The organism is Streptomyces sp. NPDC050703, assembly GCF_040654435.1.
Classification (GTDB): Bacteria; Actinomycetota; Actinomycetes; order Streptomycetales; family Streptomycetaceae; genus Streptomyces.
Genome location: NZ_JBFAHX010000006.1, coordinates 113957 through 227373 on the forward strand (window position 1 = coordinate 113957; position 113417 = coordinate 227373).

The 113417-nt window shown below is 72.5% G+C and carries 104 protein-coding genes and 2 tRNA genes (2 of these 106 running past the window's edge); 35 read left to right on the forward strand and 71 right to left on the reverse strand.

The genetic code is table 11. From position 1 onward, the window contains the following. The 6 genes in view from AB0I16_RS08000 to AB0I16_RS08025 are tightly spaced (at most 28 nt apart) and all read right to left on the reverse strand, a layout consistent with a single transcriptional unit that may run on beyond the window. Positions 1-331, reverse strand: the 5' portion of a protein-coding gene (locus AB0I16_RS08000; RefSeq protein ID WP_363248456.1) for a hypothetical protein. It extends 239 nt beyond the left edge of the window; 331 of the gene's 570 nt are visible here — the first part of the coding sequence; the start codon lies at positions 329-331; the stop codon falls past the left edge of the window. Between the two features lie 28 nt (positions 332-359). Next, positions 360-1559, reverse strand: coding sequence for an FAD/NAD(P)-binding oxidoreductase (locus tag AB0I16_RS08005; RefSeq protein WP_363248457.1), 1200 nt, complete (start codon positions 1557-1559; stop codon positions 360-362). 3 nt (positions 1560-1562) lie between these two features. Next, complete coding sequence (locus AB0I16_RS08010) at positions 1563-1754, reverse strand: ferredoxin (protein ID WP_363248458.1); 192 nt, start codon at positions 1752-1754, stop codon at positions 1563-1565. Positions 1755-1780: 26 nt separating this feature from the next. Further along, positions 1781-2632, reverse strand: a complete 852-nt coding sequence (locus tag AB0I16_RS08015; RefSeq protein WP_363248459.1) for a fumarylacetoacetate hydrolase family protein — start codon at positions 2630-2632, stop codon at positions 1781-1783. Beyond that, a complete protein-coding gene (locus AB0I16_RS08020; RefSeq protein ID WP_363248460.1) occupies positions 2629-3552 on the reverse strand; it encodes a catechol 1,2-dioxygenase in 924 nt (307 codons plus the stop codon). The genes AB0I16_RS08015 and AB0I16_RS08020 overlap by 4 nt, the downstream gene beginning before the upstream one ends. Then, positions 3545-5065: an aldehyde dehydrogenase family protein gene (locus AB0I16_RS08025; RefSeq protein WP_363248461.1), complete on the reverse strand. Its 1521-nt coding sequence runs from the start codon at positions 5063-5065 to the stop codon at positions 3545-3547. Before AB0I16_RS08025 ends, AB0I16_RS08020 begins: the two co-directional genes overlap by 8 nt. Before the next feature lie 135 nt (positions 5066-5200). Between AB0I16_RS08025 and AB0I16_RS08030 the strand changes: the two genes are divergently transcribed. Further along, positions 5201-5944: a gamma-glutamyl-gamma-aminobutyrate hydrolase family protein gene (locus tag AB0I16_RS08030; protein ID WP_363248462.1), complete on the forward strand. Its 744-nt coding sequence runs from the start codon at positions 5201-5203 to the stop codon at positions 5942-5944. On the opposite strand, the gene AB0I16_RS08035 is transcribed toward AB0I16_RS08030, so the two are convergent. Together AB0I16_RS08035 and AB0I16_RS08040 are read right to left on the reverse strand one after the other, a co-directional pair. Next, on the reverse strand, positions 5945-6520 hold the full coding sequence (locus AB0I16_RS08035; protein ID WP_363248463.1) for a MarR family winged helix-turn-helix transcriptional regulator: 576 nt from the start codon (positions 6518-6520) through the stop codon (positions 5945-5947). It lies immediately after the preceding gene. 181 nt (positions 6521-6701) lie between these two features. Beyond that, positions 6702-7499 (reverse strand): acetoacetate decarboxylase family protein, encoded by a 798-nt coding sequence (locus tag AB0I16_RS08040; protein ID WP_363248464.1) that lies wholly within the window; start codon positions 7497-7499, stop codon positions 6702-6704. 361 nt (positions 7500-7860) lie between these two features. On the opposite strand from AB0I16_RS08040, the gene AB0I16_RS08045 reads away from it, so the two are divergent. Both AB0I16_RS08045 and AB0I16_RS08050 read left to right on the forward strand, forming a co-directional pair. After that, a complete protein-coding gene (locus AB0I16_RS08045; RefSeq protein ID WP_363248599.1) occupies positions 7861-9183 on the forward strand; it encodes a glutamine synthetase family protein in 1323 nt (440 codons plus the stop codon). Between the two features lie 34 nt (positions 9184-9217). After that, positions 9218-10531 carry a cytochrome P450 gene (locus tag AB0I16_RS08050; protein WP_363248465.1) on the forward strand — a complete coding sequence of 438 codons (1314 nt, stop codon included), beginning with the start codon at positions 9218-9220 and terminating at the stop codon, positions 10529-10531. Here the strand turns inward: AB0I16_RS08050 and dusB are convergent. Next, a complete protein-coding gene (gene dusB, locus AB0I16_RS08055) occupies positions 10494-11627 on the reverse strand; it encodes a tRNA dihydrouridine synthase DusB (protein ID WP_363248466.1) in 1134 nt (377 codons plus the stop codon). The two genes, AB0I16_RS08050 and dusB, sit on opposite strands and share 38 nt — an antisense overlap. Before the next feature lie 123 nt (positions 11628-11750). Between dusB and AB0I16_RS08060 the strand changes: the two genes are divergently transcribed. Continuing rightward, on the forward strand, positions 11751-13205 hold the full coding sequence (locus AB0I16_RS08060) for an MFS transporter (protein WP_363248467.1): 1455 nt from the start codon (positions 11751-11753) through the stop codon (positions 13203-13205). 26 nt (positions 13206-13231) lie between these two features. Here the strand turns inward: AB0I16_RS08060 and AB0I16_RS08065 are convergent, their stop codons facing one another. Both AB0I16_RS08065 and AB0I16_RS08070 read right to left on the reverse strand, forming a co-directional pair. Continuing rightward, entirely contained in the window at positions 13232-13750 is a 519-nt protein-coding gene (locus tag AB0I16_RS08065) for a hypothetical protein (RefSeq protein ID WP_363248468.1), read from the reverse strand. A gap of 157 nt (positions 13751-13907) precedes the next feature. Next, entirely contained in the window at positions 13908-14366 is a 459-nt protein-coding gene (locus AB0I16_RS08070; RefSeq protein WP_363248469.1) for a hypothetical protein, read from the reverse strand. A gap of 79 nt (positions 14367-14445) precedes the next feature. On the opposite strand from AB0I16_RS08070, the gene AB0I16_RS08075 reads away from it, so the two are divergent. Beyond that, the gene (locus AB0I16_RS08075; RefSeq protein WP_363248470.1) at positions 14446-15249 is read left to right on the forward strand and encodes a helix-turn-helix domain-containing protein; all 804 of its coding nucleotides are present in this window, start codon (positions 14446-14448) and stop codon (positions 15247-15249) included. Between the two features lie 34 nt (positions 15250-15283). On the opposite strand, the gene AB0I16_RS08080 is transcribed toward AB0I16_RS08075, so the two are convergent. After that, positions 15284-16666: a glycine--tRNA ligase gene (locus AB0I16_RS08080; protein WP_355808530.1), complete on the reverse strand. Its 1383-nt coding sequence runs from the start codon at positions 16664-16666 to the stop codon at positions 15284-15286. Between the two features lie 186 nt (positions 16667-16852). Between AB0I16_RS08080 and AB0I16_RS08085 the strand changes: the two genes are divergently transcribed. From AB0I16_RS08085 to AB0I16_RS08100, 4 genes are all read left to right on the forward strand, one after another. Then, entirely contained in the window at positions 16853-17839 is a 987-nt protein-coding gene (locus tag AB0I16_RS08085) for a metal ABC transporter substrate-binding protein (RefSeq protein ID WP_363248471.1), read from the forward strand. Between the two features lie 32 nt (positions 17840-17871). Further along, a complete protein-coding gene (locus tag AB0I16_RS08090) occupies positions 17872-18651 on the forward strand; it encodes a metal ABC transporter ATP-binding protein (protein ID WP_363248472.1) in 780 nt (259 codons plus the stop codon). Positions 18652-18663: 12 nt separating this feature from the next. Further along, positions 18664-19548 carry a metal ABC transporter permease gene (locus tag AB0I16_RS08095; RefSeq protein WP_363248473.1) on the forward strand — a complete coding sequence of 295 codons (885 nt, stop codon included), beginning with the start codon at positions 18664-18666 and terminating at the stop codon, positions 19546-19548. Positions 19549-19619: 71 nt separating this feature from the next. After that, entirely contained in the window at positions 19620-20021 is a 402-nt protein-coding gene (locus AB0I16_RS08100) for a transcriptional repressor (RefSeq protein WP_363248474.1), read from the forward strand. Between the two features lie 66 nt (positions 20022-20087). On the opposite strand, the gene AB0I16_RS08105 is transcribed toward AB0I16_RS08100, so the two are convergent. Next, the gene (locus AB0I16_RS08105) at positions 20088-20909 is read right to left on the reverse strand and encodes an isoprenyl transferase (RefSeq protein ID WP_062776710.1); all 822 of its coding nucleotides are present in this window, start codon (positions 20907-20909) and stop codon (positions 20088-20090) included. 66 nt (positions 20910-20975) lie between these two features. Continuing rightward, a complete protein-coding gene (gene recO, locus AB0I16_RS08110) occupies positions 20976-21725 on the reverse strand; it encodes a DNA repair protein RecO (protein ID WP_363248476.1) in 750 nt (249 codons plus the stop codon). Between the two features lie 135 nt (positions 21726-21860). On the opposite strand from recO, the gene AB0I16_RS08115 reads away from it, so the two are divergent. After that, positions 21861-22208 (forward strand): DUF6247 family protein, encoded by a 348-nt coding sequence (locus AB0I16_RS08115; protein ID WP_363248477.1) that lies wholly within the window; start codon positions 21861-21863, stop codon positions 22206-22208. Between the two features lie 63 nt (positions 22209-22271). Then, complete coding sequence (locus AB0I16_RS08120; protein WP_363248478.1) at positions 22272-22466, forward strand: hypothetical protein; 195 nt, start codon at positions 22272-22274, stop codon at positions 22464-22466. A gap of 3 nt (positions 22467-22469) precedes the next feature. On the opposite strand, the gene AB0I16_RS08125 is transcribed toward AB0I16_RS08120, so the two are convergent. The 3 genes from AB0I16_RS08125 to AB0I16_RS08135 are packed head-to-tail and all read right to left on the reverse strand — an operon-like array spanning position 22470 to position 23102. Next, a complete protein-coding gene (locus tag AB0I16_RS08125) occupies positions 22470-22640 on the reverse strand; it encodes a hypothetical protein (protein WP_159043864.1) in 171 nt (56 codons plus the stop codon). 1 nt (position 22641) lies between these two features. After that, positions 22642-22863, reverse strand: a complete 222-nt coding sequence (locus tag AB0I16_RS08130) for a hypothetical protein (protein ID WP_062776702.1) — start codon at positions 22861-22863, stop codon at positions 22642-22644. Continuing rightward, positions 22860-23102 carry a hypothetical protein gene (locus tag AB0I16_RS08135; protein WP_363248479.1) on the reverse strand — a complete coding sequence of 81 codons (243 nt, stop codon included), beginning with the start codon at positions 23100-23102 and terminating at the stop codon, positions 22860-22862. Before AB0I16_RS08135 ends, AB0I16_RS08130 begins: the two co-directional genes overlap by 4 nt. 115 nt (positions 23103-23217) lie before the next feature. On the opposite strand from AB0I16_RS08135, the gene AB0I16_RS08140 reads away from it, so the two are divergent. Together AB0I16_RS08140 and AB0I16_RS08145 are read left to right on the forward strand one after the other, a co-directional pair. Then, positions 23218-24051, forward strand: coding sequence for a helix-turn-helix transcriptional regulator (locus tag AB0I16_RS08140; RefSeq protein ID WP_363248480.1), 834 nt, complete (start codon positions 23218-23220; stop codon positions 24049-24051). After that, positions 24033-24317 carry a DUF397 domain-containing protein gene (locus tag AB0I16_RS08145; protein WP_363248481.1) on the forward strand — a complete coding sequence of 95 codons (285 nt, stop codon included), beginning with the start codon at positions 24033-24035 and terminating at the stop codon, positions 24315-24317. Before AB0I16_RS08140 ends, AB0I16_RS08145 begins: the two co-directional genes overlap by 19 nt. Here AB0I16_RS08145 and AB0I16_RS08150 read toward each other — a convergent pair. Further along, positions 24304-25779, reverse strand: a complete 1476-nt coding sequence (locus AB0I16_RS08150; protein WP_363248482.1) for a membrane-associated oxidoreductase — start codon at positions 25777-25779, stop codon at positions 24304-24306. The two genes, AB0I16_RS08145 and AB0I16_RS08150, sit on opposite strands and share 14 nt — an antisense overlap. A 32-nt stretch (positions 25780-25811) precedes the next feature. Beyond that, positions 25812-26606, reverse strand: a complete 795-nt coding sequence (locus tag AB0I16_RS08155; protein WP_363248483.1) for an isocitrate lyase/phosphoenolpyruvate mutase family protein — start codon at positions 26604-26606, stop codon at positions 25812-25814. A 203-nt stretch (positions 26607-26809) separates the two neighbouring features. Here AB0I16_RS08155 and AB0I16_RS08160 point away from each other — a divergent pair, with 203 nt between their 5' ends. Continuing rightward, complete coding sequence (locus tag AB0I16_RS08160; RefSeq protein ID WP_363248484.1) at positions 26810-27484, forward strand: AIM24 family protein; 675 nt, start codon at positions 26810-26812, stop codon at positions 27482-27484. A gap of 16 nt (positions 27485-27500) precedes the next feature. Here the strand turns inward: AB0I16_RS08160 and AB0I16_RS08165 are convergent, their stop codons facing one another. Then, the gene (locus tag AB0I16_RS08165) at positions 27501-28781 is read right to left on the reverse strand and encodes an aminotransferase class I/II-fold pyridoxal phosphate-dependent enzyme (protein WP_363248485.1); all 1281 of its coding nucleotides are present in this window, start codon (positions 28779-28781) and stop codon (positions 27501-27503) included. 244 nt (positions 28782-29025) lie between these two features. On the opposite strand from AB0I16_RS08165, the gene AB0I16_RS08170 reads away from it, so the two are divergent. Genes AB0I16_RS08170 through AB0I16_RS08190 form a run of 5 tightly spaced genes read left to right on the forward strand, consistent with a single transcriptional unit; the run spans position 29026 to position 35721 of the window. Beyond that, positions 29026-30681, forward strand: coding sequence for an ABC transporter substrate-binding protein (locus AB0I16_RS08170; RefSeq protein WP_363248600.1), 1656 nt, complete (start codon positions 29026-29028; stop codon positions 30679-30681). A gap of 37 nt (positions 30682-30718) precedes the next feature. Then, entirely contained in the window at positions 30719-31678 is a 960-nt protein-coding gene (locus tag AB0I16_RS08175; RefSeq protein WP_363248486.1) for an ABC transporter permease, read from the forward strand. 31 nt (positions 31679-31709) lie between these two features. Next, complete coding sequence (locus AB0I16_RS08180; RefSeq protein WP_363248487.1) at positions 31710-33755, forward strand: dipeptide/oligopeptide/nickel ABC transporter permease/ATP-binding protein; 2046 nt, start codon at positions 31710-31712, stop codon at positions 33753-33755. Then, complete coding sequence (locus AB0I16_RS08185; protein ID WP_363248488.1) at positions 33752-34792, forward strand: ABC transporter ATP-binding protein; 1041 nt, start codon at positions 33752-33754, stop codon at positions 34790-34792. Before AB0I16_RS08180 ends, AB0I16_RS08185 begins: the two co-directional genes overlap by 4 nt. Further along, positions 34789-35721, forward strand: a complete 933-nt coding sequence (locus tag AB0I16_RS08190) for a dihydrodipicolinate synthase family protein (protein ID WP_363248489.1) — start codon at positions 34789-34791, stop codon at positions 35719-35721. Before AB0I16_RS08185 ends, AB0I16_RS08190 begins: the two co-directional genes overlap by 4 nt. Positions 35722-35784: 63 nt before the next feature. Here the strand turns inward: AB0I16_RS08190 and AB0I16_RS08195 are convergent, their stop codons facing one another. From AB0I16_RS08195 to leuA, 5 genes are all read right to left on the reverse strand, one after another. Beyond that, the gene (locus AB0I16_RS08195; protein ID WP_363248490.1) at positions 35785-36453 is read right to left on the reverse strand and encodes a response regulator transcription factor; all 669 of its coding nucleotides are present in this window, start codon (positions 36451-36453) and stop codon (positions 35785-35787) included. Continuing rightward, positions 36450-37589 (reverse strand): histidine kinase, encoded by a 1140-nt coding sequence (locus AB0I16_RS08200; protein WP_363248601.1) that lies wholly within the window; start codon positions 37587-37589, stop codon positions 36450-36452. Before AB0I16_RS08200 ends, AB0I16_RS08195 begins: the two co-directional genes overlap by 4 nt. Positions 37590-37758: 169 nt before the next feature. Beyond that, positions 37759-39867: an MMPL family transporter gene (locus AB0I16_RS08205; RefSeq protein WP_363248491.1), complete on the reverse strand. Its 2109-nt coding sequence runs from the start codon at positions 39865-39867 to the stop codon at positions 37759-37761. A 149-nt stretch (positions 39868-40016) separates the two neighbouring features. After that, positions 40017-40748, reverse strand: a complete 732-nt coding sequence (locus tag AB0I16_RS08210; RefSeq protein ID WP_363248492.1) for a TerB family tellurite resistance protein — start codon at positions 40746-40748, stop codon at positions 40017-40019. Positions 40749-40956: 208 nt separating this feature from the next. Continuing rightward, the gene (gene leuA, locus AB0I16_RS08215) at positions 40957-42678 is read right to left on the reverse strand and encodes a 2-isopropylmalate synthase (RefSeq protein ID WP_363248493.1); all 1722 of its coding nucleotides are present in this window, start codon (positions 42676-42678) and stop codon (positions 40957-40959) included. 357 nt (positions 42679-43035) lie between these two features. Here leuA and AB0I16_RS08220 point away from each other — a divergent pair, with 357 nt between their 5' ends. The 4 genes from AB0I16_RS08220 (at position 43036) to AB0I16_RS08235 (ending at position 47085) form a co-directional block, all read left to right on the forward strand. After that, positions 43036-44112 carry a M4 family metallopeptidase gene (locus AB0I16_RS08220; RefSeq protein WP_363248494.1) on the forward strand — a complete coding sequence of 359 codons (1077 nt, stop codon included), beginning with the start codon at positions 43036-43038 and terminating at the stop codon, positions 44110-44112. A 43-nt stretch (positions 44113-44155) separates the two neighbouring features. Then, entirely contained in the window at positions 44156-44422 is a 267-nt protein-coding gene (locus AB0I16_RS08225) for a protealysin inhibitor emfourin (protein ID WP_363248495.1), read from the forward strand. A gap of 75 nt (positions 44423-44497) precedes the next feature. After that, complete coding sequence (locus tag AB0I16_RS08230; protein ID WP_363248496.1) at positions 44498-45850, forward strand: GH1 family beta-glucosidase; 1353 nt, start codon at positions 44498-44500, stop codon at positions 45848-45850. Then, positions 45847-47085 (forward strand): MFS transporter, encoded by a 1239-nt coding sequence (locus tag AB0I16_RS08235; RefSeq protein ID WP_363248497.1) that lies wholly within the window; start codon positions 45847-45849, stop codon positions 47083-47085. Before AB0I16_RS08230 ends, AB0I16_RS08235 begins: the two co-directional genes overlap by 4 nt. 269 nt (positions 47086-47354) lie before the next feature. Here AB0I16_RS08235 and era read toward each other — a convergent pair whose 3' ends face one another. The 4 genes from era to AB0I16_RS08255 all read right to left on the reverse strand — a co-directional run bounded on the left by era (position 47355) and on the right by AB0I16_RS08255 (position 50544). Then, on the reverse strand, positions 47355-48308 hold the full coding sequence (gene era, locus AB0I16_RS08240; protein WP_150167588.1) for a GTPase Era: 954 nt from the start codon (positions 48306-48308) through the stop codon (positions 47355-47357). Positions 48309-48725: 417 nt separating this feature from the next. After that, positions 48726-49079 (reverse strand): cytidine deaminase, encoded by a 354-nt coding sequence (locus AB0I16_RS08245; RefSeq protein WP_363248498.1) that lies wholly within the window; start codon positions 49077-49079, stop codon positions 48726-48728. A gap of 131 nt (positions 49080-49210) precedes the next feature. Further along, complete coding sequence (locus AB0I16_RS08250) at positions 49211-49435, reverse strand: DUF397 domain-containing protein (RefSeq protein WP_363248499.1); 225 nt, start codon at positions 49433-49435, stop codon at positions 49211-49213. A gap of 194 nt (positions 49436-49629) precedes the next feature. After that, positions 49630-50544 (reverse strand): helix-turn-helix transcriptional regulator, encoded by a 915-nt coding sequence (locus AB0I16_RS08255; RefSeq protein ID WP_363248500.1) that lies wholly within the window; start codon positions 50542-50544, stop codon positions 49630-49632. Between the two features lie 443 nt (positions 50545-50987). Here AB0I16_RS08255 and AB0I16_RS08260 point away from each other — a divergent pair, with 443 nt between their 5' ends. Beyond that, positions 50988-51119: a hypothetical protein gene (locus tag AB0I16_RS08260; RefSeq protein ID WP_363248501.1), complete on the forward strand. Its 132-nt coding sequence runs from the start codon at positions 50988-50990 to the stop codon at positions 51117-51119. 202 nt (positions 51120-51321) lie between these two features. On the opposite strand, the gene AB0I16_RS08265 is transcribed toward AB0I16_RS08260, so the two are convergent. The 17 genes from AB0I16_RS08265 to hrcA all read right to left on the reverse strand — a co-directional run bounded on the left by AB0I16_RS08265 (position 51322) and on the right by hrcA (position 69730). Further along, entirely contained in the window at positions 51322-51678 is a 357-nt protein-coding gene (locus AB0I16_RS08265) for an MmcQ/YjbR family DNA-binding protein (RefSeq protein ID WP_363248502.1), read from the reverse strand. Next, positions 51675-52979 (reverse strand): hemolysin family protein, encoded by a 1305-nt coding sequence (locus AB0I16_RS08270; protein ID WP_363248503.1) that lies wholly within the window; start codon positions 52977-52979, stop codon positions 51675-51677. Before AB0I16_RS08270 ends, AB0I16_RS08265 begins: the two co-directional genes overlap by 4 nt. Before the next feature lie 4 nt (positions 52980-52983). Further along, the gene (gene ybeY, locus AB0I16_RS08275; protein WP_062776625.1) at positions 52984-53481 is read right to left on the reverse strand and encodes an rRNA maturation RNase YbeY; all 498 of its coding nucleotides are present in this window, start codon (positions 53479-53481) and stop codon (positions 52984-52986) included. A gap of 12 nt (positions 53482-53493) precedes the next feature. Beyond that, positions 53494-54510 (reverse strand): PhoH family protein, encoded by a 1017-nt coding sequence (locus AB0I16_RS08280; RefSeq protein ID WP_363248504.1) that lies wholly within the window; start codon positions 54508-54510, stop codon positions 53494-53496. A gap of 219 nt (positions 54511-54729) precedes the next feature. Beyond that, positions 54730-55833 (reverse strand): PfkB family carbohydrate kinase, encoded by a 1104-nt coding sequence (locus AB0I16_RS08285; RefSeq protein WP_363248505.1) that lies wholly within the window; start codon positions 55831-55833, stop codon positions 54730-54732. 76 nt (positions 55834-55909) lie between these two features. After that, on the reverse strand, positions 55910-57214 hold the full coding sequence (locus AB0I16_RS08290) for a glucarate dehydratase family protein (RefSeq protein ID WP_363248507.1): 1305 nt from the start codon (positions 57212-57214) through the stop codon (positions 55910-55912). Between the two features lie 132 nt (positions 57215-57346). Beyond that, complete coding sequence (locus AB0I16_RS08295; protein WP_363248508.1) at positions 57347-58492, reverse strand: macrolide family glycosyltransferase; 1146 nt, start codon at positions 58490-58492, stop codon at positions 57347-57349. Positions 58493-58703: 211 nt separating this feature from the next. Continuing rightward, entirely contained in the window at positions 58704-59705 is a 1002-nt protein-coding gene (locus AB0I16_RS08300; protein WP_363248509.1) for an adenosine deaminase, read from the reverse strand. 64 nt (positions 59706-59769) lie between these two features. Then, positions 59770-60675, reverse strand: coding sequence for a ribonuclease Z (locus tag AB0I16_RS08305; RefSeq protein ID WP_363248510.1), 906 nt, complete (start codon positions 60673-60675; stop codon positions 59770-59772). 15 nt (positions 60676-60690) lie between these two features. Continuing rightward, complete coding sequence (locus AB0I16_RS08310; RefSeq protein ID WP_363248511.1) at positions 60691-61044, reverse strand: histidine triad nucleotide-binding protein; 354 nt, start codon at positions 61042-61044, stop codon at positions 60691-60693. 75 nt (positions 61045-61119) lie between these two features. Beyond that, positions 61120-64386 carry a S41 family peptidase gene (locus AB0I16_RS08315; RefSeq protein WP_363248512.1) on the reverse strand — a complete coding sequence of 1089 codons (3267 nt, stop codon included), beginning with the start codon at positions 64384-64386 and terminating at the stop codon, positions 61120-61122. 46 nt (positions 64387-64432) lie between these two features. Then, on the reverse strand, positions 64433-65035 hold the full coding sequence (locus AB0I16_RS08320; protein WP_363248513.1) for a hypothetical protein: 603 nt from the start codon (positions 65033-65035) through the stop codon (positions 64433-64435). Positions 65036-65162: 127 nt separating this feature from the next. After that, complete coding sequence (locus AB0I16_RS08325; protein ID WP_363248514.1) at positions 65163-65558, reverse strand: VOC family protein; 396 nt, start codon at positions 65556-65558, stop codon at positions 65163-65165. A gap of 20 nt (positions 65559-65578) precedes the next feature. Continuing rightward, complete coding sequence (locus AB0I16_RS08330) at positions 65579-66319, reverse strand: 16S rRNA (uracil(1498)-N(3))-methyltransferase (protein ID WP_363248515.1); 741 nt, start codon at positions 66317-66319, stop codon at positions 65579-65581. After that, entirely contained in the window at positions 66316-67398 is a 1083-nt protein-coding gene (locus AB0I16_RS08335; protein ID WP_363248516.1) for a nitronate monooxygenase, read from the reverse strand. The genes AB0I16_RS08330 and AB0I16_RS08335 overlap by 4 nt, the downstream gene beginning before the upstream one ends. 178 nt (positions 67399-67576) lie before the next feature. Continuing rightward, entirely contained in the window at positions 67577-68713 is a 1137-nt protein-coding gene (gene dnaJ, locus AB0I16_RS08340) for a molecular chaperone DnaJ (RefSeq protein WP_363248517.1), read from the reverse strand. Beyond that, a complete protein-coding gene (gene hrcA, locus AB0I16_RS08345) occupies positions 68714-69730 on the reverse strand; it encodes a heat-inducible transcriptional repressor HrcA (protein WP_363248518.1) in 1017 nt (338 codons plus the stop codon). It lies immediately after the preceding gene. Positions 69731-69902: 172 nt separating this feature from the next. Here hrcA and AB0I16_RS08350 point away from each other — a divergent pair, with 172 nt between their 5' ends. Together AB0I16_RS08350 and AB0I16_RS08355 are read left to right on the forward strand one after the other, a co-directional pair. Beyond that, the gene (locus tag AB0I16_RS08350) at positions 69903-70637 is read left to right on the forward strand and encodes an MBL fold metallo-hydrolase (RefSeq protein ID WP_363248602.1); all 735 of its coding nucleotides are present in this window, start codon (positions 69903-69905) and stop codon (positions 70635-70637) included. 35 nt (positions 70638-70672) lie between these two features. Further along, positions 70673-71506: a DUF3097 domain-containing protein gene (locus AB0I16_RS08355; RefSeq protein ID WP_363248519.1), complete on the forward strand. Its 834-nt coding sequence runs from the start codon at positions 70673-70675 to the stop codon at positions 71504-71506. Positions 71507-71666: 160 nt separating this feature from the next. Here AB0I16_RS08355 and hemW read toward each other — a convergent pair whose 3' ends face one another. Beyond that, positions 71667-72899, reverse strand: a complete 1233-nt coding sequence (hemW, locus tag AB0I16_RS08360) for a radical SAM family heme chaperone HemW (protein WP_363248520.1) — start codon at positions 72897-72899, stop codon at positions 71667-71669. Between the two features lie 63 nt (positions 72900-72962). Next, complete coding sequence (locus tag AB0I16_RS08365; RefSeq protein WP_363248521.1) at positions 72963-74879, reverse strand: SpoIIE family protein phosphatase; 1917 nt, start codon at positions 74877-74879, stop codon at positions 72963-72965. A 246-nt stretch (positions 74880-75125) separates the two neighbouring features. Between AB0I16_RS08365 and AB0I16_RS08370 the strand changes: the two genes are divergently transcribed. Both AB0I16_RS08370 and AB0I16_RS08375 read left to right on the forward strand, forming a co-directional pair. After that, the gene (locus AB0I16_RS08370) at positions 75126-79220 is read left to right on the forward strand and encodes a HAMP domain-containing protein (RefSeq protein ID WP_363248603.1); all 4095 of its coding nucleotides are present in this window, start codon (positions 75126-75128) and stop codon (positions 79218-79220) included. 11 nt (positions 79221-79231) lie between these two features. Continuing rightward, the gene (locus AB0I16_RS08375) at positions 79232-79816 is read left to right on the forward strand and encodes a response regulator (protein WP_363248522.1); all 585 of its coding nucleotides are present in this window, start codon (positions 79232-79234) and stop codon (positions 79814-79816) included. A gap of 22 nt (positions 79817-79838) precedes the next feature. Here AB0I16_RS08375 and AB0I16_RS08380 read toward each other — a convergent pair whose 3' ends face one another. Further along, the gene (locus tag AB0I16_RS08380; RefSeq protein ID WP_363248523.1) at positions 79839-81728 is read right to left on the reverse strand and encodes a long-chain fatty acid--CoA ligase; all 1890 of its coding nucleotides are present in this window, start codon (positions 81726-81728) and stop codon (positions 79839-79841) included. A 307-nt stretch (positions 81729-82035) separates the two neighbouring features. Next, positions 82036-83907 (reverse strand): translation elongation factor 4, encoded by a 1872-nt coding sequence (lepA, locus tag AB0I16_RS08385; protein WP_363248524.1) that lies wholly within the window; start codon positions 83905-83907, stop codon positions 82036-82038. A gap of 425 nt (positions 83908-84332) precedes the next feature. Between lepA and rpsT the strand changes: the two genes are divergently transcribed. Beyond that, a complete protein-coding gene (rpsT, locus tag AB0I16_RS08390) occupies positions 84333-84599 on the forward strand; it encodes a 30S ribosomal protein S20 (RefSeq protein ID WP_055564969.1) in 267 nt (88 codons plus the stop codon). A gap of 797 nt (positions 84600-85396) precedes the next feature. On the opposite strand, the gene holA is transcribed toward rpsT, so the two are convergent. Beyond that, positions 85397-86383, reverse strand: coding sequence for a DNA polymerase III subunit delta (holA, locus tag AB0I16_RS08395; protein WP_363248525.1), 987 nt, complete (start codon positions 86381-86383; stop codon positions 85397-85399). Positions 86384-86510: 127 nt separating this feature from the next. Between holA and AB0I16_RS08400 the strand changes: the two genes are divergently transcribed. Continuing rightward, positions 86511-86756: a hypothetical protein gene (locus AB0I16_RS08400; protein ID WP_363248526.1), complete on the forward strand. Its 246-nt coding sequence runs from the start codon at positions 86511-86513 to the stop codon at positions 86754-86756. A gap of 133 nt (positions 86757-86889) precedes the next feature. Here the strand turns inward: AB0I16_RS08400 and AB0I16_RS08405 are convergent, their stop codons facing one another. The 6 genes from AB0I16_RS08405 to leuS form a co-directional block, all read right to left on the reverse strand. Continuing rightward, the gene (locus AB0I16_RS08405; RefSeq protein ID WP_363248527.1) at positions 86890-87735 is read right to left on the reverse strand and encodes a YceI family protein; all 846 of its coding nucleotides are present in this window, start codon (positions 87733-87735) and stop codon (positions 86890-86892) included. 296 nt (positions 87736-88031) lie between these two features. After that, a complete protein-coding gene (locus AB0I16_RS08410; protein ID WP_363248528.1) occupies positions 88032-90656 on the reverse strand; it encodes a ComEC/Rec2 family competence protein in 2625 nt (874 codons plus the stop codon). Continuing rightward, complete coding sequence (locus AB0I16_RS08415; RefSeq protein WP_363248529.1) at positions 90653-91894, reverse strand: helix-hairpin-helix domain-containing protein; 1242 nt, start codon at positions 91892-91894, stop codon at positions 90653-90655. The genes AB0I16_RS08410 and AB0I16_RS08415 overlap by 4 nt, the downstream gene beginning before the upstream one ends. 421 nt (positions 91895-92315) lie before the next feature. Further along, positions 92316-93161: a DegV family protein gene (locus tag AB0I16_RS08420; protein ID WP_363248530.1), complete on the reverse strand. Its 846-nt coding sequence runs from the start codon at positions 93159-93161 to the stop codon at positions 92316-92318. 88 nt (positions 93162-93249) lie between these two features. Next, positions 93250-93984 carry a hypothetical protein gene (locus AB0I16_RS08425; protein WP_363248531.1) on the reverse strand — a complete coding sequence of 245 codons (735 nt, stop codon included), beginning with the start codon at positions 93982-93984 and terminating at the stop codon, positions 93250-93252. A 149-nt stretch (positions 93985-94133) separates the two neighbouring features. Next, entirely contained in the window at positions 94134-97034 is a 2901-nt protein-coding gene (leuS, locus tag AB0I16_RS08430) for a leucine--tRNA ligase (protein WP_363248532.1), read from the reverse strand. A 395-nt stretch (positions 97035-97429) separates the two neighbouring features. Between leuS and AB0I16_RS08435 the strand changes: the two genes are divergently transcribed. Both AB0I16_RS08435 and AB0I16_RS08440 read left to right on the forward strand, forming a co-directional pair. Then, positions 97430-98482 (forward strand): hypothetical protein, encoded by a 1053-nt coding sequence (locus tag AB0I16_RS08435; protein WP_363248533.1) that lies wholly within the window; start codon positions 97430-97432, stop codon positions 98480-98482. Then, entirely contained in the window at positions 98479-100071 is a 1593-nt protein-coding gene (locus tag AB0I16_RS08440) for an NADH-ubiquinone oxidoreductase-F iron-sulfur binding region domain-containing protein (RefSeq protein WP_363248534.1), read from the forward strand. Before AB0I16_RS08435 ends, AB0I16_RS08440 begins: the two co-directional genes overlap by 4 nt. A gap of 112 nt (positions 100072-100183) precedes the next feature. Here AB0I16_RS08440 and AB0I16_RS08445 read toward each other — a convergent pair. Beyond that, a tRNA-Ala gene (locus AB0I16_RS08445) sits at positions 100184-100256 on the reverse strand. Positions 100257-100377: 121 nt separating this feature from the next. Here AB0I16_RS08445 and AB0I16_RS08450 point away from each other — a divergent pair. Then, complete coding sequence (locus tag AB0I16_RS08450; RefSeq protein WP_363248535.1) at positions 100378-101598, forward strand: glycosyltransferase 87 family protein; 1221 nt, start codon at positions 100378-100380, stop codon at positions 101596-101598. Here the strand turns inward: AB0I16_RS08450 and AB0I16_RS08455 are convergent. From AB0I16_RS08455 to AB0I16_RS08465, 3 genes are all read right to left on the reverse strand, one after another. After that, a complete protein-coding gene (locus AB0I16_RS08455; RefSeq protein ID WP_062773809.1) occupies positions 101567-101800 on the reverse strand; it encodes a hypothetical protein in 234 nt (77 codons plus the stop codon). The genes AB0I16_RS08450 and AB0I16_RS08455 overlap by 32 nt on opposite strands. Before the next feature lie 3 nt (positions 101801-101803). Further along, positions 101804-101986, reverse strand: coding sequence for a hypothetical protein (locus AB0I16_RS08460; RefSeq protein WP_363248536.1), 183 nt, complete (start codon positions 101984-101986; stop codon positions 101804-101806). A gap of 70 nt (positions 101987-102056) precedes the next feature. Then, positions 102057-103547 (reverse strand): MFS transporter, encoded by a 1491-nt coding sequence (locus AB0I16_RS08465; RefSeq protein WP_363248537.1) that lies wholly within the window; start codon positions 103545-103547, stop codon positions 102057-102059. Positions 103548-103641: 94 nt separating this feature from the next. On the opposite strand from AB0I16_RS08465, the gene AB0I16_RS08470 reads away from it, so the two are divergent. Next, entirely contained in the window at positions 103642-104556 is a 915-nt protein-coding gene (locus AB0I16_RS08470; RefSeq protein WP_363248538.1) for a helix-turn-helix transcriptional regulator, read from the forward strand. A 222-nt stretch (positions 104557-104778) separates the two neighbouring features. Here the strand turns inward: AB0I16_RS08470 and AB0I16_RS08475 are convergent. The 7 genes from AB0I16_RS08475 to AB0I16_RS08505 form a co-directional block, all read right to left on the reverse strand. Beyond that, positions 104779-104851, reverse strand: a tRNA-Ala gene (locus AB0I16_RS08475). 115 nt (positions 104852-104966) lie between these two features. After that, positions 104967-105608 carry a histidine phosphatase family protein gene (locus AB0I16_RS08480; protein WP_363248539.1) on the reverse strand — a complete coding sequence of 214 codons (642 nt, stop codon included), beginning with the start codon at positions 105606-105608 and terminating at the stop codon, positions 104967-104969. Then, entirely contained in the window at positions 105605-106048 is a 444-nt protein-coding gene (gene rsfS / locus AB0I16_RS08485; RefSeq protein WP_062773817.1) for a ribosome silencing factor, read from the reverse strand. The genes AB0I16_RS08480 and rsfS overlap by 4 nt, the downstream gene beginning before the upstream one ends. A gap of 176 nt (positions 106049-106224) precedes the next feature. Further along, on the reverse strand, positions 106225-108294 hold the full coding sequence (locus AB0I16_RS08490; protein ID WP_363248540.1) for an LCP family protein: 2070 nt from the start codon (positions 108292-108294) through the stop codon (positions 106225-106227). Between the two features lie 16 nt (positions 108295-108310). Next, positions 108311-108949, reverse strand: a complete 639-nt coding sequence (nadD, locus tag AB0I16_RS08495) for a nicotinate-nucleotide adenylyltransferase (protein ID WP_062773822.1) — start codon at positions 108947-108949, stop codon at positions 108311-108313. Positions 108950-109050: 101 nt separating this feature from the next. Beyond that, positions 109051-109215, reverse strand: coding sequence for a hypothetical protein (locus AB0I16_RS08500; RefSeq protein WP_363248541.1), 165 nt, complete (start codon positions 109213-109215; stop codon positions 109051-109053). A gap of 86 nt (positions 109216-109301) precedes the next feature. Then, positions 109302-109640, reverse strand: coding sequence for a hypothetical protein (locus AB0I16_RS08505; RefSeq protein ID WP_363248605.1), 339 nt, complete (start codon positions 109638-109640; stop codon positions 109302-109304). Positions 109641-109739: 99 nt separating this feature from the next. Here AB0I16_RS08505 and AB0I16_RS08510 point away from each other — a divergent pair, with 99 nt between their 5' ends. Next, entirely contained in the window at positions 109740-110840 is a 1101-nt protein-coding gene (locus AB0I16_RS08510; protein ID WP_363248542.1) for a M48 family metallopeptidase, read from the forward strand. Between the two features lie 40 nt (positions 110841-110880). Here AB0I16_RS08510 and AB0I16_RS08515 read toward each other — a convergent pair whose 3' ends face one another. The 3 genes from AB0I16_RS08515 to AB0I16_RS08525 form a co-directional block, all read right to left on the reverse strand. Further along, entirely contained in the window at positions 110881-111999 is a 1119-nt protein-coding gene (locus AB0I16_RS08515) for a hypothetical protein (RefSeq protein ID WP_363248543.1), read from the reverse strand. Positions 112000-112065: 66 nt separating this feature from the next. Beyond that, complete coding sequence (locus AB0I16_RS08520; protein ID WP_363248544.1) at positions 112066-112674, reverse strand: hypothetical protein; 609 nt, start codon at positions 112672-112674, stop codon at positions 112066-112068. Positions 112675-112724: 50 nt separating this feature from the next. Beyond that, positions 112725-113417 carry the 3' portion of a glutamate-5-semialdehyde dehydrogenase gene (locus AB0I16_RS08525; protein ID WP_363248545.1) on the reverse strand. It continues 600 nt past the right edge of the window, so 693 of the gene's 1293 nt are visible here — the last part of the coding sequence; its start codon lies off the right edge, out of view — the gene reads right to left on this strand; its stop codon occupies positions 112725-112727.

Below are 113417 nucleotides of genomic sequence, written 5' to 3' on the forward strand. Positions count from 1 at the left end.
GCCGGTCGATCTCCGGCAGGAGCCCGTCCGACCACTGCCGGAACTCGGCGGCTCCCGTCGTCCTCAGCGCGATCTCGTCCACGAGGGCGACCACCGCCCCCTTGGACGCCGTCTCGTCGGGGCCGCGCAGGATCGCGGCCACGACCGCGCGGTCCCGGTCACGGCTCCCCGAAGAAGCGATCACCGAGACGACGCGCTGGTACACGGCCGACCGGACGTGCCCGTCCGCGACCGCTTCTTCCCCGGAGGCGAAGACGGAGGCGAAAGCCGGGTCGGAGTCGGTCATGCCGGCCTCCGCCAGCAGCTCGGCCACATCGGCATGCCATGTCATCGCTTCATTCTCGTGGACCCTCGCCGGGTCAGGTCACCGGCTCGGGCAGCGTCATGAGGGCGGCCCGGTACCGGGCCGCCGCGGCGGCGGCGCCCGGGCCGCCGAGCGCGGCGACGCCGATGAGCCGCGGGCCCCGGTGGTACGCGTACAGCAGGTCGCCGTCCGCCGAGTCCGGGTCGCCCGCCAGGAGCTCGCAGCGGTCGGCGAGTGCGGGCAGGCCGAAGGACTGGAGCCGCAGCCCGAACTGGTCGCTCCAGAAGGACGGCAGCGGTGCGCAGGGCGCCGGGTCGCGGACGGCTCCGGTGAGCCCGGCGACCAGGGTGCGGGCCGCGTGGCGCGCGGTGTCGCCGGGCATCGACCAGTGCTCGACGCGGCGTGCGGGCGAGCCGTAGCGCGGGTTCGGGAAGCGAGCGACGTCGCCGACGGCCACGGCGTGCGGGAGGCCGCCGATGCGCAGGTGCGCGTCGCAGAGGATGCCGTCGGTGAGGTCGATCCCCTCGGTGGCGGTCAGCCACTCGGTGTTGGGCAGCGACCCCACGGCCTCCACGAGTACGTCGGCGGTGACCTCGGTGCCGTCGTCGAGCACGGCGCCCGCGGGGGTCAGCGCGGTGGCGAGGCGGCCCCTGCGGAACCGCACGCCCCGCGCCTCGTGCCGTCGCCGCAGGGCCCGCGCGAGGCAGGTGCCGAGGGCGAGGGCCATGGGCTCCGCCTCCGGGGCGACGACGGTCACCGCGCAGCCCGCGGTGCGCGCGGTGGCCGCGACCTCGCAGCCGATGAAGCCGGAGCCGATCACCAGTACCCGGGCGCCCGCCGCGAGACCGGCGGCCAGGGCCGCCGAGTCCTCCAGGGTGCGGACGACGTGCCGGGGCGGGCCCCCGGGCAGCGGGAGCCTGCGAGGCCGCACCCCCGTGGCGGCCACCAGACCCTCGTAGGGACGGACCGTGCCGTCGGCCAGCGTCAGGGTGCGTGCCCCGAGGTCGGCCGCGGTGACGGCCGTGCCGAGGCGCCACTCGACGTCCGCGACGCTCGGGCGGCGGCGCAGCTCGGTGGCGGTCGCGGGCGCGCCGCCCGCGAGCACCTCCTTGGTCAGCGGCGGGCGGTTGTACGGCAGGTGGGGTTCGTCGCCGTAGAGCGTGATGCGGCCGCGCCACCCGGCGGCGCGGAGCTGTTCGGCGGCGCGCAGCCCGCCGAGCGAGGCCCCGACGACGGCGATGCCGTGTGCCCCCACGGGTCAGCCCTCGACCCGGATGGCCTGCAGCGGGCAGACGTCGGCGGCGTCCTCGGCCTCGTCGCGCAGCGATCCGTCCGGCGACGCGACGTAGGCGAGGCGCCCGTCGTCGTCGAGCCGGAAGACGTCCGGCGCGGCGAAGACGCACTGCCCGTGGTTCTGGCAGACCTCCATGTCGACGGTGACCTTGAGCACGTGATCTCCTCTGCTGCGGCGGGTACTCATCGGCGCGGCGCGCGGATGCCCCGGAACTCCCAGTCGCCGCCGAGTGCCGTGGAGAGGACCTCCTCGGACGCGGTGGGCTGGGCGCCGACGTCGGCGCGTACGGCCGTCGGCCCGGTGACGATGTGGTTGGTGAGGCGTCCGAGCCCTTCGGCCTCGACCTCGACGACGTCGCCGGGGCGGACCGGGCGGGAGCCCGCGGGGGTGCCGGAGAGCAGGACGTCGCCCGGTTCCAGGGTGATCGTGCGGGCGATGTCGGCGACGAGGTAGTGCATGTCCCACGCCATCTCGTCGGTGGAGCCGTCCTGTGCGAGCCGCCCGTTGACGTACGTCCGCAGGTACTTGCCGCGGAAGTCCCAGCCGGTGACGAGTCCGGGGCCGAGCGGGCAGAGCGTGTCGGAGCCCTTGACGCGGAGCATCGAACCGGCGTCGGTGTCGCGGAAGTCGTGCAGGCCGTAGTCGTTGGCGACGGTGAAGCCCGCGATGTACGAAGCGGCCCGCGCGGGCGCGATGTTGCGGCAGGTGCGGCCGATGACGATGCCGATCTCGCCCTCGTAGTTGAGGTATTGGCAGCCCTCGGGGCGGACGACGGCGCCGCCGTGGCTGTTGAGCGCGGAGACCGGCTTGTGGAAGTAGGTGGGCGCGTCCGGCAGGCTCGCGCCGAACTCGGCGACCCTGCTGCGGTGGTTGAGGTGGACGGCGATCACCTTGGAGGGGCGGACGGGCGGCAGGTGGTGCGCCTCGGCGGCCTTCACACGGCGCCCGTCGTGGGCGACCAGCTCGTCGCCCTCGCGCACGACCTGCACGGCGGCCCCGTCGAGGAGGACCCTGCGGTACTCGGTGGTGGTCACGCGGTGCCCCCGCTCTCCCCCGCGAGGGTGCCGGTGCCCGTCCAGCCGCCGGCCGGGCGGTCGAACCACAGGTGCACCTGCCCGGTGCCCACGGAGTTCTCGTACGCGCTGTAGGGGCGCCCCGGAGCGGTGCACCGGTCCTCGCCGAGGGCGCCGATCATCATCAGGTAGTGGCCGAAGCGCGCTTCGGGCCGGTGCGTGAGGAACTCCGGCATGGTGGCGATGACCCGCGCGTGGTCGCCGTCCTCGAACCAGGCGATGCGCTGCTCGTCGGCGGCGCGCGCCCCGGGGGTGCGGATGTGGACGGGGTCGCTCGCCTCGTGGGCGCGCAGTTCGCGGAGCGGCCAGAAGGTGTGGGACAGGGCCCCGGAGGCGACGAGGAGGACCCTGCGGCCGGGGAGCGCGGCGACGCCGTCGGCGACGGCGCGGCCGAGCCGCAGGTGGTCCTCCGCGTCGCCGGTCTGGCAGACCCCGATCGAGACCCACTTCTTGTCGGGGAGGCCGGCGCCCAGGTACTGCCACAGGTTGACCGTGGCGTAGTACACGGGCAGGAAGGGGTCGTCGATCGGGGTGATCCAGGTGCCGTGCCGGTCGGCGGACGCGGCGATGGCGTGGGCGAGCGCGGGGTCGCCCGGGTAGTCGTACGGCATGCGGCACATGCCGCGCGGCAGCTCCTCGGAGGTGAAGAGTCCGGCGCGGCGCGGGTGCGCGGTGACGACGAACTCGACGGTGGTCGCCCAGTGCGAGTCGAGGACGACCACGGTGTCGTAGCCGGGGCTCTCGAAGACGTCGTGGCGCAGTCTGCGCAGGCCGGGGACGAGGCTGGTCTCGCGGCCCTCGTTGAGTTCCTTGCGGGTGGCCTCCGGCAGCACGATGGTCGGTACGTGGGAGAGGAGGCCCGCCCCGACGATCTCACCCATGGCGGGCCACCTCCCCCGCCCCCGGCGCGGTCACGGTGTTCTTGATGTCGCAGTAGAAGTCGAAGGACCAGTCGCCGCCCTCACGTCCGACGCCGGACTGCCGGGAGCCGCCGAAGGGCGCGGAGAGGTCGCGTACGAAGAAGCAGTTGATCCAGACCGTGCCGGCGACGAGCCGCGCGGCGATCCGTTCCGCGCGCTCGCGGTCGCCGGTGGCGAGGGTGGCGGCGAGGCCGAAGCGGGTGCCGTTGGCGAGCCGCACGGCCGTGTCGTCGTCGCCGTCGGGGAAGGTCTGGAGGGTGAGGACGGGCCCGAAGACCTCCTCCTGGACGATCTCGGAGTCCTGCGCGACGCCGGTGAGGAGGGTGGGGAGGTAGTAGGTCCCGCCCAGGCCGGGGTGGGGGCCGCCGCCGATGACGGGCGTGGCGCCCGCGGCGAGGGCCCGGCGCACGAAGCCGTCGACGCGCTCGACGTGCCGGGGGTGGATGCAGGGGCCGACGCCGGTGGCCTCGTCGCGCGGGTCTCCCTGGGTCAGCTTCGTGACGCGGTCGAGGAAGTGCCCGAGGAACGCGTCGCGCGCGGACTCCTCCACGAGGACGCGGGTGGCGGCGAGGCAGACCTGTCCCGCGTTGTCGTACTGCTCGACGGCGAGGTCCGCCGCCAGGCCCGGGTCCGCGTCGGCGAGGACGAGCAGCGGCGACTTCCCGCCCAGCTCGAAGCTGCACGGCGTGAGGTGTTCGGCGGCGGCCCGCGCGATGCGGCGTGCGGTGGGCACGGACCCGGTGAAGCTGATGCGGCGCACGCCGGGGTCGGCGACCAGTGGCGCACCGGCCTCCGCGCCGTACCCCTGGACGAGGTTGAAGACGCCCGGCGGCAGTCCGGCCTCGTGGGTGATGTCGGCGAGGAGCGAGGCGGTCAGCGGTGTCCACTCGGCGGGTTTGAGCACCACGGTGGAGCCCGCGGCGAGCGCGGGGGCGGCCTTCCAGCTCGCGAGCATCAGCGGCGCGTTCCACGGTGTGATGAGCGCGGCGGGGCCCGCCGGCTCCCAGGTGACGTGGTGGGTGTGGCCGCGCGTGGTGAGGTCGGGGTGGCCGAGGGCGAGGAGGCGGTCGGCGAAGTAGCGGAAGTTGTGGGCGACGCGGGGCATGACGCCGCGGCGGTGCGAACGCAGCAGGGCGCCGTTGTCTGCGGTCTCCACGCGGGCGAGGTCCTCGGCGCGGGCCTCGACTCCGTCGGCCACGGCGTGCAGCAGCCGGGCGCGCTCGGCGGGCGGTGTCGCGGCCCAGCCGGGGAAGGCGTCGCGCGCCGCGGCCACGGCCGCGCGGGCCTCGGCGGCGCCGCCGCGGGCGATCCCTGCGAGGGGGGCGCCGTCGATGGGCGAGTGGGTGGTGAAGTACGGGGCCGCGGTGGCGTCGGGGTCGGCCGACGCGAGGCGGGTGCCGCCGATCCAGTGGCGGGTGTCGACGGGGACGCCCGCGACGGTCGCCGTCGGGAGCGGAACCTCTGGAAGAGCCATCGCGACCTCCAGTTCGTTTGACCCCAAACAACATAGGAAAGGTGGGGGGCGGGGTCAACCCCTCGTCGAAGGGCGGGAGTTGGCCTACCGTGTGCGGCCGGCCGGCCGCCACTCCGCTCGGCATCTGGAGACGACGTGGACGCATCCGTGAGCACGGCCCCGCCGCCCGTACGCCGCCCCCTGATCGCCCTCCCCCAGCGCTACGCCGCCTCCACGTCCGCCCTGCGCCACGCCGCCGTCGTCACCGCCCGCGCTCTCGCCGAGGCCGTGTTCCGGGCGGGCGGGGAGCCGTTCATGATGCTGCCGGGGGCGCCCGACGAAGCCGCGGGGCGGCTCGAACGGTGTGCGGGGCTGCTGTTGCCCGGGGGCGGCGACCTGGCCCCCTGGCGGTACGCGGACGGCGCCGACGTGCACGGTTCCGTGTACGACGTCGACGACGCGCAGGACGCCTTCGACCTCGCCCTCGCCCGGCTCGCGCGGGACCGCGGCCTGCCGACCCTGGCCGTCTGCCGGGGGCTCCAGGTCGTGAACGTCGCGTTCGGCGGCACGCTGCGGCAGGACATGGGCGGCCCCGGCCGCTGCCACCGCCACCGGACGCACCCCGTGCGCGTGGCCCCCGGCTCGGTGCTCGCGCGGGCGCTCGGCGCCGAGGAGACGGAGGTGTCCTGCTACCACCACCAGTGCGTGGACCGCGTCGGACGGGGCCTCGTGCCGATTGCGTGGGCGGCCGACGGCACGGTCGAGGCGCTGGAACCCGTCTGTGCCACGGGCTGGTTCACGGCCGTGCAGTGGCACCCCGAGGACACGGCGGCGTCGGACGGCGCGATGCGGGGCCTGTTCGACGCGCTGGTCGCCGCGGCGGCGGGCGCACGGCGCTGATCAGGCCGTCCGCGCCCGGCGGCCGCTCCTGCGCGGGGCGGGCGCCGCGCCGTCGAGGAGTGCGCGCCTGCGCTCCTCCCCCTGGCCCTCGGTCCGTACGACGATCTTGCGGAGCAGGTCGGCGAGCGTCCTGCACTCGGCGTCCGTCAGCCCTTCCGTCACGAAGGCCTCCTCGGCGTTGAAGGCGGGGAAGACCTCGCCCATCAGCCGCTCCCCCTCGTCCGTGAGCCGCAGCAGCACGAGCCGCCCGTCGTCGGGGTGGCCGCGGCGCTCCACGAGGCCCCGGCCCGCGAGCGTGCGGGCGACGCCGGTGAGGGTGCCCTTGGAGATGCCCGCCTCCTCGGCGACGTACCGCGTCTCCATCTCGCCCCAGATCCAGAGGACATAGAGCACGACGAACGACGTCCACGTCAGTTCGGCACCGCGCAGCACCGAGTTCTCGAAGTGCTGGCGGACGGCCGACGCCGCGCGGTAGATGTTCGCCACGGCGGCCATCTGGTCGTGCTTGACGGGTGTCCCGCCGAGCTTGGTCCTGACCGCCTTCTCGGTCTCACGGATGGAGCGGTGGCCCGTCACGTACGTGTCTCCTCGTTCCCGTGGTGCGCGTGGTACCGGCAAGTGTCCACGCTCTCCCCCGCGCCCCCAAGTCTCCGGCACCCCTTCGCCTCACCCCGGGCCGTCCGTACCGCCGGTGTCGCGGCAGCCCCGCGGGGGGCGCCGGCCGAAGCCGGCGCCCCCCGCCCCCCGTCCGCCCCCGCTAGTCCATGACCCCCCGCTCCAGGAGGGTCCCGCCGTTCCAGACGACACCCACCTGTCGGTAGTACGCGCCGATCGGCTCCTCGACCGCGAGGGACGCGAGCTCCTCCGTGGGCGCGTCGAAGAGGCGCAGCTCCGCGTCGCCCGCCCACGCCAGGCCCCCCTCGAAGGCGGCCGCCCCCGACTCGATCAGCTCGTCGAGGGCGAGGCCCTTGCCGTCGACGGCCGGGAGCGTCCTGTGGTGGGCCATCGGGTGGGCGTTGACGAAGCCGTTGCCGGCCGACGGCTCGCGCAGGGTGACCACGGCCTCGGCGAGCCTGCGGTCGGCGGCGGCGAGCGTGGCGCCGAAGGCCGCGCCCGCCTCGATGCGCGGGGCGGGGCCGAAGGGGTGCGGCCGGGTCATCTGGATGGAGCCGAGCTTCTTCGGGTAGCCCTGGTGGGTGCCGCGGGCGATGGCGAAGTCCTTGTCGACCCAGATGTAGACGCACCGCGAGTAGGTCCGCCCCCGGTAGGCGCAGCGCACGACCGCGAAGCACTCCTTGTACTGGGCCCGTACGGGATCGAGCAGTTCGGCCCCGCTCTCGCCGCAGGACTGCCAGTCGGCCCAGATCAGCGCGACCGCCCCGGGGTCGCTCGCCGCGGGCTCCAGGGGCTCGGGCAGGAGTTCCCCGACGCGGTCGGGGTGCGTGCGGTACTCCACGGTGAGCAGGTCGCCGGAGTAGTGCCAGGGCGGCGCGGGCACCAGCGAGGACCGCCCGGTCGCCGTCCTGGGCGGGAAGAATCCTCGGACCTCGGTCATGCGCGGGCTCCTTCACCTGCCGGCCCACCGCCGTCGTATGCGTTCGTTTGAGCCCGTACGTTATGCCCGCCGGGCCGTTCTGTCACGGGGTGAGTCACCACTTGTCCGCGTCAACTCCCGCGCGGGGGTGCGCGATGGACGCTCCGGGCACGCGGAGCGCAATCGCCGTGCACCCTCTTGCGCACACCCCCGCGCCTCCCTACCGTTTGAAGTCAAACGACAGTCCAGCGGCACGCACACGGTGCCCCCGTCCCGATCCACCCCGCGGAAAGGCTGGACACGGGTGAGCGAAGCGAGCACACCACCACGAGGGCAGGTGGGCCCGGCGGACCCGGGGGACGTCGGGCAGGCGGTCCGGACGCTGCGCGAACAGGGCACCGACGTCGTCCGCGTCGTCTACCCCGACCTCCTCGGCGCCGACCGGGGCCGTGACGTCCTCGTCGGACATCTGCCGAGCGCCTGCGGCCATGGACTCGCGTTCTGCCGCGCGGTCTACCACACCACCCCCGGCGGCGACGTCGTCCCCGTCACGGGCGGGCTCGACGCCGGGCTTCCCGACGTCTGCGTCTACCCCGACCTCAGCACCCTGCTGCCGCTGCCCTGGGAGCCGGGCGTCGCCTGGTGCCTCGGCGACACCGTCGACCCCCGCACCGGCGAACCCGTCCCCGAGTCGCCGCGCGCCCTGCTGCGCCGGGTGCTCGACGGCGCGGCGGACTGGGCCGGGGCGCGGGGCCTCACCGCGGTCGTCGGCCCCGAGCTGGAGTACTTCCTCTGCGAGCCCGACCCCGCCGCCGCGACCGGCTGGGTCCCGTACGGCGGCGCCACCGGCAACGTGTACAGCGCCGGCAGGCGCGGCGACCCCGACGGGCACCTCCTGCGCACCCTGCGGCTCCTCGACGGCCTCGGCATCGGGGTGACCGCGGGGAACCACGAGTTCGACGGCGGGCAGTTCGAGATCAACCTCGACCACTCCGAGGCCCTGGACGCCGCCGACCGGGCCTTCCGCTTCAAGGCCGCCGTCAAGGAGACGGCCCGCCGCGAGGGACGCCTCGCCACCTTCATGGCCAAGCCGTTCAACGGCGGCGGCGGCTCCGGCTTCCATCTGCACATCTCGCTGACCGACGCCGCGGGGCGCAACGTCTTCGACGACCCCGCGGGCCCCCTCGGCCTCTCCGCCACCGCCCGGCACGCCATCGCCGGCGTCCTCGCGCACGCCCCCGCGCTCACCGCGCTGCTCAACCCCACCGTCAACTCCTACAAGCGCTTCGGCCCCGACACCCTCGCCCCCTGGCTGATCGACTGGGGGCCCGACAACCGCAGCGCGATGGTCCGCGTCCCGCCCGAGCGCGGCGCGGGCGCCCGCGTCGAACTGCGCCTGGGCGACGCGTCCGCCAACCCCTACCTCGCCATCGCCGGAGCCCTCGCCGCCCTCCTCCTCGGCCTCCGCGACGCGCTCGACCCGCCCGCCCCCCTGACGGGCTACGGCTACGACGAGTCCACCGCGCCCCGCCTGCCCGGCACCCTCACCGCGGCCCTCGACGCCCTGGAGGCCGACGAGGCGCTCACCGGGCTGCTCGGCGCGGGCTTCACCGGGGCCTTCCTCACGTACAAGCGCGACGAGCTCGCGCGCTTCCAGAGGGCCGTCACCGACTGGGAGTTCACGGAGTACGCCTTCCTCATCTGACCGCACCCCCGAGCACCTGAGAAGGAGTACGTCCATGCGTACGGCCGCGGGCCCCGCGCCCCTCACCCTCGGCGAGGTCGACCTCGCCGACAACGACCGCTTCACCGACGCCACGCTGCCCTGGCGGATGTTCGACGTGCTGCGCCGCGAGGACCCCGTCCACTGGCAGCCCGAACCGGCCCCCAACTCCGGTTTCTGGGCGGTCACCCGGCACGCGGACATCGTGCGCGTCGACCGCGACCCCGAGACCTTCACCTCCGAGCGGTTCGTCAACCTCGAAGAGGTCGACGACGACTACATCGCGCTGCGCCGCTCCATGCTGGAGACCGACGGCCTGCGGCACCGGGCGATGCGGCTGATCCTCCAGAAGCGGTTCACGCCGCGGGCCGTCGCCACGTACGAGACGTTCCTGCGCGGCCTGACCGGGCGCACCCTGGACGCCGCCCTGCCCAAAGGCAGCTTCGACTTCGTCGAGGAGATCTCCGCGGACTTCCCGATCAACGTGCTCGCGCGCATGCTCGACGTGCCGCGGGAGGACACCCGGCAGCTCATCGACTGGGGCAACCGCATCATCGGCAACACCGACCCCGACTACGCCGACGTCCTCCTGGAGAGCACCGAGAGCGAGCGGTACCGCGATCTGCCCTTCCGCTCACCCGCCGCACTCGAAGTCTTCGCCTACGGGCGGAGGCTGGCCGCCGAGCGGCGCGGCGGGAGCGGGGACGACCTGGTCAGCACCCTGGTCAACAGCTCCCCCAAGGACGGCGTCCCGCTCTCCCCCACCGACTTCGACAACTACTTCCTGCTGCTCGTCGTCGCGGGCAACGAGACGACCCGGCACGCCATCTCGCACTCCGCGCTGGCGCTCATCGAGCACCCCGAGGAGCGCGCCAAGCTGGTCGCCGACCCCTCGCTCGTCCCGGGGGCCGTCGAGGAGTGCCTGCGGTGGGCCTCACCGGTCTACCACTTCCGGCGCACGGCCACGCGGGACGTCGAACTCGGCGGCAAGCGGATCAGGGAGGGGGACAAGGTCGTGCTCTGGTTCGCCTCGGGCAACCGGGACGAGGCGGTCTTCCCCGACCCCTACCGCTTCGACGTCACCCGGCGCGACATCGACCACCTCACCTTCGGCAAGGGCAGCCCCCACTTCTGTCTGGGGAACTCGCTGGCGCGCCTGGAGATGCGGGTCATGTTCGAGGAGCTGCTGCCGCGGCTGAGCGACATCCGTCTCGACGGCGAGGTCCGCCGGGTGCGGTCGAACTTCGTGAACGGGATCAAGGAGCTTCCCGTAACGGTGACACCGGCCCGGGTCAGCCGCCCGACGTGTCCAGCTCCGCGTCCTCGCTGATGCCCGCGCAGTCGTAGGGGTCCTTCAGCCAGCCGTCGGGCAGGACCACGCGGTTGTTGCCGGACGTGCGGCCGCGGGGGCCGTCCGCGCCCGTGGGCCACGGCTGGTCGAGGTCCAGTTCGCCGAGGCCGTCCTCCAGCTCGGCCAGGGACGACGTGACCGCCAGGCGCTTGCGCATCTCCGAGCCGACCGCGAAGCCCTTGAGGTACCACGCCACGTGCTTGCGGAAGTCGATGACGCCCCGCGCCTCGTCGCCGATCCACTCGCCGAGGAGCGTGGCGTGGCGCAGCATGACCGCGGAGACCTCGCGCAGGGTCGGGGCCTTGGGCGCGCCCGTGCCCTCGAAGGCCGCCACCAGGTCGCCGAAGAGCCAGGGGCGGCCGAGGCAGCCGCGGCCCACGACGACGCCGTCGCAGCCGGTCTCGTCCATCATGCGGACCGCGTCCGCCGCCGACCAGATGTCGCCGTTGCCGAGGACCGGGATCTCCGGCACGTGCTCCTTCAGGCGCGCGATGGCGTCCCAGTCGGCCGTGCCGCCGTAGTGCTGCGCGGCCGTGCGGCCGTGCAGGGCGATGGCGGTGACGCCTTCCTCCACGGCGATGCGGCCCGCGTCGAGGAAGGTGATGTGCTCGTCGTTGATGCCCTTGCGCATCTTCATGGTGACGGGCAGGTCCCCGGCGCCGCTGACGGCCTCGCGGAGGATCGCGCGCAGCAGCGGGCGCTTGTACGGGAGCGCGGAGCCACCGCCCTTGCGGGTCACCTTGGGGACGGGGCAGCCGAAGTTCAGGTCGATGTGGTCGGCCAGGTCCTCTTCCGCGATCATGCGGACGGCCTTGCCGACGGTCGCCGGGTCCACGCCGTACAGCTGGATCGAGCGCGGCTTCTCCGTCGCGTCGAAGTGGATGAGCTGCATCGTCTTCTCGTTGCGCTCGACCAGGGCGCGCGTGGTGATCATCTCGCTGACGAAGAGGCCCTTGCCGCCGGAGAACTCCCGGCACAGTGTCCGGAACGGCGCGTTCGTGATGCCCGCCATGGGGGCGAGCACGACGGGCGGCCGGACGGTGTGCGGGCCGATCTGCAGGGGCGTGGACGGCATGGGAAGCTCTCCGGGACGGACGACGGGACCCTCCATTGTCCCTCACCCGGCCGCACTCCGCGGACCACTCCCCCCGGCGGGATCAACCGCGCTCCCGCGCCCCCGCGGGCTACCGTCAGATACATGCCCGATGAACTTACCCGTCGCAGGCGCCTGCTCGTCCTCGCGGTCTGCTGCATGAGCCTGCTGATCGTCAGCCTCGACAACACCGTCCTGAACGTCGCCCTGCCGACCATGCGGCGGGAGTTCGACGCCGGCGTCTCGGGCATGCAGTGGACCATCGACGCGTACACGCTCGTCCTGGCCTCGCTGCTCATGCTCGCGGGCTCCACCGCCGACCGCGTCGGCCGCCGCAAGGTGTTCCGGGCGGGCCTGGTGGTCTTCACCGCCGGCTCGGTGCTCTGCTCCCTCGCCCCGAACCTGCCCTGCCTGATCGCGTTCCGCACGGTCCAGGCGGTGGGCGGTTCGATGCTCAACCCCGTGGCGATGTCGATCATCACCAACACGTTCACCGAGCCGCGCGAGCGGGCCAGGGCCATCGGCGTCTGGGGCGGTGTCGTCGGCATCTCCATGGCGGCGGGACCTCTCGTCGGCGGACTGCTCGTGGACTCCGTCGGCTGGCGCTCGATCTTCTGGATCAACCTGCCGGTCGGCCTCGCCGCCCTCTTCCTGACCATGCGGTACGTCCCCGAGTCCCGAGCCCCGAAGCCGCGCCGCCCCGACCCGGTCGGGCAGCTCCTGGTCATCGTGCTGCTCGGCGCGCTGACGTACGCGATCATCGAGGCGCCCAGCGCCGGCTGGACCTCCCCGCCGATCCTCGCCTCCGCCGCGACGGCGCTCCTCGGCCTGACCGGGCTCGTCCTCCATGAGCCGCGCCGCGCGGAACCCCTCATCGACCTGCGCTTCTTCCGCTCGGCACCGTTCAGCGGCGCCACGGTGATCGCGGTCTGCGCCTTCGCCTCGCTCGGCGGCTTCCTCTTCCTGTCCACGCTCTACCTCCAGGACGTCCGCGGCCTCGACGCGCTCCACGCCGGCCTGTGGATGCTGCCGATGGCGGCCATGACCCTGGTCTGCGCGCCCCTGTCGGGGCGGCTCGTGGGCAGCCGCGGCCCCCGGCTCCCCCTGCTGATCGCGGGGGTGGCGATGACGGCCTCGGGCGTGCTGTTCGCGGCGTTCGAGGCGGAGGAAGCGGGCGCCACGCGCTTCGCCGGCTACGTGCTCTTCGGCCTGGGCTTCGGCTTCGTCAACGCCCCGATCACCGACACCGCGGTCGCCGGGATGCCGCGCGCCCAGGCGGGCGTGGCCGCGGCGGTCGCCTCCACGAGCCGCCAGATCGGCCAGACGCTCGGCGTCGCGGTGATCGGCGCGGTCCTGGCGTCCGGCGTCGCCTCGTCCTCGTACGCGCGGGACTTCGCCGGGGCCAGTCGCCCGGCCTGGTGGACCCTCGTGGCCTGCGGTCTCGCCGTCCTCGTCGTGGGCGCGCTGACCAGCGGCCGCTGGGCGCGCGCCACGGCGGAGCGGACCGCGGAACGGCTGGCGGACGACGGCCAGGGGGTGGCCGCCGTCGCCGGGAGGTAGCCGTGCCCGCGCGTCCGGTTCCTCCGTCAGTGCAGGATCTCGGCGCGCATCCTCTCCTTCGGCGTGGCGATGTCCCAGTAGCGGACACTGCCCCGGGCGTCCTTGTAGGCGCCCGTGCCGCCGGTGACGGCCATGTCGTGCGGACTCTCGCGGTCCGTCAGCAGCGACTGCATCGTCAGGGAGCCGCGCTCAAGTTCCAGCGTGATCACGGCCTGGGACGTGGCCCTTCCGCCGTCGAGGTGGACGATCTGGGACGTCCCGGCCCCGACCCCGACCGCACGGCCGTTCTCCACGGCGGTGCCGCAGTAGACGCTCATGTCGCCCAGGCTCGGCCCCGCCTCGCCGAGATCGACGGCCTTGTACTCAAGGTCCTTGATCCGGAGTTCGATGACCTCGACGCGGCCCTTCTTCGCGGTGTCGGCCCTCCCGGCACCGGAACCGGTGCCGGCCCCCGCACTGCCCGCCGCGAAGACACCGATCGCGGCGGTGGCCAGCGACAGGGCGGCGCATCTCATGAGCACGGGTCGGACCCTGTTGTTCCCCATGGCGGAATCTCCCTCGCGGCGAGCTGCGTGTGCGGACAACCGGACGCTAGGGCGCGCGGGTTGCGGCCGTCCACGACCAGTACCGCCATGAGCTGATCACCCCGAGGGCATGAGCCCGCCATCGGCAGACGCCCCCCGCGCGGCCGGTCCCCCTCCCCTAGAGTCCCTCCTCCGTCGGCCGGTGCTCCACGTACTCGATCACCGTGCCGTCCCGGTGGCGCGCCGTGAAGCCCGAGCCGGTCGGGACCCCGGCCAGCGGCTCCGTGATCTCCGCGCCTTCCGCGGCCAGGCGGTCAAGACAGGCCCGCGCCGAAGCGACGAGCAGGGTGCCGTGCGTCGCGCGGAGGGGAGCCAGGGTCTCCTCCGCGCCCTCGACGAGGAGGAAGGGGCCGACCGCCGCGAGGGCGAGCCGCTTCGCCGGGAACGTGAACCACATGTCCCGTTCCGTGCCGAGCAGCCGTTCGTACGAGGCGGCCAGGGCGTCCAGGGTGCCGGGGCCCGTGTAGACACGGAGGAAGGGGCGGGGCTCGGCGAGGCCGGAGGAGTCGTTCCGGCGGCGCCACATCGTGGGGGTGGTGCGGGTTGTCTCGGTGATGGGGGAAGTTGTCTCGGTCATGGGGGAAGCCGGCGCCGTGCCGGGTGGGCCCTGCCAGACGGGCGTCCGTAGGGGTGACCACGGGTCATAGGCTGGGCGCATGGAAGCTTCGACGGCGGCCACGGCTCCGCGGCAGCGACTCGGCGGGTTCCTGCGGGCCCACCGCGAGCGGCTCGCCCCCGGCGACGTGGGGCTGCCCGTGACCGCCCGGCGCCGCACGCCGGGACTGCGCCGCGAGGAGGTCGCCGCCCTCTCGGGCGTCTCCGTGGCCTGGTACACATGGCTGGAGCAGGGCCGCGTGGACACCTCGCGGCAGGTCCTCGACGCGGTCGCCCGCGCCCTGCGCCTCGATGCCGCGGCCCACCGGCACGCCCTGGCCCTCGCCGGCTTCGCCCTCGCCCCGGCGGGAGGGACCACCGCGTACGCCCCCGGTCTCCGCGCCGTCCTGGACGGCTGGCCCGACAGCCCGGCCCTGCTCCTCGGCCCGGCCCTGGACGTGCTCGCCTGGAACCGCGCGTACACCGCCGTGTGGCCCGACCCCGCGGGCGTCCCCGAGGAGCGGCGGAACCTGCTCCTGCTGCTCGTCGGCGACGAGCGGCATCAGCGGACGCTGCCCGGCTGGGAGCCCGTGGCCATGGATCTCCACCGGCACGTGCGCACGCGTGCGGACCACCGCCCGCGGGACGAGGGCTTCGCACGGCTCACCGGCCGCCTGCGGTCCGCTCGGCCGGACCTCCGGGAATGGTGGGAGTGCCGCTCCGTCGGCGACTTCGCCCCGCGCACGGTCGAGGTCGCCCCGCGGGACGGCGGCCCGCCGAGGCCGTACGGGATGACGCTGCTGCTCGCCCCGCAGCCGCAGGACACGGCGATCCTCGTACAGACGCCGGAGCCCCCGGTCCCATGACCGGGACCGGGGGCTCCGAGGAGCGGTGGGCGCGTCAGCAGCCCACGAGGCGGGTGGCGAGGTAGCCCTCGATCTGGTCGAGGGAGACCCGCTCCTGCTTCATCGTGTCGCGCTCGCGCACCGTGACGGCGTTGTCGTCGAGGGTGTCGAAGTCGACGGTGACGCAGTACGGCGTGCCGATCTCGTCCTGGCGGCGGTAGCGGCGGCCGATGGCGCCCGCGTCGTCGAACTCGATGTTCCAGTTCTGCCGCAGCGCGGTCGCCAGGCCCTTGGCCTTCGGCGACAGCTCCGGGTTGCGGGAGAGCGGCAGGACCGCGACCTTCACCGGGGCGATGCGGTGGTCGAAGCGCATGACCGTGCGCTTCTCCAGCTTGCCCTTGGCGTTGGGCGCCTCGTCCTCGATGTAGGAGTCGAGGAGGAAGGCGAGCATCGTGCGGCCGACACCGGCCGCGGGCTCGATGACGTACGGCGTCCAGCGCTCGCCGGCTTCCTGGTCGAAGTACGACAGGTCCTGGCCGGAGGCCTTGGAGTGCGCGGTCAGGTCGTAGTCGGTGCGGTTGGCGACGCCTTCCAGCTCGCCCCACTCGCTGCCGCCGAACTGGAAGCGGTACTCGATGTCAGCGGTGCGCTTGGAGTAGTGGGAGAGCTTCTCCTTCGGGTGCTCGTACCACCGCATGTTCTCCTCGCGCAGGCCGAGGCCGGTGTACCAGTTCCAGCGCTGCTCCATCCAGTACTCCTGCCACTTCTCGTCCTCGCCCGGCTTGACGAAGAACTCCATCTCCATCTGCTCGAACTCGCGGGTGCGGAAGATGAAGTTGCCGGGCGTGATCTCGTTGCGGAAGGACTTGCCCATCTGCGCGATGCCGAAGGGCGGCTTGCGGCGCGAGGTCTGCTGGACCTGGCCGAAGTTGGTGAAGATGCCCTGCGCGGTCTCGGGGCGCAGGTAGGCGACGGAGCCGCTGTCCTGGGTCGGGCCGAGGTGCGTGGCGAGCATGCCGGAGAACTGCTTGGGCTCGGTGAACTGGCCCTTCGTACCGCAGTTGGGGCAGTTGACGTCCGCCAGGCCGTTGGCCGGGGGACGGTTGTGCTTGGCCTCGTAGGCCTCTTCCAGGTGGTCGGCGCGGTGGCGCTTGTGGCAGGAGAGGCATTCGGTGAGCGGGTCGGAGAAGGTCGCGACATGGCCGGAGGCCTGCCAGACCTCGCTCGCCAGGATCACCGACGAGTCGATGCCGACGACGTCCTCGCGCGAGGTGACCATGTAACGCCACCACTGGCGCTTGAGGTTCTCCTTCAGCTCGACGCCGAGCGGCCCGTAGTCCCAGGCGGCGCGCTGGCCGCCGTAGATCTCACTGCAGGGGAAAACGAAGCCACGGCGCTTGCTCAGGCTGACGATGGTGTCGATCTTGTCGGCGGCCACGGTGCTCTTCTCATGACGACGGCGGGGCGAAGCCTCACTGCCGGAGGCAGCGGCTTCGGGAGCGAATGCTTCAGGTTACCGGCGGCCCGACCCCCCTAATCAAATCGGTTCCGGTATGACCCTCTTACCGGGCCTCCGAGGGCGCTTTGTTGACAATCGTTTCCACATTTGTTGAAAATGAGTGTCATGAACGTACGACGACGCCTCATATCCACCGCCGCCCTCGCCTCCGCCACGGCCCTCGGTCTCACCGCGCTGACCGCGTGCTCGACCTCCGCGGCGGACGACAAGGACGGCAAGCTCGACGTGGTGGCGTCGTTCTACCCCATGCAGTACCTCGCGGAGCAGATAGGCGGCGGCCACGTCTCCGTCACCAACCTCACCGAGCCCGGCCAGGAGCCCCACGACCTCGACGTCTCCGCCAAGCAGCGCGGACAGCTGGAGGAGTCCGACGTCGCCGTGTACCTGAAGGGCCTCCAGCCCGCCGTCGACGACGCGATCGACCAGTCCGGCATCGAGACCAAGGTCGACGCCGCCTCCCTGACCAGCACGGAGGAGCACGGCGACGAGGCCGGCGGGCACGCCGACGAGCACGGCCACGAGGAAGAAGAGGGCCACGAGGGCCACGGCCACGGCCACTCCCACGAGGGCGCCGACCCGCACATCTGGCTGGACCCGGTGAAGTACGCCGAGGTCGCCGAGGGCGTCGGCAAGGCCCTGGAGAAGGCCGACCCGAAGAACGCGAAGACGTACGAGAAGAACACCGCGAAGCTCGTGAAGAGGCTCGGCGGCCTGGACGCCTCCTTCAAGGACGGCCTCAAGGACACGAAGTCCAAGGTCTTCATCACCACCCACGCCGCCTTCGGCTACCTCGCCGAGCGCTACGGCCTGACCGAGGAGGCCATCAGCGGCCTCGACCCCGAGGGCGAGCCCAGCGCCAAGCGCGTCAAGGACCTCCAGGAGATGGCGGAGGAGGACGGCGTCACCACCGTCTTCTACGAGACGCTCGTCAGCGACAGGACCGCGAAGACCCTGGCGCACGACGCCGGCCTGAGGACTGATGTACTCGACCCGATCGAGGGCATCACCGAGGGGAAGTCCAAGGGCGACGACTACATCCAGGTCATGGAGTCCAACCTGAAGGCCCTGCGGAAGGCCCTGGGCACCAAGTGACCCCACTCTCCGCGGCTACGGAGGCACGCGCCATGAGCAAGTCGGACACAGGTGAAGCTGTCATATCCCTGCGCAAGGTGACGGCCGAGCTGGGCTCGCGCCCCGTGCTGCGCGGCATCGACCTCCAGGTGGGCCGCGGCGAGGTCGTCGCCCTGCTCGGCGCCAACGGCTCCGGCAAGTCCACCGCCGTGCGCACGATCATCGGCCAGGTCCCCGTGAGCGGCGGCGAGACCGAGATCTTCGGCATCCCGCGCCGCCGCTTCCGCGACTGGGCCCGCGTCGGGTACGTCCCGCAGCGCACCACGGCCGCCGGCGGCGTGCCCGCCACGATCAGCGAGGTCGTCGCCTCCGGGCGGCTCTCGCGCGCCCGCTTCGGCATCCTCGGCAGGGCCGACCGCGCCGCCGTGGCCAGGGCCATCGACCTGGTGGGCCTCGCCGACCGCGCCAAGGACTCCGTGAACGCCCTCTCCGGCGGCCAGCACCAGCGGGTCCTGATCGCGCGCGCCCTGGCCTCCGAGCCCGAGCTGCTGATCATGGACGAGCCGATGGCGGGCGTCGACCTGGCCAGCCAGGAGGTCCTCGCCGCCACGCTGCGCGAGCAGGTCGCCAAGGGCACATCGGTCCTCCTCGTCCTGCACGAGCTGGGCCCCCTCGAACCCCTGATCGACCGGGCCGTGGTCCTGCGCGACGGCTGCGTGCTCCACGACGGCCCGCCCCCGAAGGCCGTCGGCCAGCACGCCCTGCCCGGCCACGACCACGTCCACCCGCACACCGCCGACGCCGAGCCGGTCCGCACCGGCCTGCTCTCCTAAGGACCCACGGCGATGGAAATCCTCGAATACGCCTTCATGCAGCGGGCACTGCTCGCCGCCGTCCTGGTCGGCATCACCGCCCCCGCCGTCGGCATCTACCTCGTCCAGCGCCGCCAGGCCCTGATGGGCGACGGCATCGGCCACGTCGCGATGACCGGCGTCGGCCTCGGCTTCCTGCTCTCCACGTCCCCGGTGTGGATGGCCACGGCGGTCGCGATCGCCGGCGCCGTGGTGATGGAGCTGATCCGCTGGTACGGCAAGACGCGCGGCGACATCGCGCTCGCGATGCTGTTCTACGGCGGCATGGCGGGCGGTGTGATGTTCATCAACCTCGCGCCCGGCGGCTCCAACGCCAACCTCCAGTCGTACCTCTTCGGCTCCCTCTCGACGGTCTCCGAGGAGGACGTGACGGCGATCTGCCTGCTCGCCGCCTTCGTGGTCCTGGTCACGGTCGGCCTGCGACGCCAGCTCTTCGCGGTCAGCCAGGACGAGGAGTTCGCGCGCGTGACCGGGCTTCCGGTGCGCGCGCTGAACCTGCTGACGGCGGTGACCGCGGCGGTCACGGTCACCGTCGCCATGCGGGTCGTGGGCCTGCTCCTGGTCTCCGCCCTGATGGTGGTACCGGTGGCGGCGGCCCAGCAGCTCACGCGGAGCTTCGCGGCGACGTTCGCCGTCTCGGTGGCGATCGGCGTGGCGGTGACCATCGGCGGCACGGCGACCTCGTACTACCAGGACGTGCCGCCCGGCGCGACGATCGTGCTGCTGACCATCGGGGTCTTCGTCGCCCTGACGGTGCTCGCGACGCCGCTCGCCCGGCGCAGGGCCCGCGCGGCGGCGGCAGCGGCGGCCGACCCTGCCGAGTGCGCGGTTCCGGCCCAGCCGGTGGCCAAGGGCTGACCCCGTTCGCGGGCGACCTGGCACAATGGCCCGGCAGGCCCAGACCAGAGCGCAGACGCGAGGAGACAACCGTGGGAGCCCCGGTTCGAGGCAGGTCCACCCGCCAGCGCGCGGCAGTGGCCGCGGCACTCGACGACGTCGACGAGTTCCGCAGTGCGCAGGAGCTGCACGACATGCTCAAGCACAAGGGCGACTCGGTGGGTCTGACCACCGTCTACCGCACGCTCCAGTCCCTGGCGGACGCCGGTGAGGTCGACGCCCTGCGCACCAGCGACGGCGAGACGGTCTACCGCCGCTGCTCGACCGGCGAGCACCACCACCACCTGGTCTGCCGCGTCTGCGGCAAGGCCGTGGAGGTCGAGGGCCCGGCCGTGGAGTCGTGGGCCGAGTCGATCGCCGCGGAGCACGGCTTCGTGAACGTGGCGCACACGGTGGAGATCTTCGGCACGTGCGCGGAGTGCGCCCGGAAGTAGCAGCCGGCACGCGAGAGGGCCCGTACCGCGCCTGTGGCGGTACGGGCCCTCTCGCGTGCCCGGCGGTCAGCTGTTGGCGATCTGCTCCTCGTTCGGGATGGCGCCGCCGAAGCGGCGGTCGCGCCCGGCGTATTCGAGACAGGCTCGCCACAGGTCGCGGCGGTCGAAATCGGGCCAGAGCACGTCCTGGAAGACCATCTCGGCGTAGCTGGACTGCCAGATGAGGTAGTTGGAGGTGCGCTGCTCGCCGCTCGGCCGCAGGAAGAGGTCGACGTCCGGCATGTCCGGGTAGTACAGGTACTTCGCGAACGTCTTCTCGTTCACCTTGGACGGGTCGAGCCTGCCCGCCGCCACGTCGCGGGCGATGGCCTGCGCGGCGTCGGCGATCTCGGCGCGACCGCCGTAGTTGACGCAGAAGTACAGGGTCATCGCGTCGTTGTCGACGGTCTGCTCCTGGGCGATCTGGAGCTCCTGGACGACGGACTTCCACATCTTGGGCATCCGGCCCACCCAGCGGATGCGGATGCCCAGCTCGTCCATCTCGTCGCGGCGGCGGCGGATGACGTCGCGGTTGAAGTTCATGAGGAAGCGGACCTCCTCGGGCGACCGCTTCCAGTTCTCGGTGGAGAAGGCGTACAGGGAGAGGTTCTTGACGCCCATCTCCAGGCACCCCTTGAGCACGTCGAGGACGACGCCCTCGCCCACCTTGTGGCCCTCGGTGCGCGGCAGCCCCCGTTCCTTGGCCCAGCGGCCGTTGCCGTCCATCACGCACGCCACGTGCTTCGGTACGAGCTCGCCCGGGATCTTCGGCGGCCTGGCGCCCGAGGGGTGCGGCTCGGGGACCTTGTACTCACGGCGGGACCGTCCGAGGATTCCGCGTCGTGCCATGGGGGGCTCTCCTACCTAGCTGATCTCTGTACGTGCGTGCTCACGTGAGGTGCTCGTGCTCGCGGGCTAGCTCTTCTCCACATACCGCAAGGAGCGCAGTCCGCGCTCCAGGTGCCAGTGCAGATAGGCCGAAACCAGCCCGCTGCCCTCCCTGGCGTACCGCGCCTCGCACGCGTCCGCCGTCTCCCAGTCGCCGGTGAGCAGCGCGCCGAGCAGGGTGAGGGTCTCCGCAGAGGGTACGACGCTGCCGGGCACCCGGCAGTCGACGCAGACGGACCCCCCGGCGGCCACGGAGAAGAAGCGGTTCGGCCCCGGGAGCCCGCATCGCGCGCAGTCGGTGAAACTCGGCGCATACCCGTTCACCGCGAGGGAGCGCAGCAGGAAGGCGTCGAGCACGAGGTGCGGCTCGTGCTCGCCCCGTGACAGCACCCGCAGCGCCCCGACGAGCAGCAGATACTGCTGCACCGCGGGCTCGCCCTCGTGGTCGGTGAACCGCTCGGCGGTCTCCAGCATGGCCGTCCCGGCGGTGTACCGCGCGTAGTCCGTGACGATCCCGCTGCCGTACGGCGCGATGGTCTCGCTCTGCGTGCAGAGCGGCAGCCCCCGCCCGACCAGCTCGCTGCCGCGCGCGAAGAACTGCACGTCGACGTGGGAGAACGGTTCGAGCCGGGCCCCGAACTTCGACTTCGTGCGCCGCACGCCGCGCGCCACCGCGCGTACCCGCCCGTGACCGCGCGTGAGCAACGTGATGATCCGGTCCGCCTCACCCAGCTTCTGGGTGCGCAGCACGATGCCGTCGTCGCGGAACAGACTCATGGGGCCATTCTCGCGTACGCCGCCGACACCCGGGTCCCGGGTTTCCGGGCGGGGCGGTTCGCCTCGTATGCCCTCTACCTCCTCCTGCGGGGCGGTAGCGTACGGAGACCTGCCCCACCCGCACCGGAGGACCCTGTGAGCGCACAGCCCGACGGCCCTTTCGGGCCGCTGATCCCGATGCCCGAGCTGACACCCGGCGCCCTCCGTGCCGCCGTGGCCCGGATCGCACCCAGCAGGGTCCCCGCGCTCACCCAGCACCTCTTCGAGGCGACCACGAACGCCCAGCAGACGCAGAGCCTCGCCCCGCTGCGGGCCTTCATCCACTCCTGGGCCGTCTTCGTCGCCATCGAGCGGCACCCGCAGCGCGCGGTTCGGCTGCGCGAACTGGAGCAGCTCGTGGACGCCGGGACGCAGGACCCGACAGAGGCGATCACCGAGATCCGCCGCATCCGCGAGGCGGCGGAAGCGGAGGCAGGTCTGTGACCGACTGGTCCTGGGACTACAACCCGAGCGCCGAGTAACATCACCGAGGGCCTCCCGACCGGCGTGGTGGCCGAGGTCGAGCGCCTCACCACCGAACTCGCCGCGCTCGGCGAAGGCAGCGTCCGGATCGGCAGGCCGACCGACCGTGAGGGCGGCCTGCGCGAGTTCGACATCCTCGGCGGGCGCGGATTCATCAGCTTCCTGCCCGTGCCCCGCCACGAGTGCGTCTACGTCTGCGACATCACCTTCTACGGCTGAGTCTCAGGGCGTCTCGCCGGGCTCCGCTCGCTCGCGTACGCCGCTGGAGCCACCGTGCACGTCGAGTCGGTGCCCGCCCATGCCTCGCAAGACCTCCGCCATCTCGTCGTCCGTGAGCGCCGGCCCGTCGAGGTCGGGCAGGTCGAGCCACGGAGCCGGGTCCGCCGGTGGCACCTCAGAACACCTCCCCCCGGCTCCGCGCGTTCGCGTACGCCGTCGCCGCGCTCAGCCGCTCCGCCTGCGTCGCGGTGCGCACCGCCTCCGGGGAGCAGTCCCACTCGCGGCCCCCGCCGTAGGGGCGCAGCTGGACGTAGGGACCCTCGTGGCCCATCACCCTGCCGAGCCGCCCGTCGCGGGTGTCGACCGCGTACGAGCCGACGGGGAGGTGCGGATTCACGGGGTCGCCTCCTTGGCGCCGCCGGCGCGCAGGGCCGCGGCCAGGCGGGCCGCGACGTCGACGGAACAACCGCCGAATTCGATCCGTGGACACGGGGCCTCCCGCGCGATCGTCGCCGCGTCGATCCGCAGCGACGGCAGCGTGATTCCCGCCCGTGCCAGTGCGGCGCGCAATTCCCTCAATGTCTCCTCCGCCTGTTCCACGCAGACCTCTGCGTGACGCTTCGATTCCGACTTCACGTGACTCCCCTTCGCTTCCCGTTTTCACTCTTCGTGCCTCTACGGTGACGCACTGCATCTACACTCGGCGGCAATCTGCCCGCTACAACTGCGGGGCAGCGAGAGGCGGTTGGCCATGGCCAATGGTTCACGGCAGGCGGCGTGGGAGTTCTTCGGCGCCGAGCTGAAACGTCGCAGGGAGGAATCGGGGCTGACCCAGTCCGCACTGGGCATGCGGGTCTTCGTCTCCGGCGGCTACATCGGCCAATTCGAACAGGCGATTCGTAAGCCGCAGTTGGACGTGGCCCAGCGGATCGATGAGGTCCTACAAACCGGGGGTTTTTTCGAACGGCTTTGCCGAAAGCTGATCGCGGAGACCCGCTACGCGGAGTACTTCGCACACGTGGCGGAGCTGGAGGGGCTCGCCACGGAGATCAGCGACTTCGCGCCGGCGGTGGTTCCTGGGCTGTTGCAAACCGCGGAGTACGCGCGCGGCGTATTCCTGGCGAGCCATCCATTCGCCAGCGACGACTTCGTCGAGGAGAGGGTCCGCGCGCGGATGGACCGTGCATCCGTGATCAAGGACGTGCCACGCCCGACGTACTGGGCGATCCTGCACGAGACCGTTCTGTACACCCCGGTCGGGACGTCGGATGCCATGGCCCGGCAACTTGAGCACATCACGGCCATGGCGAACGAGCGCAAGGCGATGGTCCAGGTACTGCCGTTCGCCGCCGGGGCGTATCCGAACATGGGCAAGATGCTCAAGACCATGGAGTTCGACGATGCTCCGCCAACCGCCTATACGGAAGGCGTGCTTTCGGGAACCCTGCTGGACGATCCGGCAATGGTGAAGCAGGTGCAGGGCACATACGATCTGCTCAGGGCCGCCGCGTTGTCGCCGGAGGCGTCCCTCGCCCTGATCGAGTCGGCGGCTGAGGACTACAGACGATGCACCAGTACGACTTGAGCAACGCCCGGTGGCGCAAGAGTAGTTACAGCAATGGCCATGGCGGCGACTGCGTCGAGATAGCCCACGACTTCCTTGGCGCGGCCCGCTGGCGCAAGAGCACCTACAGCGGCGGCGACAGCGGGGAATGCGTCGAGGTCGCCGACGGCATTCCCGGCGTCGTCCCCGTAAGGGACAGCAAGGACCCCCAGGGCCCCGCCCTGGTCATCGGGGGAGCCGCCTGGCAGGACTTCGTGACCGGGGTCCGTGAGGCTACTGGCGGCTGATCGTCCGCGTCACGCCCGCGGCGATCGTCGTCGCCAGGGTCCAGCCGAGGACGATCAAGGCGTACGCCAGCCACTGGTACACGCCCCGCGAGGCGTACGCCTGCTCCTGCCCGAAGGAGACGATCGGCAGCAGCAGGTCAAGGGTGTAGAAGACGGGGTTGAAGTCAGGGGCCTCGCCCCGCTTCAACGCCACCGGTGGCCGCACGGCGTACGTCACCGCCCCGGCGAGCAGCAGCGACAGCAGCCACACCGCCGCCCGCGTCGGCCGGAAGCCGTAGCCGACGGTCACGTCCTGGAGGTGCCCCCAGGCCCTGGCGTACCAGGGCAGGGCGGCCCGCTGGCGGCGCTGCTTGGCGAGCTGGACGGTACGGGCGGCGGCGTCGTCGCCCATGTTCCGGTAGGCCGCGGTGAGCTGCTCGTACGCGAACGGCACGTAGCCGTCGGTGTCGCGCTCCAGCACCTCCAGGCGCCGCTCGACTGGCTCAGGGGGCCCGATCCTGGTGTACGTGAAGCCGTCGAGCCGCACCTCGTCGGGCCAGGTGTCCGAGGCGACGTACAGGAAGTCGACCTGGGCGCCGCGCAGCGTGACCGTGCCCTGGATGCGTGAGGTCCTGTGCAGCCACAGGGCCCCCGCCACGAGGGAGCTGGCGCGCAGGGCGATGCCGCCGGGGTTCATGAGGGACGCCTGCTCCAGGCCGATCCCGGCGGGTATCCGGGCACCGCGCAGGTCGACCCGGCCGCGCGCCGCGAGGCGTGCGGCGTGCAGCTCCGAGCCGACCGTGAGGTTCCTCGCCTGGAGGACGGTGCCGCCCGGGTTGCTGAGGACCGCGTCGTCGAAGTCGACGCGCCCTGCGATGGCCGCCCCTTCGAGACGGACCACGCCGTGCGCGGTGAACCCCTGGTCGGCCCGGATGTCGTCCTCGACGGTGACGTGGTTCAGCGCCAGGACGGGCTCGCCCGGGGCCACGCCGGGCTCTCCCAGGCGCGCCCCGTACAGAGTCACCCCTCCGGCGATCCGCGCCCCGCCGAGCCGGACGGGTCCCAGGACCCGGCATTCGGGCATGCGGAGCGAGCCGTCGACCCGGAGGGCGACGGCGTGCAGGCCCGGCAGACGACAGCGGGTGAGGCTCAGTTGCCGCAACTGGGCCCTGTACAGCTCGGGTATGTCGTCGAAGAGGCACGTCTTCAGGTGGATCGGCGCGGCGACCTCCGCGTACTGGAGGTCGAGCACCCCGCTGACGCGCGCCCCGGTCACCCGGAGGACCGGCGTCTGCCCCTCGGCCACAGGCGCCCCGCCCAGCAGCAGCGCCCGCAGCACCTCCGCACGCACGGTCCGCGCGGGCCCCCAGTCCGCGCCGGCCCCGGGGTCGTCGTCGGGCCCCTCCCGGAAGTCGACGGCCCCGCCCAGCGGAAACGCCTCCCAGACCCGCCGCTCGGCATCCGTCAGTTCGCTGATCTCCACCGCCGCGATGCTGTCCGGAGGCCGATCACCTGTCAACCGGACCCGGCAAGCCCCTGCGTCTCCGCGTACGAAGGGATGTCACCGGACAGCGGCAGCCCGCACGCCACCGCTTCGGCCGTCGCCACGGCCGCTCCGAGCGCCGCACGGAACAGCAGCGATCCGCAGCTCACGCGTCGTACGCCCGCCGCCGCGAGGGCGTCGAGCGAGGGGCCGTCCGGTGCGTGGAGGATGTTGAGCGGGGCGTCGAGGGACGACGTGAGGGCGGCGATGGCGGGCAGGTCCCGCAGGCCCGGCACGAAGACCCCGTCCGCCCCCGCCCGGCAGTACGCCGCGAGGCGGACCTCCGTCTCCGCCGCCGGCGCGCCCGGCAGCCAGTACGTGTCCGTCCGGGCGTTCACGAACAGCCGCTCCCCCACCGCCTCCTTCACCGCCCGCAGGATCGCGCACTGGAGCCCGGCGTCCCGCAGCGTGCCGTCGGCGCGGCCGTCCTCGATGTTGATGCCGACGACGCCCGCGTCCGCCAACTCCACGGCGAGCGCCGCCACTTCCTCGGGGCGGTCGTCGAAGCCGCCCTCCACGTCGACGCTGACCAGCGCGTCGAGCCGGGACAGGGAGCGGGCGAGCCGGACGGTCTCCGTGCGTGTTCCGCCCGTCCCGTCCGGCACCCCGGCAGCCGCCGCCACGCCGAGGCTGGTCGTCCCGACCGCCCGGAAACCGGCGCCGACGAGTGCGGCGGCCGACGCGTGGTCCCAGGCGTTGGGCAGCAACAGCGGCCGGGGCGCACCGGCCCGGTGCAGGTCGCGGAATTCGTCGTAGCGCTGTGTCATGCCGACGACGGTAGGCGGGCGACGTGTCGGCGCGGGCCGAAGAGTGCGGGAAAGTTCCGGAGGGAGGCCCGCGACCAGGGGTCTCACTCGCCCTCGCCTCGGGTGGGAGTTTTGTGCGGCGGGCACCGGCCCCGTCCGGGGGCGCGAAGCGGAGTTGTGGGGTCCCGCTTCCGTGGGGGGCGGGCGTCGATCAGGATGTGGCCATGAAGAGCGACCTCTTTTCCAGCGACCACATGGCGCAGCCGGCCCACATGCCCGGCATGAGCCTCCAGAACGCCAAGTCCATCAAGTACGCCGTCAACGGCGAGATGTATGCGCGGCAGGGCGCGATGATCGCCTACCGGGGCAATCTCCAGTTCGAGCGCAAGGGGCAGGGCGTCGGCGGCATGCTCAAGCGCGCCGTGACCGGCGAGGGGCTGCCGCTGATGGCGGTGCGCGGCCAGGGCGAGGCGTGGTTCGCGCACGAGGCGCAGAACTGCTTCATCGTGGATGTCGAGCCCGGTGACGTCCTCACCATCAACGGCCGGAACGTGCTCTGCTTCGACGCGTCCCTGTCGTACGAGATCAAGACCGTGAAGGGGGCGGGCATGACCGGCGGCGGCCTCTTCAACAGCGTCTTCACGGGCGCGGGGCGCCTCGGGCTGATGTGTGAGGGCAATCCGCTGGTCATCCCCGTCTCCCACCAGCAGCCCGTGTACGTCGACACGGACGCGGTGGTCGGCTGGACCGCCGATCTCGCCACGTCGCTGCACCGCTCGCAGTCGTTCGGCTCGATGATCCGAGGCGGCTCCGGCGAGGCGGTGCAGCTGATGCTCCAGGGCGAGGGGTACGTCATCGTGCGGCCCAGCGAGGCCACGCCGCAGCCCCAGAAGAGCTGACGGGACGGAACCCCGGCTAGCGGGCCGCCTGCCTCTTCTCCAGGCCCACCAGGCGGACGCAGACCGTGAGGCCGTGGATGGCCTGCTCCAGCTCGGCGAGGCCCGGGTAGCTGGGCGCGACGCGGATCACGGCGTCGCGCGGGTCGTCGCCGTAGGGGTGGGTGGCGCCCGCCGGGGTCAGCACGATGCCGGCCTCGGCGGCGCGCTTGACGACCTCCTTGGCGCAGCCGTCGGGGACGGTGAGGGTGACGAAGTAGCCGCCCTCGGGGGCCGTCCAGGTGGCGAGGCCGGTGCCGCCAAGCTCGGCGTCGAGGATGCGGGCGACCGCCTCGAACTTGGGCCGCAGCAGCGCGCGCTGCCGCTCCATGTGCGCCCGTACGCCGTCGGCGTCGCGCAGGAACATCACGTGACGCAACTGGTTGATCTTGTCGGGGCCGATCGACCGCTTGGCGTTCTTGGCGAGGAGCCACTTGACGTTCGCGGGCGACGAGCCGAAGAAGGCGACGCCCGCGCCGGCCGCGGTGATCTTCGAGGTGGAGCCGAAGACGAAGGCGCGGTCGGGGTGGCCCGCGTCGGCGCAGGCGGCGAGGATGTCGGCGATCTCGACCGGCTCGTCGGTGAGGTGGTGGACCGCGTAGGCGTTGTCCCAGAAGATCCGGAAGTCGGGGGCGGCGGTCTCCATGCGGGCCAGGCGGGCGACCGTCTCGTCGCTGTACGAGACGCCGTCGGGGTTGCTGTACTTCGGCACGCACCAGATGCCCTTGACGGCCGGGTTCTCCGCGGCGAGCCGCTCGACCTCGTCCATGTCGGGGCCCTCGGCCGTCATCGGCACCGGGATCATGTCGATGCCGAAGCGCTCGCAGAGGCCGAAGTGCCGGTCGTAGCCGGGGACGGGGCAGAGGAACGCGACGCGCTCCTGGTCCACCCAGCGCGACGTCGCGCCGGGCACCTCGCCGAGCAGGGCGTGCACGATGCAGTCGTGCATCAGCTCCAGGCTGGAGTTGCCGAGGGCGAGGAGCTGCGCGGCCGGGACCTGGAGCAGGCCGGCGAAGATCTCGCGCAGCTCGGGCAGCCCCTGGAGGCCGCCGTAGTTGCGTACGTCGGTGCCGTCGGCGGCGGTGTGGCGCCCGCCGGGCAGGCTCAGCAGCTCCTCGGAGAGGTCGAGCTGCTCGGGGGCGGGCTTGCCGCGGGTGAGGTCGAGGGAGAGCCCGCGCGCCGCGAGGTCCTCGTAGTCCCGGCGCGCCCGCTCCAGCAGGCCGGCCGGGTCCGGGGCGGCGGGGCTCAGCTCGGTGGTCATGGTGTCGCCTCTCGCAGATGCCGCTTCGGGGGGTGGGGGTGCCGCCCGCCGAGGATACGCAGCGGGGCCGTCCCGCGGGGCGGGCGTTTCACGGGGTGACCCTGCGGCGACACCGGCTCGACACCTCGCGCGACACCGTGTGCGGGCCCTTGACCGGCCCCCTCCGCGCTCCTATGGTCGCCACGCCACCCATGACGTAGGACGTGGGACCTCTTCCGGCAGGCAGGGAGACACAGTGAGCGATCTGACCCCTCGGAGCACGTCGCGGCACGGCACGCGGCCGACGGCCCCCTTCGCACCGGACCGCAGGTCCTTCCTCAGGTACGGCGGGGCGCTCGGCACGGCCGCCGCCCTGAGCGGCACGCTCGCGGCGTGCTCGGCGGGGCCCGAGTCGACCAACGAGACCGGGGACGGCGGGCAGGGCGGCGACTCCACGCTCACGGCCGTCATCGGCTACGGCAACGACGGCAGCTGGGACCCGACCCAGACGGCGTCCGCCTTCGCCATGGCGGGGAACGAACACATCTACGAGGGATTGCTCGGCACCGACCCGATCACCCGCGAGCCGTACGCGGCGCTCGCCACGGAGGTGCCGGACGACCTCGGGGCGACCACGTGGAAGTTCTCCCTGCGGCCCGGCGCGAAGTGGCACGACGGGAAGCCCGTCACCGCCGACGACGTCGTGTTCGTCTTCGGCCGCATCCTCGATCCGAAGACCCAGACGCTGGCCAAGGGCTTCTTCGAGAGCTGGCTGAAGACGGTCAGGAAGACCGGGGCCGCCGACGTGGAACTGGTCCTGAAGTTCCCCTTCCCCGACGGCGCCGCCCGGCTCTCCCTCGCCAAGATCATGCCGAAGCACGTCTTCGGCGAGCCCGGCGCCTGGGACGAGGCCACCAAGGGCAAGACGGTGGGCTCCGGCCCCTACCGGATGACCGCGCACCACCCGAAGTCGAACACCACCTTCGCGGCCTTCGCGGACTACAACGGCCCCCGCAAGGCCGCCTTCAAGAAGATGAACTGGCTGACCATCGTGGACGCCGCGCCCCGCGTCGCGAAGATCTCCGGCGCCGGCGCGGACGCGGAGATCGCCGACAACATCCCCTACGCCAACATCGGGCAGCTCAAGAAGGGCGGCCTCACCGTCGAGGGCGGCGCGGGGATGAACAACCTCTTCCTGCTCTTCAACACCGCGCACAAGCCGTTCGACGACGTACGCGTGCGGCAGGCCCTGCACTACGCCATCGACCGCGAGAAGATGATCGAGGCCGCCCTGCGGGGCCACGGCAAGGCGTCGACGTCCTTCCTCGACGAGTCGAACCCCTCCTACCGGCCGGCCAGGACGGTGTACGGCTACGACCTGGCGAAGGCACGGAAGCTCCTCAAGGAGGCCGGGGCGGGCGAGTTCAGCGTCAACCTCATGGCCGTCAACGTGAGCTGGATCGTCGACTGCCTGCCCACCATCAAGGACGGCTGGGAGAAGCTCGGCGTCGAGGTCACCCTCGACCCCCAGGAGACCACCGCCGTCTTCACCAAACTGGACCAGAAGAAGGACTTCCAGGTCGTCGCCGCGGCCTCCAACCCCAACCAGTTCGGCCTCGACGCCGACCTGATCATGCGCTACAACTACGGCCCCGAGAACATCTGGATGGGCTACGCGCGCTGGGCGGGGAACCCCACCGCCAAGCGGCTCTTCAAGGACATGGACCGGGCCACCCGCGAGTCCGGGGCCGCCAGGAAGCGGGCCATGATCCAGGACTACGTCGACACCGTGGCCGAGCAGGCCGTGCTCTACCCCGTCGTGCACAACGAACTCATGACCGCCTGGGACCCGGGGAGGATCAGCGGCGTCCAGGCCCAGCCCTACCCCGGGATCAACCTGCTCAGGGCCAAGTGGGCCTGATCGAGCGCCGGTCCAACGAAGCTCAGGAGCCGCACGCGTGACCGCTGTCGTCAGGATTCTGGCCCGCCGCATCGCCCTGCTCGTCCCCCTGCTCCTCGGGATCGTCCTCTTCGTCTTCCTCGTCATGCGGTTCTCGGACGTCGACCCCGCCTCCGCGTTCTTCCAGGGCGCCAACCCCACCCCGGAGCAGCTGCACGACTTCCGCGAGGAGAACGGGCTGCTCGATCCGCTGCCGGTCCGCTACATCGCCTTCGTAGGGGACCTGCTCCAGGGCGACATGGGCATCAGCGTCCTCAACCGCTCCCCCGTCCTCGACCAGGTCATGACCGCCCTGCCGCTCACCATGCAGCTCACCTTCCTCGGGCTCGGCATCGCGGTCGTCCTCTCCCTCACCCTCGGCGTGACGGCGGCCATCCACCGCGACGGGCTGCCGGACCAGCTCATCCGCGTCATCTCCCTGACCGGCGTCGCGGCGCCCGGCTTCTGGCTGGCCCTGCTGATGATCCAGTACCTCGCCGTCGACCTCGGCTGGTTCCCGACCGGCGGCTACATCAACCCCGCCGACTCCCTCACCGGCTGGCTGAAGACGATGACCCTGCCCGCCTTCGCGCTCTCCCTGCCGGTCGCGGCGGGCCTCACCCGCATCATCCGCACCGCCGTGGTCGAGGAACTGGACAAGGACTACGTCCGCACCGCCATCGGCAACGGCCTGCCCCCCGTGGTGGTCGTCGGCCGCAACGTGCTCCGCAACGCCCTCATCAACCCGCTCACCGTGCTCGGCCTGCGCGTGGGCTATCTGCTCGGCGGCGCCGTCGTCATCGAGACGATCTTCTCGCTGCCGGGGATGGGGAAGCTGATGATCGACGCCGTGAAGAACGGCGACCCGGCCGTCGTGCAGGGCGTCGTCATCACCACCGCCGTCGGCTTCGTCGTCGTGAACCTCGTCATCGACATCCTCCACCTGCTGGTCAATCCCCGTCTCAGGGGCTCCGCCTGATGGCCGCGCCGCACCCGGAAGAGGCCCGCTGATGTACTCCACGCGCAAAGCGCTGACCGAGCGCCTCTCGGTGCCCGGCATCCGCGTCCGGTCGCTGCGCGCCCTCCCCGTCCCCTCCCGCGTCGCGGTCTGCGTGGTCGGCCTGGTCGTCCTCGTCGCCCTCCTCGCACCGCTCATCGCCCCGCACGACCCGCTCGACCAGCAGCCCCAGACCGACGGCACGGGACGTCCCTCCGCCGACCACTGGATGGGCCAGGACAGCCTCGGCCGCGACATCCTCAGCCGCCTCATGTACGGGGCGCGCTGGTCGCTCGCCATCGGCCTCGGCGCCACCCTGCTCGCCCTGATCGTCGGCGCGGTGATCGGCGCGGTCGCCGCGACCTCCCGCAAGGCCGTCGACGAGACCCTGATGCGCTGCCTCGACGTCGTCATGGCCTTCCCCGGCATCGCGCTCGCCGCCGTCCTCGTGGCCGTCTTCGGCGGCGGCATCACCGTACTGATCTGCGCGATCGCGTTCCTGTTCACCCCCCCGATCGCCCGTGTCGTCCGGGCCAACGTCCTCGACCAGTACGGCGAGGACTACGTGCGCGCCGAACGCGTCATCGGCGCGCGCACCCCGCACATCCTCGTCCGCCACGTCGCCGTGAACTGCGCGGCGCCCATCCTCGTCTTCTGCACCGTGCAGGTCGCCGAGGCCATCGTCTTCGAGGCCTCGCTCTCCTTCATCGGCGCGGGCGTCCGGCCGCCCGACCCGTCCTGGGGCAGCGTCATCGCCGACGGCAAGAACATGGTCCTGATCGGCGGCTGGTGGGCGACGGTCTTCCCCGGCCTGCTGATGCTCGTCACGGTCCTCGCCCTGAACGTCCTCTCCGAGGGCGTCTCCGACGCCTGGGCCGCGCCGTCCGCCCGGACCGTGCCCGGCGGGGCCCGCCGCGAAGACCCCGTCGAGGCCCCCGAGCCCGGCAGCGGCCAGGTCCTCGAACTCCCCGGCCTCACGGAGGCGGCGGCCCGCCTGCGCTCCCGGGCCCGCCCGCTGCCGACGGCCCCGCCCGTGCTCTCCGTCGAGGACCTGCGCGTCTCGTTCCCCGAACGCCACGGCGGCGTCGACATCGTCGACGGCATCAGCTTCGACGTGCGCCCCGGCGAAGTCCTCGGCCTGGTCGGCGAGTCGGGCTGCGGCAAGTCGCTCACCGCCCTGACGGTGATGGGCCTCGAACCGAAGGGCGCCCGCGTCCGTGGCCGCGTCACCTTCGACGGCCGGGAGCTGACCGGCCTGCCCATGCGCTCCCGCCGCCGCCTCCTCGGCCACGCCATGGCGATGGTCTACCAGGACGCCCTGTCGTCCCTGAACCCCGCGATGAGCGTCCGCGCCCAGCTCAAACAGGTCGTCCGCAGAGGTGGCCGCCGCACGGCCCACGAACTCCTCACCCTCGTCGGCCTCGACCCGGAGCGCACCCTGCGCAGCTACCCCCACGAACTCTCCGGCGGCCAGCGCCAGCGCGTCCTCATCGCCATGGCCCTCTCCCGCGACCCGAAGCTGATCGTCGCCGACGAACCGACGACCGCCCTCGACGTCACCGTCCAGGCCCAGATCATCCAGCTCCTGCTGCGCCTGCGGGAAGAACTGGGCTTCGCGCTGATCCTGGTCTCGCACGACCTGGCCCTCGTCGCCGACGTCACCGACCGGGTGGTGGTGATGTACGGCGGCCAGATCGTGGAGACGGGCGTGACGGCGGACCTCGTGGAGTCCCCGTCCCACCACTACACGCGGGGCCTGCTCGGCTCGGTCCTCTCCCTGGAGTCGGCGGCCCTGCGCCTCACCCAGATCAAGGGCGTGGTCCCGTCCCCCGCGGACTTCCCCGCGGGCTGCCGCTTCGCGGACCGGTGCCCGCTGGCGAGCGAGGTGTGCCGCGCCGAGACACCCTGGCCGACGGGGTCCAGGTCCCACACCACGGCCTGCCACCACCCGGCCCCGGGAGGGCAGCCCCGAAGGGGCGCCTCCGGGGGCGCGGAACCGTATCGACCCGCGGCTCCGCCCCGGAGCGCGACCAGCCCCCACGGAGGCAGAGCCGAATGACGACCCCCCTCGCCGAGCTGGACGCGGTCCACGTCGTACACAAGGCAAGGACCGGCGGCCTTCTGTCCCGCGACAAGGTCCACGCCCTGACAGCGGCGACGCTCACGATCGCCCGAGGCGAGACGGTCGGCATCGTAGGAGAGTCCGGCTGCGGCAAGACGACCCTGGCGCAGACCCTCGTGGGCATCCAGCGGCCCTCCGCCGGCACGGTGGCGTTCCGGGGCGAGGACCTCTGGACCATGCGCCCGGCGGCCCGCCGCGAGGCGGTCGGCACCGGCGCGGGCATGATCTTCCAGGACCCCGCGACGGCCCTGAACCGCAGGCTCCCCGTGCGCCGCATCCTCCGCGACCCCCTGGACGTCCACGGCCGGGGCACCCCGAAGCAGCGGGACGAACGCGTGCGGGAGCTGATGGACCTGGTGGGGCTCCCGCCGGGCCTCGCGGACGGGCTGCCCGGCCGGCTGAGCGGCGGCCAGCGGCAACGCGTGGCCATCGCCCGGGCCCTGGCCCTTGAGCCCGGCCTGATCGTGGCCGACGAGCCGACCAGCGCCCTGGACGTCTCCGTCCGCGCCCAGATCCTCAACCTCCTCCTCGACCTCAAGGAGCGCCTGGGCCTGGCCCTGGTCTTCGTGTCGCACGACATCCAGACCGTACGCAGGATGAGCGACCGCGTGGTCACCATGTACCTGGGCCGCATCGTGGAGGAGTCACCGGCGCGGGAGATCCTGGAGCGCGCCCGGCACCCGTACACGCGCGCCCTGTTCTCCGCCACGCCGGGCCTGCTCGCCCCCATCGACCCGATCCCGCTGGTGGGGCCCGTGCCGTCGGCGACACGGCCGCCGAGCGGCTGCCCGTTCCGTACGCGCTGCTGGAAGGCGGACGACACGTGTGCCGCCGCCATGCCGGACGCCGAGGAGGCGGGACCCGCGCACACGTTCCGCTGCCACCACCCCGTGGGCGAGGGCGAGTCGACCCACGACCTCGTCGCCCAGGCCGCCGCCACGGCCACCGCACCGACCATCAGGGAGCGCCCATGACGTCCTTCCCGGCCCCGCTCAGCGGTGTCGTACCGCCCGTCTGCACACCGCTGACACCGGAGCGCGAGGTGGACACGGCCTCACTGGTCCGGCTCGTCGACCACCTGGTCGCGGGCGGCGTCGACGGCCTCTTCGTGCTCGGCTCGACCTCGGAGGTCGCCTACCTCACCGACCGGCAGCGGGCGCTGGTGCTCGACACGGTCGTCCGCCACGTCGCCGGGCAGCTGCCCGTGCTCGCCGGTGCCATCGACATGACGACGCCCCGCGTCCTCGACCACGTGCGCGTCCTCACCGAGGCGGGCGCGGACGCCGCCGTGGTCACCGCGCCCTTCTACACGCGCACGCACCCCGCCGAAGTGCTGCGCCACTTCCGCCTGGTCGCCCGGGACTGCGCGGTGCCGCTGATCGCGTACGACCTGCCGTCGGCGGTGCACACGAAGCTGACCGCGCAGGCGGTGGGGGAGCTGGCCGCCGACGGGGTGCTCGCGGGCCTGAAGGACTCCAGCGGCGACGAGGCCGGCTTCCGTGAGGTCGTCGTCGGGAAGCGGGCGCTGCCCGGCGTCTTCGCCGCGCTGACCGGCTCCGAGCTGACGGCCGACTCGGCGCTGGCCATGGGCGCGGACGGCGTGGTGCCGGGCCTCGGGAACGTCGACCCCGAAGGGTACGTACGCCTCTACCGCGCGTGCCGCGACGGCGACTGGCCGCGGGCCAGGACCGAACAGGAGCGCCTGTGCGCCTTGTTCGGCATGGTGGCGGCGGGCGACCCGGCCCGGATGGGCGGCAGCTCGGCGGCGCTCGGCGCGTTCAAGGCGGCGCTGCACCTGCGCGGCGTCATCGCCTGCCCGGCCACCGCGAACCCCCAGATTCCGCTCTCCCCGGAGGAGGCGAAGACGGTGGCCAAGCATCTGGCGGCGGCGGGACTGCTGTAGGGCGGCCGGAACCTCCCCGCACCGCGGGCGCCCCCCTCACCCTCCCCGCACCGTGACGCCCCCTCACCCGCCCGGCGCCACCAGCCCCGACTCGTAGGCGGCGATCACCAGTTGGGCGCGGTCCCGGGCGCCCAGTTTGCCCATGATGCGGCTCACGTGCGTCTTGGCCGTCAGCGGACTGAGGCCCAGCGTGTCCGCTATCGCGGTGTTGTTCAGGCCGCGGGCCACCAGCGCCAGGACCTGGCGCTCGCGGTCCGTGAGGCCGTCGGGGCCGCCGCCCGCGGCGAAGGCGGGCGTGTCCGGTGCGCGCAGGACACGGGCGATGAGGCGCGCGGTGGGGCCCGGGGACAGCAGGGCCTCGCCGGCCGCGACCGTGCGGATGGCGTCGAGGAGGTCGGCGGGCCTGGTGTCCTTGACCAGGAAGCCGGAGGCGCCCGCGCGCAGCGCCTCGACGACGTGCTCGTCCGTGTCGTACGTCGTCAGCATGAGGACCTTCACGCCCGCCAGGTCCTCGTCGGCGGCGAGCAGCCGCGTCGCCTCGATGCCGTCGAGGTCGGGCATGCGGATGTCCATGACGACGAGGTCGGCCCGCTCGGTGCGGGCCAGGGCGACCGCCGTGCGGCCGGTGCCCGCCTGGCCCACGACCTCCATGTCGGGCGCCGAATCGACGAGCATCGCGAAAGCGGCGCGCACCAGTGTCTGGTCGTCGGCGAGCAGGACGCGGATCGTCATGTGAGCCCTTTCTGGGCGGCGGGCGCGAGCGGCAGCAGCGCGGAGACCATGAAACCCCCTTCGGCCCGCGGGCCCGCCTCCAGGGTGCCGCCGACGGTACGGGCCCGCTCGCGCATGCCGATGATCCCGAACCCCGGTGTGTGCGCCGCCCCTTGGCGGCAGCCGGTGCCGTCGTCCGTCACGGTCACGGCGAGGGCGGCGTCCCGCGCCCGTACGGCCACGCGCACCGTCAGGCCGGGTCCCGCGTGCCGCACGGCGTTGGTCAGCGCCTCCTGCACGATGCGGTACGCGGCGGCGCCCACGGCGGGCGGGGCCTCGCGCCGGTCGACGCTCAGTTCGACGCGGGCCCCCGCGGTGCGGGCCGCATCGGCGAGGTCGGGGAGGCCGTCGAGTCCGGGCAGCGGGCCCCTGGCCTCCTGGGTGCCGTCGTCGGTGCCCGACCGCAGGACTTCGAGCGTGGCGCGGAGTTCGCCGCGGGCCGCGCGGCACGTGTCGGCCACGTCGTCCAGGGCCTTGGCCACGGCCGCGCGGTCCAGGCGGTCCGGGTCGGCGGCGAGGACGTGCGCGGCCACGGATGTCTGGACGCCGATCAGGGTGATGCTGTGCGCGAGCAGGTCATGGAGGTCGCGGGCGACCCGCAGCCGCTCCTCGGCGACCCTGCGGCGGGCCTCCTCCTCGCGGGTGCGTTCGGCGCGTTCGGCGCGCTCGACGACGGAGGCGATGTACTGGCGGTGGACCCGTACGTAGACGCCGATCAGCAGGAGCGCCACGATCCAGCCGGTGACCCGCAGCGCGTCGCGGCCCTCGCTGAGGCCCTGGCCGAACTTCACCGCCAGCATCAGGCCGATGACGGCGGAGCCGACGAGCGCGGTGCGCGGCGGCCCGCAGTTCACGGCGATCGTGTAGAGGCCGAGCATGGCGAGGGCCATGGGCGCGGTGTGGTCGTAGTCCATGCCGTGGTACGGCAGGAGGCAGAGGACCAGGCAGGCGAAGGAGACCAGCGGGGCGCGGCGGCGCCACACCATCGGCACGTGCGCGGCCAGCAGCAACGACCAGCCGACGGCGTCGAGGGGGCGGCCGTCGGGCCGTCCCGCGCCGATGACCACGGCGGTCAGGGCAGCGGCGGCGGTGAGCAGCGCGTCGTCGCGCAGGGTCCGCGCCGGGCCCGCGGGCCGTCGGCGCGGACCCGGGAACCCGGCGAGGGCGGAGGCGCTCCTGTCCGGGCTTCGGGTGGCGTCCACCGTTCCATCCTCCGTCAGGGGGGCGCCGCTCCGGCAGGGAGGGGCGCCCCGGGCGTGGAGCTCCCTAGAGGGCGCCGGCGGGTTCGCGGGCCGGCTCGGTGGTGGGGGCGGGCGGCGCCTTGGACAGCGGGCCCGGCCACCACACCTTCCTGCCGAGCGCCACGCTCGCGCTCGTCACCAGGTACGTACGGACCAGGAAGGTGTCGAGGAGCACGCCGACCGCGATGACGAAGCCCAGTTCGACGAGTTGGACGAGCGGCATGTTCGTGAGCACGGCGAACGTCGCCGCGAGCACGAGGCCCGCGGAGGCGATGACGCCGCCGGTGGTGCGCAGTGCGGTGAGCGCGGCCGGCCCCGGTTCGGCCCCGTTCAGGCACTCCTCGCGCATGCGGTGCATCAGGAAGATCCCGTAGTCGACCCCGAGCGCGACGAGGAAGACGAAGGAGAGCAGGCCGAGCCCCGGATCGGTGCCCTCGAAGCCGAGGAGCGGCTCGAAGACGAGTCCCGCGATGCCGAGCGAGGCGCCCCAGACGGCGACGACCGCGGCGAGCAGCAGCAGCGGTGCGACCAGGCTGCGGAGCAGGGCCACGAGGATGAGGAGCACGGCGGCGAGCACGAGCGGCACGACGATGGCGCGGTCGCGGTCGTTGGTCTCCTTGAGGTCGAGCTGCTGCGCTGCGGCGCCTCCGACGTGGGAGCCGTCGAGGCGGTCGCGCAGGGCCGCGATGGTGGCCGCCTCCTCCGCGGACTCGGGGGCGGACGTGGCGATGACGGAGATCTCGGTCCAGTCCTCGCCGGTGCGTGCCCGCTCGGCGGTGTCGACGCCCTTGGTGTCCCGGATCTCGGCCAGGGCCTCGTCGGCGCGGCCGGCCGGGGCCATGACGGTGATCGGCTGGGTGCCGCGGCCGGGGTAGGCGGCGGCGAGGGTCTCCATGGCCGTCACGGACTCCGGGGTCCTGGTGAAGGAGTCCTCCTGCTTGAGGGCGCCGGGCAGGTTCGTCGCGCCGAGGGCGAGCGCCCCGAGGAGCACGGCGCCGCCCGCGAGCACGGTGAGCGGCCTGCGGCCCGCGGAGCCGCCCATCGCGGCGAAGACGCCGCGCCGCTGCCTGGGCGCGCTGCCGAAGGCGGGTACGAGCGGCCAGAACACGCGCCGTCCGAGGAGCACCAGGAGGGCGGGCAGCAGCGTCAGCATCGCCACGAGCGCGCAGAGCACGCCGACGGTGCCGAGCGGGCCCATGCCGCGGCTGCTGTTGAGGTCGGCGGCGAGCAGGCAGAGCAGCCCGGCGGCGACGGTACCCGAGGAGGCGAGCACGGCGGGTCCGCAGCCGCGCAGGGCGGCGGCCATGGCGTCGTACGGCCGCTCGAAGCGGCGCAGTTCCTCGCGGTAGCGGGAGACGAGCAGCAGGGCGTAGTCGGTGCCGGCGCCGAAGACGAGGATGGTCATGACGCCGGAGCTCTGTCCGCTGACGGAGGTGTCGAAGCCCTGGTTGAGCCCGTACGCGACGGCCATCGCGAGGTAGTCGGCGACGCCCGCGACGGCGAGCGGCACGAGCCAGAGGAACGGGCTGCGGTAGATGAGGACGAGCAGGACCGCGACGACGCCGACGGTGGTGTAGAGCAGGGGGCCGTCGAGCGAGTCGTACACCTTGCCCGCGTCGGTGGTCAGCGCCCCGGGTCCGCCGACGTCGACGCTCAGCCCGTTCCCGCCGCGGGCGGTGTCGCGTACGTCGTCGACGAGGGCGTCCCGCTTCTCCTCGTCCTGCCCCGGCTCGGTGCTGGCGAGCGGGTACATCAGGGTGGTGCCGTCCTCGGAGGGCACGCCCTCCGGCTCGGACACGAGCCGGTGCTCCCCGGCGATGCGGGCGACCTGCTCAGCGGCGGTCGCCCGGTCGGCGGCGCCGAGGCCGCCGTCCCGGTGGTAGACGAGGACCAGCTCGGTGGCCTCGCCGCCGGGCAACTGGTCCTGTATCCGCGCCACTTCCGTGGACCCCGCACTGGCGGGCAGGTAGTCGACGGCGCGGTCGTTCTGGACGTCGGCGAGCTTCGCGGCGAAGGGCGAGGCGAGCGCCAGCAGAACGATCCACAGGCCCAGGAAGACCCAGGGCACGGCGCGCCTCCGCCGTGGTGGCGCGGTGCTCCGCCCTGGTGCGGCAGTGGTCTGTGCGGCCCCCATGACGGGCCTCCTTCGGCAGGGGTGACGTGTCGGGGTCAACCCTGCCGGGGAGTGCGCCGCGAGCCGTCGGGCCCGAGACCGAGTCGTGCGGTACGCCACGGGGAGGCACCGGGCGGGCATTACTCCCCGGGGAGTACGGAACGCGCCGCTCAGGAAGGCGTGCGCGCCGCCACCAGGAGGCGGGCCACGTCCTCCGAGCAGATCGTCAGCGCGCAGCCCGCCGTGGTGAGGACGTCGCGCTCGGCGGGGGTGTAGGGGCCGTCGGCGAGGGCGATGCGGGCGCCCTGGAGGAGCAGTGCCTCGCGGCCGGCCGGGGCCAGGTGCGGGGCGAGGGGGCCGAGGGCCTCGTGGAGCTCTATGGCGAGGCCGGGTCCGCAGTCGGGCTCGGTGGCGCGGCCGGTGTCGGCGGCCAGCGCGTCGACGAGGGCGACGAGCCGCTCCTCGGTGCAGTCGTCGTGCCCCGCGGCGCGCAGGGTGGCGACGGCGGTGTCGAGCGTGGCGCGCGCACCGGTGCCGCCGGTCGAGAGGACGGCGAGGACCACGGTGTGCACGGCGTCGCGGAGCATCGCGGAGAGCCGGGTGGTGGTCGGGTGGTCGAGGACGTCGGGGTCGAAGAGGTCCTGGCAGGCGGCGCACCGGATGACGGGCCCCGCGCAGCCGCGCGGCACGACCGGCATGCCGAGCACGACGAAGCGGCGCCGGCCCGTGAGCCGCTGGTAGTTGCGGTCGCCGCCGCAGGCGGGGCAGAAGAACTCGCCGTCGCCGATGGTGTCCCAGGCGGTGTGCACGCCGATCAGGCGCCTGCGCAGCGCCCTCCCACGCGATACGGGCAGGGCGAGGACGCGTGCTTTCCTGCCGTTTCGTTCCCGATCCAGCACCACGCACCTCCGTAACTCCCCCATGACCTGATGGACATGAAGGTGCCCCGACCGACTCCATTGCCGCGTTGGCGTGATGTTAGCCACATTGTTGATGTGACGTCAGCACCCTCGTACAGGAGAGCGAGGGAGACGTGGCCGGGAGACGACGCCGCCCCGCCCGCGCGACGGCGGGCGGGGCGGCGTACGGGCCGGAGAAATCAGCGCGGGCTCAGCGGGCCGCGCGGTTGACGGCGGAGACGACGGCCTTGAGCGAGGCGCGCGTGGTGTTGGCGTCGATGCCGATGCCCCACAGCACCTTGTCGCCGATCGCGCACTCGATGTACGAGGCGGCCTGCGCGGACGCGCCCTCGCTCATCGTGTGCTCCTGGTAGTCCAGCAGGCGTACGTCGATGCCGATGCCCTGCAGCGCGTCGAAGAACGCGGAGATCGGTCCGTTGCCCGTGCCGGTCAGGACGGTGTCCGCGCCGTCCAGCGTGGCCTCGACGGTGAGGGTGTCGGCGCCGTCGGTGTCGGTCGTCGTCTGGCCGTTCTTGACCTGAATCCGACCCCAGGGGTTGTCGGGGTTGGGCAGGTACTCGTCCTGGAAGACGCTCCAGATCGCGCCGGGCGTGACCTCGCCGCCCTCGGCGTCGGTCTTCGTCTGGATGATCTTCGAGAACTCGATCTGCATGCGGCGCGGCAGGTCCAGCTTGTGGTCGTTCTTCAGGACGTACGCGATGCCGCCCTTGCCGGACTGCGAGTTGACGCGGATGACGGCCTCGTAGGAGCGGCCGACGTCCTTGGGGTCGATGGGCAGGTACGGCACCGCCCACTCGACGTCGTCGACGGTCTTGCCCGCGGCGGCGGCGCGGGACTCCAGCGCGTCGAAGCCCTTCTTGATGGCGTCCTGGTGGGAGCCGGAGAAGGCGGTGTAGACCAGGTCGCCCGCGTAGGGGTGGCGGGGGTGGACCTCCATCTGCGTGCAGTACTCGTACACGCGGCGGACCTCGTCGATGTCCGAGAAGTCGATCTGCGGGTCGACGCCCTGGCTGAAGAGGTTCATGCCCAGGGTGACCAGGTCGACGTTGCCGGTGCGCTCGCCCTGGCCGAACAGGCAGCCCTCGACGCGGTCGCCGCCGGCCATCACGGCCAGCTCGGCGGCGGCGACGGCGGTGCCGCGGTCGTTGTGCGGGTGGATGGAGAGGCAGACGAACTCGCGCCGGGACAGGTTGCGGGACATCCACTCGAAGCGGTCCGCGTGGGTGGAGGGCGTGGAGCGCTCCACCGTGGCGGGCAGGTTCAGGATGATCTCGCGGTCGGCGTCGGGCTGCCAGACGTCCATGACGCCCTCGCAGACCTCCAGGGCGAAGTCCAGCTCGGTGTCGGTGAAGATCTCGGGGCTGTACTGGTAGCCGAAGGTGGTGCGGTCGTCGAGCAGCTTCTCGGCGTACTCCATGACCAGGCGCGTGCCGTCGACGGCGATCTGCTTCACGGCGTCGCGCGAGCCGCGGAAGACCACGTCGCGCCAGACGGGCGCGGTCGCGTTGTACAGGTGCACGGTGGCGCGCCGGGCGCCCTTCAGGGACTCGACCGTGCGCTCGATCAGCTCTTCGCGGGCCTGGGTCAGGACGGAGATCGTCACGTCCTCGGGGATCGCGTCCTCGTCCTCGACGATGGAGCGCACGAAGTCGAAGTCGGTCTGGCCCGACGAGGGGAAGCCGACCTCGATCTCCTTGTAGCCCATGCGTACCAGCAGGTCGAACATGGCGCGCTTGCGCGCGGGGGACATCGGGTCGATCAGCGCCTGGTTGCCGTCGCGCAGGTCGGTGGAGAGCCAGCGGGGGGCCACGGTGATCCGCTTGTCGGGCCAGGTGCGGTCGGGGATGGCGACCTGCTCGTACTGTCCGTACTTGTGGATCGGCATGGACGTGGGGCGCTGGAAGTTCGGCATGTGCGGGGCTCCTCGGAAGTGTCCTGAAGGACGGCCGACGGTCTTAGCGCAACGCCGAACTCCGCGGGGAGGGGGTCGGCCTTGTCTACAGGCCCTCGCCGCGGCAGCTAAGGAGAAGCAGCCCGAATCGCATGATGGACCGCAGCCTAGCCGAGCCGCGCTCTGTGCGCGGGCCCGTATCAGTATGCGGGACCAGCGACGGAAGGCGGCACAAAAGGTGTCATATCCCACTGGCATCCCGGTGGCGCAAAGCATCCCGTACCCGATGGGGAGGCGCTCGCGGGCCCGTATGCCTCTATTTCATCAATCATGGTGGCAGGTAGTGACAGCGGCATGACCCAGTGCCACATTGCCGCCATGACCGCCAACCCGACGGGCTTCGAGCCCGTCTTCTGCACCATCGTGCCGCCCCACGTCCTGGACACCCTCGCCCAGAGCCAGGACCCCGCGCTCGCCACGCCCGCCCGCCGCTCCCTGGAGCGCGACGCCATCGAGCGCACCCGCCGCCGCCTGACGACCGTCATCGGCGCGCCCGCCGTGGCCCCACCCAAGGAGGCCGCCGCGGACAAGCCGCACCGCACCGTGTACGACGCCAGGCACCGCACCGAGCTGCCGGGCCGCAAGGTCCGCTCCGAGGGGGACAAGCCCGGCAAGGACGCCACCGTCAACCGCGCGTACGCGGGCCTCGGCGCCACCTTCGAGCTGTACCTGAAGTCGTACGAGCGCAACTCCATCGACGGCGGCGGGCTGCCGCTGAACGCGACCGTGCACTACTCCGAGGACTACAACAACGCCTTCTGGAACGGCGAGCAGATGGTGTTCGGCGACGGTGACGGCGAGATCTTCCTCGACTTCACCATCCCGGTGGACGTCATCGGCCACGAGCTGACCCACGGCGTCGTCCAGTACACGGCCAACCTCACCTACTTCGGCCAGCCCGGCGCCCTGAACGAGTCGATGGCCGACGTCTTCGGCTCGATGATCAAGCAGTACACGCTCGGCCAGACCTCCGCCGAGGCCGACTGGCTGATCGGCGCCGGCCTGCTCGCCCCGCGCGTCACCGGCAAGGCCCTGCGCTCCATGAAGGAGCCCGGCACCGCCTACGACGACGACGTGCTCGGCAAGGACCCGCAGCCCGCGGACATGGACCACTACGTGCGCACGGGCCGCGACAACGGCGGCGTGCACATCAACTCCGGCATCCCGAACCGCGCCTTCTTCCTGGTCGCCGAGGCGCTCGGCGGTCACTCCTGGGAGCGGGCGGGACAGATCTGGTACGCCGTCCTGACCGGCGGCGAGCTGGCGCAGGACGCGTCCTTCACCGACTTCGCGAAGCTGACGGTCGCCGCCGCCCGGCAGAAGTTCGGCGACGGGGACGAGCTCAAGGCCGTCGTCGACGCGTGGTCCACCGTCAAGGTGCCCACCAACGACTGACAGTGCGCTTTCCGCCGCCCGCCCGGTGCAGTAGACAGGACCCATGCGTATCCAGGTGAAGCGGACCGGAGGATTCGCGGGCATCGACCGGCACGCCGAGGTGGACACCTCGCAGCTGGCCGATGCCCCGGAATGGCACGCCCTGGCCGAACAGGCCGTGGCCGAGGGCCGGAGCACGCCGCCGATAGGGGTGCCCGACGGCTTCAGCTACACCCTCACCGTGGACGGGCACACGGTGTACTGCTCCGACCCCCGGCTCACGGAACCGCAGCGCAAGCTGATCTCGCGCGTGCTGAAGGAAGGCGCGTAGCGAACCTGAGAATTGTTCACCTTTTCCGTGCACGCCCATTGACGTGCGTACGGGGCGGTACGGAAGATCCCGCCCATGGCAGCGACTGCGGCGATACCCCGGTTCCCCCGCGACTTCCTGTGGGGCGTGTCCACATCGGCCCACCAGATCGAGGGTGCCGCCGACGAGCGGGGCCCGTCCGTGTGGGACGCCTTCACCGCCGTGCCGGGGAACGTGAAGGACGGCACGACCGCCGCCGTCGCCTGCGACCACTACCACCGCTACCGCGAGGACGTGGCGCTCGTCGGCGGCCTCGGCGTGGACGCCTACCGGTTCTCGGTCTCCTGGCCGCGCGTGCTGCCGGAGGGGACGGGCGCGGTGAGCGCGGCGGGCCTCGACTTCTACGACCGCCTCGTCGACGAGCTGTGCGCGAAGGGTGTCCGGCCCGTCCCCACGCTCTTCCACTGGGACACCCCCCTGGCCCTCCAGGAGGCGGGCGGCTGGCTGCGGCGCGACACCGCCGAGCGCTTCGCCGAGTACGCGGCCGTCGTCGCCGCCCGCATCGGCGACCGCGTCCACAAGTGGATCACCCTCAACGAACCCGCCGAGCACACCCTGCTCGGCCACGCCATCGGCGAGCACGCCCCCGGCGAGAAGCTGCTCTTCGACGCGCTGCCCGCCGCCCACCACCAGCTGCTCGCCCACGGCCTCGCGGTGCGCGCCCTGCGCGCGGCGGGCGCCCGTGACATCGGCATCGCCAACTCGCACGGCCCGACCTGGCCCGCGTCGGCCGCCGACGCGGACACGGCCGCCGCCGGCCTCTACGACGTACTCCTCAACCGCCTCTTCGCGGACCCGCTGCTCACCGGCCGCTACCCCGAAGGGCTCGGCGAGCTGATGCCGTCCGCGGACCTCGGAGCCGACCTGGAGGTGATCGCCGAACCGCTCGACTGGTACGGCGTCAACTTCTACCAGCCGGCCAAGGTGGGCGCCCCGCTCCCCGAGGGCACCGCCGCCGAGTTCTCGGGCCTCACGCTCCCGACCGGGCTCCCCTTCTCGCCGCGCCCGATCGAGGGCTACCCGGTCACGGACTTCGGCTGGCCCGTCGTCCCCGAGGCGCTCACCGAACTCCTCACCGCCTTCCGCGACCGCTACGGCGACCGGCTCCCGCCCCTGGTCGTCACCGAGAACGGCTGCTCGTACGAGGGGCTCGACGACCGGGAGCGGATCGCCTACCTCGACGGCCACCTGCGGGCGCTGCACCGGGCGGTGGAGGCGGGCGTCGACGTGCGCGGCTACTTCGTCTGGTCGCTGCTCGACAACTTCGAGTGGGCGGAGGGCCACCTGCGGCGCTTCGGCCTCGTCCACGTCGACTACGCCACCCAGAAGCGCATCCCGAAGGCGTCCTACCACTGGCTGCGCGAGGTGCTGCGGGCGCAGCGGGCATGACCGCCGACGCGCTGCGGGAGCCTGCCGAGCGGGTCGGGCGGAGCTGGACGGCGGCCCTTTCGGTGGCGAACGGCGCGATCTGGGTGGGCTGGTACGGGCCGCTGCAGATCCTGCTCGCCGTGCAGGCGGAGGACCTGGCCCCCGCGGGCACGTCGAAGGAGACGGTCCTCGCCTGGGTGACGGGCGCCGGAGCGGTCGTCTCGCTCACCGCGAACCCGCTCTTCGGCGCCCTCTCGGACCGCACCACCTCGCGGCTCGGGCGGCGCACGCCGTGGATCGTGGCGGGCACCGCGGGCGGCGCCGCCGCGCTCCTGCTGCTCTCCGCCGCGGGCTCGGTGTGGTGGATGGCGGCGGGCTGGTGCCTGGTCCAGCTCACGCTGAACGCCGCCTTCGCCGCGGTCACCGCGGCCGTCCCCGACCGGGTGCCGCGTGCGCAGCGGGGTTCGGTCGGCGGCCGGCTCGGGGCGGCGCAACTGCTCGGGGTGGTGGTGGGGACGGGGCTCGCGACGGTCGCGGGCGGGACGGCCGCGGGCTACGCGGCGTGCGCGGTGTTCACCGTGGCGGGCGTCCTTCCTTACGTCGTGCACCACCGTGACCTGCGGCTTCCGGTGGCCGATCGGCCGCCGTGGGAGCCGCGGGCCTTCCTCGCCGGGTTCTGGCTGAGCCCGCGCCGCCATCCGGACCTGGCCTGGGCGTGGCTGACCCGCTTCCTGATCAACCTCAGCAACTCCGTGGTGCTGCTCTACCTCCTGTACTTCCTGCGGGACCGGCTGCGCCACGGCGACCCGGAACACGGCGTACTGGTCCTGACGGCTGTGAACGGCGTGACGATGCTCGCCACCGTCGTGGCCGGCGGTGCCTGGTCGGACCGCGTGGGGCGGCGCAAGCCCTTCGTGATCTGGTCGGGCTCGCTGATGGCGGCGGCGACGGCGCTGCTCGCCCTCTGGCAGACGTGGCCCGGCGCGGTCGTGGCGGCGGCGCTGCTCGGCGTCGGCTTCGGCGTCTTCACCTCGGTGGACTTCGCCCTGATGACGGACGTCCTGCCGAAGGCCGCGGACCGCGGCAAGGACCTCGGCGTCATCAACATCGCCAACTCCCTGCCCCAGGTGGCTGCCCCGGCCATCGCCGCGCCGATCGTGACGTACCTCGGCGGCTACCGCGTGCTCTATCTGACCGCGGCGGTGATCGGCCTCGCGGGGGCGGCGCTCGTGACGCGGATCAGGGGCGTGGACTGAGCGCGATGCCCGGACGGGGCGCCCGTGACGCCCGAAAGAGCCGGTCGCGGTGCCCGGGCGCGGGGCCCCGATGTCCGGTTTCACCACTCTCGGCGCCCGAAAGGGAACACGCGGCGCCCGAAGGGGAACTCATGGTGCCCGAACGGGAATGCGGGGACGCCCGCAGCGGTTGCCGATGACATCCGGCCCGAGCCGGGTGACGGCGGCGCAGCGGCGGGACGGGGGTCCATCGCTGCGCCGCCTTCACGCGAAGTGCCGGGCGCGCGGCGTCAGAAGCCGAGCTTGCGGAGCTGGCGCGGGTCCCGCTGCCAGTCCTTGGCCACCTTGACGTGCAGGTCGAGGAAGACGGGCGTGCCGAGCAGCGCCTCGATCTGCTTGCGCGACTTGATGCCGACGTCCTTGAGCCGCTTGCCCTTGGGGCCGATGATGATGCCCTTCTGGCTGGGCCGCTCGATGTAGACGAACGCGTGGATGTCGAGCAGCGGCTTGTCCGCGGGCCGGTCCTCGCGCGGCAGCATCTCCTCCACCACGACCGCGATGGAGTGCGGCAGCTCGTCCCGTACGCCTTCGAGCGCCGCCTCGCGGATCAGCTCGGCCACCATGACCTGCTCGGGCTCGTCCGTGAGGTCGCCCTCGGGGTAGAGCGCGGGGCCCTCGGGCAGCAGCGGCACGATGAGGTCGGCGAGGAGTCCGACCTGCTGGTCGCCGACGGCCGACACCGGGACGATCTCGGCCCACTCGAAGCCGAGCTCCTTGCCGAGCTGGTCGATGGCGATGAGCTGCTCGGCGAGCGTCTTGCTGTCGACCAGGTCGGTCTTGGTGACGATCGCGATCTTCGGCGTCTTCTTGATGGAGGCGAGCTCCTTGGCGATGAAGCGGTCGCCGGGGCCGAGCTTCTCGTTCGCGGGCAGGCAGAAGCCGATCACGTCGACCTCGGCCCACGTCGTGCGCACGACGTCGTTGAGCCGCTCGCCGAGCAGGGTGCGCGGCTTGTGCAGGCCGGGGGTGTCCACCAGGATCATCTGGGCGTCGGGCCGGTGCACGATGCCGCGCACCGTGTGCCGCGTGGTCTGCGGCTGGTTCGCGGTGATCGCCACCTTCTTGCCGACCAGAGCGTTCGTGAGGGTGGACTTGCCCGCGTTGGGGCGGCCGACGAAGCAGGCGAAACCGGCGCGGTGGACGGCCTCGGACGGCTCGGCTGATGACGGGGTACGAACGCTCATGGCGCCATTGTCCCTGATTCCGGGACCCCCGCCGCACAGTACTGGCCGTGGGCCTTGCTTCGCCTCCCCCATCGCCGGCTGCGCCGAGCTCGTCCTCAAACGCCGGACGGGCTTGATCCGGCTGCGTCAGCCTCTCCCCCTCGAAGACTGGAAGGGCATGACCCGGCTGCGCCGTCGGGCTTGACCCGGCTACGCCGGGCTTGTCCTCAAACGCCGGACGGGCTTGATATGGCTGCGGCAGGCTCGCCCTCGAAGACCGGGCGGGCTTGATATGGCTGCGCGCCAGGCTCGCCCTCGAACCCGGGCGGGCTTGATATGGCTGCGCGCCAGGCTCGCCCTCGAACCCGGGCGGGCTTGATATGGCTGCGGCAGGCTCCTCCTCGGAGGCCGGGGGCCTGGCCCGGTTCCGTCGGGGGCCTATTCCGCTGTCAGCGTTTCGCGGAGCTCGCCGTCGGGTGCCGCCAGGAAGATCGGGGTGCCCTTGCCGCCCAGGTCGCGTACCGCCGCGATGTCGTCCGCGGGGAGTTCCTCGGCGGCCGAGACCACCGCCGCGGCCTCCAGGGATTCCGCCCCCGATGCGACGGCCATCGCGACCGCTGTGCGCAGCGCGGAGAGCGGGAGCGAGGCGAGGTCCACGGTGCCCGCCACGTAGGTGCGCCCGGTCTCGTCCCGGACGGCCGCCCCCTCGGGCACTCCGTTGCGGGCCCTTGCCGAGCGGGCGAGGGTGACGATCTTGCGGTCCTCGGGACCGAGGTCGGTGCTCTGCGTCATGGCACGAGCATAAGGAGCGGGACGATCGCCGGGTGACTCACCCCGCGCCGGGGTGCGAGGCGCCCCGGCGGCCCTCCGGTGACGCCGGCCGAGCGGGCACCCCGAGCCGCCGCCGCGGACGGTCCGCCTCGCTAGAGGCGGGCCGTCGACTCGTCCCGCGGGCGCGCGGCCGGGGACGGCCCGGCCGCGAGGCCGAGGAAGGCCGTCCAGGCCTGTGGGGAGAAGGTGAGCACGGCGCCTCTGCGCCGCGCGGAGTCACGCACGAGGACCGTCTCTCCGGTCCAGGCGGTCTCCACGCACTGCTCTTCCCCGCCGTCGCTCACGCTGCTCTTGCGCCACGTCCATGAGCTGCCCACGCTTCTCCTCCACCCCTGGGTGCGGAAGACCAGCCGTCACTGCCCACGGCGAACGGACGGAGACTGGGATTCCAGCTCACTCGACTCCCCCGCGCGACTGGTGCAGGCACACGCAGCACCTCTTCCAGAGTAACGGGACGCCATACGAATATGAACGACCGGTTTCGCGCCAAGATCCCGCGCCCCAGGGCGTGTTACTCCTGTGCGACGGCTTCCACGGGGTCACCTCGCAGCAGTGTCTCCAGATCGTCCCGCCCGTCCTCCATCCGCTCGGCGAGCGCCCGCAGGAGCACGCCGATGTCGTCCTTGAGCGCGAGGTCCTCCAGTTCCCAGAAGCGCTCCAGATAACGGCCGGTCTCGTCCGCGGCGTTGGTGGTGTAGGAATCGCCGCGCGGATTCTCCAGGTGGAGGGAGTCCGGCATCTCGTCCGCCTCGAACTCGAAGAGGCTGAAGGGGCCCTGGACGCCCGCGTGGGCGCCCACACTGAACGGCAGGATCTGGATGGTGACCCCGGGTTTGGCCGCCAGCTCGGCGAGCCGCTCCAGCTGGGCGCGCATCACGCCCCGCCCGCCGACGTGGCGGCGCACGACCGCCTCGTCGAGGATGTAGAACAGCTCGCGCCCGCCCGATGTCAGCAACTCCTGCCGCGCGAGGCGGACTTCGACGCCGCGCTCCAGGCGCTCCTCGGGAATGCTCTTGTTGTAGGCGGTCATGATCGCCCGCGCGTACTCCTCGGTCTGCAGCGGGCCCGGCATGACCAGCGCTCCGTAGTGCCGGATGATGGAGGCCGAGGACTCCAGGGCGAGGAACTCCAGGAACTCCTTGCCGTACAGGTCGCGGTACTCGCTGTACGGCATGCGCCGGCTGCCGCGCGCGAGGTCGAGGAGCTCGTCGATCTTGCGGCGGTCCCTGATCCCGTACGCGTCGAGGAGAGGGCGCAGGTCGTTGACGGAGATGCCGACCTCACCGGCCTCGATCCGGATCAGCTTGGAGGGGCTCCACTCCATCTTGGACGCGACCTGGCGCTGCGTGAGCCTGGCAGCCGTCCGCGCCTTGCGGAGCTCCGTACGCAGCCGCAGCCGCTGAAGGGCCGCGTTCGGCACGCTCATGATGGCTCCACCCCCAACGGCACTGTCCGAGGTGCAACATAGCAGAATAGCAGCTTACTCATCGAGACCTTCCGAGGTGACGGTTCACGCCGCTACCAGGAGAACCCGCCCCGCTCGACACGGCAACAGGAAGCCCCGGCAGTTGCCGGACAGCTATATCGCATTTGGCTACCTGCTCATCGGACGCTCCTAAGGTGACACGCACTTCGGCAAGCTGTCGTACCGAACTCTACCCAGTTGCGCACCTCCAGGCTACGCTGGTCTGAAGCAGCGTCACGCCCAAGTGAAAGCTCCAGCAAGGAGGTTGAAGCGAAGTGACGACACGGCGCCCGACTCACTCCTTCGAGTGGCGCGGACCGCCGGTTCCCTCTTCCTGGCGCCACCCGTTCGTGGATCGCCGCGGTATCCACGACTCTCGTGGGTCCAGGAAGGAGAACAGCCCGATGGCCGAGAAGCCGGATGGGCGTCGCACCCTCCGCACGTGGACCGACCGGGCCGCCCTCGCGGCTCCGTGGGTCAGCCTTCTCGTGGTGATCCAGAAGATCATCGACGAGTGGGTGCTGCCTCACGTGTGAACGGAACTGGCCCCGACCTAGGGGCCGGGGCCAGGTGCGGCGGACGCCATCGCACAGACGTTTCCACTCCGTGTTACTTCGACGGCAGCCCGGAGTGGGAGCGTTTCGGATCCGCCCTCCCTACCATTCTGCCGCCCCGCAACCCCGATGGCGAGGGGCTGTTGGGGGGCATCGGCGAGTTCACCCCGGCCCGCGCGTGCCCTCAGGCGCGATCGAGCCGGAGCCTTCGCGCGCGCGGCAGGCCGGCGACCACCAGATCGTAGGAGTCCTCGATCAGTTCCCTGAGCTGGCGCTCCGGGAGCGCGCCGTCGGCCGTCACCGTGTTCCAGTGGCGCTTGTTCATGTGCCGGCCCGGCACGATCTCCGGGTGCGCCGTGCGCAGTTGGACGGCGAGGTCCGGGTCGCACTTGAGGTTGACGGTGAGCGGGCGGCTGTCGAGGGCCGTGAGGGCGAAGATCTTCCCCGCGACCTTGAAGACCGACGTCTCCGGCGTGAAGGGGAACTCCTCCACCGCGTCGTTGAAGGAGAGACAGAACGCGCGCAGCTCCTCGGGGCTCATCCGGGCTCCCCCTCCCGCACCGGCTCGCCGGCCGCGACCGGCTCCACGAGCACCGTCACGATCTTGTTCCTGCGGCCCGCGGCGGACTCGGCGGTGAGCGTCAGCTCCCGGCCGTCCGGCAGCGGGACGACCGCCGAGGCCCCCGCGATCGGGACACGGCCGAGCCGCTTGGCGAGGAGGCCGCCGACCGTCTCGACGTCCTCGTCGTCGAACTCGTCGAAGCCGAACAGCTCCCCGAGGTCGCCGATGTCGAGGCGGGCCGTCACGCGGTAGCAGCCGTCGGCCAGCTCCTCCACGGGCGGCAGCTCACGGTCGTACTCGTCGGTGATCTCGCCGACGATCTCCTCCAGGATGTCCTCGATGGTCACGATGCCGGCCGTGCCGCCGTACTCGTCGATGACGACGGCCACGTGGTTGCGCTCCTGCTGCATCTCGCGGAGCAGGTCGCCGGCGTTCTTCGTGTCGGGCACGAAGGTCGCCGGGCGCATCGCCGTGGAGACCAGCTCGGACTCGCTGTCGCGGTTGATGTGCGTCTTGCGCGCGAGGTCCTTGAGGTAGACGACGCCGACCACGTCGTCCTCGCTCTCCCCCGTCACCGGGATGCGCGAGAAGCCGGAGCGCAGGGCGAGGGTGAGCGCCTGGCGGATCGTCTTGAACCGCTCGATGGAGACCAGGTCGGTGCGGGGCACCATGACCTCGCGCACCAGCGTGTCACCGAGCTCGAAGACGGAGTGCACCATGCGGCGCTCGTCGTCCTCGATCAGGGACTCCTTCTCGGCGAGGTCGACCATCGCGCGCAGCTCGGCCTCGGAGGCGAACGGGCCGCGCCGGAAGCCCTTGCCGGGCGTGAGCGCGTTGCCGATGAGGATCAGCAGGGGCGGGATCGGGCCCATGACGCGGGCCAGCGGCAGCAGGACGTACGCCGCGGCGGTCGCCGTGTTCAGCGGGTGCTGGCGGCCGATGGTGCGCGGTGAGACGCCCACGGCGACATAGCTGACGAGGACCATCACGCCGATCGCGACGGCCAGGGCCTCCCAGGTCCGCTCGAACTCCTTCAGGCAGGCGTACGTCACCAGGGCCGCCGACGCCATCTCGCACGCCACCCTGACGAGGAGCGCCACGTTCAGATAGCGGGTGGGGTCGGCGGCGACCTGCGCGAGCCTGGCGCTGCCGCGCCGCCCGGAGCGGACGGCCTCGTCCGCGCGGAAGCTGGAGACGCGGGCGATGCCCGCCTCCGCGCAGGCCGCCAGCCAGGCGACGACGACCAGGGCGACGGCACCGGCGATCAGCTGGATGTCCATGGCGCTACGAGACGGTGGGCGCCGGGGACGGGCCGGTCAGGCCCTTCTCCGCGCGCCAGCCGTCGACGATCGCCGCCTGGAGCCCGAACATCTCGGTCTTCTCGTCGGGCTCCTCGTGGTCGTACCCCAGCAGGTGCAGCACTCCGTGGACCGTCAGGAGCTGGAGCTCCTCGTCCATGGAGTGCCGCGTCGGGGCGTCCTGGCCCTGCTTGGCGGCGACCTCGGGGCAGAGCACGATGTCGCCGAGGAGGCCCTGCGGGGGCTCGTCGTCGTCCTTCATGGGCGGCCTGAGCTCGTCCATGGGGAAGGACATGACGTCCGTGGGCCCCGGCAGGTCCATCCACTGGATGTGGAGCTGCTCCATGGCCCCCTCGTCCACCACGATCACCGAGAGCTCGGAGAGGGGGTGGATGCGCATCCGCGCGAGGGCGTAGCGGGCGATGTCGAGGATCGCCTGCTCGTCGACCTCGGTCCCGGATTCGTTGTTGACGTCGATCGCCATGGTGGTGCTGGTCTACTTCCCGTCGCGGCTGTCGTGCTGCTCGTACGCGTCGACGATACGGCCGACCAGCTTGTGCCGTACGACGTCGTGCGACGTGAGCCGGGAGAAGTGGATGTCCTCCACGCCGTCCAGGATGCGCTGGACCTCGCGCAGACCGCTCTTGGTGCCGCCGGGCAGGTCGACCTGGGTGATGTCACCGGTGATGACGATCTTGGAGTCGAAGCCGAGGCGGGTCAGGAACATCTTCATCTGCTCGGCGCTGGTGTTCTGCGCCTCGTCGAGGATGATGAACGCGTCGTTGAGCGTGCGGCCCCGCATGTACGCCAGCGGCGCGACCTCGATCGTGCCCGCCGCCATGAGGCGCGGGATCGAGTCGGGGTCGAGCATGTCGTGCAGCGCGTCGTACAGCGGACGCAGGTACGGGTCGATCTTCTCGTACAGCGTGCCGGGCAGGAAGCCGAGGCGCTCGCCCGCCTCGACCGCGGGGCGGGTCAGGATGATGCGGTTGACCTGCTTGGACTGGAGGGCCTGCACGGCCTTGGCCATGGCCAGGTAGGTCTTGCCCGTACCCGCAGGGCCGATGCCGAAGACGATCGTGTGCTTGTCGATCGCGTCGACGTACCGCTTCTGGTTCAGGGTCTTGGGGCGGATGGTGCGGCCGCGGGACGAGAGGATGTTCTGCGTGAGGACCTCGGCGGGGGTCTCCTCCGCGCCGTTGCCGTTCTCGTCCGCCCTCAGCATGGCGATCGAGCGTTCCACTGCGTCCTCCGTCATCGGCTGACCGGTGCGGAGCACCAGCATCATCTGGTCGAACAAGCGCTGGATGAGGGCGACTTCGCGGGCGTCGCCCACGGCGCTGACCTCATTGCCCCGGACGTGGATGTCGGCCGCCGGGAAGGCCTTCTCGATCACGCGCAGCAGGGCGTCACCGGAGCCGAGGACGGTCACCATGGGGTGGTTCGCCGGCACGGTGAAGTGTGCTCGGGCCTGGCCCTGCGCGGCAGGGGGAGTCGTGGGTGTCTGCGTCATGGGCCGGCCCTCAAGGCCTGCTCAACCCTCCGTTCGCGCCGGGTCCGGCGCCGCTCCCGCGGGCCGGATCGTCCGCGGTCGTGGTCCTCGGCGGTGGTTGCCGGGGGTCGCGGACTCCACGACGCGGCCACCACAGCGCCTGCTGCTCTTGCACTGCCAAGGGTACGACGGCCCACTGACAGAGCCGTAGGACTTTTCGGCCCGGCCGCCGTGCGGGGGCTACGCCGAGCGGAAGCCGATCGTCGGCACGGCCCTGCGCAGCGGCCACGGCCTGCCGGCGGCGGGGAGCAGGGTCTCCAGGAAGCTGTAGCGCCGCAGGGCCTTCGGGTCCTGCTCGTCGAACTCCGTGACCCGCCGCCACCAGCCGCCCACCTCGGCCCAGCCGGGCGCGGAAAGGGAGCCGCCGAACTCCTGGACCGAGAGGGCCGCGGTGAGCCCGGCGAAGGCCAGGCGGTCCGCGAGCGGCCAGCCGGCGAGGGTCCCGGTGACGAAGCCGGCGACGAAGACGTCTCCGGCGCCGGTCGGGTCGAGGGCCTCCACCTCGATGGCGGGCACGTCCGCGGTCTCGCCGGTCCGCCGGTCCACCGCGTACGCCCCCTCGGCGCCGAGGGTCACCACGGCGAGCGGCACGTAGGCGGTCAGGGCCTGCGCGGCCTCCCTGGGACAGGAGGTGCGGGTGTAGCGCATGGCCTCCTCCGCGTTCGGCAGGAACGCCTCGCAGTGCCGCAGGTCGGGCAGGGCGGCGAGGTCCCACCGCCCGGTGTCGTCCCAGCCGACGTCGGCGAAGATCCGGGTGCCGCTGCGGGCGGCCTGGGCGATCCAGGGGGCGCTGGTGCCGGGTGTGAGCGAGGCGACGGCGGCGCGGGCGCGGGGCGGGCAGCAGGGGGCGCCGCCGTCCGGGGCGTCGGCGTCCGGGGGCGGCTCGTGGCCGTGGCTGACCATGGTCCGCTCGCCCTCGTACGCCATGGAGACGGTCACCGGGGTGTGCCAGCCGGGCACGGTCCGCGACGAGGTGAGGTCGATGCCCTCACCCCCTTCGAGGGCGTCCCAGCAGTACTCCCCGTAGTGGTCGTCCCCGAAGGCGGCGGCGAGGGACGTGTGCAGGCCGAGCCGGGAGAGCGCGGTCGCCATGTTGGCGACGCCGCCGGGGCTCGACCCCATGCCGCGGGCCCAGGACTCCGTGCCGCGCACGGGCGCGGAGTCGAGGCCGGTGAAGACGATGTCGAGGAAGACCGTGCCGGTGAGGTAGACGTCGCAGGCCGGATCACCGGCTCTGCGGGCCGACTTCAGCGGGTCGACGGTGGGCTGCACTGGTACGACCATGCAGGCAACGTAGCCGACGATCCCCGCGAAGGCCCGGGGTTGCGGCGCCTCGGGCGTGGAGGAGTCGAGGCGCGCCCTACCAGCGCGGCACCGCCGGGGTCACCCACCGCGGGTCGGTCACCCGCATCGCCGCCGCGTCGTCCCGCTCCCGCATCGCGCGGAAGCCGTCGTCCAGCCAGCGCGCGTGCAGGGCCGCGAGCTTCTCCCTGTCCAGCTCGACGCCGAGGCCCGGGGTGTCGGTCACGGCGACCCTGCCGTCCACGAAGCGCGTCCGCTCGGTCAGCACGTCCTCGGACTGCCAGGGGTAGTGCGAGTCGCAGGCGTGGCGGAGGCCGGGCACGGTCGCCGCCACGTGCGTCATCGCGGCGAGGCTGACGCCCAGGTGCGTGTTGGAGTGCATGGACACGGCGACCCCGAAGGTGCGGCAGACCGCGGCGAGCTCGCGCGTACGCCGCAGGCCGCCCCAGTAGTGGTGGTCGGAGAGCACCACCTGCACGGCGCCCCCGGCGAACGCCTCGGGTATCTCCTCGAAGGTCGTCACGCACATGTTCGTGGCGAGCGGCACGGAGGTGCCCGCGGCGACCTCGGCCATGGCGGGGGTGCCGAGCGCGGGGTCCTCCAGGTACTCCAGGACGTCGCCGATCTCGTCCGCGACCCTGAGCGACGTCTCGACCGACCAGGCCCCGTTGGGGTCGAGCCTGAGCGGCGCGCCGGGGAACGCCTCCGCGAGGGCGCGGACCGCGGCGATCTCCTCGTCCGGCGGGAAGACACCGCCCTTGAGCTTGAAGGACGTGAAGCCGTGCCGCTCGGTGAAGAGCCTGGCCTGGGCGACGATGCCGGCGGGGTCGAGGGCGGCGCCCCATCCGTCGTCGGGCTCGTGGGCGGTCCCCGCCGGGTGCCCGGCCCGCTTGTAGAACAGGTAGGCGCTGTACTCCACGGTGTCCCGCACCTTGCCGCCGAGCAGCGCGTGCACGGGCAGGCCGAGCGCCTTGCCGAGCGCGTCCAGGCACGCCACCTCGAACCCGGAGACCACGGAGAGCCGCAGCTTGTCTGCGGTCTGCACGCCGCGCAGTCCGCCCACGTCGACGGCGGCGTCGACGCGGGCGGCGTCCACGGCGACGTCGCCCGCGAGTGTGAACAGGCCGTTCAGATCGCTGACCGCCCGCCCGACCAGCCCCGCGGCGAAGGGCCGCGCGAGGTCCAGGTACTTCCCGTCCCCGTACGTCTCCCCGACCCCGGTGACGCCGCCCTCGGTGACCACCTCGATGATCAGGCGCGGGGTGTAGGGCTGGTGGACGCCCTGGGTGTTGAGCAGTGGCGGGTCGGCGACGAGCACGGGAGTGAGACGAACCTCGCTGATGACCAAGCTCTGTCCATGCATGGGAACGGAGAATAGGTATACGAACAGCCTGGGGGCAAGGGGCCTGCCGTTCAGGGGCGCGGGGAACGGCGCGACAAGCCACCACCCACCCGCGCCCGAAGAAGCAGCCCCGGGCAGCACAGCCGGGCGCAGCTAGAGCTCCGCCTCCACCAGCTCCGCGGCGCGCACGGCGCCGCCGGCCCCCCGCACCTCCGCCCGCAGCCGCGCACAGCGCTCCGCGACCCCGGGGTCGGAGACGAGGTCCAGCAACGCCTCCCGCAGCGCGGAAACCGTGGCGGCCTCCGTGTCGAGGCGCCGGGCGACCCCCAGCTCGACCAGCCGGTCGGCGTTCATCGGCTGCTCGGCCCCCTGCGGCACCGCGATCATGGGAACCCCGTGGTAGAGGCCCTCGGAACTGCTCCCCATCCCCGCGTGCGTGACGAACGCGTCGGCCTGTTCGAGGATCGCCTTCTGCGGCACCCAGGAGCGGACCTCGACGGAGCCGGGCACGGGTCCCAGCTCGGCGGGGTCGACGTGCTTGCCGATCTGGAGCACGACGTGCCACCCGGCGAGGTCGCCGAAGGCCGCCACGCACCGCCGGTAGAAGTCGGGCTGCCGGGTGTAGGCGGAGCCGAGCGACACCAGGAGCACCTTCGCCGCCCCGGCGGGCCGCTCCCACACCCCCTGGTCCGCCCGGTCGCCGAGGCAGGGCCCGACGAAGTCGACGCGGGCCGCGTCGACCGTGGAGGCGTGCGGCTGCATGGCGCGCGGAATCGTGGCGATGGCCCGCGGCGGCACGCCGGAGAACTCCCCCACGTCCGTCGTGGTGGCCCCGCACCCGCCGAGCCACTCCTTGAAGCGGGCTTCGAGCGCGTCGGCGCCCGGCAGCCCTGCGAGCCGGGCGCCGACGTCCTCCCGGTAACTGCCCCAGGCGACGAAGGTGGGCGACAGCTGCACGCAGGGCCTCCCCTGCGCCTCGGCGAGCGCACGGCCCACGTACGCCCCGATGTCGTACAGGTACACGTCGGCGGGATCGTCGTCGTACGCCGCGTGGAGCCGCGGGAGCACCGCCATCGCGTCGTCGAGGAAGAGCGAAGAGGCCTCGATGGGGTCGTCGGGCCAGATGTTGTCGCGGTGCGGGAGGGTCGACGTGTACGGGACGAGTTCGGCGCCGGTGGGCTCGATGAGCGCGGCGGCGGCCGGGTCGTTGGCGTACGTCACGCGGTGGCCGCGCGCGGCGAGGACCCGGATGATCTCCAGGCTCGGCAGCACGTGGCTGACCATGGGTACGCCGATCATGGCGATATGGGCACGGCGACGGGGACTCCGGTGGGACGGCACGGGCTTCCTTCACCTTCGTTTTCGTTGCGAGGGGTGCGGAACTGCGGACGAGAGCACGGCGGCCCGCCGCCGCGGCCCCGAAAGGGGCGGGCGGGGGCCGGGAGAGCCGTGTCAGCCGTAGATCTGCAGGAAGGAATCCATACCGGGACCGTAGTCCGCCTGCCCGGCCTCAGTCGAACGAATAAGCCTCGACCTCGGCGAGGTACCGCGCCCGCAGCGCCTCGTCCGCCGCGTCGCGGTCGAGGAAGGCCGCTTCGAAGGAGTTGCGCGCCAGGGTGCGCAGCCGCTCCTCGTCGAGCCCCAGCGCCTCGCGCACGGCGTCGAAGTTGTCGCCCGCGTAGCCGCCGAAGTAGGCGGGGTCGTCGGAGTTGACCGTGCACATGAGCCCGGCGTCCAGCATGCGCGGCAGCGGGTGGTCCGCCAGCGCGTCGATGGTGCGCAGCCGGACGTTGGAGAGCGGGCAGAGGGTGAGCGGCACGCGCTCGGCGGCCAGCCGCTCGACGAGGGCCGGGTCCTCCACGCAGCGCAGGCCGTGGTCGACGCGCTCGACCCGCAGCACGTCCAGGGCCTCGGTGATGTAGGCGGGCGGGCCTTCCTCGCCGGCGTGGGCGACGAGGCGGAGCCCGAGCGCGGCGGCGGCCTCGTACACCTCCTTGAACTTGGCCGGCGGGTGGCCGACCTCGGCGGAGTCGAGGCCGACGCCGATGATCCGGTCGAGGTGGGGCTTCGCGGCTTCGAGGGTCGCCATCGCGGACTCCGCCGGCTCGTCGCGCAGGAAGCACATGATGAGCCGCGTGGAGACGCCGTGCCGCTCCTCACTGCGGTCGAGGGCGCGGGAGAGGCCCTCGACGACGGTGCCGATGGGGACGCCGCGCGCCATGTGGGCCTGCGGGTCGAAGAAGATCTCCGCGTGCCGGACGCCCTGCCCGGCGGCGCGGGCGAGGTAGGCGTCCGCGAGCTCCTCGAAGTCGGCCTTGGTGCGCAGGACGGCCATCAGGCCGTAGTAGAGGTCGAGGAAGCTCTGAAGGTCGTCGAAGTCGTAGGCCTTGCGCAGCTCGTCGGTGTCGGCGTACGGCAGGGAGACGCCGTTGCGCGCGGCGAGCGCGAAGGCCAGTTCGGGTTCGAGGGTGCCCTCGATGTGGAGGTGGAGTTCGGCCTTGGGGATCGGCATGGTGCGGTCTCGCTCAGTTCTGTGGTGGTGCTCGTCCGGCCCGGAGGGGCTGCCCTCCAGGCTCTCAGGTCCGCTTCGGCACGGGGACGCGTGTCAGGTCGCGGGCGATGGTGAGTTCGCCGTCGTACCCGGCGGCGCGGGCCTGCTGCTCGTACAGGCCCGGGTCGGGGTAGCGCTGGCTGAAGTGTGTCAGGACGAGGTGGCGCACGCCCGCCTCCACCGCCACCCGGGCCGCCTGCCCGGCGGTGAGGTGGCCGTGGTCGGTGGCGAGGCGTTCGTCCTCGTCGAGGAAGGTCGACTCGATGACGAGCATGTCGCAGCCCTCGGCGAGGGCGTGCACGCCCGCGCAGAGCCGGGTGTCCATCACGAAGGCGAACCGCTGTCCGCGCCGCACCTCGCTGACGTCGTCGAGCGTGGTCGCGCCGAGGCTGCCCTCCCGCTGGATGCGCCCGACGTCGGGCCCCTTGATGCCGCGCTCGGCGAGCAGCCGGGGCAGCATGCGCCGCCCGTCGGGTTCGGTGAGGCGGTAGCCGAAGGACTCGACGGGGTGGGAGAGCTTCACCGCGTCGAGGGTGTACGAGGGCTCCGCGGCCAGCGGCCCGTCGGCGGCGACCGGCTCCTGGACGAGCGCCACCGTCTCGCGGTACGCGGTGGAGTACCGGAGCCGGTCGAAGAAGTGCTGCCCCGAGGCGGGGTAGTGGGCGGTGACGGGGTGCGGGACGCGGTCGAGGTTGATGCGCTGGATCACCCCGGCGAGGCCCAGGCTGTGGTCGCCGTGGAAGTGGGTGACGCAGATGCGGTGCAGGTCGTGGGCGGCGACCCCGGCGCGCAGCATCTGCCGCTGCGTGCCCTCGCCGGGGTCGAAGAGGATGCCCTGGCCGTCCCAGAGCAGGACGTAGCCGTTGTGGTTGCGGTGCCGGGTGGGGACCTGGCTGGCCGTGCCGAGCACGACCAGTTCACGTACGGACAAGGGGTGTCGGCCCCGCTATCCGGGAGGCCACTGGAGACCGCGGCCGCCCAGGACGTGCGCGTGCGTGTGGAAGACGGTCTGCCCGGCGCCGGCTCCGGTGTTGAAGACGATGCGGTAGCTCTCCGCCTTCTCCTCCGCGGCGACCTCGCCCGCCTCGCGCAGCACGTCGGCGGCGATCCCGGGCTCGGCGGCGGCGAGCGACGCCGCGTCCGGGTAGTGCGCCTTGGGGATCACCAGGACGTGGGTGGGCGCCTGGGGGTTGATGTCGCGGAAGGCCACGGTCGTCTCGGTCTCACGGACGACGGTCGCCGGCACGTCACCCGCGACGATCTTGCAGAACAGGCAGTCGTCTTGCGCTTCGCCCGCCATGGGCCGCCTCCTCGAACGGAACGATCAGTACGTCCGGCATGCTATCGGCCCCGCCGCCGCGGGGCCGGGGGAAGGTCACCGGGCGTCCGGCAGGCCGGGTGCCGTCTTCGCCGGGTTCTCCGCCAGGGCCGCGAGGGCGATCCGCACCGCCTCGTCCAACTGCGGGTCGCGGCCCGCCGCGTGGTCGTCGGGGGTGGTCACGACCTCGACGTCGGGGTCGACCCCGCGGTTCTCCAGGCCCCAGTCCTGGCCCTCCATCCAGAACGCGTACTTCGGCTGGGTCACGAGCGTCCCGTCGACCAGGTGGTAGCGGCTGTCGATGCCGACGACGCCGCCCCAGGTGCGGGTGCCCACGACGGGGCCGATGCCGAGCGCCCTGATGGCGGCGTTGACGATGTCGCCGTCGGAGCCGGAGAACTCGTTGGCCACGGCGACGACGGGGCCGCGCGGCGCGTCCTGCGGGTAGCTGAAGGCCCGTGAGCCGCGGGGCATGTCCCAGCCGATGATGCGGCGCGCCAGCTTCTCCACGATCAGCTGCGAGGTGTGCCCGCCGCGGTTCTCGCGGACGTCCACCACCAGGCCCTCGCGGGCGACCTCGACGCGCAGGTCCCGGTGGATCTGCGCCCAGCCGGGCGCCTGCATGTCGGGGACGTGGAGGTAGCCGAGCCGGCCGCCGGAGCGCTCGTGGACGTAGGCCCGCCGGTCCGCGACCCACGCGTGGTAGCGCAGCGGCTCCTCGTCGTCGACCGGGATCACCACGGCGTGCCGCGGGTCGCCGCCGCCGGAGGGCGAGACGGTCAGTTCGACGGGCTTGCCTGCGGTGCCGACGAGCAGCGGCCCCGGCCCGGTCACGGGGTCGACGGGCAGGCCGTTGACCTCGATGACCGCGTCGCCGGGCCGCACCGCGACGCCGGGGGCGGCGAGCGGTGAGCGCGCGGCCGGGTCGGAGGTCTCCGACGGCAGGACGCGGTCGACGCGCCAGAGGCCGTCCTCGCCGCACGAGAGGTCGGCGCCGAGGAGCCCCTGCCGGTAGGCGTGGGCGCCGGCACCGCCCGGTATGACGTACGCGTGCGAGGTGCCCAGCTCGCCCTGGACCTCCCAGAGCAGGTCGACGAGGTCGTCGTGGGTGGCGACGCGGGCGAGAACGGTCCTGTAGCGCTCCAGGACGCCGTCCCAGTCGACGCCGCCGAGGTCCGCCCGCCAGAAGTTGTCCCGCATGAGGCGGCCGGTCTCGTCGTACATCTGCCGCCACTCGGCGGCCGGGTCGACGGTGTGCCGGACGCGGGAGAGGTCGACGGTGATGTGGGAGTCGCCGTCCTCGTCGCCGGAGGCGCGACGGTCGCTCGGCACCACCTTCAGCTTGCCGTCGGTCCGCAGCAGGACCCGCCTGCCGTCGCCGGTGACGGTGAAGTGGTCGGCGTCGGGGGCGAGTTCCTCCACGCGGTGCCGCGGGAGGTCGTACCTCTCCAGTCCGGTGCGCGGGTCGGGGTCGAGCGGGTGCGCCCGGGAGGCGCCGAGCACGCCGCGCACCGGGTGGCGCAGCCAGAGCAGTCCGTCCTTGGCGGCGCGCAGCGTCGAGTACCGGGCGGCCTCCACGGGGAAGGGCACGATGCGGTCGGTGAGCCCGTCGAAGTCGACGCGGGTGACGGGGGCGCCCTCGCTCTCCGGGGTCTCCGGACCGCCGTCCTGCGCGTCGAAGGGCCTGCCGTGGCGCTGCGGCCCGAACGGGGACGGCGTGGTCGCGGCGAGCGTGATCAGGTGCGGCCGTGAGCCGCCGACGAAGGCGAGGTCGAAGACGTGCTCGTCGTAGACCGGGTCGAAGGCGCGCGCGGAGAGGAACGCGAGGTGCTTGCCGTCGAGGGTGAAGGCGGGCGAGTAGTCGCGGAACCGCAGCGGGGTGGCGTCGGAGACGGAGAGGTCGGCGGTGTTGGCGATCCTGAGCTGCCGCAGCGGGCGCGGCCCGGGGTGCGACCAGGCGAGCCAGGCGGAGTCGGGCGAGAAGACGAGCCCGCTCGCCTCGCCGTCCTCGCTCCGGTCCACCTCGCGGACCTCGCCGCTCTCCCGCTCCACGAGCAGGACCCGGCCGTCGTGCGAGGCGACGGCGGCGCGGCTGCCGTCCGGCGACATGGTGAGCCCGAGGACCCGCCCGAGCTGTCCCGCGGCGAGCCTGCGGGGCGTGGCGCCGGGCGCGGGTCCGGTGGCGGGGGCGAACTCCAGGGCCTCGTCGCCCTCGGCGTCGGTGACCCACACGACGTGTTCCTCACCGGCCACGCGGAAGGTGCGAGGCAGCCGGGCGCGGACCCCGGGCGTGGCGGCGAGGGCGCGGGCGGGGCCCTGGCGGTGCGTGACCCAGTGGACGGAACCGCGCACGGAGACGGCGCTGCCGCGTCCGGTGTGGTCGGGCGCGGCGGCGCCGAACCAGCGGGCCGCCGCCACGGGGTACGGCTGCAGGTCGGTGCGCTGGCCGCCGAGCCGGACGTCGAGGCGGCGCGGCTCGGCGCCCTCCAGGTCGTCGACGAGCCAGAGTTCACCGGCCGCGGCGTAGACGACGCGGGCGCCGTCGGTGGCGGCGTGCCGGGCGTAGAAGCCGTCGACGGGGGTGTGGCGCCGCAGGCCGGTGCCGTCGGGCAGCGAGGAGTAGACCGCGCCCACGCCCTCGTGATCGCTGAGGAAGGCGATCCGCTCCCCCACCCACAGGGGGTACTCGATGTTGCCTCCGAGCGCTTCGTGGACGCGGATGAAGGGTTCCGCGGGGCCGCTCGCCGCCTCGGGGGCGGGGGCGGGGCCGTGCGCCTGCTCGGCGGCCGGGGCGGCGGCGGTGCGGAGCCACAGCTTTCCCGCCGTGCCGCCCCGGTACCGCTTCCACCAGGCGGCCTCGCGCCCCATGGGGGCCGTGAGCAGCAGGACCTGCCCCTCGGGGCCGTGCGCGACGTCACCGACGACGCCGTACGGGAGGGTCCGCGCGGGGCCGCCGTCCAGCGGGACGGCCCGCGCCCACGTGCGGCGCAGCGAGGCCTGGCCCGCCGCGCTGACCGCGAGGACGCGGCCGTCGGGCGTCCAGCCGCGTACGCCGGTCTTCGCGCTGCCCCAGTGGGTGAGCCGCTCGGCGGGGCCGCCGTCGAGGGGCGCGATGTGCACCTCGGGTGCGCCGTCCCTGGTGGACGTCCAGGCGACGGTCGTGCCGTCGGGGGAGATACGGGGATGGTTCACGGGCATGTTGTCGGCGCTGACCCGCCAGGCGCGGCCCCCGTCGAGGGGGGCGACCCAGACGTCGTCCTCAGCCGTGAAGGTGACCAACTCGCCGTGGACGTGCGGGTATCGGAGGTACGCAGTCTGTGTCACACGGTCCAGCGTAGGCAGGCCGCCGGTGGTGCGACAGAGGTGCGGATCACTTGCCCGGCCGGCAGTCGCAGGTGGGGCCGGGCGGCGGGGTCACCGTCACGGTGACGGTCGTGGTGGGGCCGGGCCGGGGCTCCTCGTGGGAGGGCGGCCGCTGGGAGACGGGCGGCTCGGAGTCGTCGCCGCCGCTGCCGTTGTCGTCGCCGTTGTCGCCGTCGTCGCCGCCGTTGTCGTCGCCCGCGTCGCAGTTGCCGAGGACGTCGACCTGGAACCACTCCTTGCCGTCGACCTTGGCCGTGAGATCGCCGCGGACGCAGCCGCCGTCGACGACGGAGTGCACCTTGCCCTTGACGGTGATGTCCTTGCCGTCGTCGCTCTCGCCCTGGCAGTCCACCGTGACGACCGCGTTCTCGTCGGCGGAGGAGCCGCTCTTCGGGGTCACCTTGTTCTCGTAGCGCGCCGTGCAGCTCAGCCACGCCACGTCCAGGTGCTGCCGCTCCAGCTCCTCGGTGCCCATCCGGTCGGTGGTGAGCGCGACCGCGGAGGTGTTCATGTCGCCGTCCGCCGGGTCGCACGCGGTGACGCCGAGCGCGGCGGCCCCGGCGAGAGCCACGGCGCACAGGACCGGCGTGCGCCGCTGCCGTGACCTCACGATCCCCTTGCCGCGGCCGACAGACCGCCTCAATGCCCCCATGGGCGGCAGAGTGCCACTCCGCACGCCGGAGGGGTAGACCGCTTGCGGCCATCCGTCCGGGGGTGTCGGCGGACGGCCCGGCCGGTCAGCCGCGCGAGAGGAGCAGCCACTCCTGGAGCTCCACCACGTTGCCCTCCGGGTCCTTGAGGTGGGCCACCCGCATGCGGTCGGTCATCGGCGCGGGCCCGTGCGCGAGGACGGCTCCGCGCCCGGTGATCCGCGCGCAGTACGCGTCCAGGTCATCGACCCGCAGCACCACCAGGGAGCGGTGCCCGGTCGCCGCCCCGGCGAGCTCGTCGATCAGCCCGGCCATCATCGACCGGTCCTGCAGCGCGATGCCCGCCGAACCGGCGGACGGACTGAACCTCTCGTACGGCCCCTCCTCGGCGCCCGACTGGGGCTTGAGGCCGAGGACCTCGGCGTAGAAGCGGTAGCAGGCGGGGAAGTCCGAGACGAGCAGGCGGACCTGGGCGAGTTCCAACACAGCCCCCGTGGGGTCGGTCAGGACCAGCGGCCCGTGCGTCCGAGGAGCAGCGCGCTCGCCGCGGTCCCCGCGGTCGATGTGCGCAACACGCTACGCCCCAGCCGGTACGGCGCCGCCCCGGCCTGCGCGAAGAGGGCCAGCTCGGCGGGGGAAACCCCTCCTTCTGGCCCCACCACGAGCACGATGTGCCCGGTGGCGGGGAGTTCCGCGGTGGCCAGCGGCTCGCTGCCCTCCTCGTGCAGGACGGCCGCGAAGTCGGCCTCCGCGAGCAGGGCGGCGACCTGCTTGGTCGACGCGGCGTCCGCCACCTCGGGGAACCGCGTCCGGCGCGACTGCTTGCCGGCCTCGCGCGCCGTGGCCCGCCACTTGGCGAGCGCCTTCTGGCCGCGCTCGCCCTTCCACTGCGTGATGCAGCGCGACGCGGCCCACGGCACGACGGCGTCGACGCCGGTCTCCGTCATGGTCTCCACGGCCAGTTCGCCGCGGTCGCCCTTGGGCAGGGCCTGGACGACGGTGATACGGGGCGACTCCGCGGGCTCGTCGGCGACGGCGTCCACGCGGACGACGAGCCGGTCCTTGCCCTCGGTGTCCACGACCACGCACGTGGCCCACCGTCCCGCGCCGTCGGTCAGGACGACGTCCTCACCGGCGCGCAGCCGCTTCACGGAGACGGCGTGCCGTCCCTCGGGCCCGTCGAGCACGTAGCGCCCACCGGGTCCCGCGTCGACGTGCTCGACGACGAATACGGGTGCGGTCACTGGTTTCCTCCCTGGTCCTGCGCGGCCCGCGCGGCCCGCGCCTCGGCCAGTTCGGCCGTGAGTGCCTCCACGAGCCGCCCGGCGGGCAGCTCCCTCGCGAGCCGGTGGCCCTGCCCGGCCCAGAGCGCCATGGCCTGCGCGTCCCCGGCCTTCGCCGCGGCCTTGCGCAGGCCGCTGGTCAGGTGGTGGACCTGGGGGTAGGCGGCGGGGGCGTACGGGCCGTGCTCGCGCAGGAAGCGGTTGACCAGTCCTCGCGCGGGCCGCCCGGAGAACGCCCGGGTCAGCTCGGTGCGCACGTACAGCGGGTTGGTCATGGCCTGCTTGTGCAGGGGGTCGGCGCCCGACTCCGGGGTGACGAGGAAGGCCGTGCCGAGCTGCGCCGCGTCCGCGCCCGCCGCGAGGACCGCGGCGATCTGCGCACCGCGCATCAGGCCGCCCGTGGCGATCAGGGGCAGTTGCGTGGTCTCGCGGACCAGCGTGAGGAGGGTGAGCAGGCCGAGCCCCGCGCCGTCGGCCTCCGGCTGGTCCCGGTGGGTGCCCTGGTGGCCGCCCGCCTCGACGCCCTGCACGCACAGGGCGTCGGCGCCCGCCCACTGGGCGGCCTGCGCCTCCTCCGGCGTGGTCACCGTGACGACGGTCAGGGTGCCGACGCGGGCGAAGGACTCAAGGACGTCGCGGGTGGGGCAGCCGAAGGTGAACGAGACCAGCGGCACGGGGTCGTCGAGCAGGATCGCGAGCTTGGCGTCGTACCCGTCGTCGAGGCCGCAGTCCGGGTCGCCGAGCGGCGTCTCGTACCAGGTGGCCTCGCCGGCGAGCTGGTTGCGGTACACCTCGACGGCGGCGGGGTCCGCGGTGTCGGCCTGCGGCATGAACAGGTTGACGCCGAAGGGCCGCGAGGTCAGTCCCCGCACCTGCTTGATCTCCTGGTACATCCCGTCGGCGGTCTTGTACCCGGCGGCGAGGAAACCCAGCCCTCCGGCCTCGGAGACGGCCGCGGCCAGCCGCGGGCCCGAGGCACCGCCGGCCATGGGGGCCTGCACGATCGGGTGGCGGCAGAGATCGGTCAGTGCGGAGGACATGCACGCATCGTGCCACGCTCCACGAGCCGCACCGCATTGCCCCCCGCCGGTGTTCCCCGCGCCCTTTCAGGGGCGCGGGGAACTGCGCGACCGGCCCCCACCACCCGCAGCCGGACGACAAGACGCCCCCGGCACGGGAAGATCCCGCCCCGGGGGCACCGGCGTACCGCTCAAGGCGCTACCGCCCGTTGAACGCGTCCTTGAGCCGCGAGAACAGCCCCTGCTGCCCCGGCTGGAACTGCCCCGTGGGCCGCTCCTCGCCCCGGAGCTGGGCCAGTTCCCGCAGGAGCCGCTCCTGCTCGGCGTCGAGCTTCGTCGGCGTGAGGACCTCGACGTGCACGATGAGGTCGCCACGGCCGCCGCCCCGCAGATGCGTGACGCCGCGCCCGTGCAGCGGGACGGACTGCCCCGACTGCGTGCCGGGCCGGATGTCGATCTCCTCCAGGCCGTCGAGCGTCTCCAGCGGCACCTTCGTGCCGAGCGACGCCGCCGTCATGGGGATCGTCACCGTGCAGTGCAGATCGTCGCCGCGCCGCTGGAAGACGGAGTGCGGCAGCTCGTGGATCTCGACGTAGAGGTCACCGGCGGGGCCGCCGCCGGGCCCGACCTCGCCCTCGCCCGCGAGCTGGATCCTGGTGCCGTTGTCGACACCCGCCGGGATCTTGACGGTCAGCGTCCGCCGCGAGCGGATGCGGCCGTCGCCCGCGCACTCGGGGCACGGCGTCGGCACGACGGTGCCGAAGCCCTGGCACTGCGGGCAGGGCCGCGAGGTCATGACCTGGCCGAGGAAGGACCGCGTGACCTGGGACACCTCGCCGCGACCGCGGCACATGTCACAGGTCTGGGCCGACGTCCCGGGCGCGGCACCCTCACCGCTGCACGTCGTACACACGACCGCCGTGTCGACCTGGATGTCCTTGGTCGTCCCGAAGGCCGCCTCGTCGAGGTCGATCTCCAGACGGATCATGGCGTCCTGGCCGCGGCGCGTGCGCGACCGCGGGCCACGCTGCGACGCCGTACCGAAGAACGCGTCCATGATGTCGGAGAAGTTGCCGAAGCCACCGGCCCCGAAGCCGCCCGCTCCGCCGCCGCCCGCCTGGGACAGCGGGTCGCCGCCGAGGTCGTAGACCTGCTTCTTCTGCGGGTCCGACAACACCTCGTAGGCGGCGTTGATCTCCTTGAAGCGCTCCTGAGTCTTCGGGTCCGGATTCACGTCCGGGTGAAGCTCACGCGCCAGCCTCCGGAAGGCCTTCTTGATCTCGTCCTGGGAAGCGTCGCGGCGCACGCCGAGTACGGCGTAGTAGTCCGTGGCCACTTACGACTCCGCCAGGATCTGTCCGACGTAACGTGCCACTGCGCGTACTGCTCCCATCGTTCCCGGATAGTCCATGCGGGTCGGTCCGACCACGCCTAGTTTCGCGACTGCCTCGCTGCCCGAACCGTAGCCGACCGAGACCACGGACGTGGAGCTGAGCCCCTCATGGGCGTTCTCATGACCGATCCGTACGGCCATACCCGAATCCTGCACCTCACCAAGCAACTTGAGGAGCACGACCTGCTCCTCAAGGGCTTCGAGAACGGGCCGGATGGTGAGGGGAAAGTCATGTCCGAAGCGGGTGAGATTGGCGGTGCCGCCGATCATCAGCCGTTCTTCGGTCTCCTCCACGAGTGTTTCGAGGAGGGTGGAGAGGACGGTGGCGACCGTGCCGCGGTCCTCGGCCTCGAAGGCCTCGGGCAGGTCCTGCACCAACTGCGGCACGTCCGCGAAGCGGCGTCCCGCGACCCTGCTGTTCAGCCGGGCCCGCAGATCGGCGAGCGCGGTCTCCCCGAAGGGCGCCGGGCAGTCGATCATGCGCTGCTCGACCCGGCCGGTGTCGGTGATCAGGACGAGCATCAGGCGCGCCGGAGCGAGCGAGAGCAGCTCCACGTGGCGCACCGTCGAACGTGTCAGCGAGGGGTACTGCACCACGGCGACCTGCCGCGTGAGCTGCGCCAGCAGCCGCACCGTACGCCCCACCACGTCGTCGAGGTCGACGGCGCCGTCGAGGAAGTTCTGGATGGCGCGCCGCTCGGGGGCGGTCATCGGCTTGACGCCCGCGAGTTTGTCCACGAAGAGGCGGTATCCCTTGTCGGTCGGGATGCGTCCCGCGCTGGTGTGGGGCTGGGCGATGAACCCTTCCTCCTCCAGCGCCGCCATGTCGTTGCGGACCGTGGCCGGGGAGACTCCGAGACTGTGCCGCTCGGTGAGCGCCTTGGAGCCGACCGGCTCCTCCGTCCCGACATAGTCGTGGACGATGGCGCGCAGCACCTCAAGCCTGCGTTCACTCAGCATCGCGCACACCTCCAGCCGTCATCCGTCGCCGTGATCCCCGCCTGGCACTCAACGCGGGTGAGTGCCAGCTTGTCAAAGGGCCAGTGTACGGCGGTCGGGTACGGACCCGGCAAGGCCGGATCGCTCACGTTCTGCCGAGGCGTTCCGCAGCGGCTAGCGTCACCGTATGGACGTGGAGCCGGCATGGGAAGCGGCGGGCTGGGAACGGCTCGCCCCGCGCGTGGGGCGGGTCCGCCTGCCCGTCTGGGACTGTACGGCGGGTCTCGTGGTCGGCGCCGACGCGGCCCTCATGGTGGAGGCGGGGTCGAGTCTCGCGGAGGGCGCGGCGCTGCGGAGGCGGGCCAGGGACCTCATCGGCGGCGGGCGCAGAGTGACGCATCTCGCGCTCACCCACCCCCACTTCGATCACGTTTTCGGGGCGGCGGCCTTCGCGGGGGTGCGGGTGTACGCAGCCGTGGGCGTCGACACGGTCCTCGCGGACCGCGAGGGGCTGCGCGCGGACGCGGTGCGGCACGGCCTCGACGCGGAGGCGGCGGCGGAGGCGGCCGATCTGCTGCGCGCGCCGGAGCACGCGGTGTGCGGGGAGTGGACGCTGGACCTCGGCGGCGGCGTCGAGGTGCTGCTCGCGAACGTCGGCCCCGGTCACACGGGGCACGACCTTGCGGTCCTGGTGAAGAGCCCCGGCGGCGGTCCCGAAGTCGTGTTCTGCGGCGATCTGGTCGAGGAGTCGGGCGAGCCCCAGGCGGGCCCGGACGCGGTGCCCGAGCGGTGGCCCGCCGCGCTGGACAGGCTCCTGCGACTCGGCGGCGACGACGCGCTCTACGTGCCGGGGCACGGTGCGGTGGTGGATGCGGCTTTTGTCCGTGCGCAACGCGCCACACTGGCTGCTCGCTCCGGCGTGTCGTGAGGTCCGCGTTCCCCCTTCTTCCTATCGTCGGCGGAATGCGCCAGTACTCCGCCGACCTGACCCCTCCCTGGAAGAAGCCGAAGTCCGTGCCCGAGGTGGCGGCGGAGGCCGGTCTCGTGGTCGAGGAGCCGGCCACCGGGTTCTGCGGGGCGGTGGTCCGCTGCGAGAAGACGGCGCAGGGCCCGACGGTGACGCTGGAGGACCGCTTCGGCAAGCACCGCGTGTTCCCGATGGAGCCCGGCGGCTTCCTCCTGGAGGGCAGGCCGGTGACGCTCGTCCGCCCGGCCGCGACGGCCCCCGCTCCGGTACGTCCGTCCCGCACGGCATCGGGATCGGTGGCCGTCCCGCAGGCGCGCGCCAGGGTCGCCCGCGCCGGGCGCATCTACGTGGAGGGGCGCCACGACGCGGAACTCGTGGAGCGGGTGTGGGGCGAGGACCTGCGGGTCGAGGGCGTCGTCGTCGAGTACCTGGAGGGCATCGACGACCTGCCCCGCATCGTCGCGGACTTCTCGCCGGGCCCCGACGCGCGCCTCGGCGTCCTGGTGGACCACCTGGTCCCCGGCTCCAAGGAGTCCCGCATCGCGGCGCAGGTCGGCTCCGCCCACGCCCTGGTGGTCGGCCACCCCTACATCGACGTCTGGGAGGCCGTGAAGCCGTCCTCGGTGGGCATCGAGGCGTGGCCGCGGGTGCCGCGGGGCCAGGACTGGAAGCTGGGCGTCTGCGAGGCCCTGGGCTGGCCCGCGAACACGGGCGCGGCCTGGCAGCGCATCCTGGGCTCGGTCCGCAGCTACCGGGACCTGGAGCCGGCGCTCCTCGGCCGGGTGGAGGAACTGATCGACTTCGTCACGGCGCCTGGCCCGGAGGCCTAGCGCTCACCACTGGCCTGCCGCTTCGCGGCAGAGCGCTTTCCCACCCGCCCGCCCGGCACCGGCAGCCGAGCCGGGAACCGGGCAACCCGCTGCGGGGTAACGGGCGGATGGGCGGGAAAGCCGGCCGCAGGCCCACCGAAGCGGGCGGCAGCGCGACGGGCTAGTCCACCAGGTCCCGTACGACCGCGTCCGCGAGGAGCCGGCCCCGCAGGGTCAGGACCGCGCGGCCCTCCGCGTAGGGCTCAGGAGCCAGCAGACCGTCGGACAGCGCACGCCGCGAGGCCGCGAGCCCCGCCTCGCGGAGGAGGGACAGCGGGCAGCCGTCCCTGAGGCGGAGCTCCAGGAGGACGCGCTCGACCCTGCGGTCCTCGGCGGAGAGGACCTCCCGCCCGGCCCCGGGCGAGCGGGACTCCGCCAGAGCGGCGGCGTACGCCCCGGGATGCTTCACGTTCCACCACCGCACGCCCCCGACATGGCTGTGCGCGCCGGGCCCGGCCCCCCACCAGTCGGCCCCGCGCCAGTACAGCTCGTTGTGCAGGCACCGGCCCGCGGCGGACGTGGCCCAGTTGGAGACCTCGTACCACGCGAAGCCGGCGCCGCCGAGCACCTCGTCGGCGATCAGGTACCGGTCCGCGTGGACGTCGTCGTCCGTCATCGGGACCTCTCCGCGGCGGATGCGCCGCGCGAGCTGCGTGCCCTCCTCGACGATCAGCGCGTAGGCGCTGATGTGGTCGGGCCCGGCCCCGAGCGCCGCGTCGAGCGTGGCGCGCCAGTCGGCGTCGGACTCGCCCGGCGTGCCGTAGATCAGGTCGAGGTTGACGTGGTCGAACCCGGCCGCCCGCGCCTCGGCGACACAGGCCTCGGGCCGCCCCGGCGTGTGCGTGCGGTCGAGCACCTTCAGTACGTGCTGCCTCGCGCTCTGCATGCCGAAGGAGACGCGGTTGAAGCCGCCCTCCCGCAGCTCGGCGAGGTACGCCGCGTCGACCGACTCCGGGTTCGCCTCGGTCGTCACCTCCGCGTCGTCCGCGAGCCCGAACTCCTGCCGTACGGCGTCCAGCATCCGTACGAGGTCGCTCGCGGCCAGGAGCGTCGGGGTGCCGCCGCCGACGAAGACGGTCCGTACGGGCCGCGGGTCGTCGCCGAGGACCTTGCGGGCGAGCCGCACCTCGTCGGCCAGGGTCTCGGCGTAGTTGTCGCGGGAGGCGAGCACACCGCCGGAGCCGCGCAGCTCGGTCGCGGTGTAGGTGTTGAAGTCGCAGTAGCCGCAGCGCGTGGCGCAGTACGGAACGTGCAGGTAGAAGCCGAGCGGGCGGGAGGCCGCGCCGTCCAGGGCGGACGCGGGCAGCGTCCCGTCCTCGGGCATGGGCTCACCATCGGGCAGTGCGGAAGGCATGGATCGATTGTCCCGCACCGGGCGCCCTCGCCGCGCCGGACGGCCGCACCCGCCGGGCCGCCCTCACCGCGCCTGGAGCACGAGCACCGCGAGATCGTCGTCCGGCGGCCGGTCGGAGAACTCGTGCACGAGCCGTCTGATCCGCTCCGCCACCAGCTCCGCGTCGAGCCCGGCGCAGTCGGCGAGGGCCAGTGCGAGGCCGTCGCCGTCGTCGAACTGGAGCCGCCCCGAGCGCCGCTCGGTCACCCCGTCGGTGACGCACAGGAGCGTGTCGCCGGTCCGCAGGTCGAAGGTCTCGCTCGTGTACGTCTCGTCGTCGAAGACCCCGAGCAGCATCTGCGGGGCCGCCGCCACCCGCACCTTCCCCTCGGGGCCGAGCAGGAGCGGCAGCGGATGTCCGGCGCACGCGATGGTGCAGCGGACACCTCCGTCGTACGGCACGAGCTCCCCGTACAGCAGGGAGAGGAAGCGCGCGGTGGGGCCGTCGGCCGGCACTCCCTGGCCGCCCGCGACGGCGACGACCGCGGCCGCCGCGTCGGACGCCTCGGTGGCGTCGTCGAGGAGGAGCTGGTTGAGGCGGTCGAGGACCTCGGCGACCTCGTACCCCTCGCGGGAGAGCAGGCGCAGCCAGGGGCGGGCGAGGCCGATGACGACGGCGGCCTCCGGCCCCTTGCCCTGGACGTCTCCGAGCGCGAAGCACCAGCGCCCTTCGCCGGCCTGGAAGAGGTCGTAGAAGTCGCCGCCCGGTCCGCCCTTGTCCCGTGGTTCGTACACCACGCCACTGTCCATGCCGGGGATCTGCGCGACCTTGCCCGGCAGGAGGCCGCGCTGGAGCACCTGGCTGATGTTGGCCTGGCGCTGGTACCGCCTGGCCGTGCTGATCGCGAGGGCGACCCGGCGGCTGAAGTCCTCGACCAGGCCGGTGACCTCGTCGGGGAAGCGCACCAGGCCCGCCCTGCCGATCACCAGCATGCCGAGGGTGCGCCCGCCCGCGGTGAGCCGGTACGCGAGCGCGGCGCCGGAGCCGTCGTCCGGCAGGGCGGCGTCCGGCCAGTGGACGGGGCAGGCGCCGGAGCCCACGGCGGTGGGCAGCCTGGGCGGGTCCTTCTCCAGGACGCGGCGCAGCTCCTCTATGCGGCTCTCACTGGTGTGCCAGACGCGCGCGAGCCGCATCGCGAGGGAACCGGACGCCGGGTGGGCCGGGCCCTCGGAGGCGTCGTCGAGCCAGACCGCGCACCAGTCGGCGAGCCGCGGCACGAGGAGCTGACCCGCCAGGGCGGCCACCAGGTTCTCGTCGAACTGCCCCGCGAGGAGGTCGGACGCCTCGGCGAGGAAGCTCAGCGCGCCGCGGTTGACCCACTCCGTGTCGTGGGAGATCCGCTTGGGCAGCGGGGCGAGGATCTCGACGGCGCGCACGCCGCGCCGGAGCGCCTGGTCGGTCGCGTACGCCTCGATCCCCTTGACGGCGGCGACGCCGTCGACGGGCAGCCTGGCCCAGACGCTCTTGGCGCCCGTGCGGTAGGTGATGCCCCAGGCCTCGGCGAGGCTGGCGACGAGCTGGAGGCCGCGGCCGTACTCGGGGATGCCGGCCGGGCGCTGGTCCTGCTCGCCGCGGACGGCGCGGGCGGGGTGGTGGTCGGAGACCTCGATGACGAGGGTGTCGGTGTCCTCCCCCGGCTGGGCCTCGTCGAGGCGGCACAGCAGTTCGACATCGGTGCCCGCGTGGACGACGGCGTTGGTCGCCAGCTCGCTGACGATGAGGACCGCGTCGTCGGTGAGCCGGCTGTCGACGCCGGCCGCCGCGGGCACGCCCAGCTCGGCCCAGTCGGCGAGGGCCGCCCGCACGAACCTTCGCGCGGCCGCCGGAGCCAGCGAGTTTCCGGGCAGCGACGTCCGCACCACCGCTGGCGGCCCGGGCTGGTCCGGGTCCTCGGCGGAGGCACGGAGAACGGTCTCCGGTTGCGTCGGAAGGGACCCCACGGTGCGGCTCCTGAGCAGTTCGGGTGAATACGCCTCAGGCGACACCGACAGAGTGACAGACTGACGGCGCTCATAAGCATCGAGTTACCGAAGTGGGCCGTTATGAGTGAGAACAGTGCTACGCCTGCGCGTAAATCGACCCGTGTTCCCGCTCCGGCACACCCTCCGGAGCCGCCGCGGACCGACGCCGCTCCCGCGGGCGTCGTCACCGTCACCCCGGCCGAGCTGCGTCCGCTGCTCGCCGCCATGCGCGCGGCGCGGGACGGGGACTTCACCAAGGTGCCGCCGGCCGGCGAGGGGCTGACCGCCGAGCTGTACCAGGTCTTCAACGAGATGCTGGACCGCTCGCTCCACTTCGACGCGGAGCTCGTCCGGGTGCGCCGGGAGATCATCCGGCACGGCCGTCTCGACGAGCGGTTCACCGCGAGTCCGGGCCAGGGCAGATGGGCGGCCCGCGTCCAGGAGGTCAACACCCTCCTGGACTCCCTGGTCGCCCCCGCCGCGAACGCCACCCGGGTGCTCAACGCGGTCGCGGGCGGTGACCTCACCCAGCGCGTCGACCTGCACGACGGCAGCCGTGAGCTGCGGGGTGACCTGCGCCGGCTCGGCCGCGCGGTCAACACGATGGTCGACCAGCTCTCCCTCTTCACGGGCGAGGTCACGCGCGTGGCCCGCGAGGTCGGCACCGAGGGACGGCTCGGCGGGCGCGCCAAGGTGCGGGGCCTTTCGGGCAGTTGGCGGGACGTGACCGAGGCGGTCAACACCATGGCGGCGCGGCTGACCGCGCAGGTACGGGACATCGCCCTGGTGACCACGGCGGTGGCGCAGGGCGACCTGACGCGCACGGTGACGGTCGAGGCGACGGGCGAGCTGCTCGAACTGAAGCTGACCGTGAACACCATGGTGGAGCAGCTCTCCGCCTTCGCCGCCGAGGTCACACGCGTGGCCCGCGAGGTCGGCACCGAGGGGCAGCTCGGCGGGCGCGCCCAGGCGCGGGGCGTGTCGGGCGTGTGGAAGGACCTCACCGACAACGTCAACTTCATGGCGTCGAACCTCACCTCCCAGGTCCGCAACATCGCCCAGGTGACCACCGCCGTCGCCAACGGCGACCTGAGCCAGAAGATCACCGTCGACGCCAGGGGCGAGATCCTGGAGCTGAAGTCGACGGTGAACACGATGGTGGACCAGCTCTCGGCCTTCGCCGACGAGGTCACGCGCGTGGCCCGCGAGGTCGGCACCGAGGGCAACCTCGGCGGGCGCGCCCAGGTGCGGGGCGTCTCCGGCGTCTGGAAGGACCTCACCGACAACGTCAACTTCATGGCGGACAACCTCACCTCCCAGGTGCGGAACATCGCGCTCGTCTCGACGGCCGTCGCGCAGGGCGACCTCGGCAAGAAGATCACCGTCGAGGCCAAGGGCGAGATCCTGGAGCTGAAGTCGACCATCAACACGATGGTGGACCAGCTCTCCGCCTTCGCCGACGAGGTCACGCGCGTGGCCCGCGAGGTCGGCACCGAGGGCAACCTCGGCGGTCAGGCGCAGGTGCGGGGCGTCTCCGGCGTCTGGAAGGACCTCACCGACAACGTCAACTTCATGGCGTCGAACCTCACCTCCCAGGTCCGCAACATCGCCCAGGTCACCACCGCCGTCGCCAACGGCGACCTCTCCAAGATGATCACGGTCACCGCGCGCGGCGAGATCCTGGAGCTGAAGGACACCGTCAACACGATGGTGGAGCAGCTCCGCGCCTTCGCCGACGAGGTCACCCGCGTCGCCCGCGAGGTCGGCACGGACGGCCGGCTCGGGGGCCGGGCGCAGGTGCTCGGTGTCTCCGGCGTCTGGAAGGACCTCACCGACAACGTCAACTACATGGCGGACAACCTCACGGGCCAGGTCCGCAACATCGCGCAGGTCGCGACCGCCGTCGCCCAGGGCGACCTCTCCAAGAAGATCGACGTGGACGCGCGCGGCGAGATCCTGGAGCTGAAGACCACCATCAACACCATGGTGGACACGCTGTCGTCGTTCTCCTCCGAGGTCACCCGCGTGGCGCGCGAGGTCGGCTCCGAGGGCCAGCTGGGCGGCCAGGCGCGGGTCGAAGGCGTGTACGGCACGTGGAAGCGCCTGACGACGAACGTGAACGAGCTGGCGCTGAACCTCACCACGCAGGTCCGCGCCATCGCCGAGGTCGCCTCCGCCGTGGCCCAGGGCGACATGACCCGCGCGATCACCGTGGAGACGCGGGGCGAGGTCTCGGAACTCAAGGACAACATCAACCTCATGGTCAACAACCTCCGTGAGACCACCCGCGCCAAGGACTGGCTGGAGTCCAACCTCGCGCGCCTCGCGGGCCTGATGCAGGGCCACCGCGATCTGATGGAGGTCGCCGACCTGATCCTGCGCGAGCTGACCCCGCTGGTGAACGCGCAGTACGGCGCGTTCTTCCTGGCCGATCCGGACACCGCGGAGAGCCCGGCGCCCACCCAGGTCACCGCGAAGGGCCTCGCGTTCATCGCGGGCTACGGCGCGGCGCAGGGCTCGGTCGTCGACACCGGCGGCATGCCCGCCCAGGGCCTCGTGCGCCAGGCGGCCCTGGAGAAGAAGCGCATCCTCGTCGAGGAGGTGCCGCCGGACTACATCAAGATCCACTCGGGGCTCGGCGACGCGGCCCCCGCCACCGTGGTGATCATCCCGATCCTCTTCGAGGACAAGCTCCTCGGCGTGATCGAGCTGGCCACGTTCTCCCGCTTCTCCGACGTCCACCTGGCCTTCTTCGACCAGTTCGTGAACACCATCGGCGTCGCGATCAACACCATCATCGCCAACTCCCGTACGGAATCGCTGCTCAGCGAGTCCCAGCGGCTCGCCACCCAGCTCCAGGAGCGCTCGGACGAGCTCCAGCGCCAGCAGGCCGAGCTGCGCCGCTCCAACGCCGAGCTGGAGGAGAAGGCGGCGCTGCTCGCCACGAGCTCCCAGTACAAGTCGGAGTTCCTCGCCAACATGTCGCACGAGCTGCGCACGCCGCTGAACTCGCTGCTCATCCTGGCCAGGCTGCTCTCCGACAACCCCGACAACCACCTCTCCGACCAGGAGGTGCAGTTCGCGACGACCATCCACCGCTCGGGCTCCGACCTCCTCCAGCTCATCAACGACATCCTGGACCTGTCGAAGATCGAGGCGGGCCGGATGGACGTACGCCCCAAGAAGCTCCCGCTGATCAAGGTCCTCGACTACGTCCACGCCACGTTCCGCCCGCTCACCCTGGACCGGGGGCTCGCCTTCGACGTGTCCGTCGGCGAGGACGTGCCGCGGGAGATGTTCTCGGACGAGCAGCGCCTCCAGCAGATCCTGCGCAACCTCCTGTCGAACGCGGTGAAGTTCACCTCGGCCGGCAGCGTCGAGCTGCGGGTCAGCCGCGTCAAGGAGGCCGCGCGCGACCGCCTGGTCCACGACAACGACGACCTGCTCTGCTTCGAGGTCAAGGACACCGGCATCGGCATCCCCGCCGAGCAGCTGCCGGTGATCTTCGAGGCGTTCCAGCAGGCCGACGGCACCACCAACCGCAAGTACGGCGGCACCGGACTCGGCCTCTCCATCAGCCGCGAGATCGCCGGTCTGCTCGGCGGCCGGATCACCGCCGAGAGCCGCCCGGGCCAGGGCTCGGTCTTCGCGCTGTACGTGCCCGTGGTGCACCCCGGCCACGGCGCCGCCGCCGTGGCGTACGCGGCGACCCACACCCAGCACCTGCCCGAACCGCTGGAACACGCGGCCCTGCGGCCGCACACCGCCCTCGAACCGGACGACAGCTGGCCCACGCCCACGAAGCTGGAGGAGTGGAAGGAGGGGAACGCCGGCCGCATACTGCCCGGCCGCAGGGTGCTGATCGTCGACGACGACATCCGCAACGTCTTCGCGCTCACCCACGTGCTCAGCCGCGTCGGCATGCCCGTCCTCTACGCGGAGAACGGCCGCGAGGGCATCGAGACCCTCGAACGCAATCCCGACGTCGACATCGTCCTGATGGACATCATGATGCCGGAGATGGACGGCTACGAAACCATGGCGGCCATCCGCCGCAGCCCCCGCTGGCGCGGTCTGCCGATCGTCGCGCTGACCGCCAAGGCCATGCCGGGCGACCGCGAGAAGGCGATCGCCGAGGGCGCCACCGACTACGTACCCAAACCCGTGGACGTGGACCAGCTCCTCGGCGTCGTCTGCGCCCTCCTCGACCCCGAGGGCGCGGCCACCGGCCACGAGTCCTCCTCCCCCGACCCGGCAACCGTCGCAGCGGAAGCGCCGAGCACCCCCGAAGAGGGCGCTGTTCCGCCGGCAACCGATTGAGGCACATGACCATGAGCGCAGAGTCCATGACCGACCACCGCGCGAGCATCCTCCTGGTCGACGACATGGAGGACAACCTGATGGCACTCGAAGCAGTCCTGGGCTCCCTGAACGAGCCGCTGGTGCGTGCCCGGTCCGGGGAGGAGGCGATGAAGGCCATCCTCCGGCAGCGGTTCGCCGTGATCCTCCTGGACGTCCGGATGCCCGGCATGGACGGCTTCGAGACCGCGACGAACATCAAGCGCCTCGACCAGACCAAGGACGTGCCCATCATCTTCCTGACGGGCACGGACAACGACGCGGGCTACGCCTTCCGCGGGTACGCCACGGGCGCCGCCGACTACCTCACCAAGCCCTTCGACCCGTGGGTGCTGCGCGCCAAGGTCACCGTCTTCCTCGAACTGCACCGCAAGAACCGCCAGCTGGAGCGGATACTCGCCCGCGAGCAGCGCCAGTTCGACGAGTTGGCCGCCCGCCTCTCCGCGATCGAGAGCCACATGGCGGCGAGCAGCCTCCAGGACGTCCTGGAGCTGCGCCGCCACGTGACCCACATGGAGGAGCTGGTGCAGGAGATGCGCCGCGGGCGGGGCGTCTAGGAGAAGGCGCCCCGCGGGCGGCTCAGACCTCGCGCGAGCCCGCGTACATCTCGTCGATCAGGTGCTTGTACTCCCGCTCGACGACGGGGCGCTTCAGCTTGAGGCTGGGCGTCAGTTCGCCGTGCTCGACGTCCAGGTCGCGCGGCAGGAGGCGGAACTTCTTGATGGTCTGCCAGCGCTGGAGGCCCTCGTTCAGCTGCTGCACGTAGCCCTCGACGAGGGCGACCGTCGCGGGGGCGGCGCAGACCTCGGCGTAGGACTTGCCCTCCTGGCCGTTCTCCTCGGCCCACTGGAGGATCGCGGGTTCGTCGAGGGCGATCAGCGCGGTGCAGAAGTTCCGGTCGGCGCCGTGCACCAGGATGTTGGAGACGTACGGGCACACGGCCTTGAACTGGCCCTCGACCTCGGCGGGCGCGATGTACTTGCCGCCGGAGGTCTTGATCAGGTCCTTCTTGCGGTCGGTGATCCGCAGATAGCCGTCGACGGACAGCTCGCCGATGTCCCCGGTGTGGAACCAGCCGTCGGTCTCCAGGACCTCGGCGGTCTTCTCGGGCAGCTTGTGGTAGCCCTCCATGATGCCGGGGCCGCGCAGCAGGATCTCGCCGTCGTCCGCGATGCGCACCTCGGTGCCGGGCAGCGGCTTGCCGACCGTGCCGGTGCGGTACGCCTCGCCGGGGTTCACGAAGGAGGCCGCGGAGGACTCGGTCAGGCCGTAGCCCTCCAGGATGTGGATGCCGGCGCCCGCGAAGAAGTAGCCGATCTCGGGGGCGAGCGCGGCGGAGCCGGAGACGGCGGCGCGCAGCCGTCCGCCGAAGGCCTCGCGCAGCTTGGAGTAGACGAGCGCGTCGGCGGCCTTGTGCTTGGCGCGCAGCCCGAAGGGCACGGAGGCGGTGCCCGTCCTGCGGAAGTTGTCCTGGCTGACCTTCGCGTACTCGCGGGCGACCTCCGCGGCCCACAGGAAGATCTTGTACTTGGCCCCGCCGCCGGCCCGCGCCTTGGCCGCGACGCCGTTGTAGACCTTCTCGAAGATGCGGGGCACCGCGGCCATGTACGTGGGCTGGACCACCGGAAGGTTCTCGATGATCTTGTCCACGCGGCCGTCGACGGCGGTGACGTGCCCGAGCTCGATCTGCCCGGAGGTCAGCACCTTGCCGAAGACGTGGGCGAGGGGCAGCCACAGGTACTGCACGTCGTCCGGGCCGAGCAGCCCGGTCGCCGCGATGGCCTTGGCCATGTACGACCAGTTGTCCTGCGGCAGGCGCACGCCCTTGGGGCGTCCCGTGGTGCCGGAGGTGTAGATGATCGTGGCGAGCTGGTCCCTGGTGATCGCCGCGATCCGCTCCTTGATGAGCGCGGGGTTCTTCTCCAGGTGCGCGGCGCCCCTGGCCTCCAGGTCGGCGAGGGTGAGCACCCAGCCGTCGGGGTCGCCGTCGGCGGCCGAGACGCCCTCGGGGTCGATGACGACGACGTGCCGCAGCTCGGGCAGCTCGGCCCGCGTCTCGCGCGCCTTGGCGAGCTGCGCGGCGTCCTCGGCGATCAGCACCCGGCTCTCGGAGTCCGCCACGATGTACGCGGACTCCTCCGCGTTGGTCTGCGGGTAGACGGTCGTCGTGGCCGCGCCCGCGCACATGACGCCGAGGTCGGCGAGAATCCACTCGACCCGCGTGGAGGAGGCGAGGGCGACGCGCTCCTCGGGGCGGATGCCCAGCTCGATGAGGCCCGCGGCGATGGCGTGGACGCGCTCGGCGGCCTGGGCCCAGCTGAGCGTCCGCCAGTCGTCGGGGCCCTCGCCGGAGGCCGCCGGAACGGGGTAGCGATAAGCCTCGGCGTCGGGCGTGGCCGCCACGCGCTCCAGGAACAGGTGCGCCACGGACGGCGGACGGTTCTCGATCAGGGTCTGTGTGTCGCTCACGACATCCTCCGGGCCCACGTCAGTGCGGCGAACTGGCTGGTTGGCTGCTTCTTACGTCCCTGCCGGCTACTTGTTTAACTTGCCAGTAACCTACGAGTGGTGATCAGAGTAGAGCGCCGACGGCCGGTGCGTAAGGGGCATCTGCCTGTCACTTCCTCCAGAGACCCGAACGGGACGGGCCGGACCGCCGCCATGTGCCGCGGGCCCGGTGCGCGTGCGCACCGGGCCCGGGCGGCGGCGGCGGGGCCGCGACCGTGCGTCTGCTGCCGCCCTCGCCGGGCGTCTCCTTCTTGCCCCTGCCGGGCGTCTACTTCTTGCCCTTGCCGGGGCCGCTGTCGTCGCTGGAGAGCACGGCGATGAAGGCTTCCTGCGGCACCTCGACGGAACCGACCATCTTCATGCGCTTCTTGCCCTCCTTCTGCTTCTCCAGGAGCTTGCGCTTACGGGAGATGTCACCGCCGTAGCACTTGGCGAGGACGTCCTTGCGGATGGCGCGGATGGTCTCGCGGGCGATGACGCGCGAACCGATCGCCGCCTGCACCGGCACCTCGAATGCCTGCCGCGGGATGAGCTCGCGCAGCTTGGCGACGAGCCGCACGCCGTACGCGTACGCCTGGTCCTTGTGCGTGACCGCGGAGAAGGCGTCGACCTTGTCGCCGTGGAGCAGGATGTCGACCTTGACGAGCTGCGCGGACTGCTCGCCCGTGGGCTCGTAGTCCAGCGAGGCGTAGCCGCGCGTCTTCGACTTGAGCTGGTCGAAGAAGTCGAAGACGATCTCGGCGAGCGGCAGAGTGTAGCGGATCTCGACGCGGTCCTCGGAGAGGTAGTCCATGCCGAGCATGACGCCGCGCCGGTTCTGGCACAGCTCCATGATCGAGCCGATGAACTCGCTCGGGGCGAGGATCGTGGCGCGCACGACGGGCTCGTACACCTCGTCGATCTTGCCCTCGGGGAACTCGCTCGGGTTCGTGACCGTGTGCTCGGTACCGTCCTCCATGATCACGCGGTAGACCACGTTGGGGGCGGTGGCGATGAGGTCGAGGCCGAACTCGCGCTCAAGGCGCTCGCGGATCACGTCGAGGTGCAGCAGGCCGAGGAAGCCCACGCGGAAGCCGAAGCCGAGGGCGGCGGACGTCTCGGGCTCGTAGACGAGCGCGGCGTCGTTGAGCTGGAGCTTGTCCAGGGCCTCGCGCAGGTCGGGGTACTCGGAGCCGTCCAGCGGATACAGACCCGAGAAGACCATCGGCTTCGGGTCCTTGTAGCCGCCGAGGGCCTCGGTCGCGCCCTTGCTCTGGGAGGTGATCGTGTCACCGACCTTGGACTGGCGGACGTCCTTCACGCCGGTGATGATGTAGCCCACCTCGCCGACGCCGATGCCGTCGGCCGGGGTCATCTCGGGCGACGAGACACCGATCTCAAGGAGTTCGTGCGTGGCCCCGGTGGACATCATCCGGATGCGCTCGCGCTTGTTGAGCTGGCCGTCGACGACTCGTACGTACGTCACGACGCCGCGGTAGGAGTCATAGACCGAGTCGAAGATCATCGCGCGCGCCGGGGCGTCCTTGACGCCGACCGGGGGCGGGACCTCGGCGACCACCTTGTCCAGCAGCGCCTCGACGCCCATGCCGGTCTTCGCGGAGACCTTCAGGACGTCCTCGGGGTCGCAGCCGATGAGGTTGGCCAGCTCCTCGGAGAACTTCTCGGGCTGCGCGGCCGGCAGGTCGATCTTGTTCAGCACGGGGACGATCTTGAGGTCGTTCTCCATCGCCAGGTAGAGGTTGGCGAGAGTCTGCGCCTCGATGCCCTGGGCCGCGTCGACCAGGAGGATCGTGCCCTCACAGGCCGCGAGCGAACGCGAGACTTCATACGTGAAGTCCACGTGGCCCGGGGTGTCGATCATGTTGAGGATGTGGGTCTTGCTCTGGTCCGGGCCCTCGCTCGGGGCCCAGGGCAGACGCACCGCCTGGGACTTGATCGTGATGCCGCGCTCGCGCTCGATGTCCATCCGGTCGAGGTACTGAGCACGCATCTGCCGCTGCTCCACCACACCGGTGAGCTGGAGCATGCGGTCGGCGAGCGTGGACTTGCCGTGGTCGATGTGCGCGATGATGCAGAAATTGCGGATCAGAGCCGGGTCGGTACGGCTCGGCTCGGGCACATTCTTAGGGGTCGCGGGCACGCAGGGTCCTGTCTCTTGAGGCGCCTGTCGCCTCGGGTCGGATCTATACGTAGCCTCCATCGTCCCATGGGCGCGGCGCGGGCTCGGCGCTTGGTACTCCGTGGGTGCTCCGGGGCGCCCCTGGGGCGCGGCGGCACCCGGCGCGACGCGCTGCCGGGCTTCGGCACGGGGGCGTGGTGGCGCTCGGGCGGGGGCGGGGGCGGGGCTCGGGGCGGGGCTGCGGGCGGGGGCTGGGGCAGGGGCGGGGGCGAGGCGGCGGTCGGTTCGGGGGGCGTTCGGTTCGGGGGGCGGTCGGATTGGGGCGGTCGGAGGGCGGCTGGTACCGTGGACAGCTGTGTCTCGTAGCCCTCTCAAAGCATCGAGGCGCGTGTCATAACACTCATCTGCAGTACCTCTGCAGTACCTGAACCTGAAAAGGCTCTTTCGTGGCGAACATCAAGTCCCAGATCAAGCGGATCAAGACCAACGAGAAGGCGCGTCAGCGCAACAAGGCGGTCAAGTCTTCCCTGAAGACCGCGATCCGCAAGGCCCGCGAGGCCGTTGCCGCCGGTGACACCCAGAAGGCCGCCGAGCTCACGCGTGAGGCCACGCGTCAGCTGGACAAGGCCGTCTCCAAGGGCGTCATCCACAAGAACCAGGCCGCCAACAAGAAGTCGGCGCTTGCGACGAAGGCCGCGTCCCTCAAGGGCTGAAGCCTCTGCGAGTACCGCGGGCCCTCTTCGAGCGGCTGACAGCGGCCTCACTTGATTCGACGCCGATACGGGACTCAGCGGGCCCTCTCTTCCGCTCCCGTCCGGCACCCCGGATCCGTACACGATCTGCGTTCGCCACGCGGGTACGGGTCCACTCAGCGTTTCGCACGAGAACCCCGCTCCGTCGACCTTCCCCGGGTCGGTGGGCGGGGTTTTCGGTTTTGGTCTGTCGGTGGGCTTGGGAGGGGGCCTTGCGGGGTCGGGGCTTTGCGGGGGCGGGGCTTTGCGGGGTCGGGGCTTTGCGGGGGCGGGGCTTTGCGGGGTCGGGGCTTTGCGGGGGCGGGGCTTTGCGGGGTCGGGGCTTTGCGGGGTCGGGGGCTCGCCCGGAGGCTGGGCGGATTCGGGGCTTTGCGGGGTCGGGGGCTCGCCCGGAGGCTGGGCGGATTCGGGGCTGGGCGTAGGCCGGGGGCCGGGCGCGCTCCGGGGGCTGGGGTAGCTGGGGGTTCCGAGTTGCTGCACGTACCCGGGGCTGGGCACCCCCGAGGGCCGGGGGGACCCCGGCGGGTGGGCGCGTGCCCAGAGGCCGGGCGTGCCCGGGGGCCGGGCGTGCCCGAAGGCTGGGGGTTCGGAGTCGCTGCACGTACCCGGGGGCCGGGCGCCCCGAGAGCTGGGCGTACCCCGGGGGCCGGGCGCTTGCCCGGGGGCCAGGCGTGCACAGAGGCCAGGCGTGCCCCGGGGGCTGGGCGAGCGCGTCCCGGGGCTGTGGTTCCGTGGACCCGGGTCCCGGTCCCCGAGGGTCAGGGGCGGCGGGACCTGGCAGCGCGGGCGATGGTGACGACGGCCTTCTCCAGCGCGTACTCCGGGTCGTCGCCACCGCCCTTGACGCCCGCGTCGGCCGCGGCGATGGCGGTGAGCGCGGCGGCCACGCCGTCCGGGGTCCAGCCGCGCATCTGCTGGCGGACGCGGTCGATCTTCCAGGGCGGCATGCCCAGCTCGCGGGCCAGATCGGCCGGGCGCCCGCCCCGCGCGGAGGAGAGCTTGCCGATGGCCCGCACACCCTGCGCGAGCGCGCTCGTGATCATGACGGGTGCGACCCCGGTCGACAGGGACCAGCGCAGGGCCTCAAGCGCTTCCGCCGCCCGCCCCTCCACGGCCCGGTCGGCCACCGTGAAGCTCGACGCCTCGGCCCGGCCCGTGTAGTACCGCCCGACGACCGCCTCGTCGATCGTGCCCTCGACGTCCGCCACGAGCTGCGAGACCGCGGAGGCCAGCTCCCGCAGGTCGCTGCCGATCGCGTCGACCAGGGCCTGGCACGCCTCGGGCGTGGCGGAACGCCCCGTCACACGGAACTCCGACCGCACGAACGACAGCCGGTCCGCGGGCTTCGTCATCTTCGCGCAGGCCACCTCCCGCGCCCCCGCCTTGCGGGCCGCGTCGAGCAGACCCTTGCCCTTGGCGCCGCCCGCGTGCAGCAGTACGAGGGTGATCTCCTCGGCGGGCGCCCCCAGATACGCCTTCACGTCCTTGACCGTGTCGGCCGACAGATCCTGCGCGTTCCGCACGACGACGACCTTGCGCTCGGCGAAGAGCGAGGGGCTGGTGAGCTCGGCGAGCGTGCCGGGCTGCAACTGGTCGGAGCTGAGGTCGCGCACGTCCGTGTCCGCGTCGGCGGCACGGGCGGCCGCCACCACCTGCTGCACGGCACGGTCGAGGAGCAGGTCCTCCTGCCCCACGGCGAGCGTGAGGGGAGCGAGCGGATCGTCGTTAGCTGTCTTCCTGGCCATCGCGGTCAAGCATCCCACGCGGCACTGACAGTCCGTCCCGGCGCTGACGGTCCCGTCCCCTCGTGCGGCGCCCTTCCCGGCCGGGAGCCGGTGCCGTGCCGCGCGGCCCGTATCGGAGAATGGGGGCGTGAGCGACGTACGACATGTCCTGGTGCTGCCCGACCGCGATGCCGCGGAGGAGGTGGCCGAAGAGCTTCCCGACCGCTTCGGCGTCACCGAGGAACCCCAGCTCGTGCGCGACGCCCTGGCGGGCGAGGACGACGCCGAGGACGCCCAGTGGCTCGTCGTGGTCGAGGACCCCGACTCCCGCCTCGACCGCACGGCCCTGGACGACCTGGCCGCGGAACACGAGGGCTGGCTGGAGGCCCCGTAGCCCCGGCGGACCCGACCGGTCGCCCCACCCGGCGGACCCGCCCGATGGACCCACCCGGCGGACCCGCCCGATGGACCCACCCCGGGGACCCACCAGCGGACCCGCCCGGCGGGCCGAGGTGCCTCCGCCCGCGTCAGCTCTTGGGCAGGACCTGGATGTCGAGGTCGACCTGGATGCTGTGCCCGACGGCCGCGATGCCGCGCGCGAGCATCGTCTGCCAGGTGATCGTGAAGTCGTCGCGGTGCAGCTCGGTGGCGGCACGGCAGGCCACGCGGGTCTCCCCTTCGAGCCCCTGCCCGACCCCGAGGTACTCGGCGTCGAGCGTCACCGTCCGCGTCACGCCGTGCAACGTCAGTCCGCCGGATATCGCCCACCGGGTGCCGCCCTTGTGCACGAAGCGGTCGCTGTAGAACTCCATGGTCGGAAAGCGCGCCACGTCCAGGAAGTCCCCGGAGCGCAGGTGGTCGTCGCGCATCGTGACCGCGGTGTCGATGGATGCCGCGTCGATGACGACGTGCATCGCGGAGTCCTCCATGCGCTCGCCGAGGCGGATCACCCCCGCGAAGCTGTTGAACCGCCCGTGGATCCGGGCCAGCCCGATGTGCCGCGCGGAGAACCCGACCGAGGAGTGCAGCGGGTCGACCTCCCACTCACCGGGCGAGGGAAGCGCCGGGGGCTGGGCGACCTGGAGCGTGACGTCACCGAGCGAGGCGTGCGCGTCCTCCCCCACCGTGACGCTCGCCCGGTACGGAGTGAACCCCTCCGCCGACACCCCGAGGCGGTACTCCCCCGCCGGCACCGTCGTGACGAACGACCCGAAGGGGTCCGTCCCCCCGCTCACCACCTTGCGGCCCACGGCGTCGCTGACCACGAACTCCGCGTTCCGCACGGGCTCGTTCACAGGGTCGAGCACCCGGCAGCTGAGCGCCCCCGCGTTCGGCGGAACCGTGAACGCCGACAGAACCCCCGCCCGCGCCACCCGATGCGTACGGTTCCCCAGCCGGTCCCCCAGCCAACGGCCGAACACTTACGACACACCCCCGCGTTCCTCGCGACACCACGACAACGGAATCCATAAACTGCAACGAAAGGGCATTCGATCACCGTTGCGGCATTCGGTGCAACACGAACCTACATCGCGTCAATTGCCGACGATGCGCCGTAGCACCGCTACTGAACCGCTTTGGGCAGGTCAACCCCTGTTCCCGGCGGTAGCCCCACCGGAGGGCACTCCTCCGGCATCGTCGCGCCCGGCGGCCACGATCCCCGGCCGCGCTACGGCGGTCTTGTGACCACCTCCAGCCTGGGCGCCGCCCTCCGCCCCGAGGCCAGCACCGCGATCGCCCCCTGCCTGTCCGTGCGCAGCACCTCCGCCCCCTCGGCCCGCAACGCCGCCACCGTGACGGGTGCCGGATGGCCGTACGTGTTCTCCGCGCCACAAGAGACGAGGGCCAGCCTGGGCGCCGCCCTGCGCAGAAGCCCCGGGTCCTGGCCGGCCGAACCGTGGTGGGCGACCTTCAGGACGTCCACGGACGTGAGCCACGCGGCTGCCGGGCTTCTCAGCAGGGCGCGTTGCCCGGGTGGTTCGAGGTCACCGAGCAGCAGCAGGCTCAGCCCGGCGGTCCGCACGAGCAGGGTGACGCTGGCGTCGTTCGGTCCCTCGGGCCGCACCCGCGACTCCGCCTGCGGCCAGAGCACCCGCCACTCCAAGGCCCCGGCCCGCCGCCGCTCCCCTGCCGAGGCCCGCGTCACCGGCACCCCCTTCGCCGCCGCCTGCCTCCGGACGAACGCCGCCTGCTCCGGGGGCTCCCCGAACCCGGTCGTCTGGACCGCCCCCACCGCGCGCCCCCGCAGCACCCCCGGCAGCCCCGCCACATGGTCGGCGTGAAAGTGCGTCAGAAGCACCAGCGGCACGCGGGTGACCCCGAGCGAACGCAGGCAGCGGTCCACCGCCACCGGGTCCGGCCCCGCGTCGACGACCACCCCTGCCCCCTCGCCCGCCGCGAGGACCAGGGCGTCACCCTGGCCCACATCGCACATCACCATGCGCCAGCCCTGCGGCGGCCACCCCGCGATCACCCGGGTGAGCGGCGGCGGCTGGACGACGACCAGCAGGAGCAGCAGCGCGCAGGCCGCCGCGAGCCACGGGTGCCGGGCGAGTCCGCGCCCGGCCAGGACGACCGCCACCGTGGCGAGCGCCAGCAGCAGCCCGCCGCGCCAGCCGCCCGGCCAGTCGATGCCGCTGCCCGGCAGCGCCGCCCCCGTGCGGGCGATCTCCGCGATCCACCCGGTGGGCCAGCCGGCACCCCACGCGAGCACTTCCGCCACCGGCATGGCCACCGGCGCCACCGCGAGCGCGGCGAAGCCGAGCACGGTGGCGGGCGCCACGGCGAACTCCGCCAGGAGATTGCAGGGCACGGCGACCAGACTCACCCGGGCGGCGATCACGGCCACCACGGGTGCGCACACCGCCTGCGCCGCGGCAGCCGCGGCCAGGGCCTCCGACAGCCGTGGCGGCACCCCGCGCTCGCGCAGCGCGGCTCCCCAGCGGGGCGCGAGGGTGAGCAGGGCGCCGGTGGCCAGGACGGAGAGCAGGAAGCCATAGCTCCGGGCCAGCCAGGGGTCCCACAGGACGAGCAGCAGCACCGCGGCGGCCAACGCCGGGATCAGCGATCTCCGCCGCCCGGTGGCGATGGCGAGGAGCGCGATCAGCCCGCAGGCCGCGGCCCGCAGCACACTCGGGTCGGGCCGGCAGACCACGACGAAGCCGAGGGTCAGCACGCCGCCCAGCAACGCCGTGGTCCGCAACGGAATGCCCAGCTTCGGCGCCAGCCCCCGCCGCTCGACCCGCTGCGCCATGCCCGGCGGTCCGATGAGCAGCGCGAGGACGATCGTCAGGTTCGCCCCGCTCACGGCCAGCAGGTGCGTGAGGTCCGTCGCCCGGAACGCCTCCTCCAACTCGGCGGGCACCCGCGAGGTGTCCCCGATCACGAGCCCCGGCAGCAACGCTCGGGCATCGGCAGGCAGGCCGTCCGTGGCCTCACGCAACCCCGCCCGCAGTCCACCGGCCAGCCGCTGCGCCGCGGAGGGCGGCCCGATCACGTCCGGCGCCCGCTCCCCGGACACCCGCAGCACCGCGGCGGCCCTGCCTCCCCTTGCCAGCGGCGGTGCCAGACGCCCCTGCACCCGCAGCCGTGTCGACGGCAGCAGAGCGAGCCACGGGCGGGAGCCCGGACCCCGGGCTTCGGGCTCCCGCAGGCCGCTCGCGCGCGCGTCTTCCCCCTCCGTCCGCACGATGACCAGCACCGGCGTCCGCGTCACCGAAGCCGAGCCGTCGGCCTTCGTGACGCGCAGGACCTCGGCGTCCAGGACGACGGTGGGCGGCATCGCATGGGCGCTCGCCGCCCGGGGCCGGGTGCGACGGGGGTCGGAAGTGACCCGCAACTCCGCCTCCACCTCCGCGTAGTCCCTCGCCGACGCGGGCACCGGGCCACGCCGCAGGTCCGCCCCGTGCAGTGCGGCGGAGCCGGCCGAGGCGGCGGTGCAGAGCAGCACGGCCGCCACCGTCGGCCGCCCCCAGAGCCGGCGTGGCCGCTCCCCCGGCGTGCGTGGCCGCCCCCGCGTCGGATGTGATCGCTCCCCCGGCGTGCTTGCCCGCCCCCGCGCCGTCCACGTCACCAGCAGGACCCCGGCCGCCACCACGCAGGCCACGACCGTCGTGACCGCCCATCGCGGTGAGGCGTCCAGCATCAGCGCCGCCGTCGCCCACGCCGCCAACGCGGGCGGCACGAGGCGGAGGTCGACCGGCCCCTCCTGCCGGGGGTGGGGGTCGCCCAGGCGATTGCCCGACGCGAGGTGGACCGCGTCGCGCGGCATCCTGGCCCCGGTGCCCGGCGTCATGGCCGAACGAGATCCTGAAGATCGGCGAACCGTCGGTCACCGATGCCGTTGACCTCGCGCAGTTCGTCGACGGAGCGGAATCCGCCGTGCTCGGTGCGGTAGTCGATGATGTGTTGGGCCAGGACCGGTCCTACGCCCGGCAGTTCGTCGAGCTGCGCGGCGCTCGCCGTGTTCAGCCCGACCGGTCCCGTGGCCGCCGCGCCGGCCGCTGCTCCGCCTGCCGCCGCCCCGCCGGCTCCGGCGGCCCCGCCGCTCCCCGCACCCGGTCCGCCGGGAGCGGCCGATGCCGCTGGGGTCCCGACGACCACCTGTTCGCCGTCCAGCAGGACCCTCGCGCGGTTGAGTCCGCTCAGATCGGCTCCGGGCCGGACGCCGCCGGCCGCCCGCAGCGCGTCGGCCACCCTGGAGCCCGCGGGCAGCCGCTGCACCCCGGGGTGCCTGACCTTTCCGCTGACGTCCACGACGACCCCGCCGCTCTGCGCGCCGGTGGCCGCGACACCGCCGCCCGCGTTCGTGCCGCCTTCTGCCGGTGCGGAACCCGGCGAAGGAGCCGGTTCCGCGCCCCGCTCATGGGCGCCGCCCGCCTCACGCACCACGTCCGGCGGCCGCACCGGCTGGGTACGCCCCGCCCAGAAGTGCTGCGCCGCGAAGACCGCGGCGACGGCAAGGACCACGACCAGTGCGACCACGCCTCGCCGCTCCAGGCCGCACCGCGCCTGCAGCCACACCGGCAGGCGCTCCCGCACCGCGAGCCGTGCCCGCTCCCGCCGCGACGGCCCTCCGGCCGCCTGCCCGTCGGGGTCGGGCTGCCGCTCGGCGCCTCCTTCCGGCGCGCCTCTCTCCTCGGACAGCTCGGCGGGCACGGCCTTCCACGCCCACTGTGGTCCGGGTGCCCGCGGCGCCCCCTCGCCGGGGCTACCGACCCGCCGCCCTTGAGGGGGCGCCTCGTGCGGCGGTCGAGGCCCGGGGAGGGGGGCGGGGAACGGGGCGGGAAAGGGGTCGAGGTCGGGGTCGGGAGCGGGGAAAAGGTTCTCCGCGCGCAGCCGCACGGTCTCCGCCGTGGCTCGCCCGCGGCGGGCCCTGCTCCGGACGTGCCGGCTCCGCGCACGGCCGTCGGACGCGGGACCACGACCGGGGCCGCTCGTCGCCGAAGGCCCCCGAGCCGTCCGGGCCCCGGAAGCCGGGTCCGCGGCCCGAACGCCGGACGATACGTGAGGCGCCCCCGCCGCGGAGGGCATATCTGCCGCCTGGGCCTCGACAGGCGCACGTGCCGTCCGCGCCCCGGAAGCCGGGTCCGCCGCCCGAACGCCGGACGACACGTGAGGCGCCCCCGCCGCGGAGGGCATATCTGCCGCCTGGGCCACGACAGGCGCACGTGCCGTCCGCGCCCCGGAAGCCGGGTCCGCCGCCCGAACGCCGGACGATACGTGAGGCGCCCCCGCCGCGGGGGGCACGTGCGGCGTCCGGGTCTCGGGCGATGCGTGTGACGCCCCCGTCGGGGAGGCCGCGGCAGGCACGCGTGGCGTCTGGGAAGGAGATCGAAGAGTCATGCCGACGACGTTAGGCACAATCGCCCGACCGCGATGATCTTGGTCAAAACCCGTGGATCACCTGCCGGTTGTGGATAACTCCGTCACCCGCACGAGGGAAATCCCCCGCCTACCGAGGCGAGACCACGGCGCCCAGCAACCCCGGTCCCGTATGCGCCCCGATCACCGCGCCCACCTCGCTGACATGCAGCTCCGCGAGTCCCGGCACGCGCTCGCGGAGGCGGTCCGCGAGAGTCGACGCGCGGTCCGGTGCCGACAGGTGGTGGACCGCGATGTCGACGCGTCCGGCCCCCGCACGCTCCACGACGATCTCTTCGAGGCGGGCGATCGCCTTCGACGCCGTCCGGACCTTCTCCAGCATGTCGATGCGGCCGTCGTCCAGCTTCAGCAGCGGCTTCACGGCCAGGGCCGAGCCGAGGAGCGCCTGGGCGGCACCGATGCGGCCACCTCTGCGCAGATAGTCGAGGGTGTCGACGTAGAAGTAGGCGGACGTGCCCGCTGCGCGCTTCTCGGCCGCCGCCACCGCCTCCTCGGCCGAGTCGCCCGCTTCGGCGGCCTCCGCCGCCGAGAGGGCACAGAAGCCGAGAGCCATCGCGACCATTCCGGTGTCCACGACTCGCACCGGCACCGGGGCGTCCTTCGCCGCGAGGACCGCCGCGTCGTACGTACCGGAGAACTCTGCGGACAGGTGGAGGGAGACGATGGCCTCGGCGCCCGCTTCGGCGACCTTCCGGTACGTCTCCGCGAAGACCTCCGGACTGGGCCGGGACGTCGTCACCGGCTGCCGCTTCTGCAGGGCCTGGGCCAGGGAGCGGGCCGAGATCTCGGTGCCCTCCTCAAGCGCCTGGCTGCCGAGGACCACCGTCAGGGGCACCGAGGTGATGCCGTGCCGGTCCACCGTCCGCTGCGGCAGATAGGCCGTTGAATCCGTGACGATCGCGACATGGCGGGACATGAGCTGGAGGTTACCCGGCTGACCGGCGGGACGGCAGTCCGGCCCCCGATCGCCCTGCCCCGGCGGGACGTGCTGTGTCACGCGCGGCTCAGGTCGTGCTCTCGGGCTTGGCCTTCTTCTCCCACGGATAGGTGACCGGCGGCTTCGGCGGATCGAGCGCGGGCCGCTGCGGCTCGGGCGTCGTCGGGGTGGAGGACGCGTCGGGCCGGGCCCGCTCGGAGTCCTTGGCGGGTGCAGCGGGCTCGGCCCACGCCGGCGGCGACTGCTCCGGCGCGGGCTCCTCCGCCCAGTGCCGCAGGGCGCCCGTTTCCAGGTCGATCTGGGTGCTCAGCGAGTCCAGGTCGTCGTTGGCGAACCGGCGGGCGCGGTCGCGCGCCACCCACCGCAGCGAGTCCGCGGCCTTCGTGATCTGCTCAGTGCGCTCCCGCAGCTCGGGGAGGCGCTCGGCGAGGGCCGCCTTGTCGGGGTCCCGCTCCAGGCGCCGCAGCTCCTCGTCCAGCTCGTGCCCGTGGGCGCTGAGGCGGTCGAAGAGTCCGAGGGACTCCTTCAGCGACTGGTCCTCGGCCACGCCCGCGTGCAGCACGTCCTGCGTGGCCCGCATCGACGTGCGCAACGACAGGCGCAGCTGTGCCAGTTGGGCGGCGCTGCCGACCTGCGTGAAGCTCTTCGCCCGCAGCGTGGTGTCCTCCACCGTCCTGCGGGCCTCCGAGATGGTGCGGTCGACTCCCCGCTTGGCGGCCTTGGCGACCTTCACCGTCGCGTAGACCCCCGCCACCAGGAACAGCACGACGAGCAGCGCCACGATTGCGCCCACGGCTTCCATGACGCCCCTCTCCGATTCGCGTCCGCTCCTGCGACCGTCCTCCCACCGTAAACGGAGAAGGCAGGCCGGAGGTTCCAGCGGAACCCCCAACCTGCCCGTAGGGGATCTCCCCCATGCCGTCCCCGGCGCGGGACGGCTCCGGCCACCGGCTAGGCCGGGACGATGTTCACCAGCTTCGGCGCCCGCACGACGACCTTGCGGATGCCTGCGCCGTCCAGCGCGGCGACGACCCTCTCGTCGGCCAGGGCGACCTTCTCCAGCTCCTCGTCGGAGATGGCGGGAGAGACCTCCAGGCGCGCCTTGACCTTGCCCTTGATCTGCACGACGCAGGTCACGGACTCGTCCACGACGTACGCCGGGTCGGCGACGGGGAAGTCCTGGTGGACGACCGAGTCGGAGTGGCCCAGCTTGCGCCACAGCTCCTCGGCGATGTGCGGGGCCAGCGGCGCGATCAGCAGCACCAGGCGCTCGGCGACCGAGCGCGGCACCGGTCCCGCGGCCTTGGTCAGGTGGTTGTTCAGCTCGGTGATCTTGGCGATGGCGGTGTTGAACCGCATGCCGTCCAGGTCCTGGCGCACGCCGTCGATCGCCTTGTGCAGGGCGCGCAGGGTCGCCTCGTCGATGTCACCCTCGGCGACGTCGACGGCGGTGACCTCACCGGTCGACTCGTCGATGATCAGACGCCACAGCCGCTGCAGCAGGCGGTACTGGCCGACGACCGCGCGGGTGTCCCAGGGGCGGGAGACGTCCAGGGGGCCCATCGCCATCTCGTACAGGCGCAGGGTGTCCGCGCCGTACTCGTCGCAGATCTCGTCGGGGGTGACGGCGTTCTTCAGGGACTTGCCCATCTTGCCCAGCTCGCGCTTGACCGGCTCGCCCTCGAAGAAGAAGGCTCCGTCGCGCTCCTCGACCGCGGTCGCGGGCACCGGGAAGCCGCGGCTGTCCCGGTAGACGTAGGCCTGGATCATGCCCTGGTTGTACAGCTTGTGGAACGGCTCGGCCGAGGAGATGTGCCCCAGGTCGAACAGGACCTTGGACCAGAAGCGCGCGTACAGCAGGTGCAGGACGGCGTGTTCGGCGCCGCCCACGTACAGGTCGACGCCGCCGGTCGGCTGCCCCTCGCGCGGGCCCATCCAGTACTGCTCGACGGCCGGGTCGACCAGGCGCTTGTCGTTGTGGGGGTCCAGGTAGCGCAGCTCGTACCAGCAGGAACCGGCCCAGTTGGGCATGGTGTTGGTCTCGCGGCGGTACTTCTTGGGGCCGTCGCCCAGGTCCAGCGTGACGTTGACCCAGTCCTCGTTGCGGGACAGGGGCGTCTCCGGGGAGGTGTCCGCGTCGTCCGGGTCGAAGGTGCGCGGGGAGTAGTCCTCGACCTCCGGCAGCTCCAGGGGCAGCATGGACTCGGGCAGCGAGTGGGCGACGCCGTCCTCGTCGTAGACGATCGGGAAGGGCTCGCCCCAGTAGCGCTGGCGGCTGAACAGCCAGTCGCGCAGACGGAAGTTGACGGTGCCCTCGCCGATGCCGCGCGTGGCCAGCCAGCCGGTGATGCGGGCCTTGCCCCCGGTGACGTCCAGGCCGTCCAGGGAGATCTCCTGGTTCGCGGAGTTGATCAGCTTCGCCTCGTAGGAGGAGAAGGCGTCGTCCCACGTGGCGGTGTCGGTGCCGCGGCCGTCCGACGGCTCGACCACGCAGCGCATCGGCAGGCCGAACGCGCGCGCGAAGGCGAAGTCGCGGCTGTCGTGGGCGGGGACGGCCATGATCGCGCCGGTGCCGTAGCCCATCAGTACGTAGTCGGCGATGAAGACCGGGACCTGCTCGCCGCTGACCGGGTTGGTGGCGTAGACGCCGGTGAAGACGCCGGTCTTCTCCTTGGCGTCGGCCTGGCGCTCGACGTCGGACTTGGCGGCGGCGCTCGCGCGGTACGCGGTGACGGCCTCGGCGGGCGTGGCGTGGCCGCCGGTCCAGTTCTCGTGGGTGCCCTCGGGCCAGGCGGCGGGCACGATCTTGTCGACCAGGTCGTGCTCGGGCGCCAGGACCATGTAGGTGGCGCCGAACAGGGTGTCCTGGCGGGTGGTGAAGACGGTGATGGCCTCGCCCTCGGTCCCCACGGGGAAGTCCACGCGGGCGCCCTCGGAGCGGCCGATCCAGTTGCGCTGCTGCAGCTTGATGGCCTCGGGCCAGTCCAGCGCGTCCAGGTCGTCCAGCAGGCGGTCGGCGTAGGCGGTGATGCGCATGTTCCACTGGCGCAGCTTGGCCTTGAAGACGGGGAAGTTGCCGCGCTCGGAGCGGCCGTCGGCGGTGACCTCTTCGTTGGCCAGGACGGTGCCCAGGCCGGGGCACCAGTTGACGGGCGCGTCCGAGGCGTAGGCCAGGCGGTACTCGCCCAGCACCTCCGCGCGCTCCGCGGCGTCCAGCTCGCTCCACGCGCGCGTGGTGCCCGGTACGGGGCGCTCACCGCTCGCGAACTGCGCGACCAGGTCGGCGATCGGGCGGGCCCTCTTGGCGTCGGCGTCGTACCAGGAGTTGAAGATCTGGACGAAGATCCACTGGGTCCACTTGTAGTACTCGGGGTCGATCGACGCGAACGACCGCCTCTTGTCGTGGCCCAGGCCCAGCGCGCGCAGCTGGTTCTTCATGTTCGCGATGTTGGCCTCGGTGGAGACCCGCGGGTGGGTGCCCGTCTGCACGGCGTACTGCTCGGCGGGCAGGCCGAAGGCGTCGAAGCCCAGGGTGTGCAGGACGTTGTGGCCGGTCATGCGCTGGAAGCGGGCGAAGACGTCCGTGGCGATGTAGCCCAGCGGGTGGCCGACGTGCAGGCCCGCACCCGAGGGGTACGGGAACATGTCCATGATGAACTTCTTGGGCTTGGCGACCAGCGCGGCCTCCGCCTCGTCCCGCGCGGCCATGTCACCGCTGGGGTTCGGCGCCTCGTAGGTGCCCTCGGCGTCCCAGAAGTCCTGCCAGCGTGCCTCGATCTCAGCGGCCAGGGCGGCCGTGTAGCGGTGCGGCGCGGCCACCTCGGAGGCGGCAGCAGAATTCGTCTCGCTCATGATCCTCAAAGCTCCATCGATCGTCTCTGCCTGCGGAATTGACCGTGCGGGTCAAATAAAAATGCCCCTCGCACAGGAGGGGACGCCGCGCCGATTCCGACCGCGGTTCACCGGCGGTCGGGACTGATCAGCGCGGCCCGCTAAGCAGAAGGCGTACGGCACGCATGGCGTCAGGGTACCGCAGCACTCACGCGCCTCGCGACGAGCTTCCCGGCGCGGGCCTCCAGCCCTGCGCCGCCACCCTTGGCCAAGGGTTACTCGGCGTACCGCCCAGTATCGGGGCAACACCAAGAGCGGACAGCGCTTTGATAACGACGCAATAACTCAAACCTCGTACCCACCGGTATGGAGCGACTTAGCATGCGGCGGGAACCGAACATTTCGGAGCCGCCCCCATGAACCCTCTGCACCCTCATCGTCGGAGCCGTGTTCTCGCCGCCGGCGCCCTGCTCCTGATACCCCTGCCCGTCTTCGCGGGCAGCGACGGTTTCCGCGTCGCCCTCGACTTCACGACCGGCGTCCTGTGCCTGGTCTCCCTCACCGCGTCCGTGGTCTGGGGCCTGGTCGCCTCCGACCGCCTCTTCCTCCGCTCGCGCCAGCGGCTGCTCGCCCAGGCCGTCCACCGCGCCACCGCGGTCGCCTCGGTGGGCTTCCTGCTGCTGCACGGCACCGTCAAGGTCGCACTCGACCACGTGTCGCTCGTCGGCGCCCTGGTGCCCTTCGGGCTCGGTGCCGGCGGCAGCGCCGGACTGATCGGCCTCGGCTCGCTCGCGGGCCTCCTCATGGTGGCCGCCGGCGTCACGGGAGCCTTGCGGAGCGCGTTCGCCTCCCCCGCGGGAGTCGCGTCGCGCTGGCGGGCGCTGCACATGCTGGCCTACCCCGCCTGGTGCGCCGCCCTCGTGCACGGCCTGTACGCGGGCCGCCAGCCGAAGCCCTGGGTGGTCGCCCTGTACTGCCTGTGCCTGATCGCGGTCGCCGGAGCCGTGGCCCTGCGGGCCGCGCCGCCACCGGTCAAGCGGAAGGTCGCCGCCCGCGTCCTGGCCCTGCTTCAACCGGGCGAGGGGCCGCGCCCCGGAAAACGGGCTCCCGCGCGGGACACCGTTTCCACTCCACTGCCGGGCACGGCCACCGACGCCGCCGCACCGGACCCCGGCCCCGTGACCGGCATCTCCGCGGCCTACCGCGCGCTCGCCACCACGCCACCCCCGCACCCGCCGGGTCCCCCGCCCCGCGCCGAACCCGCCGACCGCTGGCCCACGCCGTCGCCGCCCCCGCCCGTCGAGTCCCCCTATGCGGCGCCCCGGCCCGTCCACGACACCGCGCCCCAGGCCGTGTACGGCCCCCACGACCCCTACGACAGTGGCTCCGCCACCGAGCCGCTGCCCGGGCCCTTCCAGGCCCCCGGCTCGGGTGAGCCATGGAACGCCGCCACCGGAGGCCACCCGTGAACGCGTCGCTGCCCGACGTCCCCGAGGTCCGCGTCGTCGGCCTCCCCCTGCTCACGTCAGGCTTCGACCTGGTCGAACGCCTGGATCTGACGATGCACCTGAAGGTGCACGGGCCCCTCGAAGCGATGGCGGGCGAGGCGCTGGCCGGACTCGCCGAGCAGATCGAGCTGCGCGGCAGGGGCGGCGCGGGCTTCCCCTTCGCGCGCAAGCTGCGCTCCGTCGCGGAGGCGGCGATACGTCGCGGCGTGCGCCCCGTGGTCGTCGTCAACGGCAGCGAGGACGAGCCGGCCTGCCGCAAGGACACCGTCCTGATCAACCGTGCCCCGCACCTCGTCCTGGACGGCGCCCTGCTCGCCGCCGAGGCCCTCGGCGCCCGCACGCTCGTCATCGGCGTGACCCGCGACTCGACCGAGGCCTCGATGCGCACCGCCCTCGCCGAGCGCGGCCTGCGCAACCGCCGCGGCGCCGCCCTACGCGCGCGTGTCCAGCGCAATCCGGTGCGCATGGTCACCGGGGAGTCGTCCGCGCTGGTCCGCTCCGCAGACGGCGGGCCCCCGCGGCCGCCCGGCCGCAAGGCGCGCACCTCCGACTCCGGAGTGGGCGGCGCCCCCACGCTGCTCTCCAACGCCGAGACGTTCGCCCAGCTCGCCGTCGCCGCGCGGATCGGCGCGGACCGCTACTGCCGCACCGGCCTGCGCGACGAGCCCGGCACGGTTCTGCTGACCCTCTCCGGAGCGGTGGCGCGGCCGATGGTCGTCGAGGTGCCCACCGGCGTACCGCTGCGGTACGTGCTCCAGCTCGCCGGCGCCCCCGCGCTGCCCCAGGGCGTCCTCACGGGCGGTTACCACGGCAAGTGGCTCGACAGCGTCACCGCGCACGGGGCGGTCGTCTCCCGGGCCGCCCTGGACGCCTGCGGGGGTGCGCTCGGGGCGGGGGCGATCCTGCCGATCGACGGGTCCACCTGCCCGCTGGGCGAGTCGTTGCGCGTCGCGCACTGGCTTGCCGGGGAGAGCGCGGGGCAGTGCGGGCCCTGCTATCTCGGCCTGCCGGCGGCGGCACGGGGCCTCGCGGACGTCCTCGACGGAGGCGGCCCGACCGCCCTGGAGGCGCTGCGCGAGGTGACCGGGGCCGTGAAGCGGCGCGGCGCCTGCAAGCACCCGGACGGCACGGCCGCCTTCCTGGAGTCGACGATCGCGGCGTTCACCGACGACCTGGCGGCACACGTACTCGGCGGCGGCTGCGGCCGTCCCGTACAGGGCGTCCTGCCCCTCCAGGCGGAGGCCACGCGCGGTGCGGCGCCCAGCGGCCGCAGGCTGGCGGTCGACTGGACGCTCTGCCAGGGCCACGGGCTGTGCGCGGACATCGTCCCCGAGCTGCTCCAGCTCGGCCCCGACGGCTTCCCCTCGGTGGCGAAGGCCGCCGTACCGCGCTACTCCGAGGCGCGTGCCGCGCGCGCGGTGCGGCGCTGTCCCGCGCTGGCCCTGCGCATCGAGGAGGACCCGAAGGCGGCACCGGAGCAGCGTCCCGCGCCGCCCGCGGCGCTGCCGCCCGGCCGGGGACGCAGGGCGCTCGGCAGCGGAAGGCCGTGACACGCAGGGCCACGCCCACGAGGACGGCAACAAGGACGGCAGCAAGAACGCCAAGGATGACGACACAGAAGAAGCGGGCCACCCGATCCGGGTGACCCGCTTCCATCTGCTGTGGAGCTAAGGAGAATTGAACTCCTGACCTCCTGCATGCCATGCAGGCGCTCTACCAACTGAGCTATAGCCCCTTGCTTGTCCGCCCGGTTTCCCCGGCGGCTCCGCCAACATTACACGGTCATACCCGTGCTCCACCAAATCGTTTCCGTTCTGCACCGGTACAGCCCGATACGGCCGGTACTGTCAGCCCCCGTGACCGTGATCGCGCTCGCCGCCACCACCCGCCGCCGCGTACCCGCGGCCACCGGGTTCTGCCTGCTCTCCTTCACGGCCTTCTGGCTCGCCCAGCGTGCCGCCGACGTCTCGATGATCGACCTGATGGTCTACCGGGCCGAGGGCGAGACCGTACGCGCGGGAGGCGACCTCTACGCGCTGCGCACCACCGAGGCGCACCTGCCCACCACCTACCCCCCGTTCGCCGCGCTCCTCTTCACGCCGCTCACGCTCCTGGACGTGCCGGACATACGCGTTCTCACGACGCTGGGGAACCTTCTCCTGCTGGTGGTCTTCGTGGCGCTCTCCCTGCGGCTCATCGGCGGGGACGCACCTCACGCGCGCGTGCGGACCGCTCTGGGGCTCTCCGCGCTCGCCGTCTGGTGCGAGCCGGTGTGGACGACGCTGCGCTACGGACAGATCAACCTGCTGCTCGGCGTCCTCGTCCTGTGGGACCTCTCCCGGCGCCCCGGCCACCGCTGGGCCGGTGCGGGCATCGGGATCGCCGCGGCGATCAAGCTCACGCCCGCGCTCTTCGCCGTGTTCCTGCTCGTGACCGGGGCCGCCGAGGCCCTGCGGCGCGGCCCGTGGCGGCCCGCCGTGCGGCACGCGTGCGTGGCGGCCGTCTCGTTCTTCGGGGCGACGCTCCTGGCGGCCGCCGTACTGCCCCGCGACTCGTGGCGCTTCTGGACCCGCATGGTCTTCGAGGCGGGCCGGGTCGGCCTGCCGGAGGACACCGCGAACCAGTCGCTGCGCGGTGTCCTCTCCCGGCTGCTGCACACCGCCGAACCGGGCCTGTGGTGGGCGGCGGCCGCCGCGGCGACCGGCGTGTGCGGTATCGCGACCGCGGTGGCGGCGGCGCTGCGCGGGGAGCGGGCGTGGGCCGCGCTCTCCTGCGCGCTGACGGCGCTCCTGGTGAGCCCGGTGTCCTGGTCGCACCACTGGGTGTGGTGCGTGCCGATGCTGCTGCTCCTGGGCTCCGAAGCGGTGCGGCGGGGCGGTCGGGGGCGCTGGGCGGTGACCGGGGGCGCCGTGCTGGTCTTCGTCTCGTACGCCCTGTGGTGGGTGCCGCACGGTGCGGGACGGCTCGAACTCGGCCAGAACTATGGCCAAATGCTGCTGTCCGCCCTCTACGTGGTGACCGCTTTCGGGTTCCTGCTGATCGCGGTCAGGCGGTGGCGAACGAGTAGAACCGCTTGAGGGTGCAGTGTTCGTCGAGCAGCCGGCCGTAGATCGGCTCCCCTTCGAGCTCGCGGTAGGTCTCGATGGGGTCGCCTTTTATGATCAGCGCCCTGGCGCATTCCTCGCACCAGTACTGGTACTCGTCGTTGACCGGTTCCATGTCGCGGACGATCGGCGTGCCGCTGTCACACCAGTCGCATTTCCGCCTGTGCGCACCCATCGATCAGCTCCAGCTGTGGCCGCATGCGGTGCACACGTACGAGACTCCGCCGTTGTCACCGAGCACTTGGGCGACGTGGGACGAGCCGCAGGAAGGGCAGTTGAGGAGCGTGCAGCGCCCGGCACGTTCTCGCATCGCCGCCTCGTCGGAGGGGTGGTCGGCCTCTCCGATGATGCTCGCGGGCATCGCGCTCTCCCTCCCGTCGGGCTGTGTCCCCTTCCGGCCGTCCGATTCTGCCACGGCCCGGGCGAGACGGTCAGCGACGCAGTCGTACCAGTCCGGACACGGCGCCCAGTGCGGCCACCGAGGCGAGCGCGTACGCGCACACCAGGAGCGCGTCCGCGGATGAATACGCCCCGGGGGCCCCGGCCGACTCCAGCCGGTGCAGGAAAAGCGCTCCGAAACAGGCGACTCCGGTCAACTGGCCGAGCTGGGTGACCGTCGCGAGCAGGCCGCTGGCGTCCGCCGCGTCCTCGGCGCGGACCGTCGCGAGCGCCCGGGTCAGCGTCGGGCCGAAGCCGAGGGAGAGCCCGGCGCCCACGCCGACGAACGCCACGTACAGCCATGGTCCGCCGTCGCCGCCGTCCCGCAGCAGCAGCCCCACGGCGGCCGTCGCCACCGCGGTCAGCGCGAAGCCGCCGGGGATCAGCGCCCGTTGCAGCGGCTGCGGCCAGCGCCGCCACGTCAGTCCCACCGCGCCGAAGACGGCGGCGGTCGGCCCGAAGGTGAGCCCGGACCGCAGCGCGCTGTACCCGAGGCCGTCCTGGACATGGAGGGTGACCGCGAAGAGGAAGCCCGCGTTGACGGCCATCACGGCGGTGATGCGGAAGACGGCGAGGCCCATCCCGGGCGACCGCAGGAGCCGCGGCGCGATGAGCGGCGCCCCGCCCCGCCGGGCGAGAAGGGACTCGTACGCGCAGAACAGGGCGAAGAAGACCACCGCGGCGGCCAGCGAGAGCCAGGACCACAGGGGCCAGCCCTCCTGCTGTCCGAGGACCAGCGGCACGGTGAAGAGCGAGACCGCGGCGCCGAGCAGTACGAGGCCGGGCAGGTCGAGTCCGCGCGCCCGGCCCGCCGCGAGCTCCGCGGCGTCGTCGCGCGGCAGCACGCGGTACGCGAGGGCGAGCAGGACCACGCCGACCGGCACGTTCACCAGGAAGACCGGCCGCCAGCCGGCGCCGAACAGGTCGGCGCTGACGAGGACGCCGCCGAGCACCTGCCCCGCGGCGGCGCCGGTGGCGAGGACGGCCGAGTACGCCCCGAGCGCCTTGACCCGTGCCTCGCCCGCGAAGTTGCGCTGGATCAGGCTGAGCACCTGCGGGATGAGGACCGCGGAGCCCGCCCCTTGCAGCAGCCGGAAGGCGACCAACTCCCCCGTCCCCTGGGCCAGTCCGCAGGCCAGCGAGGCGACGGTGAAGACGGCGAGGCCGAAGAGGTAGACCCGCCGGTGCCCCAGGCGGTCGCCGAGCCGGGCGCCGGTGATGAGCAGGACGGCGTACGTGATGGTGTAACCGGCGATCACGAGCTGCAACCCGGCGCCGGACGCGTGCAGTTCGGACTGGATGGTCGGCGCGGCGACGTTGACGATGAACGCGTCGAGCAGCGCCATGAACTGGGCGGCCAGCGCGACCGCGAGCAGCCGCCCGCGCCGATTGTCAGTGCCGGGGGCTTTACTGGTCGTGCGAGTTGATCCGGTGGCTGGACCGGGAGTCGGGCCGGTGGCAGGGGCGGGTGAGGTGGTCGTCATGCCGTCGAGCGTGCGGGCGATCCGGTACGGGTAACGAGAGCCCGCCGATGCTGGTACTGACAGCACCTGGCAGGGGGCGCGAGGGGCGCGGACGATGGGGGACGTGACGACGATGACGACGACGCGGGAGTGGACGCGGGGATCTCAGGGGCAGGCGGAGGGCCATCCGCCGAGGTCCCAGCGGCGCCGGCCGGAGCTGGCCGCCTTCCTGCGCGGGCGCAGGGCCCGGGTGACCCCGGCCGATGTCGGGATGCCCCCGGGGCTGCGCCGCCGGACGCCGGGGCTGCGGCGCGAGGAGGTCGCCCAGCTCTCCGGGGTGGGCGTCACCTGGTACACGTGGCTGGAGCAGGGCCGCCCGATCAACGCGTCACCGCAGGTGCTGGACGCCGTGGCGCGCACGCTGCGCCTGGACCGGCCGGAGCGCGAGCATCTGTACCACCTGGCCGAGGTGCCGTACGAGCCCGACACCGAGGCCGTGGTGGCCGCGGTGGGCCCGGAGGTGCAGGGCATCATCGACGCGATGGACCCGCTCCCCGCGGTGGTCTACAACGCGCGGTACGACATCCTGGCCACCAACCCCGCCTACCGCGACCTCTTCTCGATACCGCGGGGCACCGACGCGGGCGTCCCGAACGTGCTGTGGTCGCTGTTCACCGTCCCCGAGGTGGTGTGCCCGCTGGTCTTCCGCGACTCGGAGCTGCCGGTGATGGTGGCGACCCTGCGCAACGCGTACGGCAGGCACGTGGGCGAGCCCGAGTGGGAGGGCTTCGTCCACCGGCTGTCCGCCGCGAGCCCGTACTTCGCCGAGCTGTGGGCCAGCGGGAACGTGATCACGCCCGGCCCCCGGGTGAAGACGTTCCGGCACAAGGCGATAGGCGAGCTGCGCATGACCTCGGTCTCGCTGAGCATCAACGGCATGCCGGAGTGCCGGATCGTCGTCTACACCCCGGACGACGAGGAGAGCGGGCGCCAGACCATGCAACTGCACGCACGGAGGCTGAGCGCGTGAGGGGACCAGAGCTCGGCGGGACCCGAGCTGGACACGAGACCCGCGCTGGACGAGGCCCGCGCTGGATGTAGCCCGTGCTCGAAGAGACTCATGCTCGAAGAAGACAGGACATGAAGAAGACAGGAGCAGAAAGGAGACCGGGACAGGAAGAAGACCGGAGCATGAAGAGGAGCGGGGCATGAAAAATCCCGCCCCCTGACGGGGACGGGATCTTCGGGACTGTGGAGCTAAGGAGAATTGAACTCCTGACCTCCTGCATGCCATGCAGGCGCTCTACCAACTGAGCTATAGCCCCTTGCGTTCTTCCCGCTCGGCGGGCGAACAAGAAGAACTTTAGCCTGCGACCAGCCGGAATGTGAAATCCGGGTGCCGGTGCCCGCCGAGAGCCGCCCGGCCGGCGCCACGGGCGCTCAGTCGTCGTCGCCGAGCACCGGTTCCGGCAGCGTGCCGGCGTTGTGCTCCAGCAGGCGCCAGCCGCGCGCGCCCTGGCCGAGGACCGACCAGCAGCAGTTGGACAGACCCCCGAGCCCCTCCCAGTGGTGGGACTCCAGACCGAGGAGGCGACCGATGGTGGTGCGGATGGTGCCGCCGTGGCTGACGACGACCAGCGTGCCGTTGTCCGGCAGCTTCTCGGCGTGGCGCAGGACGATCGGCGCGGCCCGGTCGGCGACCTCGGTCTCCAGCTCGCCGCCGCCGCGGCGCACCGCCTCGCCGCGCTTCCACGCGTCGTACTGGTCGCCGAAGCGGGCGATGATCTCGTCGTGGGTCAGGCCCTGCCACTCGCCCGCATACGTCTCCCGCAGGCCCTCCTCGTGTGTGACCTGGAGGCCCGTGACGGCTGCGAGCTCGCCCGCCGTGGCCGCCGCCCGCTTCAGGTCGGAGGCCACGATGGCGTCCGGCTTCAGGGAGGCGAGCAGCCGGGCCGCGCGCTTGGCCTGGGCCATGCCCGTCTCGGTCAGCTCGATGTCCGTGGAGCCCTGGAAGCGGCGCTCAAGGTTCCAGGACGTCTGGCCGTGCCGCCACAGGATGATCCGGCAGCCCCGGTTGGTCACCGGAGCTCACCGTCCAGATCAGCCTCCTCGGCGGCCCGCTGCTCGGCGTGCTCCGCGGCCTTGCCGCGGGTCGCCACGGCGTCCTCGGGCAGCTCGATCTCGGGGCAGTCCTTCCACAGGCGCTCAAGGGCGTAGAAGACACGCTCCTCGCTGTGCTGGACGTGCACCACGATGTCCACGTAGTCGAGGAGGATCCAGCGGGCGTCGCGGTCGCCCTCGCGGCGGACCGGCTTGGCGCCGAGCCGCTTGTTCAGCTGTTCCTCGATCTCGTCGACGATCGACTTGACCTGGCGGTCGTTGGGCGCGGAGGCGAGCAGGAAGGCGTCGGTGATCGACAGCACGTCGCTGACGTCGTACGCGATGATGTCGTGCGCGAGCTTGTCGGCAGCCGCCTGGGCGGCGACGTTGATGAGCTCGATGGAGCGGTCCGTGGCGGTCACTGGTGAGCTTTCCTTCAGATGGTCAAGACAGCTCAAGGGTCTCACGGACCGCCGGTGGAGCCCCAGACGATTACGTCACGGCTCCGCCGGCCCCCGCCTCCGATGGCTCCGACCCCGTTCGGGCCCGGCTCCGCCGGCCGGTCCTCACTTGTCCTCTCTGGTCCTCACTTCGGTCCTCACTTCGCTTCGTAGTCCTGGCCGAGCACCACGGAGACATCGGCGTTCGCCGTCGTCTTGCCCTTGGTGACCGCGCTCGTCGGCAGGCCGAGGGTCTTGGCGACCTCGGTGGCCTGCGACTTCTTGGCCGCGTCGGCGTAGATGACCTGCGAGGTGGGGGTCGCGGAGCCGGTGCCGCCGTCGACGAAGGCGTAGCCGCCGTTGACCAGGGCGACCCGGGCGTCCTGGGCCGTGCCCTTGCTCCCCGAGGCGTTCTTGACGCCGACGCGCACGGCCGCGCCCTGCTCGGGGCTCTTCGCCGCACCGCCGAGGATGTCCTTGACCACGCTGTCGCCGGCCTGCTCGGTCAGCGTGCCGTCCTGCCGCACCGGGAGGAGCGTCGTCTTGTAGTCGCCGCCCTTGGCGCGGTCGGCGAGCTTGGCCAGGAAGGCGCCGAGGTCCTTCTCCTTGAGCGACGGATCGAGGATCTGCGCGAGCGACTCGACGGTGGTGGTGGCCGCCTGCGGGTCGGACGACAGCTTGCGCAGGACTCCCTGCATGACCTGGCCGAAGCGGTCGAGCTGCGCGGTCTCGCTCTCGCCCGCGGCGCGGTGGGTGGCGTAGGCGACGGCCATCGGGCCGCTGAGGGTCTGCTGCTCGCCCTTCCGGACCAGCGGGGCCTCGCCCTTCTCGGCCTTGGGGTCGGGCACGTCGGTGTCGGTGTCGATGTCGATGTTTCCGACGAGTTCGACGAGGTTCTGCAGGTACGGGGTGTCCAGCCGCCAGGTTCCCTCGACCTCGGTGCCGAGGGCCGTGTCGATGGCCTCCCGGGTGCCGGTCGAGCCGTCGTCGTCGACGGACTTGCCGAGCGTCGTCGCCGAGCCGTTGTCGTCGGAGACGGCGAGGGTGTTCGGGATCAGTACGGTCGCGCCCTGGCCGGTGGTGGCGTTGTCGACCAGGAGCGCGGTGGAGGTATCGCCGCCTTTGGTGTCGTGCAGGTGGACGACGACCACGTCACGCTTCTGCGGGCCGCCCGCCGCCGCGGCGCCGCCCTCGTCGCCGGACTGGCCGGGCAGCTTGCCCGCGAACCAGAGGTAGCCGACGCCGCCCGCGATCACCAGTGCGAGGGCCACGGCGAGCGCGACGACGCGGGAGCGCCCACGCCGCTTGGCCTCCTCGCGCCGCTCGGTGCGGCTCTCGGTGAACTTCAGCCAGTCGATGACGTCCTCGGAGTCCTCGTCCGGCTCCTCGATGAACGAGAACTGCTCGGTCTTGTACTCGGGCTCCGGCCGACGCGGGGCGGGAACCGTCTCCTGGGCGGGCCCGGCCCCGGTCCCGGGATCGGCCACGCCCACGCCCTCGCCCTCGGCGGCACCCCGCGCCGCCCGGCGGGACCGACGGGTCTGCTGGGGCTGCTGGGGCTCCGGGGCCTGGTGTGACTGCTGAGGCCGCGACGTCTGCTGCGACTGCGGGGTCTGGAGAGGCTGCGACGTCTGGAAGGGCTGCGGGGCCTGCTCAGGCTGGGCCTGAGGCGACGGAGGCTCCGGCGCTTGCTGCTGCTGCGGAATCCACCCGGCATCCTGCGTCACGCCGGTGCCGTACGCGGACCCAGCAGCCTCCGCCGCCCCGGCAGCCGCGCTCGCCCCGCCCGCCACGGCCACCCCGCTCGCCCCGGCAGCCCCGGCAGCCCCGGCAGCCCCGGCACCGTAGGCGTCATACGCCCCCGCGCCGTAACCGTTCGCGCCGTAACCGTTCGCGTCGTAACCGTTCGCCGCGTAGCCATCAGTGCCGTAGCCATCAGCGCCATACCCGTCAGCGCCGTAGCCGTTCGCGGCGTAACCCTGCTGCTGCCCGCCCCCATAGGGGTCGTATCCGTACCCCTGGGGCTGCTGCTGGTACTGCGGAGCCTGCTGCTGATGGGGCTGCTGGGGCACCTGATCGTGGTGGGACTGCTGGGGCATCTGCTGGTACACCGGCCGCCCGTACTCGTCGTACCCGACGACCTGGTACTGATCGGCGGCGTACTCGCCCGGGTACTCGCCCGCATACGGGTCGCTGCCCGCATAAGGGTCGTACTGTCGGTCGTTCACCGGTGCCCCTCTCGGCTCATTCGCCGCGGTACAGCTCGCGCTTGTCGATATAACGCACCACGCCGTCGGGCACCAGATACCAGACGGGGTCGCCCTTGTGGACCCGCGCACGGCAGTCGGTGGACGAGATGGCCAGGGCGGGCACCTCCACCAGGGAGACGCCGCCCTTGGGGAGGCCGGGGTCGGTCAGCGTGTGGCCGGGCCGGGTCACCCCGATGAAATGCGCGAGGGAGAACAGCTCCTCCGTGTCCCGCCACGTGAGGATCTGGCCGAGCGCGTCCGCGCCCGTGATGAAGAAGAGGTCCGTGTCGGGGTTGAGGGCACGCAGGTCGCGCAGCGTGTCCGTGGTGTAGGTCGCGCCGCCGCGGTCGATGTCGATGCGGCTCACCGAGAACTGCGGGTTCTCGGCGGTCGCGATCACCGTCATCAGATAGCGGTCCTCGGCGGGGGACACCTGCTTGTCGCTCTTCTGCCACGGCTGCCCGGTCGGCACGAACACCACCTCGTCGAGGTGGAACTGCGCGGCGACCTCACTGGCCGCCACCAGGTGTCCGTGGTGGATCGGGTCGAACGTGCCGCCCATGACGCCGAGGCGGCGCTTGCCGTTGCCTGCCGGACCGGTCGCCGGACCGGTAGGCATGTCCTGCTCTCCCATGCGTGCAGACCCTACCGGCCCCGCCGACGGGCCCGGTCAGGACGGTCCCCGTGCCGAGGCCCCGGGCAGGGCGGCTCAGCGGCCCCGCACGGGGAACGTGCTCAGCGGTCCCGGTTGAAGCGCGTGGTGATCCACAGGAGCAGCATCAGGGCGACGAAAGCGCCGCCGCCGGTCAGGAGGGGGCTCAGGCTTGCGTGCTCGCCGCCGTGCTCGCCGCCCTCGGAGGCGAGAGTGACCAGCTGGGCGGCGTTGGCGTGGAGGCTCATCTCAGGCAGGACCTATCCGGGGGAGGGATGGACATAAGGACTTCCGGGCCATCGTAAGCGTGGGCCCGGCTCCGGCTCACGCCGACTCAGCTGTTGGGGCCGTCGCCCCGGCCGTCATGGCCGTCGCCCCGGCTGTCGCGGTCACCGATACGGCTGTCGCCGCCACCGGTACGGCTGTCGTGATCACCGGTCCGGAGGCGGTGCTCGTCGGTCCGGAGGCCGTGATCATCGCTCCGGAGACCGTGCTCCTCGTCGGCGCCCCGGCGGTACCCGCGCAGCAGGAACCAGCCCGCGAGGACACAGCCGACGACCATGACGATCAGGACGATCCGCAGCAGGTTGCCCGGCCCCTGTTGCCCGGCGGCCTGGGCCGCCTCCGCGAGCCGGCCGGCCCCGGTGTGGTACTCCATGGAATCCATGGCCATGACGGATGACTCCTTCTGTGTGCTGCCCTGTCACGGTATCTCCGCCTAGGCTGGTGCCCACCTCGGGGGCAGAGGAGGACGACACATGGGGGAATCGGCATGACCGACGGCATCCATCACGGCGGCGGCACGGGCGGCGCGGACGGCGCGAGCCACGAGAACGTGCCGAGCCGGCAGCGCAGGCGCTTCCCCGGCATCTCGTCGCGCGCCTACGAGCACCCGGCGGACCGCTCGGCCCTGGTGGCCCTGCGCAAGCTCAGCGGCTTCGACACGGTCTTCAAGGCGCTCAGCGGCCTGCTGCCCGAGCGCAGTCTGCGGCTGCTCTTCCTGTCCGACTCCGTACGGGTCTCGGACGCGCAGTTCGCGCACCTCAACACCATGCTGCGGGACGCCTGCTACATCCTGGACCTGGAGAAGGTCCCGCCGATGTACGTGAACCAGGACCCGAACCCGAACGCGATGTGCATCGGTCTCGACGAGCCGATCATCGTCGTGACGACGGGCCTCGTCGAGCTGCTCGACGAGGAGGAGATGCGGGCGGTCGTCGGCCACGAGGTGGGCCACGCGCTCTCGGGCCACGCCGTGTACCGCACGATCCTGCTGTTCCTCACCAACCTCGCGCTGAAGGTCGCGTGGATTCCGCTCGGCAACGTCGCGATCATGGCGATCGTGACGGCCCTGCGCGAGTGGTTCCGCAAGTCCGAGCTCTCGGCGGACCGCGCGGGTCTGCTCGTCGGTCAGGACCTGCGGTGCTCCATGCGCGGCCTGATGAAGCTGGCGGGCGGCAACCACCTGCACGAGATGAACGTGGACGCGTTCCTCGAACAGGCCGAGGAGTACGAGGCCGGGGGCGACCTGCGCGACTCGGTGCTGAAGATCCTGAACGTGCTGCCCCGCACGCATCCCTTCGCCACCGTGCGGGCCGCCGAGCTGAAGAAGTGGGCCGAGTCCCGCGACTTCCAGCGGATCATGGACGGGCACTACCCGCGCCGTGACGAGGACCGGGACACCTCCGTCTCCGACTCCTTCCGGCAGTCGGCCTCCGCGTACGCGGACGACGTGCGCAACAGCAAGGACCCGCTGATGAAGCTGGTCAGCGACATCGCGGGCGGCGCGGGCGACCTCGGCGGCAAGCTGCGCGACAGGTTCACCGGGCAGGGCGGCGGCTCCGAGGGCCCGGCCGACCCGGGCCCGAAGTAACGGCCGAGGGCCGGACGGTACAGAACGCGGGCCGGGCGGCCTAGAACGAGGGCTGGGCGGCGTCCGCCAGCGTCCCGCAGAGCGCCGGGGCACGGCCCGTGGCGTACGGGTCGGTGCCCGCCGGGCCGCCCGCCTTCGCACGCTCCCCCGCCAGCAGCGGCCGCAGATGGCTCACCGAGTCGTCGGCGCAGGTCAGCGGCCCGGCCTGGGTGGCGGACGAGAACAGCTCGGCCTGGTGCATCCGCAGGTCGTCGCGGTCGAAGCGGAAGTGCAGCTCCCGCCGCACGGTGAACAGGGCTGCCTTCGCCTCGTCGGAGGTCGCCGCCCCGGCCTCGTCCCCGCCGGAGTCCCTGCCCGTACCCGGCCCGCCCGAGACCTCCCGCACCGCGTACACGAACGTGTGGTCGGTGGACACCTCAAGCGTGCCCTTGTCGGTCTCGGTGACCCGCAGCGTGCCCTGGACGCGGACGCGCTGGTCGGCGAGGGCGGTCCGCGTCGGGTCGAACCGCACCAGCCAGCCGGTCGGCGCGTGCCGCCCGTCCCCGGCGGGGTGCCGGAAGCTCCGGTCGAACTGGTCGTACAGCTCCGGGTCGAGCAGCAGCCGGACAGAGCTGGGCGACCCGCCGGTGAGCACGTCGGGATCGAGGGAGGACTCGACCAGGTAGTCCTTGGCGGTGGTGAGCGCGGACATCACCTGGCTGTCGGAGAAGTGGGCGGTGCGGCGGGCGGCCGGCAGGTTGATCCCGCCCGCCCCGACCCGGAACTGCGCGGCGGGGCTGTGCGCGTACAGGTCGGCGACCGCCTCCGCCCCCGGGACGCTGCCCTGCGGGGAGAGCGGGATCACCGTCATCCGCAGCGGATCGGGGCGCTTGGCGGACGGGCTGGGGTACGGGTGCCGTACGCCCATGTAGATCGCCGTGCCGAAGGCCACCGCGATGAGCACGACGAGGACCATGGCCTGGCGGGACAGGCCGCGGCGGGCGGCGGGGCGGCGGCGCACGGCGCGCGCGTGGTCGAGCATGCGCTCCTGCGCGGAGAACTCCTGGAGGCGTGCAGCGCGGACGAACGACTCGTCGAAGACGACGGATCGGTACTCGTCCTCGCCACCGCCGGGAGCGCCCTCAGGTGTGCCCGCCGGTGGGTCTCCTGGCCCGCCCATACTCTGAGGGTAGGTCTCCGGGCGGGCAAGTAAACGCCCTGCTGCGCGTCAAAGTCGGCGGGCGGCTCAGGGAGTGCGCGGTACCGCGGGAGCCGGGGGGCGGCCGAACTCCGCGGAGGCCGACGGGCTGACCGCGACCTCGCTCCCGGTGCTCTGGCCGACCTCGGTGGAGGCGGGCACGGGCACCTGGTCCTGGCGGCCCGACGAGGCGCCGCGGTAGACCGCGGTGAAGGCGAGGGCGACCATGCCGACGCCCATCAGGACGGCGAGCATCCAGGCGACGGTGCGGTGCCAGCGGGCCTGGCCGGGGTGGCGTCCCGGGCGGCCGTACCGCCGGCCGTCGGGGTCGTGTCCGTAGGCGTCGTCGAGGTCGTCGTGGACGAACTCGCCGTCGTCGGGGTCGAACCCGTCGTCGTAGTACTCCTCGTCCGGGGCGTCGTGTGCCGGGCCGCGCCTGCGGGCCGCGCGGTTCTCGGCCTCGGTGGCCTCCGCGCGCGCCTGGGCGGCGGCGAGCAGCCGCTCCACGGCGGACGGCTCGTGGATCTGGGCGGCCCGTACGAAGTCCTCGTCGAAGACCACGGAGGCGAACTCTTCGTCCGCACCCCCGCGGTCGCGGTCGTCGTCGGGCTCCCAGCCGTCGGGGAACGACGGCGTGCCCCCCACGTCCTCCGGCACCTTCCCAGCCTAGACCGGGAAGGTGCGCTGTGGGCAGGGCGCAGGGCAATTCAGCGGATGTGACCGTCCCCCGTCACGATGTACTTGGTGGAGGTCAGCTCGGGCAGCCCCATGGGTCCGCGCGCGTGCAGCTTCTGCGTGGAGATGCCGATCTCGGCGCCGAAGCCGAACTGCCCGCCGTCGGTGAAGCGCGTCGAGGCGTTCACGGCGACGGTGGTGGAGTCCACCAACTGGGTGAAGCGGCGGGCCGCCTGCTGCGAGGTGGTGACGATGGCCTCGGTGTGCCCGGAGGTCCACAGGCGGATGTGCTCGACGGCCTGCTCCAGGGTGTCGACGACGGCGGCCGCGATGTCGTGACTGAGGTACTCGGTCTCCCAGTCGTCGGTGGTCGCGGGGACGACGGTGGCCTTGCCGCCCTCGGCGAGGGCGAGGACGCGCTCGTCGGCGTGGACGGTGACGCCGGCCTCGGCGAGGGCGTCCAGGGCGCGCGGCAGGAAGGCGTCGGCGATGTCGCGGTGCACGAGCAGCGTCTCGGCGGCGTTGCAGACGCTGGGGCGCTGCGCCTTGGAGTTGACCAGGATGTCGACGGCCATGTCGATGTCGGCGGCGGCGTCCACGTACACGTGGCAGTTGCCGGTGCCCGTCTCGATGACGGGGACGGTGGACTCCTCGACGACGGTCTTGATCAGCGAGGCCCCGCCGCGCGGGATGAGCACGTCGACCAGGCCGCGGGCGCGCATCAG

Bases quoted from the DNA above. Each gene is read 5' to 3' on its own strand.
- era (WP_150167588.1), bottom strand. From the start codon at position 48,308: ATGAGCGTTCGTACCCCGTCATCAGCCGAGCCGTCCGAGGCCGTCCAC.
- AB0I16_RS08375 (WP_363248522.1), top strand. From the start codon at position 79,232: ATGAGCGCAGAGTCCATGACCGACCACCGCGCGAGCATCCTCCTGGTC.
- AB0I16_RS08455 (WP_062773809.1), bottom strand. From the start codon at position 101,800: ATGGGTGCGCACAGGCGGAAATGCGACTGGTGTGACAGCGGCACGCCG.
- leuA (WP_363248493.1), bottom strand. From the start codon at position 42,678: ATGCCGAACTTCCAGCGCCCCACGTCCATGCCGATCCACAAGTACGGA.
- AB0I16_RS08235 (WP_363248497.1), top strand. From the start codon at position 45,847: ATGACCGCCGACGCGCTGCGGGAGCCTGCCGAGCGGGTCGGGCGGAGC.
- AB0I16_RS08195 (WP_363248490.1), bottom strand. From the start codon at position 36,453: ATGACGATCCGCGTCCTGCTCGCCGACGACCAGACACTGGTGCGCGCC.
- AB0I16_RS08025 (WP_363248461.1), bottom strand. From the start codon at position 5,065: ATGGCTCTTCCAGAGGTTCCGCTCCCGACGGCGACCGTCGCGGGCGTC.
- hemW (WP_363248520.1), bottom strand. From the start codon at position 72,899: ATGCCTTCCGCACTGCCCGATGGTGAGCCCATGCCCGAGGACGGGACG.
- AB0I16_RS08285 (WP_363248505.1), bottom strand. From the start codon at position 55,833: ATGGTCGTACCAGTGCAGCCCACCGTCGACCCGCTGAAGTCGGCCCGC.
- AB0I16_RS08410 (WP_363248528.1), bottom strand. From the start codon at position 90,656: ATGACGCCGGGCACCGGGGCCAGGATGCCGCGCGACGCGGTCCACCTC.
- AB0I16_RS08155 (WP_363248483.1), bottom strand. From the start codon at position 26,606: ATGACACAGCGCTACGACGAATTCCGCGACCTGCACCGGGCCGGTGCG.
- AB0I16_RS08270 (WP_363248503.1), bottom strand. From the start codon at position 52,979: ATGGACATCCAGCTGATCGCCGGTGCCGTCGCCCTGGTCGTCGTCGCC.
- AB0I16_RS08505 (WP_363248605.1), bottom strand. From the start codon at position 109,640: ATGGCCATGGATTCCATGGAGTACCACACCGGGGCCGGCCGGCTCGCG.
- AB0I16_RS08205 (WP_363248491.1), bottom strand. From the start codon at position 39,867: ATGGGGGCCGCACAGACCACTGCCGCACCAGGGCGGAGCACCGCGCCA.
- AB0I16_RS08420 (WP_363248530.1), bottom strand. From the start codon at position 93,161: ATGTCCCGCCATGTCGCGATCGTCACGGATTCAACGGCCTATCTGCCG.
- AB0I16_RS08095 (WP_363248473.1), top strand. From the start codon at position 18,664: ATGGAAATCCTCGAATACGCCTTCATGCAGCGGGCACTGCTCGCCGCC.
- AB0I16_RS08470 (WP_363248538.1), top strand. From the start codon at position 103,642: ATGGGGGACGTGACGACGATGACGACGACGCGGGAGTGGACGCGGGGA.
- AB0I16_RS08260 (WP_363248501.1), top strand. From the start codon at position 50,988: ATGGCCGAGAAGCCGGATGGGCGTCGCACCCTCCGCACGTGGACCGAC.
- AB0I16_RS08075 (WP_363248470.1), top strand. From the start codon at position 14,446: ATGGAAGCTTCGACGGCGGCCACGGCTCCGCGGCAGCGACTCGGCGGG.
- AB0I16_RS08165 (WP_363248485.1), bottom strand. From the start codon at position 28,781: ATGACCACCGAGCTGAGCCCCGCCGCCCCGGACCCGGCCGGCCTGCTG.
- AB0I16_RS08230 (WP_363248496.1), top strand. From the start codon at position 44,498: ATGGCAGCGACTGCGGCGATACCCCGGTTCCCCCGCGACTTCCTGTGG.
- recO (WP_363248476.1), bottom strand. From the start codon at position 21,725: ATGAGTCTGTTCCGCGACGACGGCATCGTGCTGCGCACCCAGAAGCTG.
- AB0I16_RS08065 (WP_363248468.1), bottom strand. From the start codon at position 13,750: ATGGGGAACAACAGGGTCCGACCCGTGCTCATGAGATGCGCCGCCCTG.
- AB0I16_RS08515 (WP_363248543.1), bottom strand. From the start codon at position 111,999: ATGGGCGGGCCAGGAGACCCACCGGCGGGCACACCTGAGGGCGCTCCC.
- AB0I16_RS08310 (WP_363248511.1), bottom strand. From the start codon at position 61,044: ATGGCGGGCGAAGCGCAAGACGACTGCCTGTTCTGCAAGATCGTCGCG.
- AB0I16_RS08435 (WP_363248533.1), top strand. From the start codon at position 97,430: ATGAACCCTCTGCACCCTCATCGTCGGAGCCGTGTTCTCGCCGCCGGC.
- AB0I16_RS08060 (WP_363248467.1), top strand. From the start codon at position 11,751: ATGCCCGATGAACTTACCCGTCGCAGGCGCCTGCTCGTCCTCGCGGTC.
- hrcA (WP_363248518.1), bottom strand. From the start codon at position 69,730: ATGCTGAGTGAACGCAGGCTTGAGGTGCTGCGCGCCATCGTCCACGAC.
- AB0I16_RS08190 (WP_363248489.1), top strand. From the start codon at position 34,789: ATGACGTCCTTCCCGGCCCCGCTCAGCGGTGTCGTACCGCCCGTCTGC.
- AB0I16_RS08425 (WP_363248531.1), bottom strand. From the start codon at position 93,984: ATGGAAGCCGTGGGCGCAATCGTGGCGCTGCTCGTCGTGCTGTTCCTG.
- AB0I16_RS08180 (WP_363248487.1), top strand. From the start codon at position 31,710: ATGTACTCCACGCGCAAAGCGCTGACCGAGCGCCTCTCGGTGCCCGGC.
- AB0I16_RS08040 (WP_363248464.1), bottom strand. From the start codon at position 7,499: ATGACCGAGGTCCGAGGATTCTTCCCGCCCAGGACGGCGACCGGGCGG.
- AB0I16_RS08070 (WP_363248469.1), bottom strand. From the start codon at position 14,366: ATGACCGAGACAACTTCCCCCATCACCGAGACAACCCGCACCACCCCC.
- AB0I16_RS08090 (WP_363248472.1), top strand. From the start codon at position 17,872: ATGAGCAAGTCGGACACAGGTGAAGCTGTCATATCCCTGCGCAAGGTG.
- AB0I16_RS08105 (WP_062776710.1), bottom strand. From the start codon at position 20,909: ATGGCACGACGCGGAATCCTCGGACGGTCCCGCCGTGAGTACAAGGTC.
- dusB (WP_363248466.1), bottom strand. From the start codon at position 11,627: ATGCCGTCCACGCCCCTGCAGATCGGCCCGCACACCGTCCGGCCGCCC.
- ybeY (WP_062776625.1), bottom strand. From the start codon at position 53,481: ATGGCGATCGACGTCAACAACGAATCCGGGACCGAGGTCGACGAGCAG.
- AB0I16_RS08500 (WP_363248541.1), bottom strand. From the start codon at position 109,215: ATGAGCCTCCACGCCAACGCCGCCCAGCTGGTCACTCTCGCCTCCGAG.
- AB0I16_RS08300 (WP_363248509.1), bottom strand. From the start codon at position 59,705: ATGCCGATCCCCAAGGCCGAACTCCACCTCCACATCGAGGGCACCCTC.
- AB0I16_RS08460 (WP_363248536.1), bottom strand. From the start codon at position 101,986: ATGCCCGCGAGCATCATCGGAGAGGCCGACCACCCCTCCGACGAGGCG.
- holA (WP_363248525.1), bottom strand. From the start codon at position 86,383: ATGGCCAGGAAGACAGCTAACGACGATCCGCTCGCTCCCCTCACGCTC.
- AB0I16_RS08160 (WP_363248484.1), top strand. From the start codon at position 26,810: ATGAAGAGCGACCTCTTTTCCAGCGACCACATGGCGCAGCCGGCCCAC.
- AB0I16_RS08140 (WP_363248480.1), top strand. From the start codon at position 23,218: ATGGCCAATGGTTCACGGCAGGCGGCGTGGGAGTTCTTCGGCGCCGAG.
- AB0I16_RS08280 (WP_363248504.1), bottom strand. From the start codon at position 54,510: ATGACGCAGACACCCACGACTCCCCCTGCCGCGCAGGGCCAGGCCCGA.
- AB0I16_RS08145 (WP_363248481.1), top strand. From the start codon at position 24,033: ATGCACCAGTACGACTTGAGCAACGCCCGGTGGCGCAAGAGTAGTTAC.
- nadD (WP_062773822.1), bottom strand. From the start codon at position 108,949: ATGGGAGAGCAGGACATGCCTACCGGTCCGGCGACCGGTCCGGCAGGC.
- AB0I16_RS08020 (WP_363248460.1), bottom strand. From the start codon at position 3,552: ATGGGTGAGATCGTCGGGGCGGGCCTCCTCTCCCACGTACCGACCATC.
- AB0I16_RS08220 (WP_363248494.1), top strand. From the start codon at position 43,036: ATGACCGCCAACCCGACGGGCTTCGAGCCCGTCTTCTGCACCATCGTG.
- AB0I16_RS08255 (WP_363248500.1), bottom strand. From the start codon at position 50,544: ATGAGCGTGCCGAACGCGGCCCTTCAGCGGCTGCGGCTGCGTACGGAG.
- AB0I16_RS08370 (WP_363248603.1), top strand. From the start codon at position 75,126: ATGCGCGCGGCGCGGGACGGGGACTTCACCAAGGTGCCGCCGGCCGGC.
- AB0I16_RS08335 (WP_363248516.1), bottom strand. From the start codon at position 67,398: ATGTCCTCCGCACTGACCGATCTCTGCCGCCACCCGATCGTGCAGGCC.
- AB0I16_RS08085 (WP_363248471.1), top strand. From the start codon at position 16,853: ATGAACGTACGACGACGCCTCATATCCACCGCCGCCCTCGCCTCCGCC.
- AB0I16_RS08295 (WP_363248508.1), bottom strand. From the start codon at position 58,492: ATGATCGGCGTACCCATGGTCAGCCACGTGCTGCCGAGCCTGGAGATC.
- AB0I16_RS08290 (WP_363248507.1), bottom strand. From the start codon at position 57,214: ATGCATGGACAGAGCTTGGTCATCAGCGAGGTTCGTCTCACTCCCGTG.
- AB0I16_RS08050 (WP_363248465.1), top strand. From the start codon at position 9,218: ATGCGTACGGCCGCGGGCCCCGCGCCCCTCACCCTCGGCGAGGTCGAC.
- AB0I16_RS08510 (WP_363248542.1), top strand. From the start codon at position 109,740: ATGACCGACGGCATCCATCACGGCGGCGGCACGGGCGGCGCGGACGGC.
- AB0I16_RS08265 (WP_363248502.1), bottom strand. From the start codon at position 51,678: ATGAGCCCCGAGGAGCTGCGCGCGTTCTGTCTCTCCTTCAACGACGCG.
- AB0I16_RS08415 (WP_363248529.1), bottom strand. From the start codon at position 91,894: ATGCCCTCCGCGGCGGGGGCGCCTCACGTATCGTCCGGCGTTCGGGCC.
- AB0I16_RS08225 (WP_363248495.1), top strand. From the start codon at position 44,156: ATGCGTATCCAGGTGAAGCGGACCGGAGGATTCGCGGGCATCGACCGG.
- AB0I16_RS08245 (WP_363248498.1), bottom strand. From the start codon at position 49,079: ATGACGCAGAGCACCGACCTCGGTCCCGAGGACCGCAAGATCGTCACC.
- AB0I16_RS08185 (WP_363248488.1), top strand. From the start codon at position 33,752: ATGACGACCCCCCTCGCCGAGCTGGACGCGGTCCACGTCGTACACAAG.
- leuS (WP_363248532.1), bottom strand. From the start codon at position 97,034: ATGAGCGAGACGAATTCTGCTGCCGCCTCCGAGGTGGCCGCGCCGCAC.
- AB0I16_RS08465 (WP_363248537.1), bottom strand. From the start codon at position 103,547: ATGACGACCACCTCACCCGCCCCTGCCACCGGCCCGACTCCCGGTCCA.
- AB0I16_RS08355 (WP_363248519.1), top strand. From the start codon at position 70,673: ATGCGCCAGTACTCCGCCGACCTGACCCCTCCCTGGAAGAAGCCGAAG.